This is a genomic window from Janthinobacterium sp. NFX145 (assembly GCF_049810325.1).
Lineage (GTDB): Bacteria > Pseudomonadota > Gammaproteobacteria > Burkholderiales > Burkholderiaceae_D > Janthinobacterium > Janthinobacterium rivuli.
The window spans coordinates 3,075,057-3,187,926 of record NZ_CP187360.1; the positions used below are offsets into that span (position 1 = coordinate 3,075,057).

General features: G+C 64.2%; 102 protein-coding genes (2 of these 102 only partly in view). 58 read left to right on the plus strand and 44 right to left on the minus strand.

The genetic code is table 11. The features are described from left to right. The 3 genes from ACPJXG_RS13830 to ACPJXG_RS13840 all read left to right on the plus strand — a co-directional run. A protein-coding gene (locus ACPJXG_RS13830) for a heavy metal translocating P-type ATPase (RefSeq protein WP_425254596.1) crosses the window boundary here: on the plus strand, positions 1-700 show its final stretch. The gene continues 1,610 nt to the left of window position 1, outside the view; the window shows 700 of its 2,310 coding nt (coding positions 1,611-2,310); its start codon lies beyond the left edge, outside the window; the stop codon is at positions 698-700. Between the two features lie 85 nt (positions 701-785). Next, positions 786-2,231: an alpha/beta fold hydrolase gene (locus ACPJXG_RS13835; RefSeq protein WP_425254597.1), complete on the plus strand. Its 1,446-nt coding sequence runs from the start codon at positions 786-788 to the stop codon at positions 2,229-2,231. 27 nt (positions 2,232-2,258) lie between these two features. Further along, a complete protein-coding gene (locus tag ACPJXG_RS13840; RefSeq protein WP_425254598.1) occupies positions 2,259-3,299 on the plus strand; it encodes an alpha/beta fold hydrolase in 1,041 nt (346 codons plus the stop codon). 8 nt (positions 3,300-3,307) lie between these two features. Here the strand turns inward: ACPJXG_RS13840 and ACPJXG_RS13845 are convergent, their stop codons facing one another. Further along, entirely contained in the window at positions 3,308-4,309 is a 1,002-nt protein-coding gene (locus ACPJXG_RS13845; protein WP_425254599.1) for a formylglycine-generating enzyme family protein, read from the minus strand. Between the two features lie 210 nt (positions 4,310-4,519). On the opposite strand from ACPJXG_RS13845, the gene ACPJXG_RS13850 reads away from it, so the two are divergent. Together ACPJXG_RS13850 and ACPJXG_RS13855 are read left to right on the plus strand one after the other, a co-directional pair. Further along, a complete protein-coding gene (locus ACPJXG_RS13850) occupies positions 4,520-5,608 on the plus strand; it encodes a histidine kinase (RefSeq protein ID WP_158300115.1) in 1,089 nt (362 codons plus the stop codon). Continuing rightward, on the plus strand, positions 5,605-6,357 hold the full coding sequence (locus ACPJXG_RS13855) for a LytR/AlgR family response regulator transcription factor (RefSeq protein WP_425254600.1): 753 nt from the start codon (positions 5,605-5,607) through the stop codon (positions 6,355-6,357). The genes ACPJXG_RS13850 and ACPJXG_RS13855 overlap by 4 nt, the downstream gene beginning before the upstream one ends. Positions 6,358-6,379: 22 nt before the next feature. Here the strand turns inward: ACPJXG_RS13855 and ACPJXG_RS13860 are convergent, their stop codons facing one another. Next, positions 6,380-7,858 (minus strand): MFS transporter, encoded by a 1,479-nt coding sequence (locus tag ACPJXG_RS13860; protein ID WP_278318839.1) that lies wholly within the window; start codon positions 7,856-7,858, stop codon positions 6,380-6,382. A gap of 128 nt (positions 7,859-7,986) precedes the next feature. Beyond that, positions 7,987-8,565: an N-acetyltransferase family protein gene (locus ACPJXG_RS13865; protein ID WP_425254601.1), complete on the minus strand. Its 579-nt coding sequence runs from the start codon at positions 8,563-8,565 to the stop codon at positions 7,987-7,989. Between the two features lie 96 nt (positions 8,566-8,661). On the opposite strand from ACPJXG_RS13865, the gene ACPJXG_RS13870 reads away from it, so the two are divergent. Further along, entirely contained in the window at positions 8,662-9,543 is an 882-nt protein-coding gene (locus ACPJXG_RS13870; RefSeq protein ID WP_425254602.1) for a LysR family transcriptional regulator, read from the plus strand. 49 nt (positions 9,544-9,592) lie between these two features. Here the strand turns inward: ACPJXG_RS13870 and ACPJXG_RS13875 are convergent, their stop codons facing one another. Together ACPJXG_RS13875 and ACPJXG_RS13880 are read right to left on the minus strand one after the other, a co-directional pair. Next, entirely contained in the window at positions 9,593-11,728 is a 2,136-nt protein-coding gene (locus tag ACPJXG_RS13875) for a peptidase domain-containing ABC transporter (RefSeq protein ID WP_425254603.1), read from the minus strand. A gap of 28 nt (positions 11,729-11,756) precedes the next feature. Beyond that, entirely contained in the window at positions 11,757-13,064 is a 1,308-nt protein-coding gene (locus ACPJXG_RS13880; protein ID WP_425254604.1) for an HlyD family secretion protein, read from the minus strand. A 1,163-nt stretch (positions 13,065-14,227) separates the two neighbouring features. Here ACPJXG_RS13880 and ACPJXG_RS13885 point away from each other — a divergent pair. Continuing rightward, entirely contained in the window at positions 14,228-14,449 is a 222-nt protein-coding gene (locus ACPJXG_RS13885) for a DUF6434 domain-containing protein (protein ID WP_099401951.1), read from the plus strand. A gap of 66 nt (positions 14,450-14,515) precedes the next feature. Next, positions 14,516-14,938: a hypothetical protein gene (locus ACPJXG_RS13890; protein WP_425254605.1), complete on the plus strand. Its 423-nt coding sequence runs from the start codon at positions 14,516-14,518 to the stop codon at positions 14,936-14,938. A 17-nt stretch (positions 14,939-14,955) separates the two neighbouring features. On the opposite strand, the gene ACPJXG_RS13895 is transcribed toward ACPJXG_RS13890, so the two are convergent. Further along, positions 14,956-16,008 (minus strand): NAD(P)/FAD-dependent oxidoreductase, encoded by a 1,053-nt coding sequence (locus ACPJXG_RS13895; RefSeq protein WP_425254606.1) that lies wholly within the window; start codon positions 16,006-16,008, stop codon positions 14,956-14,958. Positions 16,009-16,030: 22 nt separating this feature from the next. Next, positions 16,031-16,573: a GNAT family N-acetyltransferase gene (locus tag ACPJXG_RS13900; RefSeq protein ID WP_425254607.1), complete on the minus strand. Its 543-nt coding sequence runs from the start codon at positions 16,571-16,573 to the stop codon at positions 16,031-16,033. A 91-nt stretch (positions 16,574-16,664) separates the two neighbouring features. On the opposite strand from ACPJXG_RS13900, the gene ACPJXG_RS13905 reads away from it, so the two are divergent. The 7 genes from ACPJXG_RS13905 (at position 16,665) to ACPJXG_RS13935 (ending at position 20,959) form a co-directional block, all read left to right on the plus strand. After that, complete coding sequence (locus ACPJXG_RS13905) at positions 16,665-17,837, plus strand: citrate synthase (RefSeq protein ID WP_278315890.1); 1,173 nt, start codon at positions 16,665-16,667, stop codon at positions 17,835-17,837. Between the two features lie 45 nt (positions 17,838-17,882). Then, positions 17,883-18,407 (plus strand): MarR family winged helix-turn-helix transcriptional regulator, encoded by a 525-nt coding sequence (locus ACPJXG_RS13910; RefSeq protein WP_425254608.1) that lies wholly within the window; start codon positions 17,883-17,885, stop codon positions 18,405-18,407. 70 nt (positions 18,408-18,477) lie between these two features. Then, positions 18,478-18,930, plus strand: a complete 453-nt coding sequence (locus tag ACPJXG_RS13915; RefSeq protein WP_425254609.1) for a PaaI family thioesterase — start codon at positions 18,478-18,480, stop codon at positions 18,928-18,930. Positions 18,931-19,027: 97 nt separating this feature from the next. Further along, complete coding sequence (locus ACPJXG_RS13920; RefSeq protein ID WP_425254610.1) at positions 19,028-19,318, plus strand: hypothetical protein; 291 nt, start codon at positions 19,028-19,030, stop codon at positions 19,316-19,318. A 396-nt stretch (positions 19,319-19,714) separates the two neighbouring features. Next, positions 19,715-20,254, plus strand: a complete 540-nt coding sequence (locus tag ACPJXG_RS13925) for a hypothetical protein (RefSeq protein WP_425254611.1) — start codon at positions 19,715-19,717, stop codon at positions 20,252-20,254. 79 nt (positions 20,255-20,333) lie between these two features. Further along, entirely contained in the window at positions 20,334-20,630 is a 297-nt protein-coding gene (locus ACPJXG_RS13930; protein WP_425254612.1) for a T6SS effector amidase Tae4 family protein, read from the plus strand. Further along, positions 20,627-20,959 carry a hypothetical protein gene (locus ACPJXG_RS13935; RefSeq protein WP_219309188.1) on the plus strand — a complete coding sequence of 111 codons (333 nt, stop codon included), beginning with the start codon at positions 20,627-20,629 and terminating at the stop codon, positions 20,957-20,959. Before ACPJXG_RS13930 ends, ACPJXG_RS13935 begins: the two co-directional genes overlap by 4 nt. A 55-nt stretch (positions 20,960-21,014) precedes the next feature. On the opposite strand, the gene ACPJXG_RS13940 is transcribed toward ACPJXG_RS13935, so the two are convergent. Continuing rightward, positions 21,015-22,034 (minus strand): tyrosine-type recombinase/integrase, encoded by a 1,020-nt coding sequence (locus tag ACPJXG_RS13940; protein WP_425254613.1) that lies wholly within the window; start codon positions 22,032-22,034, stop codon positions 21,015-21,017. 221 nt (positions 22,035-22,255) lie between these two features. On the opposite strand from ACPJXG_RS13940, the gene ACPJXG_RS13945 reads away from it, so the two are divergent. Continuing rightward, on the plus strand, positions 22,256-23,308 hold the full coding sequence (locus tag ACPJXG_RS13945) for a DNA-binding protein (RefSeq protein WP_425254614.1): 1,053 nt from the start codon (positions 22,256-22,258) through the stop codon (positions 23,306-23,308). An 8-nt stretch (positions 23,309-23,316) separates the two neighbouring features. Here the strand turns inward: ACPJXG_RS13945 and ACPJXG_RS13950 are convergent, their stop codons facing one another. The 4 genes from ACPJXG_RS13950 to ACPJXG_RS13965 are packed head-to-tail and all read right to left on the minus strand — an operon-like array spanning position 23,317 to position 25,139. Next, entirely contained in the window at positions 23,317-23,745 is a 429-nt protein-coding gene (locus tag ACPJXG_RS13950) for a GNAT family N-acetyltransferase (RefSeq protein WP_425254615.1), read from the minus strand. A 21-nt stretch (positions 23,746-23,766) separates the two neighbouring features. Then, complete coding sequence (locus tag ACPJXG_RS13955) at positions 23,767-24,318, minus strand: hypothetical protein (RefSeq protein WP_425254616.1); 552 nt, start codon at positions 24,316-24,318, stop codon at positions 23,767-23,769. After that, positions 24,315-24,500 (minus strand): hypothetical protein, encoded by a 186-nt coding sequence (locus tag ACPJXG_RS13960; RefSeq protein ID WP_425254617.1) that lies wholly within the window; start codon positions 24,498-24,500, stop codon positions 24,315-24,317. The genes ACPJXG_RS13955 and ACPJXG_RS13960 overlap by 4 nt, the downstream gene beginning before the upstream one ends. 30 nt (positions 24,501-24,530) lie before the next feature. Continuing rightward, on the minus strand, positions 24,531-25,139 hold the full coding sequence (locus ACPJXG_RS13965) for a hypothetical protein (protein WP_425254618.1): 609 nt from the start codon (positions 25,137-25,139) through the stop codon (positions 24,531-24,533). 188 nt (positions 25,140-25,327) lie between these two features. Here ACPJXG_RS13965 and ACPJXG_RS13970 point away from each other — a divergent pair, with 188 nt between their 5' ends. Further along, on the plus strand, positions 25,328-26,275 hold the full coding sequence (locus ACPJXG_RS13970; RefSeq protein WP_425254619.1) for a VirK/YbjX family protein: 948 nt from the start codon (positions 25,328-25,330) through the stop codon (positions 26,273-26,275). Positions 26,276-26,379: 104 nt separating this feature from the next. After that, complete coding sequence (locus ACPJXG_RS13975) at positions 26,380-27,732, plus strand: serine hydrolase (protein WP_425254620.1); 1,353 nt, start codon at positions 26,380-26,382, stop codon at positions 27,730-27,732. A gap of 3 nt (positions 27,733-27,735) precedes the next feature. Here the strand turns inward: ACPJXG_RS13975 and ACPJXG_RS13980 are convergent, their stop codons facing one another. The 3 genes from ACPJXG_RS13980 to ACPJXG_RS13990 form a co-directional block, all read right to left on the minus strand. Beyond that, positions 27,736-28,089 carry a hypothetical protein gene (locus ACPJXG_RS13980; protein WP_425254621.1) on the minus strand — a complete coding sequence of 118 codons (354 nt, stop codon included), beginning with the start codon at positions 28,087-28,089 and terminating at the stop codon, positions 27,736-27,738. After that, positions 28,086-29,669 carry an EAL domain-containing protein gene (locus tag ACPJXG_RS13985; RefSeq protein ID WP_425254622.1) on the minus strand — a complete coding sequence of 528 codons (1,584 nt, stop codon included), beginning with the start codon at positions 29,667-29,669 and terminating at the stop codon, positions 28,086-28,088. Before ACPJXG_RS13985 ends, ACPJXG_RS13980 begins: the two co-directional genes overlap by 4 nt. 92 nt (positions 29,670-29,761) lie before the next feature. Beyond that, positions 29,762-31,258: an MFS transporter gene (locus ACPJXG_RS13990; RefSeq protein WP_425254623.1), complete on the minus strand. Its 1,497-nt coding sequence runs from the start codon at positions 31,256-31,258 to the stop codon at positions 29,762-29,764. Between the two features lie 63 nt (positions 31,259-31,321). Between ACPJXG_RS13990 and ACPJXG_RS13995 the strand changes: the two genes are divergently transcribed. Then, entirely contained in the window at positions 31,322-32,218 is an 897-nt protein-coding gene (locus ACPJXG_RS13995) for a LysR family transcriptional regulator (RefSeq protein WP_425254624.1), read from the plus strand. On the opposite strand, the gene ACPJXG_RS14000 is transcribed toward ACPJXG_RS13995, so the two are convergent. After that, positions 32,215-32,787, minus strand: coding sequence for a helix-turn-helix domain-containing protein (locus ACPJXG_RS14000; protein ID WP_425254625.1), 573 nt, complete (start codon positions 32,785-32,787; stop codon positions 32,215-32,217). The two genes, ACPJXG_RS13995 and ACPJXG_RS14000, sit on opposite strands and share 4 nt — an antisense overlap. Before the next feature lie 91 nt (positions 32,788-32,878). Between ACPJXG_RS14000 and ACPJXG_RS14005 the strand changes: the two genes are divergently transcribed. Then, complete coding sequence (locus tag ACPJXG_RS14005) at positions 32,879-33,409, plus strand: N-acetyltransferase family protein (RefSeq protein WP_425254626.1); 531 nt, start codon at positions 32,879-32,881, stop codon at positions 33,407-33,409. Between the two features lie 7 nt (positions 33,410-33,416). Here the strand turns inward: ACPJXG_RS14005 and ACPJXG_RS14010 are convergent, their stop codons facing one another. The 3 genes from ACPJXG_RS14010 to ACPJXG_RS14020 all read right to left on the minus strand — a co-directional run bounded on the left by ACPJXG_RS14010 (position 33,417) and on the right by ACPJXG_RS14020 (position 36,535). After that, positions 33,417-34,601 (minus strand): low temperature requirement protein A, encoded by a 1,185-nt coding sequence (locus ACPJXG_RS14010; RefSeq protein WP_425254750.1) that lies wholly within the window; start codon positions 34,599-34,601, stop codon positions 33,417-33,419. Between the two features lie 52 nt (positions 34,602-34,653). After that, the gene (locus ACPJXG_RS14015) at positions 34,654-35,607 is read right to left on the minus strand and encodes a 2-hydroxyacid dehydrogenase (RefSeq protein WP_425254627.1); all 954 of its coding nucleotides are present in this window, start codon (positions 35,605-35,607) and stop codon (positions 34,654-34,656) included. A gap of 244 nt (positions 35,608-35,851) precedes the next feature. Then, positions 35,852-36,535 carry a hypothetical protein gene (locus ACPJXG_RS14020; RefSeq protein WP_425254628.1) on the minus strand — a complete coding sequence of 228 codons (684 nt, stop codon included), beginning with the start codon at positions 36,533-36,535 and terminating at the stop codon, positions 35,852-35,854. Positions 36,536-36,769: 234 nt separating this feature from the next. Here ACPJXG_RS14020 and ACPJXG_RS14025 point away from each other — a divergent pair, with 234 nt between their 5' ends. The 9 genes from ACPJXG_RS14025 (at position 36,770) to ACPJXG_RS14065 (ending at position 47,485) form a co-directional block, all read left to right on the plus strand. After that, positions 36,770-38,977 (plus strand): TonB-dependent receptor, encoded by a 2,208-nt coding sequence (locus ACPJXG_RS14025; protein WP_278315873.1) that lies wholly within the window; start codon positions 36,770-36,772, stop codon positions 38,975-38,977. Positions 38,978-39,075: 98 nt separating this feature from the next. Next, a complete protein-coding gene (locus tag ACPJXG_RS14030; RefSeq protein ID WP_425254629.1) occupies positions 39,076-39,951 on the plus strand; it encodes a hypothetical protein in 876 nt (291 codons plus the stop codon). Positions 39,952-40,035: 84 nt separating this feature from the next. Then, positions 40,036-41,163, plus strand: coding sequence for a sensor histidine kinase (locus ACPJXG_RS14035; protein ID WP_425254630.1), 1,128 nt, complete (start codon positions 40,036-40,038; stop codon positions 41,161-41,163). Positions 41,164-41,338: 175 nt separating this feature from the next. Next, positions 41,339-42,793 carry a circularly permuted type 2 ATP-grasp protein gene (locus ACPJXG_RS14040; protein ID WP_225241265.1) on the plus strand — a complete coding sequence of 485 codons (1,455 nt, stop codon included), beginning with the start codon at positions 41,339-41,341 and terminating at the stop codon, positions 42,791-42,793. Next, positions 42,787-43,731, plus strand: coding sequence for an alpha-E domain-containing protein (locus ACPJXG_RS14045; protein WP_035818820.1), 945 nt, complete (start codon positions 42,787-42,789; stop codon positions 43,729-43,731). The genes ACPJXG_RS14040 and ACPJXG_RS14045 overlap by 7 nt, the downstream gene beginning before the upstream one ends. Next, positions 43,731-44,540 (plus strand): transglutaminase family protein, encoded by an 810-nt coding sequence (locus tag ACPJXG_RS14050; protein ID WP_035818818.1) that lies wholly within the window; start codon positions 43,731-43,733, stop codon positions 44,538-44,540. The genes ACPJXG_RS14045 and ACPJXG_RS14050 overlap by 1 nt, the downstream gene beginning before the upstream one ends. Before the next feature lie 90 nt (positions 44,541-44,630). After that, positions 44,631-45,509, plus strand: coding sequence for a peptidase (locus ACPJXG_RS14055; protein WP_425254631.1), 879 nt, complete (start codon positions 44,631-44,633; stop codon positions 45,507-45,509). 106 nt (positions 45,510-45,615) lie between these two features. After that, the gene (locus ACPJXG_RS14060) at positions 45,616-46,956 is read left to right on the plus strand and encodes an alpha/beta hydrolase (protein ID WP_099401921.1); all 1,341 of its coding nucleotides are present in this window, start codon (positions 45,616-45,618) and stop codon (positions 46,954-46,956) included. Positions 46,957-47,059: 103 nt separating this feature from the next. Then, positions 47,060-47,485 carry a Fur family transcriptional regulator gene (locus ACPJXG_RS14065; protein WP_099401920.1) on the plus strand — a complete coding sequence of 142 codons (426 nt, stop codon included), beginning with the start codon at positions 47,060-47,062 and terminating at the stop codon, positions 47,483-47,485. A 6-nt stretch (positions 47,486-47,491) separates the two neighbouring features. On the opposite strand, the gene ACPJXG_RS14070 is transcribed toward ACPJXG_RS14065, so the two are convergent. Genes ACPJXG_RS14070 through zigA form a run of 4 tightly spaced genes read right to left on the minus strand, consistent with a single transcriptional unit; the run spans position 47,492 to position 51,099 of the window. Continuing rightward, positions 47,492-48,010, minus strand: a complete 519-nt coding sequence (locus ACPJXG_RS14070; RefSeq protein ID WP_278315869.1) for a GNAT family N-acetyltransferase — start codon at positions 48,008-48,010, stop codon at positions 47,492-47,494. A gap of 44 nt (positions 48,011-48,054) precedes the next feature. After that, the gene (locus ACPJXG_RS14075; protein ID WP_402718230.1) at positions 48,055-48,843 is read right to left on the minus strand and encodes a hypothetical protein; all 789 of its coding nucleotides are present in this window, start codon (positions 48,841-48,843) and stop codon (positions 48,055-48,057) included. Continuing rightward, positions 48,840-49,853 (minus strand): CobW family GTP-binding protein, encoded by a 1,014-nt coding sequence (locus ACPJXG_RS14080; protein ID WP_425254632.1) that lies wholly within the window; start codon positions 49,851-49,853, stop codon positions 48,840-48,842. The genes ACPJXG_RS14075 and ACPJXG_RS14080 overlap by 4 nt, the downstream gene beginning before the upstream one ends. 19 nt (positions 49,854-49,872) lie before the next feature. Beyond that, positions 49,873-51,099 (minus strand): zinc metallochaperone GTPase ZigA, encoded by a 1,227-nt coding sequence (gene zigA, locus ACPJXG_RS14085; RefSeq protein WP_425254633.1) that lies wholly within the window; start codon positions 51,097-51,099, stop codon positions 49,873-49,875. Between the two features lie 150 nt (positions 51,100-51,249). On the opposite strand from zigA, the gene ACPJXG_RS14090 reads away from it, so the two are divergent. The 7 genes from ACPJXG_RS14090 to ACPJXG_RS14120 all read left to right on the plus strand — a co-directional run bounded on the left by ACPJXG_RS14090 (position 51,250) and on the right by ACPJXG_RS14120 (position 58,686). Next, complete coding sequence (locus ACPJXG_RS14090) at positions 51,250-51,912, plus strand: ABC transporter ATP-binding protein (protein ID WP_425254634.1); 663 nt, start codon at positions 51,250-51,252, stop codon at positions 51,910-51,912. Continuing rightward, the gene (locus ACPJXG_RS14095) at positions 51,909-53,087 is read left to right on the plus strand and encodes an FtsX-like permease family protein (RefSeq protein WP_425254635.1); all 1,179 of its coding nucleotides are present in this window, start codon (positions 51,909-51,911) and stop codon (positions 53,085-53,087) included. Before ACPJXG_RS14090 ends, ACPJXG_RS14095 begins: the two co-directional genes overlap by 4 nt. A 10-nt stretch (positions 53,088-53,097) precedes the next feature. Then, positions 53,098-53,565 (plus strand): DUF3299 domain-containing protein, encoded by a 468-nt coding sequence (locus ACPJXG_RS14100; RefSeq protein WP_425254636.1) that lies wholly within the window; start codon positions 53,098-53,100, stop codon positions 53,563-53,565. Further along, positions 53,562-54,020 carry a TlpA family protein disulfide reductase gene (locus ACPJXG_RS14105; protein ID WP_425254638.1) on the plus strand — a complete coding sequence of 153 codons (459 nt, stop codon included), beginning with the start codon at positions 53,562-53,564 and terminating at the stop codon, positions 54,018-54,020. Before ACPJXG_RS14100 ends, ACPJXG_RS14105 begins: the two co-directional genes overlap by 4 nt. An 83-nt stretch (positions 54,021-54,103) precedes the next feature. Further along, entirely contained in the window at positions 54,104-56,206 is a 2,103-nt protein-coding gene (locus ACPJXG_RS14110) for a bifunctional 2',3'-cyclic-nucleotide 2'-phosphodiesterase/3'-nucleotidase (RefSeq protein WP_425254639.1), read from the plus strand. A gap of 56 nt (positions 56,207-56,262) precedes the next feature. Continuing rightward, positions 56,263-56,967 carry a tetratricopeptide repeat protein gene (locus tag ACPJXG_RS14115; RefSeq protein WP_425254640.1) on the plus strand — a complete coding sequence of 235 codons (705 nt, stop codon included), beginning with the start codon at positions 56,263-56,265 and terminating at the stop codon, positions 56,965-56,967. Positions 56,968-57,249: 282 nt separating this feature from the next. Beyond that, a complete protein-coding gene (locus ACPJXG_RS14120) occupies positions 57,250-58,686 on the plus strand; it encodes a catalase (RefSeq protein ID WP_425254641.1) in 1,437 nt (478 codons plus the stop codon). Between the two features lie 94 nt (positions 58,687-58,780). Here ACPJXG_RS14120 and ACPJXG_RS14125 read toward each other — a convergent pair whose 3' ends face one another. Further along, positions 58,781-59,113 carry a hypothetical protein gene (locus ACPJXG_RS14125; RefSeq protein WP_176390553.1) on the minus strand — a complete coding sequence of 111 codons (333 nt, stop codon included), beginning with the start codon at positions 59,111-59,113 and terminating at the stop codon, positions 58,781-58,783. A gap of 159 nt (positions 59,114-59,272) precedes the next feature. Further along, a complete protein-coding gene (locus ACPJXG_RS14130; RefSeq protein ID WP_425254642.1) occupies positions 59,273-60,451 on the minus strand; it encodes a hypothetical protein in 1,179 nt (392 codons plus the stop codon). A 284-nt stretch (positions 60,452-60,735) separates the two neighbouring features. Here ACPJXG_RS14130 and ACPJXG_RS14135 point away from each other — a divergent pair, with 284 nt between their 5' ends. From ACPJXG_RS14135 to ACPJXG_RS14145, 3 genes are read left to right on the plus strand one after another with little or no spacing between them, the layout of a single operon-like run. Continuing rightward, positions 60,736-62,700 (plus strand): prkA protein, encoded by a 1,965-nt coding sequence (locus ACPJXG_RS14135; protein WP_051958515.1) that lies wholly within the window; start codon positions 60,736-60,738, stop codon positions 62,698-62,700. A 2-nt stretch (positions 62,701-62,702) separates the two neighbouring features. Beyond that, positions 62,703-63,893 (plus strand): DUF444 family protein, encoded by a 1,191-nt coding sequence (locus tag ACPJXG_RS14140; RefSeq protein ID WP_425254643.1) that lies wholly within the window; start codon positions 62,703-62,705, stop codon positions 63,891-63,893. Then, positions 63,890-65,401 carry a SpoVR family protein gene (locus ACPJXG_RS14145; protein WP_425254644.1) on the plus strand — a complete coding sequence of 504 codons (1,512 nt, stop codon included), beginning with the start codon at positions 63,890-63,892 and terminating at the stop codon, positions 65,399-65,401. The genes ACPJXG_RS14140 and ACPJXG_RS14145 overlap by 4 nt, the downstream gene beginning before the upstream one ends. Before the next feature lie 114 nt (positions 65,402-65,515). Here the strand turns inward: ACPJXG_RS14145 and ACPJXG_RS14150 are convergent, their stop codons facing one another. Further along, positions 65,516-66,769 (minus strand): SDR family oxidoreductase, encoded by a 1,254-nt coding sequence (locus ACPJXG_RS14150; protein WP_425254645.1) that lies wholly within the window; start codon positions 66,767-66,769, stop codon positions 65,516-65,518. Next, a complete protein-coding gene (locus ACPJXG_RS14155; RefSeq protein ID WP_035818787.1) occupies positions 66,769-68,073 on the minus strand; it encodes a nucleotide sugar dehydrogenase in 1,305 nt (434 codons plus the stop codon). Before ACPJXG_RS14155 ends, ACPJXG_RS14150 begins: the two co-directional genes overlap by 1 nt. A 219-nt stretch (positions 68,074-68,292) precedes the next feature. Here ACPJXG_RS14155 and prsT point away from each other — a divergent pair, with 219 nt between their 5' ends. Genes prsT through ACPJXG_RS14170 form a run of 3 tightly spaced genes read left to right on the plus strand, consistent with a single transcriptional unit; the run spans position 68,293 to position 74,327 of the window. Continuing rightward, entirely contained in the window at positions 68,293-71,076 is a 2,784-nt protein-coding gene (gene prsT, locus ACPJXG_RS14160; RefSeq protein ID WP_425254646.1) for an XrtA/PEP-CTERM system TPR-repeat protein PrsT, read from the plus strand. A 3-nt stretch (positions 71,077-71,079) separates the two neighbouring features. Continuing rightward, positions 71,080-73,560 carry a hypothetical protein gene (locus ACPJXG_RS14165; RefSeq protein WP_425254647.1) on the plus strand — a complete coding sequence of 827 codons (2,481 nt, stop codon included), beginning with the start codon at positions 71,080-71,082 and terminating at the stop codon, positions 73,558-73,560. Beyond that, on the plus strand, positions 73,557-74,327 hold the full coding sequence (locus ACPJXG_RS14170; RefSeq protein WP_035818781.1) for a S1 family peptidase: 771 nt from the start codon (positions 73,557-73,559) through the stop codon (positions 74,325-74,327). The genes ACPJXG_RS14165 and ACPJXG_RS14170 overlap by 4 nt, the downstream gene beginning before the upstream one ends. Positions 74,328-74,331: 4 nt before the next feature. Here the strand turns inward: ACPJXG_RS14170 and ACPJXG_RS14175 are convergent, their stop codons facing one another. Continuing rightward, a complete protein-coding gene (locus ACPJXG_RS14175) occupies positions 74,332-75,078 on the minus strand; it encodes an N-acyl amino acid synthase FeeM domain-containing protein (protein WP_099401904.1) in 747 nt (248 codons plus the stop codon). A 200-nt stretch (positions 75,079-75,278) separates the two neighbouring features. Beyond that, on the minus strand, positions 75,279-75,902 hold the full coding sequence (locus ACPJXG_RS14180) for an XrtA/PEP-CTERM system exopolysaccharide export protein (protein WP_425254648.1): 624 nt from the start codon (positions 75,900-75,902) through the stop codon (positions 75,279-75,281). A gap of 260 nt (positions 75,903-76,162) precedes the next feature. Here ACPJXG_RS14180 and ACPJXG_RS14185 point away from each other — a divergent pair, with 260 nt between their 5' ends. From ACPJXG_RS14185 to ACPJXG_RS14240, 12 genes are read left to right on the plus strand one after another with little or no spacing between them, the layout of a single operon-like run. Continuing rightward, entirely contained in the window at positions 76,163-77,692 is a 1,530-nt protein-coding gene (locus ACPJXG_RS14185) for an XrtA system polysaccharide chain length determinant (protein ID WP_425254649.1), read from the plus strand. Between the two features lie 16 nt (positions 77,693-77,708). Then, entirely contained in the window at positions 77,709-78,542 is an 834-nt protein-coding gene (locus ACPJXG_RS14190) for an XrtA-associated tyrosine autokinase (protein WP_425254650.1), read from the plus strand. Beyond that, complete coding sequence (locus ACPJXG_RS14195; protein WP_425254651.1) at positions 78,526-80,079, plus strand: TIGR03016 family PEP-CTERM system-associated outer membrane protein; 1,554 nt, start codon at positions 78,526-78,528, stop codon at positions 80,077-80,079. Before ACPJXG_RS14190 ends, ACPJXG_RS14195 begins: the two co-directional genes overlap by 17 nt. Positions 80,080-80,089: 10 nt before the next feature. Next, the gene (wecB, locus tag ACPJXG_RS14200; protein ID WP_425254652.1) at positions 80,090-81,250 is read left to right on the plus strand and encodes a non-hydrolyzing UDP-N-acetylglucosamine 2-epimerase; all 1,161 of its coding nucleotides are present in this window, start codon (positions 80,090-80,092) and stop codon (positions 81,248-81,250) included. Then, positions 81,247-82,098 (plus strand): XrtA system polysaccharide deacetylase, encoded by an 852-nt coding sequence (locus ACPJXG_RS14205; RefSeq protein WP_425254653.1) that lies wholly within the window; start codon positions 81,247-81,249, stop codon positions 82,096-82,098. Before wecB ends, ACPJXG_RS14205 begins: the two co-directional genes overlap by 4 nt. Further along, positions 82,098-83,177, plus strand: coding sequence for a FemAB family XrtA/PEP-CTERM system-associated protein (locus ACPJXG_RS14210; protein ID WP_425254751.1), 1,080 nt, complete (start codon positions 82,098-82,100; stop codon positions 83,175-83,177). Before ACPJXG_RS14205 ends, ACPJXG_RS14210 begins: the two co-directional genes overlap by 1 nt. A gap of 15 nt (positions 83,178-83,192) precedes the next feature. Next, positions 83,193-84,494, plus strand: a complete 1,302-nt coding sequence (locus ACPJXG_RS14215) for a TIGR03087 family PEP-CTERM/XrtA system glycosyltransferase (RefSeq protein WP_425254654.1) — start codon at positions 83,193-83,195, stop codon at positions 84,492-84,494. After that, on the plus strand, positions 84,491-86,074 hold the full coding sequence (xrtA, locus tag ACPJXG_RS14220) for an exosortase A (RefSeq protein WP_425254655.1): 1,584 nt from the start codon (positions 84,491-84,493) through the stop codon (positions 86,072-86,074). The genes ACPJXG_RS14215 and xrtA overlap by 4 nt, the downstream gene beginning before the upstream one ends. After that, positions 86,064-87,266 (plus strand): TIGR03088 family PEP-CTERM/XrtA system glycosyltransferase, encoded by a 1,203-nt coding sequence (locus tag ACPJXG_RS14225; protein ID WP_425254656.1) that lies wholly within the window; start codon positions 86,064-86,066, stop codon positions 87,264-87,266. Before xrtA ends, ACPJXG_RS14225 begins: the two co-directional genes overlap by 11 nt. A 10-nt stretch (positions 87,267-87,276) precedes the next feature. After that, positions 87,277-89,229 (plus strand): XrtA/PEP-CTERM system amidotransferase, encoded by a 1,953-nt coding sequence (locus ACPJXG_RS14230; protein WP_425254657.1) that lies wholly within the window; start codon positions 87,277-87,279, stop codon positions 89,227-89,229. 4 nt (positions 89,230-89,233) lie between these two features. Beyond that, on the plus strand, positions 89,234-90,472 hold the full coding sequence (locus ACPJXG_RS14235) for a TIGR04063 family PEP-CTERM/XrtA system glycosyltransferase (RefSeq protein WP_425254658.1): 1,239 nt from the start codon (positions 89,234-89,236) through the stop codon (positions 90,470-90,472). Further along, positions 90,469-92,928 (plus strand): glycosyltransferase, encoded by a 2,460-nt coding sequence (locus ACPJXG_RS14240; protein ID WP_425254659.1) that lies wholly within the window; start codon positions 90,469-90,471, stop codon positions 92,926-92,928. Before ACPJXG_RS14235 ends, ACPJXG_RS14240 begins: the two co-directional genes overlap by 4 nt. Here the strand turns inward: ACPJXG_RS14240 and ACPJXG_RS14245 are convergent, their stop codons facing one another. Both ACPJXG_RS14245 and ACPJXG_RS14250 read right to left on the minus strand, forming a co-directional pair. Beyond that, positions 92,929-93,798, minus strand: a complete 870-nt coding sequence (locus ACPJXG_RS14245; RefSeq protein WP_425254660.1) for a hypothetical protein — start codon at positions 93,796-93,798, stop codon at positions 92,929-92,931. It abuts the gene before it with no gap. A 10-nt stretch (positions 93,799-93,808) separates the two neighbouring features. After that, positions 93,809-94,549, minus strand: a complete 741-nt coding sequence (locus ACPJXG_RS14250) for a DUF3944 domain-containing protein (protein WP_425254661.1) — start codon at positions 94,547-94,549, stop codon at positions 93,809-93,811. Between the two features lie 71 nt (positions 94,550-94,620). Here ACPJXG_RS14250 and ACPJXG_RS14255 point away from each other — a divergent pair, with 71 nt between their 5' ends. Then, complete coding sequence (locus ACPJXG_RS14255; protein ID WP_176390611.1) at positions 94,621-94,794, plus strand: hypothetical protein; 174 nt, start codon at positions 94,621-94,623, stop codon at positions 94,792-94,794. Positions 94,795-94,883: 89 nt separating this feature from the next. Here ACPJXG_RS14255 and ACPJXG_RS14260 read toward each other — a convergent pair whose 3' ends face one another. From ACPJXG_RS14260 to ACPJXG_RS14280, 5 genes are all read right to left on the minus strand, one after another. Continuing rightward, positions 94,884-95,951 (minus strand): serine hydrolase domain-containing protein, encoded by a 1,068-nt coding sequence (locus ACPJXG_RS14260; RefSeq protein WP_425254662.1) that lies wholly within the window; start codon positions 95,949-95,951, stop codon positions 94,884-94,886. A gap of 149 nt (positions 95,952-96,100) precedes the next feature. Next, positions 96,101-98,038, minus strand: coding sequence for a serine hydrolase (locus ACPJXG_RS14265; RefSeq protein ID WP_425254663.1), 1,938 nt, complete (start codon positions 98,036-98,038; stop codon positions 96,101-96,103). A 26-nt stretch (positions 98,039-98,064) separates the two neighbouring features. Next, positions 98,065-98,364, minus strand: coding sequence for a hypothetical protein (locus ACPJXG_RS14270; protein ID WP_425254664.1), 300 nt, complete (start codon positions 98,362-98,364; stop codon positions 98,065-98,067). 138 nt (positions 98,365-98,502) lie between these two features. Then, entirely contained in the window at positions 98,503-98,964 is a 462-nt protein-coding gene (locus ACPJXG_RS14275; RefSeq protein ID WP_425254665.1) for a MepB family protein, read from the minus strand. Then, a complete protein-coding gene (locus tag ACPJXG_RS14280) occupies positions 98,961-99,209 on the minus strand; it encodes a hypothetical protein (RefSeq protein ID WP_425254666.1) in 249 nt (82 codons plus the stop codon). The genes ACPJXG_RS14275 and ACPJXG_RS14280 overlap by 4 nt, the downstream gene beginning before the upstream one ends. A gap of 83 nt (positions 99,210-99,292) precedes the next feature. Here ACPJXG_RS14280 and ACPJXG_RS14285 point away from each other — a divergent pair, with 83 nt between their 5' ends. Beyond that, positions 99,293-99,655: a TfoX/Sxy family protein gene (locus tag ACPJXG_RS14285; RefSeq protein WP_176390606.1), complete on the plus strand. Its 363-nt coding sequence runs from the start codon at positions 99,293-99,295 to the stop codon at positions 99,653-99,655. Here the strand turns inward: ACPJXG_RS14285 and ACPJXG_RS14290 are convergent. The 6 genes from ACPJXG_RS14290 to ACPJXG_RS14315 form a co-directional block, all read right to left on the minus strand. Next, a complete protein-coding gene (locus ACPJXG_RS14290) occupies positions 99,644-100,648 on the minus strand; it encodes a 2-hydroxyacid dehydrogenase (RefSeq protein ID WP_425254667.1) in 1,005 nt (334 codons plus the stop codon). The two genes, ACPJXG_RS14285 and ACPJXG_RS14290, sit on opposite strands and share 12 nt — an antisense overlap. Positions 100,649-100,735: 87 nt before the next feature. Beyond that, positions 100,736-101,929, minus strand: coding sequence for a hypothetical protein (locus ACPJXG_RS14295; RefSeq protein WP_425254668.1), 1,194 nt, complete (start codon positions 101,927-101,929; stop codon positions 100,736-100,738). Positions 101,930-101,931: 2 nt separating this feature from the next. Beyond that, complete coding sequence (locus tag ACPJXG_RS14300; RefSeq protein WP_425254669.1) at positions 101,932-103,479, minus strand: MBOAT family O-acyltransferase; 1,548 nt, start codon at positions 103,477-103,479, stop codon at positions 101,932-101,934. After that, positions 103,469-104,542 (minus strand): glycosyltransferase family 4 protein, encoded by a 1,074-nt coding sequence (locus ACPJXG_RS14305; RefSeq protein ID WP_425254670.1) that lies wholly within the window; start codon positions 104,540-104,542, stop codon positions 103,469-103,471. The genes ACPJXG_RS14300 and ACPJXG_RS14305 overlap by 11 nt, the downstream gene beginning before the upstream one ends. Before the next feature lie 2 nt (positions 104,543-104,544). After that, the gene (locus ACPJXG_RS14310) at positions 104,545-106,026 is read right to left on the minus strand and encodes an oligosaccharide flippase family protein (protein ID WP_425254671.1); all 1,482 of its coding nucleotides are present in this window, start codon (positions 106,024-106,026) and stop codon (positions 104,545-104,547) included. Positions 106,027-106,041: 15 nt separating this feature from the next. Next, positions 106,042-108,126 carry a glycosyltransferase gene (locus ACPJXG_RS14315; RefSeq protein WP_425254672.1) on the minus strand — a complete coding sequence of 695 codons (2,085 nt, stop codon included), beginning with the start codon at positions 108,124-108,126 and terminating at the stop codon, positions 106,042-106,044. Between the two features lie 137 nt (positions 108,127-108,263). Here ACPJXG_RS14315 and ACPJXG_RS14320 point away from each other — a divergent pair, with 137 nt between their 5' ends. Both ACPJXG_RS14320 and ACPJXG_RS14325 read left to right on the plus strand, forming a co-directional pair. After that, on the plus strand, positions 108,264-109,556 hold the full coding sequence (locus tag ACPJXG_RS14320) for a putative O-glycosylation ligase, exosortase A system-associated (RefSeq protein WP_425254673.1): 1,293 nt from the start codon (positions 108,264-108,266) through the stop codon (positions 109,554-109,556). Further along, a complete protein-coding gene (locus ACPJXG_RS14325; RefSeq protein ID WP_425254674.1) occupies positions 109,553-110,488 on the plus strand; it encodes a polysaccharide deacetylase family protein in 936 nt (311 codons plus the stop codon). Before ACPJXG_RS14320 ends, ACPJXG_RS14325 begins: the two co-directional genes overlap by 4 nt. On the opposite strand, the gene ACPJXG_RS14330 is transcribed toward ACPJXG_RS14325, so the two are convergent. After that, positions 110,397-112,340 carry an asparagine synthetase B family protein gene (locus tag ACPJXG_RS14330; protein WP_425254675.1) on the minus strand — a complete coding sequence of 648 codons (1,944 nt, stop codon included), beginning with the start codon at positions 112,338-112,340 and terminating at the stop codon, positions 110,397-110,399. The genes ACPJXG_RS14325 and ACPJXG_RS14330 overlap by 92 nt on opposite strands. After that, positions 112,337-112,870, minus strand: the 3' portion of a protein-coding gene (locus ACPJXG_RS14335; protein WP_425254676.1) for a pyridoxal-dependent decarboxylase, exosortase A system-associated. It continues 726 nt past the right edge of the window; only the last 534 of its 1,260 coding nucleotides appear in the window; its start codon lies off the right edge, out of view — the gene reads right to left on this strand; the stop codon is at positions 112,337-112,339. Before ACPJXG_RS14335 ends, ACPJXG_RS14330 begins: the two co-directional genes overlap by 4 nt.

A 112,870-nucleotide genomic window follows, 5' to 3' on the forward strand; every position in this document is an offset into this window, starting at 1 on the left:
TGGCCAGACGTATTACCTGGGCAATGCCCGCCTGATGACGGAATTAAAGGTATTGACGCCGGCATTGCAAGCCATCCTGATGCGGCTGGAGCAGCATGCGTACACGGCCATGGTATTGGCCACCTCGGCCGGCGCGCTGGGCGTGATCGCCGTGGCCGACGTGCTGCGCCCGACGGCGGCGTCCGCCATCGCCAGATTGAATGCGCTGGGCGTCACCACCGTCATGCTGACGGGCGACAATGTGCTGACGGCGCAGCGTATCGCCGCCGAAGTCGGCGTCAGCCTGGTCAAGGCGGAGTTACTGCCGGAAAACAAGCTCGATGAAATCAAGGCCTTGCAGCAGCAATTCGGCGTGGTGGCCATGCTCGGCGACGGCGTCAACGACGCCCCTGCCCTGGCGCAGGCGGATATCGGCTTTGCCATGGGCGCGGCCGGCAGCGACACGGCCATCGAGACGGCGGACGTGGCCTTGATGGATGATGAGCTGGGCAAATTGCCCGAATTCATCAGCCTGAGCCAGCGCACGCGCAGCATCCTCGTGCAAAACATCAGCTTTGCCATCGGCATCAAGGCCGTGTTCTTCGGCCTGGCGCTGGCCGGCACGGCGACCTTGTGGATGGCCGTGTTCGCCGACGTGGGCGCCAGCTTGCTGGTGGTGGCGAACGGCCTCAGGCTGTTGCGTGGCAGCAAGGCCAAATAAATCCACGTGGAAAACTTTCCATCTGGACAATTACTGTAAAAAACGCTACTTTGGCAGCTGTTCCCCACCGCCGCCAAAGTAGCCGATGACCTTACTGCCCCGCCTGACCCTGCTGGCTGTACTGCTTTCCAGCGCATCCTTGCATGCCGAACCGATGTTCTTCACCCCCTGCGCCGATACGGCCATGCCCGGCAGCCTGTGCTCGGGCTTGGACGTGCCCGGCAGCTACGATGACCAGGGCCGCGCGATGGGCGATACGGACGCCATGCACGTCTTCGTGCGCAAGTTTGCCGCCGATGTACCTGCCGGCAAGCCTGCCAAGGGCACCCTGTGGCTGGTGGCGGGCGGTCCCGGCGAATCGGGCGCCTCGTTCTACAGCTTGCTGCCCACCTTGCGCCGCAGCTTTCCCGGCTTTGAATTCCTCATCCCCGACCACCGCGGCACGGGCCATTCGTCGCGCCTGTGCAAGGTGGAAGAGTCGGAACAAAGCCCCGGCGGCCGCGCGCTGGCGGGCGCCGAATGGGGCAGCTGCTTTGCCGGCCTCAACCTTGTACCGGAATACGCGGGCCAGTTTTCCATCACCATGGCGGCGCGCGACTTGCAAGCCCTGATTGAAGGCGAACGCAAGGTCAAAGGCAGACAGCCGCCCGCCTATGTCTACAGTGTGTCGTATGGCACGCAACTGGTCTTGCGGGCATTGCAACTGCGGCCACTGCCCGTCAAGGGCGTCATCTTCGACTCCTTGGTGCCGCCGCAAACGGATGCACGCTGGGATTTGAGCCAGCGTTCGCACGTGCTCAACACCGTCGGCATGCAGGTGCTGGCCGAATGCGACGCGGATGCGACTTGCCATGCGGCATTGGGCGAGCCGGCCGCAAGCCTGTACCGCCGCGTGCTGGACAAGGCGCAAGCCGATCCCGCCCTGCTGGCGAAGATCCCCGGCAAGAACCTGAAAAACTTCCTGGGCGGCATGCTTGACGTGCCAGCCGCCCGCGCGCGCATCCCGTATCTGCTGCGCGAGCTGGACCAGGGGGGCGAGGCGGAACTGGCGTCCGTGCGCGCCACGCTGACGCAGGCGGCGGCCAGCCTGGGCAGCTATCCCCAGTCGCCGCTGTCGATTCCGCTGGTCAGCATCATCAGCAATTCGGAAAACAATCTGCAGCCGTCCTTGCGCCCCGGCTGGACGGCCGCCGACATCGACCGCGACGAGGAGAAATTGCTGTTTACCAGTCCCCTGCCCCGCATCCTGCTGGGCGGCGGCTTGCCCACCTACCCGCGCGATAGCTACTTTGGCGCCTTGCCGGCGAAAATGCCGCCGACCCTGGTGCTGCAGGGAACGCTGGACCCGAAGACGCCGTACGCGGGCGCGCAGGCGCAAGTGCAGGCTTTGACGCAGAGCAAGGCCGGCAAGGTGGCCCTGTCCACCGTGCACAAGGCCCCGCATTTCCTGTTGTGGACGGCGCCCGCCTGTTTTGAACAGGCCAGCACCCGCTTTATTGCCGGCAAGCCGGCGCAGGATTGCACGCTGTAGTTCCCCCACTATATAGAAGAGGACGATATGCGCATCACGAGCCTGGCATTGCTGCTCTTAACTTGTTTCAACACGGCACAAGCGGCTCCCGTACCTGCGTGTGCCTCGCCTACGCAAGCCGTGCGCGAACAAGGCTATGTGCCCATCAATGGCATCGAGCAATGGATCACGGTCACGGGCGCCGCCTGCGGCAATCCCGTGATCCTGTTCATCCATGGCGGCCCCGGCAATGCACTGAGTCCCTATGCAGAGGCCATCTACGCCGGTTGGGAACGCCACTACACCCTGGTGCAGTGGGACCAGCGCGGCGCCGGCATGACGTATGCGAAACAGCAGCCGACGGAAGACATGACCTTGACGGTGGAACAGATGCGCGACGACGGCATCGCCGTGGCCCGCTATATTGAACAGCATCTGGGCCAGCAGAAAGTCATTTTGATGGGCAGTTCCTGGGGATCGATACTGGGCGTGCACATGGCCAAGGCGCGCCCCGACCTGTTCCACGCGTATATCGGCACGGCGCAGGTGGTCAATGCCAGGGACAATGAGACCGGCATGTACCGGGAAGTGATGGCGCTGGCGCAAGCGGCTGGCGATACCGCCACGGTGGACAAGCTGACGGCGCTCGGTGCACCGCCATGGACGGACCCGCGCAACTTCGGCATCTTGCGCCGCTTCGACCGCAAATATGAAGGATTGGCAACGGATCCGCCACCGAAACACTGGTGGCAGCCGGCGCCGTTCTACGCCACGCCGCAAGCCCTGGCGGATGCCGAGGCGGCCGATGACTACTCGTACATCCAGTTCATCGGCCTGCGCGGCGATGGCATGTTCGCCAAGGTCGACCTGCCCGCGTTGGGCACGCGCTTTGACTTGCCCGTGTTTTTCGTCATGGGCGAAGCGGACTTGCTGACCTCGCCCGTCATCGCGCGCACCTACTTTGACAGCATCACGGCGCCGGCCAAAGGTTTTACCCTGGTGAAACGGGCCGGGCACGACCCCAACCAGGCCGTGCACGACGCCCAATCGACGGTCTTGCGCGACAAGGTGGCGCCGCTGCTGAAGTAAGCAAGCCTTCAGTGGCGTGCGCGGCGATGCAGTTCCGCCTGCTGCGCGGCTTGCAGCGCCTGGATGAATGCGGCATCACCCCCGGCACAGGTGCTGGCCGTGCAGCCGCCCAGGTCCTCGGCAATGCGAAAACCTTCGCCCAGGCTGCTGGCATTGCCGCGGCCGCCATGCCCGCGCGCTGCGCTGCGCAGTACCTGGCGCGAGGACGAATAGCTGCCGCCCCGCGTGATGAAATAGTCGCCTTCCGCCTCGCAACCGCTGCGCCAAGCCGCCCCGTCGACGGGCGCGCCCCGGTAGTCGGGATGCTGGCAATCGGCCAACCATTCCGCCACGTTGCCCATCATGTCGTGCAAGCCGTAGCCGTTGGGAGCATACATGCCCACGACGGCCGTGTACTCGGCGCCGTCGTCGCAATCGGTGACCAGCATATCGAGGCCGTGATCGCGCTGCGCAGCCGCCTTGAAACGCCGGTCCTTCATGTTGGCGTACTTGCATAATTGTTCAGGCGCATCTCCGGACGAGTATTTCGTGCGGGTGCCGGCGCGCGCCGCGTATTCCCATTCCGCCTCGCTGGGCAGGCGGAATGGGCGCCCCGTTTCCCGGGCCAGCCATTGCACATAGGCCGCCGCATCGTCCCAGCTCACGCACATGACGGGGTGATAGTCCGTTGGCGCATGCGCGGGGGCGTCCCAGCCCGACGCCTTGAGCGCGATGCCGTCAGTGCGGTCGAATTCCCAGCATTCGCCAGCCGCCCGATAGCCTGTGGCGGCAACGAATTGCCGGAACTGCGCCACCGTCGTCTCGTATTTTGCAAGTCGGAATGCGGCCACGCGCACCTCGTGGGGCGGCCCCTCGGCCGGATTGTGGCTGCCGTCGCCGATACGAGGCTCCGTGCTGCCCATGGTAAACACGCCGGAGGGAATGCCTGCCATGGGAGGGAGGATGGCGGCGGCAGCTGCCTGGGCGCTGCAAAAGATGGCGCAGGCAACGATAAGTATGCTGTGCTTCATGTGGCTCCTGTAATCGGTGGGTGAGAACACAGATTGACAGCCGGGCCAGCGGATGGCCGCGCGCATGCGACGAATCGACAATGGGGCCGATGAATGGCAAGCCATGATCTGGTCAATCAGGCAACGGGCCGCTACACTATGCCCATGATCAGAAAAACGACTTTGCTACAGGGCTGGCGTTCACTTTGGGAACTGCGCCCCCGGCACGATGTGCCCACCCTGATCCGCCTGCTGATCGTTTCCCTGATCGGTGTCGCCCTGGCATTGGTCCTGATGACCATCGTCGCCATCTTCGGCCGGGTCGACCGGCCGCTCTGGTGGTGGGCATCGCTGCTGCCGAACATCGGCATCTGCCTGTGTATCGTGCATGCCCTGTTTGGCGTGCTGCGCCTGGCCGGGCGCTGCCTGCCGGCGCCGCTGGTCGAGCGCATGTCGAACGTGCACGACCTGCGCGCCGCCATGGTGCTGGGCGCGCTGTCCCTGGCGGCCATCATCCTGGGCATGAGCATCGGCTTTACCATCGTGCCAATACTGGTCGGTTTCAAGCTGTGGGGCATGTTCGTCTCGCTGCCCGCCGCGCTGACCAAGTTTGCCGTGTTCATCCTGTTTGTGATGGCGGCTAACTGGGCCTGGTGGCGTTCGCGCCTGCGCCAGCAGCAGCTGCAAAGCGAGGTGACGGATGCGCGCCTGCGCTTGCTGCAGGGTCAGATCGAGCCGCACCTGCTGTTCAATACCCTGGCCAACATCCAGAGCCTGATGGACTACGACCCGCCGCGCGCGAAACGCATGCTGGAAACGTTTTCCGGCTACCTTCGCGCCAGCCTGTCGCAGCTGCGCCAGGGCGACAGCACGCTGGAAGCGGAACTCGACATGGCAAGCCAGTATTTGTGCTTGATGCAGATCCGCATGGAGGAGCGTCTGCGTTTCCGCATCGACGCCAGCGCGCAAGCGCGCCTGGCCAGCATGCCCACGCTGATGCTGCAGCCGCTGGTCGAAAACGCGATCCAGCATGGACTCGGCCCCAAGCTGAACGGCGGCAGCGTCGTCGTGCATGCCGAGGTACGCGCGGGCCACCTGGAAATCCGCGTGCTTGACGACGGCGTGGGCTTGACGGCCCCAGGCAAGCCACCGCGTCCGGGCAACGGCATGGCGCTGGCCAATCTGCGCTCGCGCCTGCAGGCCCAGTTCGGCGCCGCCGCCAGCCTGAGCCTGCGTGAGCGCGAGAGCGGGCCTGGCGTCGAAGCCGTGCTGGAGCTGCCGTTCCTGGGCGCCGGCTCCACAATGCCGGCGGTCGCATGACGCGCGCCCTGATCGCGGACGATGAACCGCACCTGGCGCTCTACCTGCGCGACCAGCTGCTGGCCCTGTGGCCGGACTTGCAGATCATCCACATGGCGCGCAACGGCGTCGAGGCCGCCGCCTGCATCGCGGAACTGGAACCCGATATCGCCTTTCTCGATATCCAGATGCCGGGACTGACTGGGCTGGAGGTAGCACAAGGTATCGAAGGCCCAACCCGCGTGGTATTCGTCACCGCCTACGACGAATTTGCGCTGCAAGCCTTCGAGCACGCGGCGCTCGATTACGTATTGAAACCCGTCACCACCGAACGGCTGGCTCGCACCGTGGCGCGCCTGCGTGCGGCGCCGGCCTTGCCCCCCGCCGGTGCGGCCATGGCGCAGGCGCTGCGGCAACTGACGGCCGCACCCGGCCAGGCCCGCCCCCGGCTGCGCTACATACTCGCGTCCCGTGGCGAGCGCACGCACCACCTCGACGTGGCCAAGGTGCGCTTTTTCCACGCCGACGACAAGTACACGGTCGTCGCCAGCGTGGATGGTGAATTCCTGATCCGCACGCCCATCACGGAACTGGCGGCCCAGCTTGATCCTGAGCTATTCTGGCAAGTGCACCGCTCCACCCTGATCAACCTGGCCTGGCTGGACGGCACACGCCGCGACGACGCCAGCCGTTTGTTCCTGCGCATGCGCGGCCACGCCGGCGAGCTGCCCGTGAGCCGCGCCTTCGTGCACCTGTTCCGGGCCATGTAGCCAGCCACCAAATCGCGCTGCATCAAGCTGCCCGGCGCGCCCGCAGATGCAGGTGGCGGATGGTGGCCGCGGCCGCCATCAGGATGGCGGAAGCCGTAGCCAGCACGACAATGAATGCCTTGTCGAAGGCCGAGCGGGCCAGTTCCGACACTTGCAAGCCCAGTTCGGCCGGCAATTGCTCTGCGGCCAGCAGCGCCGCATCCAGGGTGTCGTGGGCGTTCGGCAACAGGCCAGCGCTTTCCGGGATCACCAGGGTGGCGCTGTAGACGGCCGACAAAATCGTGCCCAGCACCGTCACGCCGATCACGGCGCCCAGTTCATACGACACTTCCTCGATCGAGGCGGCCATGCCCGCTTGCTGGGGCGCCACGTTGAGCATCACGGCGCTCGATGCGGCCGTCATGACGGCGCCCAGGCCCAGGCCTAAAATTACCAGGCTGGCCACTTGCGCCGAGACGGCGGCGTCATGCAGCACCAGATACGCTGCCATGCCGATACCGGACAGCAGCAGCGAACCCCACAGTACCTTGGCCTTGTCGGCGCGCGGCAGCATGAAACCCGTCAGCGGCCCCGCAAACACGGACGCCAGCGGCAGCGGCAACAACAGCAGACCCGCTTCCAGCGGAGATAACTCACGCACCAACTGCATGTGCTGGCTCAGCGCCAGTTCCATGCCGATCAGGGCGGCGGACGCCACCATGGCGGCGGCCACGGCGCTGGAAAACGGCAGTTCGCGGAACAGGGCGAAGTCGATCAGCGGCTTGGCTTGCCGCTTCTGGCGGCGCACGAATTTGAGCATGAAGAAGGCGCCGACGGCGAACGAAGCGGCGGCCAGCGCATACGAGGGCTGCGACTTGCCCAGCTCCTTGATCGCATACACGCCACCAAGCAGACCCATCATGATTTGCAAAGAACCCTTCAAGTCCCACGGTTTGTCACGGTTACCGGCCCGTTTCGGCAGGACGACGGCGGCCAGCACCAGGGTCAGCAGCACGATGGGCACGTTGATCAGGAAGACGGAACCCCACCAGTAGTGTTCCATCAGGAAACCGCCGAGCACGGGGCCAAACGCGGCGCCGCCCGAGGCAATCGCCGCCCACACGCCGATGGCGAACGAGCGCTCGCGGTTGTCCGTAAAGGTCAGGCGAATGATGGACAAGGTGGCCGGCATCATCAAGGCGGCGCCGATGGCCAGCAGGATGCGCGAAAAAATCAACAGTTCCGGCGCGGGCGAAAACGCGGCGCACAGCGAGGCGATGCCGAACACGGCCAGGCCGGCAAGGAAAACGGGTTTGTGGCTCAAGCGGTCACCGAGGGTGCCGAGGCCGGGCAGCAGACCGGAGACAACCAGCGCGTACACGTTGATGATCCACAGTTTTTGCGAGGAAGTGGCCTGCAAGTCGCGCGTCAGCGCGGGCAAGGCGGTGTAGAGCACGGTCATGTCGACCACGATCAGGAACAAGGCGCTGGAGACGATGGCCAGCGTCAGCCATTTTTTCATTGGATGCATGGGTAACTCAGTAATTTTAGTGTAACTTTTAACAACTATCTGTTTGGATAAAGCGGGTGCTGCGCAAATATTTACGTTCCAGGCTGCCACAGGCCTGGGCTTGTCGGGGGCGGCGGGCGTCAGCCACGGTCACCATCCTTGTCATCCACGGCGGAGGTCATCGCGTCGAGTTCGCGCAGCATGACGACGGACACTTGCTTGAAACCGCGTCCCTGGAAGAAGGTCTGCGCCGTCAGGTTGTGCGCGCCGCATTCGAGGAACAAACGGGCGATGCCGTGGCTGCGCAACTCGTCGGCCACCCATTCCACCAGCTGACTGCCGATGCCGCTGCCGCGCACGGAAGGCAGCAAGACCAGGTCGTCCAGCGCGGCGAACGATTTCGAAGCGCGCTGGCGCGTGTCGATGGAGACCAAGGCCATGCCGACGATGGTCTCGCCCGACGTGGCGACAGCCAGCAGGGTCGAATCGCCATGCGCCCAGTCATGCGACAGGGCGGCGCGGATTTCACCACGGATCACCTCTGGCAAGTCCGCGCGCCAGTTGCCGGGCGCGTCGGCGCGCTCGCCCTGCAGCTCCGAATGGGAGATGTAATCGGCGCTGACGTTGTCAAGATATAACTTGCACAAGGTCTCTTCGGCGGTGGCATCGTGGCACCAGCTGAAGCTGATGGCGGGTGAATTGGCCTGGGCGTTTTTCATGGCGGATCTCGTGTTATTGACAATGAAAGGCATTTTATGTCGCCCCTGAATGGCATTCAAGTTAAAATCCATCTGTAAAACAGATAGGTGGATGCCATGCAATGGACTTTGGAACAAATGCGCTACTTTGAAGCGGCCGTCGCGGCCGGCTCTTTCTCGGGCGCGGCGCGCCGGCTGGGCCGCGCGCAATCGGTAGTCAGCACCTCGATCGGCTTGCTGGAAGCGGAATTCGGCGTGGAGTTGTTCGACCGCTCGCGCCGCAGCGCCGTGCTGACGGAAGCGGGCAAGGTCATGCACCTGGAAGCGTGCGAACTGCTGCGCCAGGCCGAGCGATTGCAGCTGCGCGCCCAACTGCTGAGCGAGGCCCCCGAAGCCCGGCTGACCCTGGCGCTGGACGAAGCCCTGCCCTACCTGGCCATCGGCACCCTGGTCAAGGAACTGGCGGCGCGCTACCCGGCGCTGGAACTGGTCATGCTCAACGCCACGGCGTCCGAGGTGGCGCAATACGTGGAGCAGCAGCAAGCCGACGTGGCCTTCCACTTCGACCGCGGCCCGATTTCTCCCGTGCTGGAACAGCAGCACATCGGCAGCGTGGCGCAAGGCGTGTTCGTGGCAAAAGGCCACGCTATGGCGCATGGCCAGGAAGTGAGCCGCAACGAGCTGACCCGCTACCGCCAGCTGATCATGGATTCCGAGCTCAACCGCGAACACGCGTTCAGCCCCGCCGTCTGGTTTTCCGATAGTTTTTACAGTATTGCCGAGATGGTCGCGGACGAGCTGGGCTGGGCCATCCTGCCCCTGAACATCGCCAATTACGACAATTACAAGGGGTATTTGCAGGAAGTGCCCTGCCCCGCGCTGGCCTTGTCACGCCTGCCCGTGCGGCGCTTGTCAATTCATGGGAAAAAGCTCAGCGAGACGAGTTTGTGGCTGACGACGAGGCTAGCGGAGTTGCTGCTGGATGGGCCGCGGGGGTGAGGTACGCTGCGATGTAATGGATCTGTTGCTCAGGAAGCGGTAGCGACGCTCATGAGGCATCCGGTGTTTCTTGCATGACATCCACAACGATTGTCCCTTGCTGCAGCACCACTACCCTTTGGGCCATGGCGATGGTTTCCGGCCTGTGCGCAACGATCACGCGCGTGAGCGTGATTGTTTGGATTGCCGCGTTCACCGCCTGTTCGTTGCGCGTATCGAGGTGGCTGGTCGCTTCGTCGAGCACCAGCAACTTCGGATTTTTATACAGGGCGCGTGCCAGCAGGATGCGCTGTTTCTGGCCGCCGGACAGGCCGCTGCCGATGTCGCCTACCAGGGTATTGAAGCCCATCGGCATGGCGGCGATTTCTGCATGCACGGCAGCCAAGTGCGCGCAGGCTTGCACTTGCCGGTCATTCGGAGACGGGGCAAAAAAGCTGATGTTGTCGGCGATCGAGCCAGCGAACAGGGTGTCTTCCTGCATCACTGTGCCCAGCAATTGCCGGTAGTTCGTCAAGCCCAGGCTGGCCAGCTGGATGCCGCCGATGAGGATCTCGCCTTGCGTCGGCTGCAGCAAGCCGAGCAACAACTTGAGCAAGGTTGTCTTGCCGCAGCCGGACGGGCCGGTAATGGCGATGCACTGGCCAGCGGGAATGTGCAGATTGAGGCCGCTCAGTACATCCGGTTCGCCATCGGCATACCGGAACGTCAGGTTGCGGATATCGATCGATGGCGAGATATCGTCCATGTCGACCTCGACGTCGCTGCCGTCTTCTTCCGCGTCCGTCAGGACGATGTCGGCCACGCGTTCGCCATGCAGGCGCAGCATGCGCAGCTCGAACAGTTTGTCGACCAGGCTGGCCATGCGCTGGCTGAACTGGTCCTTGTAGCTGATGAAGGCGAACAGCATGCCCACCGAAAAGCGGTTGTCCAGCACGGCCAGCGCCGCCATCCAGATGACGATCACCCGTTCGGCGCTGAAGAGCAAAGTATTGGCCGTCTGGTAGGAAACAGACAGCTTGGCGATGCGCAGGTCGGCGTTGAACTGGTCGGCCAGCGCGTTGGTCCAGCTGGCGCGGCGCTCGGCGGCGCGGCCGAACAGGCGGATGCTCTGGATGCCGCGCACGGATTCCAGGAAATGCGTTTGCTGTTTTGCCGCATGGATGATCTGTTCAGCCGTCGCTTCGCGCATGGCCTTGAACAGGGACCAGCGCAGCAAGATGTAAAGCAGCACGGCGATGCAGGCCACGCCTGCCAGCAGCGGGCTGTAGAACAGCATCATGCCCAGGGTGGCGAGCACCAGCACGCCGTCGATGGCGCCTTCGATAAACTGCGTCGTCAGGCTATGTTGCATGGTTTCGATGGAATTGAAGCGCGAGACGATATCGCCCGTGTGGCGCTTCTCGAAGTACGGCAGCGGTAGCTTCAATAAATGGGCAAAGGCATTGCCCAGCCATTGCAAGTTCAGATTGGTGGCCAGCACCGTGGTGATCCAGGAACGCACGGCGCCGATGGCCGTCTGCACCAGTACCAGCAGCAAGAAGCCGCAGCCAAGCACGGTGATCAGGTCGCGGTCGGCGGCCAGCAAGGCTTCATCGACCAGCCATTGCATGTAGAACGGCGCCACCAGCGCGCACACCTGCAAGGCCAGGCCCAGCACCAGTAATTGCAGCAAGCCGCGTTTCAGCCCCACCACGCGCCCCATCAGCGACAGCAGCGAGAACTGCTGCTTTTCCTCGGCCTTTTGGAACTCGGCGGTGGGCGTCAGCTCCAGCGCCACGCCCGTAAAATGTTTCGCCACTTCCGCCAAGGGCAGGCGGCGCTCGCCCACGGCCGGGTCGTGGATCACCGCATGGCTGCCGGAGACGGACTTGAGCACGACAAAATGGTTCAAGTCCCAATGCAGGATGGCGGGCAGCTTCAGCTCGGGCAAATGCTGCATGTCGAGTTTCAACGGCCGCGTATGCAGGGCCAGCCCCTGCGCCATCGCCATCAGCCCTTTTAAAGTCACGCCTTTCAATGACACGGAAAAGCGCCGGCGCATGCTGGAAATATCGGTCTGGTGGCCCCAGTAGCTGGCCACCATGCACAAGCAGGCCAGGCCGCATTCGGCCGCTTCCGTTTGCAGCAGGACGGGCAGGCGCTGGCTGCGCCAGAAGGACAGGTGGGCAAGATCAGGGAGGTGCATGAGTATTGTGGAAAATCAATATGGGGGCTTACAGCCGCCCGGAAATGCTGAACAGGGGTTCCAGCACCCATTCATACAGGCGCCGCTGTTCCAGCAGCACGCTGGCGTCGACCAGCATGCCCGACTTCAGGGGCAGGGTTTCGCCATACGCCTGCACGCTCTGGCGCTGCAAGCTCAAACGGATGCGATACAAGGGTTCGCCATTCGTGCCGCTGACGGCGCCCGGCACCGCCAGCTCTTCGGGCCGCAGCGAGGTGCTGGCCACTTCGCGCACCAGCGCCGGATACTGTCCGAATTTCTGGTACGGATAGGCCTGGTAGCGCAGCAGCACCGTCATGCCCGGCTTGATGAAGCCGACCGAGCGTGATGGCGCGTAAATCTCTGCCTCCAGCTGGGCGCCTTGCGGCAATACGGAGGCAAGCACGCTGTTGGCCGCCACGGTCTGGCCCAGTTCGGTGGTGATGGCCGTGACCATGCCATCCTGCGCCGCACGCACGAGGATTTCGCGGCGCGCCTCGTTCTCCGTCAGGTCTTGCTCGATGGCGGAGACATTGCGCTGCAAGCCTTCCGTGTCGCGCTGCGCCTGCACCTGCAAGTCGCGCACGTCCGCTTGCGTGGTGGCCAGGTCGCGGCCGCTAGCCGACTTGATGCGCTGCAGTTCGGCCAGGCGCTGGTGCTGGTCCAGCAGCTCGGCCTGCTTATCCTGCAGTTGCGCCGATGAAATGTAATGGGTGGCGTGCAGCTCGCCGTAGCGCTGGTAGGACTGTTCCGCCAGGGTGATGCGGCGCTGTTGCAGCGCGATCTGGTCGTCCATGCGGCCGATTTCCGCCGCCAGGTCGCTGGCCCGGCGCTGGCCCGCCGCCATGCGTTGGCGCGATTGCAGGCGCGACTGCTGCAATTCCGCGTCATAGCTGTCGCGCCGGCTTTTCAACAGGCTTGATACGAGCTGCTGGGGCGCCCCCGCATTGGTGCTGCTGCGTTCGCCCGACAGCACGAACAGCACCTCGCCCGCGCGCACGGCCTGGCCCTCTTTGACGCGTACCCCGGCAATGACGCCCGCCTGGCCCGGCATGATGCGGATCACGCCGCTGGTCGGCAACAGCACGCCCTGCGACTGCGCCTTGCGCGTGGTGCTGAAGAAGATAAAGAAAGCGACGATGGCCAGCGCGATGGCGAGGAACAGCCAGGTCAGGAATACATGGCTGACGGGTCGCGCCAGCAATACGGTGCCGTATTGTTTATTGCCCAGATGCTCGATGGCTTGCTGGCGGAACAGGGGCTTAATTGTGTGGGCGGATGCCGCAACAGTAGCTGAAGAGATTAGCTGGTCACTCAAAATAATGAACTTTTCAATGGCATGGTTGAGTGCTTCAATGGCCGTATCAGCGAGATTGTCAATCAGACCCGTTTCGGCTCTAAGTAATCCTCAGGAAATTATTGTGAAATTATGACGAACAGAACCGGATGCTATGCAAGGCGCCCGCTGCGACGCAGAGCGAGCACTGCTAGCAGCGGGCAACGCCGCAGAGCGCCGGTTATGGAAGTCAGAAATCACAATAATTTACTGGGGGTTACTTAGGGGCGAACTGGAATCGACGCGACGAAACCATCTGAAAATAGAAAATGACAAAATCCCCAACGCACCTGGATAATAAAATACTGATTCAGGCGATGAAAATATGGCAGGAGAAGAAGCCGAATTTATTATTTAAACGCATCCATAACCAGGCGGTTCTTGATATATAAAATAATAGAGCGTTCGGATTGAACCCCGAGCGCTCTAAAAACTACTTTTTGTTACGAGAGTAAAGAGTGAATGCAGCCATCATCGCGATGAAGAAGAACACAGACGAAATTACTACCGACGATGCCTTCCCATCGGCGCCGTTCACTAATGGGTAGATCAATGGAAACACAAAAGAAAAAATCAAAGTTGCCACCAAAGCCATTAATATGTTCTTTGCCATAGAGTCTCTTTTTTTAATCGATGTAATTATAATAATATCCATTACCCTATTCCCGAGGAACGCCACCAGGAGACACATTCATTTTTTTTGCAAGTTCTGCTATTGCTCTGCCTTGTTAAATTTTCTCTTTCTTGATTTGTAAATATAGAAAGAAACAAATGTCAATGAGATTAAAAATATAATTATTCCGTTAAAAATGGAAGGGTTGCGCATTGAGAAATTCAGTAAGCAATAATAAATCCATGCGCATTCACTCAATAGGAAAAATAGCAGGGCAATCGATGTCGCGAAAAAAATTATCGACACAATGATGCTTTTATCAAAATTTTTCATGGATATTCAAGAGTATTTGATGCAACAATCATCACTGCGCAGTCATGTTGCTTATCCTAAAACCAATAAATTCTGCCGCATATAAGATTAGTCCTAAAAATTTCTGGATGGGATGATGCTGGCATACAATGCTGTCTCATCTCACCTCTCTGTCGGCATCCAGCTTGCGCTGTACGTCGGTATTACTAAGGAGCACAGCATGGATTTCGATTGGCACGGCGGCGTCATTACCCGGCAGACCAGCGTCGACGCCCGCTATAAAAACACGCAAAACGTCAGGCGCTTCCTGTTGGATCAGTGCGGCCCCGGATTCAGACTGGACCGTGATCTCATGGCTTGGATACGCGATGGCGCCGCCAAAACCATGGGCGATGTGGCCGATGAGTGGATGCGTCGGCATACTCAAGCCGGCGATGCATAAATAAATATTGATAAGTACTGAAAGCTTTACATGATTCACTCAACCGTCGTAAGCAGCTGGTTCGCCATGGCAAAAGACGATGCCGTGGAAATTGATCCCGACGACATCAACCACGAAGCCCGAACCAATATGTGGAGCTTTTCGCCCACGGACGAGGAAACGCCGCAGATCCATGCGGCGGATATCGTCGAATTCATCAGAGAGTTGATCGCGGCGCGCAGCAGCGCGCTCACTGGCGAAGACATGCTGTTCTATTGCTGGCACGATGCGCAATGCCGGCAGTTGCGCTACAGCCTGGTGTCGCGCTCGCATGGGCGGCTGCCGTTTCGCTGCGAACTGCGCGAAACGCAGGATCTGGCGCTGATCGCCGAGCGCGTGGTGAACGGGGACTGGCGCAACGAACACTATATGCAGTCACCATCGGAGAATGACGATGAGCAGGAGGCAGCGCCATTCGTCCTGCCCGTGTTCGTGGTGCCTGTGCCGTAGGAATCAGCGACAAATAATCAAGCCAGGAAACGCGCGGGCCGGCAAGCTTTCAAGGCTGATCCTGGCTCGCCAGTGACGATTTCCTCGCTGGCAAGCTGGCCCACGATGGCGGCCAGCACGACGCCTGGATGCATGGCGCACACGTACGCGCCTTCGACCTGGGGCAAATGGCCGACGATGGGCACGCCATCGGCCGGCATGGGACGCAGGCCGATGCCGACGAATTCTGGCGCGATGGCCTCGGCTCCTTCCAGTTCATTGCGGATCGCGCTGGCCGTGCGCTGCGCCATGGCGGCGGGCTGGTTTTCCGGCGCGTCGTCGAGGTAATCTTCCGCCGCCAGCATGGTGCCGTCCTCGGCTTGCCGCACTTCCATTGCATGGCTGGAAATAATGCTGTGCACCAGGCCGGGCGGCGCCTGGTAGCGCATGAAAATGGCGGGCGAGGCGTGGATGGGCAGGCTGGCGCCCAGCATCTGCGCCAGCGCAGCAGTGCCCGTGCCTGCCGCCAGCACGACCACGTCCGCGTTCATGAGGCCAGCGACCGTTTTCACGCCCGTCACCCGCGCGTCCTGGACCACAAAACCCAGTACGGGCGTATGCGTGCGAACCGTCGCGCCCAACGCCCTGGCCGCTGCCAGCAAGGCGTGTGTGGCGGCAACGGCGTCGAGCGCGCCCTGTTCCGGCTCAAAGATCGCCTGCTCCGGCGGCTGCCGCAGACGCGGTTCAAGCTCAGTGATGCGCGCGCGGTCTATCAATAGGGATTCGGGCGACACCCGCCCATCCTGCGTGCCATACGACAAGGCGCCATGCCAGCGCACGCTCAAGCCGGGCACTTGCGTTTCCAGCCGGCGCCAGGCCGCGATGGCGCCACCGCGCAGGGCCGCAATGGGGTCGGGACCGGCGCAGGACGTGTTAATCCACGCAAACGACGTACCCGTCACGCCGCAAGCGATGCCGCCCGCCTCGACCACGGTGACTTTTTCACCCTTGCTGGCCAGGTGGTACGCGAGCGACGCGCCGACGATGCCGGCGCCGATGACGATAATGTGCTGGGGCTTTTCGTGATTCATATCTGTCAATTTTGTTTATTTATCACAGGGCATAGTCTACCCCAGCCGCCCGCAAATCCAGCGCATAGGCATGGCCATCGACAACCTTGCCTGCCACGATGGCAATATCGGGCACGGCCGTTCCCTGCACGAAACCGCAGCGTTCCAGCACGCGGATCGAGGCCGCATTGCCGTCGATAGCGTAGGCGCACAGACTGGCCAGCCGCCACTCGTCTTGTGCCAGGGCGATCAGGTGGTACAGCGCGGCCGTGGCCAGGCCCTTGCCCGCCTGCTGCTCGCCGATGCGGTAGCCGACTTCGGCCGTTTGCGCCTGCCCGTCAATGTCCTTGAGGTTGGCGCGGCCGATCAATTGTCCCTGTTCGTCGACGATGACGCAGGGGTGCATGCGCCCCTGTGCGTGCTCGTTCAGGAATTGCGCGACGTGGGCCTGGATGCCCTCGATGCTGTAAAAAGCATCGGGACGCCGGTCGATATGGCGCTCGAACCAAGTCCGGTTGGCGTGCTCGAAGGCCAGCAGCGGCGCGGCGTCGTCCGGGCGCAGGGTGCGAATGGTGTGTGTACTCATGGAGACTCCTGCAAAGGCATGAGTCTAGTGACGCGCTGCCCGGCCCGTCAATCTTGATTCTACGAATCAATATACAGATACAATCGCCGCCATGAAAAACGACTTATCCGCCCTTGACGCGGCGCGCCTCCTCGGCGTCAGCCTGCCCACCCTGTATTCCTACGTGAGCCGGGGCTTGCTGGCTTCCGTCAGCAAGGGAGATTCGCGCCGCAAGCGCTATCCGCAGGAAGAGGTATTGCGCCTGGCGGCTCGCAAAAATGACGCCAAGCGCGGCGGCCAGACGGCCGTGGCCGCCATGCACTGGGGCTTGCCCGTGCTCGAGACGCGGATTTCCCACATTCTCGATGGCCGGCTGCTGTACCGGGGCTGCGATGCGACGGCGCTGGCCGAGTCCGCGACGCTGGAGACGGCCGCCGGCCTGCTGTGGGACGACAACGCGACAGACTATTTCCAGCAAGATGCGCCGGCCCTGCCTTCAGGACTGGCCTGCGCATCAGATGCGACGCCGCTGGCGCGCGCCATGCTGGCCATGGCCATGCTGACGCCAGCGGACATGCCGCACGCGCTGGAGTCCGGTCCCGCCTTGATGCGCCTGCTGGCCGCCGCCCTGCTGCAGACGGCGCCATCCACCCTGCCGCTGCACCAGCAGTTGGCGCTGGCGTGGCAGGCGGACCCGGACCAGACTGAATTGCTGCGCGCCGCCCTCGTGCTGCTGGCCGACCATGAATTGAACGCGTCCACCTTTGCCGTGCGCTGCGTCGCCTCGACGGGCGCCAGCCTGCCGGCCGCACTGGGGGCAGGATTGGCGGCCTTGTCCGGTGACAAGCACGGCGGTGGCAGCGCGGCGGCCAGGTGCATGTTGACGCAGGCGCTGGCCGCGCCGGACGCCAGGGATAGCATCGACGCCTTTTACAAGACCGTCGCGCCGGAATTCGCCGGCTTTGGCCACCCGCTGTATCCGCTGGGCGACCCGCGCGCCGCGTATCTGCTGGACCGCTTGTCGGCGCTGTCGCAAGCGTATCCGCAGTTGCGCGCCATCCTGTCCGTCTGCGCCACGGCGGGCGAACTGCTCGATGCGCGTCCGAACGCCGATCTGGCGCTGGCGGCCATGGAGCTGGCGTTTGGCTGGCCCGCGGGCGCAGCATTGAGCGTGTTTGCGCTGGCCCGTTCGACCGGCTGGATCGCGCACGCGGCCGAGCAAGCCGCCAGCGCGGCGCTGATACGGCCACGCGCACGCTACATCGGACGCCACCAGCGCGACTAGCAATTGGCGCTTGATTTATTACGCATACGTAGTAGTATACTTCGCATGCGTACTAATAATTCTCCTACTTCAGACGTCCCCGATGCCGCCTTCTGCCCGTTGGGCGAGCGTTCGCCGCGCCTGTTCAATCTGCTTAACCTGGCGCGGCAGAATCTGTTTCGTTCGGCCGACGCCGTCTTTACCAGTGAACTGGGATTTTCCGGTACGCAAGTCGTCGCCCTGTTCGCCTTGAAGGGCGAGGAAGGCTGCCAACTGAAGGATCTGGGGCGGGCGCTGCAACTGAAAAACTCGGCCGTCACAGGCTTGGTCGCGCGCATGGAGGAAAACGGCCTGATCGTGCGCGGCCAGTCCGCGCTCGATGCGCGCGCCGGCACGCTGCACATGTCGCCCAGGGGGGGCGAGGTGCTGGCCGCCGCCCTGCCCCTGCTCGACAGCCTGAATGAACAACTGAAAGCGGGTTTCAGCGAGGAAGAGCTGGCCGTCGTCGCCCGCTTCCTGCTGCACGCCTCGCGCCTGCGTTTTGCGCAAGATCAAGCCAACCCACAGACAAAAGCTGGGGTCAGACCCTGAGGGTCTGACCCCGGTCATTGCCGTTGGGTTAAGCATTTTCATCCCCCCTTTTCTAACCCAAGGAGTTACCATGCACCCGAACGACATGACCGGCTTGCAACTGATGCAAGCTTTCGCCCAAGGCCTGTTTCCCCGGCCCGGCATTTCCAAGACCATGCCCATGGATGCGCATACGGTCGAGCATGGCCGTGTCATCTTCACGGCGACGGCGAATGAAACGCACACCAATCCCATGGGCGGCGTGCATGGCGGATTCGCCGCCACCGTGCTCGACACGGTCACGGGCTGCGCCACGCACACGGTCTTGCCGGCCGGCGAAAGCTACGGCACGACGGACCTGAACATCAAGATGTGCCGTCCCCTGCCCTTCAACGTGACGGTCTACGCCGAAGGCAAAGTCATCAATGCGGGACGCAACCTGGTCATTTCCGAAGGTACGATCCGCGACGAAGCCGGTAAAGTGTACGCGCATGCGACGGCCACCTGCATGATCATCCGCCCGCGGGAACAGGTGGCCGCATGATACGGCCCGGCAGCATCGCGGAAGCCTGGCGCGTGCTGCAGGCTTGCCATGGGAGCAACAACGCCATACACTGAGCCATTCTGCCCGAGGTCAAACGATGGTTAAAAAGATTGCTGTCCTCGGCTTACTGGTTGGCATCGCCTTCGATATGCTGCCTCATGCGTTTGAGGTCGTTGCCAAGACCAATATTTGCCGCGAATCATGCTCCAACTTGCTGAAAATCGTGTCGATCGTCATCTACGCGACCTTGCCCATAGCCTGGGGCACGCTCCTGGGGATAGTGATTGGAAAGCATCACGCAACGCGGATAGTGTGTATCAGCGCGCTATTCTCGCTGTTTATCATGGCAGTCTTGACCTGGTTTCTCTACAAGCAGCAACATCCCTGATTTTCAAGCGCAATGCTTTTTTTGGCGCGGCCTCAGTCCGCCGGTTTCTTCTTCGCCTTCAATAAACTGCCGGCCGCATCCTTCTCGAAGCGGCCCTGAAAGGATGTGCGCTGCGGCCAGTCCCTAGGCTGTAAGCTGGGAATGCGGACGAGGATGGCTTTTTGTAGCGCTGGCTGGGCGGTGTGCTTCCCGCGCACCGCAAGACGGGGTTGGCGCAGCGTCTGCTGCCTCAAAATGCCTCACAAAGCTGCATGCATATCTCTTGCTTGCCAAAGAGGCAATGATGCCATAAACTCAACCATGCTAGATCCTTGAGTCGACAGCATGAGATGCTACACCGCAGGCGCCCATGCTAACTCGTCGTTTTGCAATGTCTAACAGGTTGGGCCTAAAAATATGAAACTACCCGTTCAGCTTGAAAAACTGCATCAAGTCGCTGATGCTGCCGCAATTAAGTTTGAAACTTCCGCCGATATGGTCTTCGAGCCTTGTGGCCTTATCCTGGAAATGCCTAAAATAGAAGAGCAATACTGGTGCACCCCTACCAACGTCGTTCCCTTTGCAAGCACAGGCGGGGACGGTGTCCATTACAGTTATCTGAAAGATTTTGTATCCACTAACGGAACTTTGCCGATCATAATGACTCTGCCATCCGCAGACGAAAACAACGTAGTGATCGCCGAGTCCTTTGAGGAATTCTTTAATTTGGGCTACTACGTCGGTTGGTACTCGCTCGAGCAGCTGGTATATCAAGAGGAGCAGGCAATCGACTACTTTATAAAACCCGATGAGGAACACCGGGATTATGCAGAGTCTCGCCTGGAATACCTGCGGGAGGCTTTGCAGATGCGTCCTGTTCCGCCGCAGATGGCGCGGCTCGCCAAGCTGCGCGAGCAATATTTCGATCTTTTGCTCATACCGGAATTGCCGGAATAAACCCAGTCACCCATTCAACCGGACGCCCTCAGCCCGCCGCCTTCTTCTTCGCCTTCAATAAACTACAGCCTTTTGCGGCTTGCCAAATAAGCCCGAGGACGTCACCGGCAAGGAATGGGAATCCAAGGTCAAGGCGCGCACCGCTATCATCATGTTTCATGCTGACTGGACTCGCGATGGGGAAGTACCCGACAGCGCAAGCGGAGGCTATATTGATTTTTGGAATGGCAAGCGAATGACGGTCTCTGGCGCTGAAGGTTTCATCGCGGTGGTGGGCAGAAGAATTGGCGTATCAAGTGCTCATATTCCCGGCACCTCGATTGGCTACTCGGACTTGAGCAACGCGAGCGTCATCCTGTTTTGGGAGGTCAAGTGAAACGTATCGGCTTATCAGTAGGGTTTCTTATTGCTGGACTGCTAACAAGCTGGGCTGCAACGGTCGCTGGCAGTCACCTGCCGTTCTGGTTTCATGTCAAGCTGTTGCGCCACGACTCCAGCGCTTGCTACGAAATAGGGCCGTGTTCGGTATCCTGGTGGGTCACTGCCGCGCTTGTCGCCTATCTTCTTGGCCCATCGTTCATTTTTATGGTGACGGGATGGCTTAGCGCAAAGCCCGGCGTGACCACATCTAAAAAACTGAGCAGACTCTTGCTGCTGGCAGTCTTTACGTTTGTACTGTATTTGCTCGGGTATGTCATCAGTTGAATGTGGGATAACAGTCGGTCAACCGGCGCTCCGCTGCAAGGTGTCGTCGGGCGCCTCAGCCCGCCGCCTTCTTCTTCGCCTTCAACAAACTCCCGGCCGCATTTTCCTCGAAGCGTCCTGCCTCTTCTATATAGCCGTGCACGGTGCCGTCGTGGCGCCAGCCGCCCTGGCGCTTGATGGCCTGGAAATCGGCGCCGGCCCGGTGCGCGCTGGTGGCCATGCCGCGGCGCAGGCTGTGGCTCGATAGTTCCGGCACGTAATCGAGCTCCGCCAGTCTGGCGCAGCCCTCCAGTATCGTGTTGATGCTGCTCGCGTGCAATCCCTTCGCGCCCACGTGCCCCCACTGGTTCACTGTGCGCAATAGCGGCCCCGTGCGGATGTGCGCGGCGGCCAGCCAGGCGCGCAAGGCCGTGGCAGGACAGCAGACGCCGTCACCGAACGGAATCGCCTTGACGATGCCCTCCCCCAGTTGATCCGTTTTCGAGCGGGGCAAGGTGATGACCATGCCCTGCGGCTCCCAGCTCACGTCTTCCAGCATCAACCCCACCAGTTCGCTGCGGCGAAAACCGCCAAAAAATCCCAGCTGCAGCAAGGCGCTGTCGCGCAAGGCCTTGACTTTGCCCAGCGCGGCCAGTCTGGACACGATCGTTTCCAGGTCCTCCAGCGGCAGAGCCTTGGCCTTTTTCTTTGGCTTGCCGTGCAGGCGGGCGATGCCGGCCAGGGTTTTGCGCACGGTGGGCGTGGACGCGGGGTCGGCAAAGCCCTGGTACGTATGCCATTGCGACAGGGCCGTCAGACGCAGGGCCAGGGTGCGGGCGTTCAGGCTGTCCGCATACGCCATCAGGTAACGGATGACGGTGGACTCGTCGGCGGGCAGCGCCCCGCCCCAGGACTGGAAGTGGCGGATGGCGGAACGGTAGGTGCGGCGCGTGTTGTCCGAGGTGGCGGCGGCGAGAAACGCCTGGTGGCGCGCGGCCAACTCGGCATCGATCAGGGCGCCGTGTAATGGCGCGCTGGCGATGGCGGTGTTTTTGGCCACGGCGGCACGGCGTTTCGAGAGGGGTAAATCAGGCATGGCGGCGGCGAAATCGCGGTTTTGTACTGGGAGACACACAGAATAGCATGCCAAACACCCCCATAACACGCGATAAGCAATCTTATCGTGTGTTATATTTTTCAAAAAGACGCGAAATTTCTATCGTAATATTATGCGATATTACGTATCATGTAATACGTTACTAAATTTCGTTCATAGGTGGTTTCATGGCCCGCACCGGCATTCTGTACTCTGATGTTATGAAAGCAGCCCAAATCGTCGCCGCCGATGGGCGCAATCCCACGGTCGACAGCGTGCGCGAGGCGCTGGGCAGCACGGGCAGCAAGAGCACCATCGCGCCCCTGCTGAAACGCTGGAAGGAAGAATTCCAGGGTGCGGGCGCCGTCAAAACGGAGGCAGGCTTGCCGGCCGAGCTGATGGAAGCGATGCGCGGCGTCTATGAAAAGCAGCAGCGCGACGTGGCGCAGCAGCTGGAAACGGGCATGCAGCAGAATCGCGCTGAACTCGACGCGGCACTGGACAAGCTGAAGAAGACGGAAATGGAACGATTGAAACTGACGGAGGCGCGCGCCGCCCTCACCCAGGAATTGCGCGCCACGCAGCACGCACTGGCGCAACTGAAGGAAGAACACCATTTTCGCGCCGTCACCCTGGCCACCTTGCACAGCGATAACGCGGGCCTGACGCAGCGCCTGGCCGACCGGGGCGAGGACATCGCCGCCCTGAACCGCCAGTTGGCGCAGGTGCGTTCGCAGTTCGACCATTATCAGGAAGCAGCCGCCACCCAGCGCAGCGAGGAACGGGCCCAGGCACAGCAGCGGGAAAGCAGGCTGGAGCAGGAAAACGCCCAGCTGCAGCAGCGTTTGCAGGGCCAGCAAGCCACCCTGGTGCAGCAAGACATGCGGCTGGCGCAGCTGCAGGCCGACCACGCGCACCTTGCTGACGAAGCGGCCGCCGACCGCGCAGTGCTGGCCACCGTGCGTCCCGAGCGCGACCAGTTCGAATTTCAATACCTGCAGGCGGCCGCGTCGGCCGACGCCCTGCTGGCCAAGCTCGATACGGCCCTGCTGGCGCTGAACGACGCCAAGGTGGCGCTGGCCGCGCAAGACCGCCAGCTCGACATGCTGGCGGAAAATGGGCAACTATCGCAGCAGAAAATGGAAGCATGGGCGCAGGAGCGCGACGGCTTGTTGCGCGACAATGCCGGCATGGCGGCGCGCCTGGCGCTGCACGACAGCGCGGCATCGACGCCCGCTACGATAAGCTCGAGGACGCCCTCAAGGCAGCCCTGACGCACTCTTTACCGTCGGTAGCGCACCCGTACCCACGCGCCCATGGCGTCCACGCCGCTGTCCGCCGCGTCTTCGATCCAGCCCGCGCGCGCATAAAAGCGCCGCGCACCCGTATTGGCCAGCTGCGTCTTGAGGCTCAGATGGGGCCCGAAACGGGCGACGACGGCCGCCAGCAGGTGTGCGCCGATGCCCTGGCCGCTGTGCGCCGGGTGCACGTACAAATGGTGCAGGAAGTACTCCGGCGCGTCGCCCGTGTACACGGCGGCAAAGCCGGTGACGCTGCCATCGGATTCGGCAACGAGAATGGCTTCGCCCTGCGTCGCCGCCGTGAAAACGGCGCTGCCGGCGACCGGGCCGAAGGCGTCGCGCCCGGCCAGGGCCAGGATGGCGGTGCAGGACTGCGTGTCCCCGCTGGCGTAAGGTCGAATCAGGCACATGGCTGGCGCGTTATCCATTTCTTACAGGCGGCGGTTCAGCACGCTGTCGACAGCATGGGTTTTCAGCTCCACCTGGAGCGCGCCGTCTTGCAGCCAGTAGCCGTCGGCTCCCTGTTGCAGCGCCTCCATGTCGAGCGTGCCCAGGCTTGGCGCGATGGCGCCGGCGAGCAAGGCCGCAGCGTCATCCCATTCCCCATAAAACAGTTTCAGATACCAGCCATCGTCGTGGGCAAAGGCGAGAAAGCGGCTGCGCAAGGCGGGCAGCGGCGCGAGCGCGCCATGGTGGCCGAGCATCGCGGCCACGTGCGCATCATCGGAAGCGGGCGGCGCACCCTGCCAATCGGCCCAGGCATGGCTGCCCCAGGCATGGATATCTTCATGCGCCAGGGCTGGCAGTTGCTGCCGCATCAAGGTCTGCCAGGCGGCAGGCTTTTTGATTGTCCCGGCACTGCCCCTGCGCAGCACGATGCCATCCGCCTTGCCGAGGGCAGCAATACAATCCTTGAATTCGATGCCGGAAGCGACCAGCATGTGCTCGGCCGGGTCATGCCAGATATACAGATAATGTCTCAAGTAGTGGTCCGTTTTGGTGTTGGCGACGTGTTCAGGGCCACGGCGGCGCGTATCAGCGTGCGCACGCTGGCCAGGGTTTTGCCGCGCCAGTGCGCCAGCGAGGCGGCTTTCGCATCGAGCTGGCTGGCGGCGGTGGCGGTGTTTGCCGCCGTATCGTCGGGCGGCGTGCGCGGTTCTTTCATGGCTGGCATCTCTTTCACTGCGCGCACGCCTTACTGCGCTGGGTTGGCCATGCAGGGAACCAGCGCGGCAAGGAACTGGTCGCGCAAAGCCTGGTACTGCGCATCCGTCGCGAATTCCCGCTTGTCTGCCGGCTGATTGAGCAGGTAGGCGGTGGCGACCGTCCCGCTGGCGGCATGCAGCAAGGTGTATAAACTAATCACGCCGGACGATTGCGTGATATACGGGTTATTCAATCCTAGCACTTCCACGCCCTGGCGCGTGTCCGTTTCCAGCGGCACCAGCTGTGGCGGCTTGCTGTTGGCGGACATCTGCTGCATTTGCGCCAGGATCGTGTCACGGTCGGCGGCAAACTTGCCTTCAGCGCTGCGTTCGATCTTCAGGTTCACGAAGGGCAAGCTGCTCTTGTGGAACAGCATCAGCCGATAGCCGTCGGCCACCGATATATGCCCCTCTCCCGTTGCCAGCTTGACGCTGCGCGTCGTCACGTGGGCGGGCAGGCGGTCCTGCTGCCTGAACTGAAACTCGCTGCGATTGATGCATTGGGCCAAGGGCCCCAGGGGATCGGCCGTGCGGTCTTGCGCGTGGGCGGCCAGTGCGGCAAGCAGCATGGGAATGACAAGCAAGTGGCGGTGGTTCATGAAAGGCATCAGTCATCGGGTTGGCGAGCAGGGAGAATAAGCGCCAGTATTACTAAAAGGCAAATGTTTAGTTGTCATCCTCTAAATATGGATGGAACAGCGTCTTAATATGAAATTCACCCGGCCCACGTAGCATTCAGATTGGCAAGGCTCTCATTGTGCAGCGCCTGCCATTTTCCGGCTGAACCATGACTGACATCGCTTTATCCCTGCGCCACGGCGCCGTCCTACCCCACCGTGCCAGCGGACACCGGCTGAAAGCGGCGCTGGGCGCCCTCTTCTTTCCCCGCCAGCGCACGCGCTGGCAAGCCTTCCTGGGCAGCATGCCAGGCCTGAATTCGCTGGCGCAGCTGCATCCTTGTTTGCGCTTCAAGATCTACCGCCCGTACGCCTCGCGCCAACTCGGTTGCACGGACCGCCTGGCCTTGCTGGAAGGGCATTACCGTTTCCTGTGGCAAGCGGGCGCGCGCACCTTGGTCGAGCGGGCCGCGCGCCAAGCGGTGGTGCTGGCCGCGTTTGACGGCAAGGATGGGGCGCTGTACCGCTTGCAGCTGACGGCCATCCACGACAGCTACCGCGAAGGCGAACTGTGCCTGCGCCTGACGCGCGATGGCCAGCCATTTTACCTGGCCAGTTTTTTATTCCTGCCGCGCGCCGATGGCGTCTCGCTGCAGCTGGGCGCGCTGCAAGGCTTGCGCTCGGAAGCGGGCAAGCTGGCCGTCAAGGAAGCCACGCGGGCGCTGCACGGTTGCCGCCCGAAAAACCTGATGGTGACGGCCTTGCGCGATTTCGGCGATTTTTTTGCCTGCAATAACCTGTTCTTGATCAGCAATGACAACCGCATCGCCCTGAATGCGCGGCGCCGGCGCCATATCGCCGCCGATTACGACCATGTGTGGCAGGAATTGCACGCCTTGCGCATGCGCGACGGCAATTATCACTTGCCCTGCGCGGCTTACCGGGCGCCGGAGCTGGCCGCCGTGCCGTCGAAGAAACGCGCCGATGCGCGCCGGCGCGGCGAATTGCTGCAATGCATGTCCGCCGACATGCGCGCGCAGCTGGCGGGTTTGCTGGACGCACCCATGGCTGAAAAATGCGCAAGCGCAAGCCTTGGCATACTGACAAAAATGCCATAAACCTCAGGAAGCCTTCATGTTGGGGCCGTATCCTGCACCGGGCATGCCAGCCACCTTCTGCAAGGGCCGGCGCGCATTCGATCCACCCTGGACAAGGTTTCCCCATGACACCCACTTTCGCCCTCCTCCCCCTTTGCCTCGCTGGCACCGCTGCACTGGCCGCCCCCGTGCTGGACGACGTCGTTCGCCAGCGCGCGGAAGAACTGACGCGCACGGGCATGCACGCAAGCATCGTCATCGCCGTGATCGACGGCAAGGACAGCGCCGTCTACGGCTTTGGCAGCGTACACGCCGGCAAGCACATCAAACCGGGCGCCGACACCGTCTACCAGATCGGTTCCGTCACCAAGACCATGACGGCCTTGCTGCTGGCCGACGCCGTCGCCGAAAACAAGGTCAGACTCGACGAGCCGGTGGCCACTTTATTGCCAGGCTATACCTTGCCCGCCTTCGATGGCAAGAAGATCAGCCTGCTCGACCTGGCCACGCATTATTCCTCGCTGCCGCGCCTGCCCGACAACTTCGCGCCCAAGGATACGGCCAACCCGTATGCCGATTACACGGAAGCGAAACAGCGGCAGTTTCTCGCCGCCTACCGCCTGCCGCATGCGCCAGGCACGGCATTTGACTACTCGAACATCGGTTACGCTGTGCTGGGCACGGCTCTGGCCGCACAAGCTGGTACCAGCTATGAAGCGCTGCTGCAAAAGCGCATCGCCGTGCCGCTGGGCATGCGTTCCACCTCGAACCAGCCCACGCATGGCATGCTGGCGCGCCTGGCGCCCGGCCATTTGCTGTCGGGCGAGCCGACACCGGCCTGGGATTTGAACGTGGTGGCGCCGGCCGGCGGCGTGTATTCGAGCGCGCGCGACATGATCGCCTACCTGCAAGCGTATATGTTCAAGCCGCTGCGCCCGTATGCGCTGGCCATCCTGCCGCAGCGCCCGCTGGCGGCCGACGGCGACACGAAAATCGGCCTGTCCTGGCTGCTGGAGCAGAAACAGGGCCACAGCTACGCCTGGCACAGCGGCCAGACGGGCGGCTACGCCAGTTATGCGGCGTTCACAACGGACGGCAAGCGGGGCGTGATGGTGCTGACGAACACGGCGCGCGACGTCGACGCCCTGGGCCTGTCCACCCTGCTGCCCGGCACACCGCTCCCGCCGCTGAAGAAGCCGCAAGCGGCCATCGCGCTGCCGCGCGCCGCGCTGGCCGAGTACGTGGGCGAGTATCCATTGGACAAGGATTTCACGTTGACGGTGACCTTGGGCAAGAATGGCCTGGAAGCGGCCGGCACGGGCATGGGATCGGCGCCCTTGTTTGCCAGCGCGAAAGACCAATTCTTTTTCCGCGCCATCGATGCGGACCTGGCGTTTACGCGCGATGCCGCGGGCAAGATCGCCAGTGCCGTGCTCAAGCAAGGCGGGCAGGACGTCATCCTGCCGCGCAAGCCGTAAAAATCACGCTGCCGGGTCTTGCATGAATTGCTCGACCCGGGCGACAAATTCCCCCTTGCTGCGCGTGCGAAACTCGCCCAGGAAGGCGTCGCTGCCCTGGACGATCTTGCCGTGGCGGTCATATGCCACCTTGCCCATCTCCAGCACGAATTCGCCCTGCGGATCGTCTTCCGGCTCGAAATGCGAGTTGAAGCAGTAACCGGAGTCGCGGCAGCTGCCCCACAGCAGCAATGCGCTGCTGAACCATTCCATCGTATCGGGGCCAGGCTCCACTTCAAACAGGGTGTTGACGGTGATGTGCCAGCCGCCCGGTACGCGCAGCGGCTGCAAGGGATAGGGAAAGCGTGGCTGTTTCATGTGGACGATGGCGCGCGGCGCGCCCGGTAAAAGGTGAGGAATTCCGCGGCCGGCAGCGCTTTCGCGAACAGCCATCCCTGGCCGAATTCGACCTTGCGCTCCAGCAGATAATCCGCTTGCTGCTGCGTTTCGATGCCTTCGGCCACGATCAGCATGTTCAAGGTGCGGGCCATGGCGATGATGTGCGGCGTGACGCTGCTGGTGGCCGCGTCCGTGCCGATGGTGTCGACGAACGATTTGTCGATTTTCAGGGCGTCGAGCGGCAGGTTTTGCAGGCTCGACAGGCTGGAATAACCGGTGCCGAAGTCGTCGATGGCCACGGCATGGCCGCGCGCCCTGGCCTTTTCGATGGTGGCGCGGGCCGCTTCCACGTTGATGAAGCCCCGCTCCGTCGCTTCCAGCCAGATCTGCTGCGCCTCGATGCCCGTGCCGGCCAAGGCCCGTTCCAGCACGTCGAGCACCCGGCCCGTTTCGATGTCGCTGGCGCACAGGTTGATGGCGATGTGCAGCTCGCGGTCGGCCAGCAGCGCGGCGCGCATGTCGGCAATGACGCAATCAATGACCTGGTCCGTGATCGGCAGTATCAGTTCGGCATCCTCGGCCACGGGGATGAACAGGTCGGGGCGTATCATGCTGCCGTCGGGGCGGCGCCAGCGTATCAGCGCCTCGGCGCCCACGCACACGCCCGTGTCGAGCGCGATGATGGGCTGATAGTGGACAAAGAATTCACGCCGCTCGACCGCCGTTTCCAGCTCGCCGCGCAGCGACAGCCGGCGGCGCGACAGCCACACGACGATGCCGACGATGAAGGCGGCCATCAACAGGCCCAGCGGCAAGAGCAGCAGCTGTTCGCGGCGCAGCCTCTCGCTGAGCTTGCTGCGCGGCTCGATCATGACGGCCGTCAAGCCATCGCGGTACAGCATCGCATGGATGCTGTCCTCGTGCGCCAGTTCGCCCTTCGCCCCCGTGCCCGTCGCTCCTTTGCTGGCGAGCAATGCCTGCACCAGTGCCGGGTCCGGATGGTGCAAGGTGTCGAGCACGCCGCCCTTGCCGATGGCCACGGCCATCTGGATGTCGTTGTCGACGATGACGTCGGAAAAACGCACGGGATCGATCAGCACCTTATGGGCGCGGTAAGACAGCCCCACCATGCGCTTGCCGCCGCTGACGACGGGGCGCAGGTTGAAATCGAGGCCCATGCCATTGTCCAGCTTGAAGTCGGCGGGCGTGATGGCGATGCGCTCGTCCTCGATGCCATTCGACGTGCATTTGAGCAAGCCGTTTTCCACATAACCGATATCGTCGATGCTGCGCGTGGTGATGGTGATGCGGCGCAATTGCTGGACATGGGCTTCCGAACACGGCGCCAGGTCCAGCGCATCGGCGCTGCGCAGCGCCATGCTGGCCGAGGCGATCGAACGGTGGGCGCGCTCGAGCGCGTAGCCGGCCAGCAGGCGCAGGCGCTCCTGCTCGCCCTGCTCGGCGCGCACGGACGACAGATAGAAGGCCAGGCTCAAGGGAGCGGCCACGCCGATGACTGCCACCAGCACACTGGTAATGATGATCCGTTTTCTGCGCATGTGATTACCTGCGGTAGTTATATGATTGCCATGTATTGCTCGATGGCATCATATTACAAGCAGAGGCCGCGCACGCGGAACTTACTGAACAGTTACACTTTTTCCTGCGGCCGCGCCAGCACGAAGACCAGCGCCGCCACCACGGCCGCCAGTCCGCCCGCCAGGTAGAGCACGCTGGCAAAGCCCTCGATAAAAGCGTGGCGCGCCGCTTCCTGCGCCACGGCCTGCATCGCGGGCGGCAACTGGCCGAAGGCCTCGGCCGCGTTGCCGGCGACGATGCGGCCGATCATTTCAGGCGACGCCTTCAAGCCGTGCAGCCACGCCAGCTCGTTGAACGAAGCGGCCGTGCGCATGGCCAGCACGGCGCCCAGCGCGCCCACGGCCAGGACGATGCCGACAAAGCGCGTCGTCGTGCTGATGCCGGAACCCATGCCCGTGCGTTCGCGCGGGATGCAGGCAAGGATGGCCTTCTGGGTCGTGCCATTGAGCAATCCGGCCCCCGCGCCGGTGACCACCATGCCCACTGCCACCCAGCCGTACTGCAGGCTGGCGGCGGCCAGGGCCGTAGCCACGTTGCCCAAGGCGACGATCAGCAAGCCCGTCACCAGAATGCCGCGGTCGTCCAAATGGCGCATGGCGCGCGGCGCCAGACGCGACAGCGCCACCATGGCGACGGCAAACGGCAGCATGGCGCAGCCGGCCAGCACGGCGGAAAAGCCGAAGGCGTTCTGCAAATACAGGGGCAAAAAGGTCATCATCACTTGCGCGGCGATCGCGTAGCCGAACATGCCCAGCACGGCGCCGACGAAGACGCGCCGGCCAAACAGCGACAAATCGACCATGGGCGCGCGCTGGCGCCGTTCCACGACGATGAACACGGCCAGCAGCGCCGCGCCCGCGGCAAAGCGCAGCACGGTGGCGCGGCTGGACCAGCCCGCCACGCTGGCGTCGATCAAGCCCCAGATGATGGCGAACAGGCCGGCGGAGAATAATGCCGCGCCGAGCGGGTCGAAACTGGCGTTGGAGGCATCCTTCGACTCGTCCACGTGTTTGCTTACCAACCACATCAGGATGGCGACGACGGGCAGGTTCAGATAGAAAATCCAGCGCCAGTTGATGGCGCTCGTGATCAGGCCGCCCAGCAGGGGCGCCACCGTCATGGCCACGCCCATGGCCGCGCCCCAGACGGACCAGGCGCGCGCCCGCTCCTTTTCCGCATGGAAGGTGTGGCCGATGACGGCCAGCGCGGATGTGAGCAGCAGCGCGGCGCCGAGTCCCTTGACGGCGCGCGCCACGTTGAGCACGAACGGCGTCCACGCCAGGCCGCACAGCAAAGAGGCCAGCGCGAACACGGCCAGGCCGAACAGCATGACCCTGCGCCGTCCCAGGCGGTCGGCGATGCTGCCGGCGGGCAGCAAAAATGAGGCGAACGCCAGCATGTAGGCGCTGACCACCCATTCCACATCGACAAAGCTGGCGTTCAGCGAGCGGGCAATCGACGGCAGCGAGACGGCCACGACGTTGGTGTCGAGCATGATCAGCGCGCAGACGCCCGAGCACGTATATAAGGTCCAGTTGGTATTCTTCATGCCTGTATTTTAAGCAGGCTTGCATTACTTCCTGTTATAAGACAGCCGCCTTATAATTCACTGATGGTGAATACAGATAAAGACATGGAACTGCGGCATTTCCGCTGCGTGCTGGCCGTGGCGCACAGCCTGCACTTCGCGCGCGCGGCCGCGGAGCTGGGCATCTCTCCGCCCGCGCTGACCAAGCAGGTGCAGGAAACGGAGCAGTTGCTGGGCACGCGGCTGTTTCAGCGCAGCAAGCGCGCCGTGTCCCTGACGGCCGCCGGGGAACTGTTCGTCATCGAAGCTGCGCGCGCGCTGGGGCAGCTGGCGCAGGCGCAGGAAGTGGCGCGGCGGGCCGGACGGGGCGAACTGGGACGGCTGGAAATCGGCTACGTGGCGTCGGCTGCCTACTCAGGCGTGCTGCAAGGCCAGTTTGCACGCTTTCGCGCCAGCCACCCCGGCATCCACATCGGCGCGCGCGAAACCGCGATGGATACCCTGCCCGCCTTGCTGGACCAGGGCCGGGTCGACCTGGCCTTCGTGCGCCCGCCGCTGCACTTGCCGGACGGCTTGGACAGCGTGGTCTTGCTGCGCGACCGTTTCGTGCTGGCCGTGCAGGCGGACAGCCCGGTGGCTTTGTTTGATGTGGCGGCGCCGGCCGCGCTGGCGCAGCAGGCGTTCATCGTGCCGGAACAGGAATTGGGAACGCTGGAGGTGAGCCGGCGCGGCGGCTTTGCGGCGCAGGTGGTATCGCGCCCGGGCAGCCTGGTGGCCGTGCTGACGGAAGTGTCGCTGGGCGTCGGTTGCGCCATCGTGCCCCATTCCGTGATGGCCAGCGTGCAATTGCCTGGCGTGTGCTTTCGCGAACTGGCAGGGCCGCAGATCAGCTCGGAGATCGCCGTGGCCTTCCGCCGCCACGAACAGGCGCCCGCCGCGCGCGCCTTCATTGCCCAGCTGCGCGCGGCGGCACTGGCTTAATCTCGGTTCTTCAATACCGCCACGGCGTAGGTGCAGGCGGTGGCCGTTTCATTGCGGAACACGCAGTCGGCGGGCGGCCCCAGCTCCAGGCAGTCGCCCTCGTCCAGTACGTGGCGGGTCTCCCCTTCAATGAAGACGAGGCTGCCGCTGAGCGACCAGATGAGTTGTCGCCGCGACACATAGGCGGCGGCCGGCATGGCCACCACGGCGCCGGGCGGCAAGGTAATATGCACGAGGTCGAGCGGCATGTCGGACGCGGGCGACACGTGCCGCCGCACATAGCCGCTCTGCGGGTCGACCCACACGGGCTGCTCAAGCTTGCGCAGCAAGCGCCCGGCGCGCATCTCGGCGCGCGCGATCAGTTCGGACATGCTCAGGTCGAAGGCGCCCGACAGCCGCGCCAGCAAGGTGGCCGTGGGGCTGCAATCGCCCCGCTCCACCTTGTGCACCATCGCACGCGACACGCCCGAGCGGGCCGCCAGGTCCGTCAGCGACCAGCCCAGGTTTTCCCGCTCGAGGCGCACCCTGGCGCCGATGCGCTGATTCAATTCGTCTGGTTTAGTGGACATGTATCGGCTTCCATTCGGATTTTATTGGACAAGGCGTGAGCGGCAATCTATGATTTGTCCATTATAGTAGACGCCTTGCGAGGAAATCAACATGCAGATACGCGATGCCCATGCGGGCGACATCGAAGCCATACTGGACATCTACAACGATGCCGTCAGCCATACCCTGGCCATCTGGAATGAACGGACGGTCGATGCGGCCAACCGCGCCGCCTGGCTGGCCGACCGTCAGCGGGCCGGCTATCCGGTGCTGGTCGCCATCGATGCGCAAGGAACTGTCGCTGGCTACGCCTCGTTCGGCGACTGGCGCCCGTTCGAAGGCTTCCGGCATACGGTCGAGCATTCCGTGTACGTGCGCGCCGATAGTCGCGGCGCCGGCGTCGGCAAGGCCTTGATGACGGAATTGATCGCGCGGGCGTGCGGCCTGGGCAAGCACGTGATGGTGGCGGGCATCGAGGCGGGCAATGCCGGCTCGATCGCCCTGCATAAGCAGCTGGGCTTTGAGGAAGTGGGATTGATGCGCCAGGTGGGCACCAAGTTCGGCGCCTGGCTGGACCTGGCGTTTTTGCAACTGCAGCTCGACACGCGCAGCGATCCGGACGGCATCACGCCGCCCGGCTAAGCAAGCATCAGGGATCAATCTCCGGTGGCGGACGGCGCAGCGCCATATGTTCCCACACGGCCACCAGGACCAGCACGCAGCTGGTGATGCAGGCCAGGGTCAGGGGCGCATACAGCCGTCCATACGCCATCGGGATCAGCGCCAGGATGATCAAAATGCCCAGCAGATGCGACAGCGGCGGCGTGGAACGGTCGCTGCTGACCCATTTGAACAGCGCATTGCCCAGCAGATACAGGATCGGGCCGCCCAGCAAGGCGCTGATGCCGGCAAAACTCGCCTCATCAGGATGCACGAGGGCCAGTTCATCGGCCACGGCGCTGACGATCACGCCGCCGACGATCAACACGTGGATATACGTGTAGGCCTTGCGGGCGATGCGGCCCGGGTCCTTCGAGTGGGCGATGCGGTGGTGGCCCGCCTCGGCGCCCGTATCAAAGTATATCCACCACATGGCGATGCTGCCGACCAGGGCCGACAAAAAGCCCAGCCAGTTGGCGGCCGTCCATTCCAGGCCCGCGAAGGTGGCGCCCGTCACGAGCAACGATTCGCCGAGGGCGATGATGACGAACAGGCCGCAGCGCTCGGCCATGTGGCTGCCGTCGACGTCCCAGTCGGCCGTCGTCGAGCGGCCCAGGCCAGGCAGGCCGAACTGCATCCAGGGGCCGGCCAGGTCGATCGCCAGTGCCAGCATCCACCAGAAGATGCGCTGCTCGGGCGATGCAACGCCGCCCGCGATCCAGAAGATGCCGGACAGCACGGCCCACAGGGCGATGCGCTGGAAATTGCGGCGGCGCGACAGCGTTTCATGGCGCACGGCCCACCAGGCAAACAGGGGCCGGCCCACCTGCATGGCCACGTAGGCGCCGGCAAAAGCCAGGCCACGCGTGCCGAACGCTTCGGGGATCGATGCCGACATGATCAGGCCGCCCAGCATCAGCGCGAACAGGCTGATGCGCACGGGAATGCGTTCGGGGTCGAGCCAGTTGGTGATCCAAGACGTGAAAATCCATACCCACCAGACGGCCATCAGCAGCAAACCCGTCTGCAGCCAGCCCATGGCGCTCAGGTGCGCCAGCAAGCCGTGCGACAGTTGTGTGACGGCAAACACGAACACCAGATCGAAGAACAGCTCGATCATGCCCACCTTGCCGCTGTCTTGCCCGCCGCGCGTGCGCAACAGCGATTTTGTCAATTCCATAGCTACTCTTTCATTCAAGCTTGATTAAAACGGTTCATCGTGGACTTTATGGCTTTACGGGTGTCAACAAGGGCAAGCCGGCGAAGTGCGCGGCCAGGTTATCGACCACCAGTTGCCCCATCGCATGGCGCGTTTCCACGGTCAGGCTGCCCACGTGCGGCGTCAGCACGACGTTGGGCAAGGCGCGCAAGGCGTTTGGTACGCGCGGTTCGTCCGCAAACACGTCGAGGCCAGCCGCGCCCAGGTGGCCATCCTGCAAGGCGGCGATCAGGGCCACTTCGTCGATGAGGGCGCCGCGGGCGATGTTGATCAGGGTGCCTTGCGGCCCCAGCGCATCGAGTATGGTGCGGTCGACGATCTTGCGCGTGGCCGGGGTGCCCGGCGCGCAGACAATCAGGTAATCGCTTTCCTGCGCCAGGGCGAGCAAGGATTCGGCGCGCGGCACGCTGGTGCCGGCAATGGGACGCGGCTGGAAATAGCGTACGTGGACGCCGAAAGCGGCCAGGCGCAGCGCGATGGCCTGGCCGATCTGGCCGAAACCGAAGATGCCGGCCGTCTTGCCGCGCAGGCTGGACGCGGGGGCGATGGCTTCACGGCGTTCCCAGCCACCGTCGCGCACGAAACGGTCGAGCGTCACGATGTGCCGCGCGCTGGCCAGCAGCAAGGCCAGCGCCACGTCGGCCACGTCGTCCGTCAGCACGTTCGGCGTGGTGGTGACGGCGATGCCGCGTTCACGCGCCACATCGAGCGCCACGCCGTCGAGACCCACGCCATTGACGGCGATGATTTCCAGATTCGGCAGCAAGCCCATGTCGGTCGCGTTCAAGCCCAGCGCGCCCGTCGTGACGACGGCGCGGATGGACGGCGCCCGCTCGGCCAGCCAGGCGTGGCGCTCGTCCGCCGGCACTTGCCAGGCGTGGTGGCAGGTATATTGCTGGTCCAGCTGCGCGTTGACGGCTGCCGAAGGGCTGGGAGCGAGGATGAGGAGTTCGGGGAGCATGGGCGTCCTGGGTCGTGTCACATGAATTGCAGACGCAACTTAGCATATTTGAGACCCTGCCGGGGGTGGCATACCCTATTACAGCCCCTAAAACCCTGCACGCCGTGCGGTCTTTGCCCGGCATGGATCACGCTTGCATCATGCGTAGGTCGGCTTAGCCCAACGGGCGTAAGCCGACAAGCGCCGCCACGCAACCTGTCAGATTACGCTGCGCTAATCTGACCTGCACAGCCTTCCATCCGACTCAACCCGGGCAAGGCACTCTTTTCACCTTGCCGCCCGTCTTGAACGGATCGGCGCCGGAACCGGGATTGTCGGCCATGCCATAGCAGGTGGCGCCGCCAGCGCTGACGACGCGCGTGGCGGGCCGGCCATCGGCCGTGAGGAATTCCTCCACGCGGATGACGGGGCCGCCGCGCCAGGCGGAGGCGACCAGCTTCTGGAAGGTGCTTTCGCTCTTCAGGTCGGCGGAGGCCAGCCACGGCTGGTCTTGTTTGAGCTCGCCGCGCAAGGCCTTGTCGGCGGCGCCCGCGGCCAGCCGGGCGCGCGTGCGCAAGTCCGCCGTGGAAGGCGCCGTGGCAGGCGCAGCGGGAAATTCCTCGGCCGGCACGGTGATGGCCTCCACTATGACGGGAGGTGGTTCGAGGATGGCGGACGGCGCGACGGGCGGTGCCGTTGCCCGCGCGCGCGGCAAGGGAGCCGGCATGGGCATGGGCAAGGCCATCGGTGGCGTCTGCGCCATTGGCCGGGACGGCAGCAAGGTCATGAACGCCACTTCCGTGTATTGCTTGAGTTGCCGCGCCGGCAGCAGCAGGAAATACAGGCCCAGCACGTGCATGCACAGGATCAGCGCGACGGCCGCGCCTTTCAGGCTCAAGCCCTCCCGCATACGCATGGAAGCGGACTGTAAATGGTGGTGCAATGGCATGCGGTTTCCTGTGGGCGCGCGGCGCGGTGGTCCATTTTAGCGAAACTTGGATATGCGCATTAATAAATCCACAAGGTATCGTTTGGCGCGCCTTTTTCCGCCAGATTCCGGCACCCTGGCTGGCCCGGTGTTGTATGAATGGCGACTTTTTTGATCGCTTTGTCACACTTTCTCACGCGCTGCGCCACGCTGGAATATAATGATAATCATTCTCATTAATATCCAGATAACACCATGCGCACCTTCCACCTCGTCCCTACCCCGTTCGCCCTGGCCGCCTTCCTGCTGGCCAGCGCCGCCGCCCACGCCCAAACCACGTCCACCACATCTGCCGGCGACGCGCAAAGCATGCCGACCGTGGTCGTCAACGCGTCGGCAGATGCGTCGGCGGAAGGCTTGTCGAAGGCGTATGCGGGCGGCCAGGTGGCGCGCGGCGGGCGTATGGGCATCCTCGGTGCCGTGGACATGATGGACTCGCCATTCGGCAGCACCAGTTACACGCAGCAATTCATCGCCGACCAGCAAGCGCGCAGCGTGGGCGACCTGCTGCAAAGCGATCCGGCCGTGCGCATGTCGCGCGGCTATGGCAATTTCCAGGAAGTGTATGTGATCCGCGGTTTCGCCCTCGATTCGGACGACGTGGCCTACAACGGCCTGTATGGCGTGCTGCCGCGTCAATATGTATCGCCGGAACTGCTCGAAAGAGTGGAAGTGTTTCGTGGCGCCAGCGCCTTCCTCAACGGCGCGGCACCGGGCGGCAGCGGCATCGGCGGCGCCATCAACCTGATGCCCAAGCGCGCCGGCAACACGCCGCTGACGGAATTGACCGTGGGAGTGGAATCGGGCGGACACGCCTATGCGGCCATCGACGTGGCGCGCCGCTTTGGCGAAAACAAGGAATTCGGCGTGCGCGTCAACGCCGCCAAGCGCCAGGGCGAGACCGGCATCAAGCGCGAAGACCACGACGTGGGCATGTTCTCGGTGGGCCTCGACTATCGCGGCCGCAACTACCGTCTGTCGGCCGATGCCGGCTACCAGAATTTCGATCTGACGGCGCCGCGCCCCTCCGTCGCCATTGGCGCCGTGGCTGTACTGCCATCCGCTCCCGATGCGTCGAAGAACTTTGCCCAGCCTTGGAGCTATTCGAAGGAACACGATGTGTTCGGCACGGCGCGCGCCGAGGTGGACCTGGCCAAGGATGTCGTGGCCTGGGCCGCATTTGGCTCCCGTTCGACCAAGGAAGCCAATAGCCTGGCCGAGCCATCGTTGACCTCGAGCAATGGCGACGCCACAGTGTCGCGCTTCGACAATGCCCGCAAACAGGAGATCCGCACGGGCGAACTGGGCATTCGCGGCAAGCTCGTGACGGGCGCCGTCAAGCACACCCTGGTGGCCAGCTGGTCCGGGCACTGGAATGAGGCGAAGAACGCCTATGCCATCGGCGACAAGTTTGCCACCAATATTTATGCGCCGGTCAGCGTGGCCCCGCCGCCAACACCTTACACGGGCGGCATCATGAGCGACCCGCGCATCACCCAGAAAACCATCCTCAACAGCTATGCCCTGGCTGACACCATGGCCTTCATGGACGACAAGCTGCTGCTGACCGTGGGCTTGCGCCGCCAGCAGATCAAGGATGCCGGCTACGACTACAACACTTCGGTGCTGCAAGGAAAGGCCTATGACGAGAGCGCCACGACGCCCGTGGCTGGCATCGTCTTCAAGGCCAGCAAGGATGTGTCGCTGTACGCCAACTACATCGAGGCGCTGGTCAAAGGTCCGACGGCCACTGGAACGTATGTGGAAAACGGCCAGCAGCTCAATGTCGACAACATGGGCGACGTGTTTGCGCCGTACAAATCGAAGCAAAAGGAAATCGGCGTCAAATATGACGGCGGCAAGCTGGGCATGAGCGCCGCCCTGTTCAGCACGGCCAAGCCTTTGCTGGCCGTGGTCGGCAAGCGGGCAGAACTCGATGGCGAGCAGCGCAACCGTGGCCTGGAATTGTCGGTTTTCGGCACGCCGATGCAGGGCGTGCGCCTGCTGGGCGGCTTGACCTGGCTCGATGCAAAGCTCAGCAATACCGGCATGACCGAGAATAATGGCAAGAAACCCATTGGCGCACCGGAAACGCAGATGAGCGTGGGCGGCGAATGGGACGTGCCCGGCGCGCCAGGCCTGACCCTGAACGCCCGCACCATCTACACCTCGACGCAATACGCGGACCAGGCCAACACCAAGCAACTGCCATCGTGGACCCGCCTCGATATCGGCGCGCGCTACCTGACGCAAGTGGCAGGCCGTGACGTGACCTTGCGCGCCCGCGTGGACAACGTGACGGACCGCAATTACTGGTCGTCGGCCGTGTCGTCCTTCAATATCGGCTCGCTGGTGCTGGCCGCGCCGCGCACCGTGGTCGTCTCGGCCAGCGTGGCGTTTTAAAGGCCGCGCGCTCTGTCGCACCGCGAAAGCTGCCCTCGGGCAGCTTTTTTTTCGCGTGCGCGCCTGTGCCGCAAGCCGCGCTTGGGCGACAATGCCGCATGAAACGACTCCCTGCCCTGCTGCTCCTGCTCTGCCTGTCCCTGCCCGCTGCCGCCCAGAAGCAGGCCGCCTGCCCTTATGCTGCCTGGAAAAGCGGCTTCAAGGGCGATGCGCGGGCGCAAGCCACGTGCTTGCTGCGTCCCGTCAAGCTGTATGCGCGCCTGGGCGACAGCGCGCCGCTGCCGGCGTTTCTTGCCGCCCGCATCGGCCAGCGCACGGGCATCGCGCCGGCCCGGTTGCGGGCCTGGCTGGCGGAACAGGGGATCGCCGAGGCGGATGTGGGCGGCCCCGTCGACGCGCCATTGTCGCGCGCCGTGGGCCGGCTGGCCGCACCCATGGCCCGCTATTTCGTCATCCACGACACCAGCTACCCGAATTTTTTATTGGAACCCATTCCCGCCCACATCAACGACGCCAGCTGGGATTTCAACGATTTCAATCTACGCAACCCGGCGCTGGGCGGCGGTCCGAAAGGCCATGTCTACGTCAACCGCCTGGGCGGCTCCTTGCTGGTGCGCGACTTTGGCACGGCCAGCTACGCCAGCAAGCTGGAAAAGGACAAGCCGTCGCTGGCGGGCCTGTTCCTGCACGTGGAACTGGTGCAGCCGCGCCACTCCGTGCCCGGCGGCGGCAAGGGCAACGACGGCCTGGCGCCCGATCCCGGTTTTACGCCCGCGCAATACGAGCGCCTGGCCTTGCTGTACATCGCCGCCAGCGTGCGCAAGGGCACGTGGCTGATCCCCGCCTTCCACGTCGTGATCGACACAGGTTTTGCGAACGGTCATGACGATCCGCAGAACTTTTCGCTGGAACAATGGGATACGACCCTCAGCCATTTGAGCGCCGTCATTGCAGGCGTCGACGCGCCGAATTGAACACCACCTGCACGCCGATTTGGAGGATACTTTAGCTCCCGCCGATGCACGACGCGGATGCCGAGCTGTCCAGGGAGAGCTACGATGACCTATGCCTCTGACCAGAAAATGCACACGCTGGACATGCCCGCGCGCACGCGGCGGCTCTTCAGCATGCGCGATGCCGTGCTGACACAGTGGGAACACGAGGTGCGCGCCAAGGTACGCGGCGCCGACGCCTTGCTGACGCCCATCCTGATCAATACCTTGCCCACTTTCTTCGATAACCTGGCCGAGGCGCTGACGCCAGGCTATCCGCGCGACGATGCCACCAGCCATACCAATGCCCCTGCCGTGCACGGCAACGAACGGGCGCGCATGACCAGCTATGGCCCGGAGCAAGTGATCCAGGAATACCAGATCTTCCGCGACTGTTTCGCCGATGCGGCCCTCGACGCGGGCGTGCCGTTGCGCCGCCGCGACTGGAAGGTGATCAATGCCTCGATCGACACGGGCATCCGCGAAGCTATCCTGGAATTTACGGCCATGCATGAAAGCTTCCAGCGGCGCATCGCGGCCGGCCTGTCGCACGACATGCGCAATCCCCTCTCCGTCATGCTCAACAGCGCCCAGCTGCTGCAGCGGCGCGCGCAGCAGCTCGACGTGCCGGCCCTGGCATCGAAAATCATCGAACACGGCAAGCGCCTCGACGACATGATCCAGGAATTGCTCGATACGCTCAGCTACCACCGGGGGCAGAAACTGCCGCTGGTCTTGCATCGCTTCGATATCCTGCCGCTGGCGCAGCAGGTGGCCGACAGCGTGAATACGGGCCATCCGGGCAAGTGCCAGGTCACGGGCGCGTCCGTCACTGGCTGGTGGTGCGAAAATTCGCTGCGCCGGGCCCTGGAAAACCTGGTGGGCAATGCCCTCAAGTACGGCGACGACGGCCCCATCCATATCCACGTCAACACCCTGCGCGAACGCATGATACTCACGGTGCACAACACGGGCAGTACTATCGCGCCCGAGCAGACCGAGCGCATCTTCGAATACCTGCGCCGCGAACACCAGGGCAGCGCGCCCGGCTGGGGCATCGGCCTGCCCTTCGTGCAAAACGTGGCGGAAAGCCATGGCGGCAGCGCGCTGGTCGACAGTGCGCCGGAAACGGGCACCACGTTTACCATCGACCTGCCCGTCGATTGCCGTCCCTTCGTCACGCCGGACGCCTGATTTCACCCGCCCCGCGCCCCATAGCCCTGCAGAATCGACACCGTAGCGCACCAAAGCGGTGCGGATGACGGTTTTACGCCACAAAAATGGTCATTTTCTACATACTTTCGGGTGTGCGGCATTGGCACGCTTCCTGCTGAGCTATAGTCAGACACGGCTCAAGGGAAATCACAACATGGCAAATTTTTTCAATGAAATGACTGCAAATGAAGTGGGTACGGACAGCAAGGTACGTGAACACTATCGTGAATTCAGCAACTGGCTGGAGCAGCAATCCCCCGAGACCATCGCCCGCAAGCGGGCGGAAGCCGACCTGACGTTCCGCCGGGTCGGCATCACGTTCGCCGTGTATGGCGACGATGCCGGCACGGAACGCCTGATTCCGTTCGACACCATCCCGCGCATCATTCCCGCCACGGAATGGGCGCAGATGCAGACGGGCCTGGTGCAGCGCGTGCAAGCCTTGAACATGTTTATCCATGATATTTATCATGAGCAAAAGATCATCAAGGCGGGCATCATTCCCGCCGAGCAAATCTACAAGAATGCCCAGTACCGCCCGGAAATGCAGGGCATTTCCGTCGCCTCCGACATCTATGCCCACATCGCCGGCGTCGATATCGTGCGCGCGGGCCAGGGCGAATTCTATGTACTGGAAGACAATCTGCGCGTGCCGTCCGGCGTATCCTACATGCTGGAAGACCGCAAGATGATGATGCGGCTGTTCCCGGAACTGTTCGCCCGTAACCGCATCGCGCCCGTCGACCATTACCCGGATATGCTGCTCGACAACCTGCGCTCGGTCGCGCCCATGGGCGTGGATGACCCGACGGTCGTCGTCATGACGCCAGGCATGTACAACTCCGCCTACTTCGAACATGCGTTCCTGGCCCAGCAGATGGGCGTGGAACTGGTCGAAGGCAAGGATTTGTTCGTCAACGATAACTCGGTGTACATGCGCACCACGCGCGGTCCGAAGAGAGTCGACGTCATTTATCGCCGCGTGGACGACGATTTCCTCGATCCGCTGGCCTTCCGCTCCGATTCCTCGCTGGGCGTGCCGGGCCTGCTGTCCGTGTACCGCGCCGGCCGCGTGACCCTGGCGAACGCCATCGGCACGGGCGTGGCCGACGACAAGTCGATCTATCCTTTTGTTCCCGACATGATCAAGTTCTATCTGTCGCAGGAACCCATACTCAACAACGTGCCCACGTACCAGTGCCGCAAACCGGCCGATTTGTCCTACGTGCTGGCGAACCTGGCGCAACTCGTCGTCAAGGAAGTGCATGGCGCGGGCGGCTACGGCATGCTGGTGGGGCCGGCGTCCAGCCTGGCGCAGATCGAGGACTTCCGCCAGCGCCTGCTGGCCAATCCGGGCGGCTACATCGCCCAGCCAACACTCGCCCTGTCCGCCTGCCCCACGTATGTCGAGGCCGGCATCGCACCGCGCCACATCGATTTGCGGCCGTTCGTGCTGTCCGGCAAGACGATTTCCATGGTGCCGGGCGGCTTGACCCGCGTGGCGCTCGGTGAAGGCTCGCTCGTGGTCAACTCCTCGCAAGGGGGCGGCACCAAGGATACCTGGGTACTGGAAGCCACATCCGCTTTTGCAGGAGAGAAAACATGCTGAGCCGCACCGCCGATCATTTGTTCTGGATGGCCCGCTACACGGAGCGGGCGGAAAACACGGCGCGCATGCTCGACGTCAATATGCAGACCTCGATGCTGCCCCAGTCCGAACAGGACGCGGAGCAAGGCTGGCGCGCCACCCTGGGCATTTCCGAGCTGCAAAGCGCCTACGACCACAAATATGGCCGCTTCCACACGCGCGACGTGCTCGACTTCATGGTGCGCGACCCGAACAACCCCTCGTCCATCCTCGCCTGCCTGACGGGCGCGCGCGAAAACGCCCGCGCCGTGCGGGGGACTTTGACGACAGAAGTGTGGGAAATCCAGAACGCCACCTGGCTCGACATGCAGAAACGCTTGAAAAGCAATCTGCTGGAAACGGATCCCAGCCAGTTCTTCGAATGGGTCAAGTACCGCTCGCACCTGTCGCGTGGCGTGACCCTGGGCACCATGCTCAAGGACGAAGCCATCCACTTCATTCGCCTGGGCACCTTCCTGGAACGGGCCGACAACACGGCGCGCATCCTCGACGTGAAGTTCCACGGCGCGCGCGACACGTCGAAAGACATTACCCAGCGCGACTTTTATTACTGGGCGGCCCTGCTGCGCTCCGTGTCCGGCTTCGAGATCTACCGCAAGGTCTACCGTGACGTCATCACCCCGGCGCGGGTGGCGGAATTGCTGATGCTGCGCGGCGACATGCCGCGTTCCCTGCTGGCCTGCATGGATGACGTGGTGGAAAATCTCAAGCACATCCGCAACGATGTGTCGGCCGATACGGAGCGCTTCGCCGGCAAATTGCACGCGGAACTGAAATTCGGCCATATCGACGACATCATGAAGACGGGTTTGCATCTGACCTTGACGGAGTTTCTGGAAAACATCAATGACCTGGGCAACCGGGTCAGCCGCGACTTCCTCGTTCCCTTGGCGGCCTGATGCAGCTCACCATCCGCCACAAAACCGAGTACGCCTACAGCGCACCGCTGGCCCACACCATCCAGCAGCTGCACCTGACGCCGCGTATCGAGCCGCAGCAGCGGGCATTGTCCTGGCAAATCACGACGCCGGGCCAGTGCCACGCCTACACGGATGCTTACGGCAATCTGTCGCACATGCTGACGATTAACGGCAGCCATCACTCCCTGAGCCTGGTGGCGCAGGGCGTGGTGGAAACCATCTACCCGCACAAGGGACGGCTGAACCTGATCGATACCCTGTCGCCGCTGCTGTTTACCATGCCGACGCCGCTGACCCTGGCCAATCCCGCCATCCTCGACCTGGCGGCCGCCAGCCTGCCGGACCAGCACGTGACGGCGGGCACGGGCCATCTGCTGCGCCTGGCCGAGCACATCGTCGGCAAGGTCGCGTATGAAAGCGGCGCCACCATGGTCACCACGACGGCTGGCGACGCCCTGGCCCTGGGCCGCGGCGTATGCCAGGACCACGCCCATCTGTTCCTGGCCTGCTGCCACGCCTGGGGCATCCCGGCCCGCTATGTGTCCGGCTACATCGATCCGGGCACGACGGGCCACGCGGCCAGCCACGCCTGGGTCGACGCGTGGGCCGAGGACACGGATTTTGCGGGCTGGGTCAGCATCGACGTCACGCATGCGCGGCTGATGACGGATGCGTATTGCCGCCTGGCCATCGGACGCGACTACGATTCGGCCGCGCCCGTGCGCGGCGTGCGCCAGGGTGGCGGCACGGAAACGTTGAGCGTCGATGTGCAGATTGTGCCCGTATAACTGGCAGGAATGAGGCTGGCCGGGCCTTGCCAGCAGGTGGCAAGGCCCGGCTGGTGTAAAATGCTTCCCCTTTTGATGTGATTTACGACGATGACTTATTGCATAGGCATGCGCCTGAACGAAGGCCTGGTCTTCCTGTCCGACTCCCGCACCAACGCCGGCGTGGACCAGGTGGGCACCTTCCGCAAGATGAGCGTGTTCGAAAACCCGGGCGACCGCATGCTGGTCCTGATGACGGCCGGCAACTTGTCGATCTCGCAGGCGATCCGCCAGATCGTTTCCGAACACGTGGATGCGGATGGACGCAGCATCTGGAACGTGGCCAGCATGTACGACGCGGCGCGCATCGTGGGCGAAGCCGTGCGCACCGTGCACCTGCGCGAAGCGAAGGCCCTGGCCGACTGCGGCATCGATTTCAACGTCAGCATCATCCTGGGTGGCCAGATAGGCACCGAGCGCTGCCGGCTGTTCCAGGTGTATTCGGCCGGCAATTTCATCGAATCGCACGATGAAAACACGTATTTCCAGATCGGCGAAGCCAAATATGGCAAGCCCATCATCGACCGGGTCGTCAATCCGTTCACCCGCCTGGACGAGGCGGCCAAGTGCGCCCTCATTTCCATGGATTCGACCCTGCGCTCGAACATTTCCGTCGGCTTGCCGCTGGACCTGCTCGTCTATGAGACGGGTAGCCTGGCCGTCACGCGCTTCGTCACCATCGATGAAAAGAACCAGTATTTCCGCATGATCCGCGACACCTGGGGCGAGCAATTGAAACATGTGTTCGAAGGCATCGTCGACCCCGTATGGAATGCGGCGCCCGAGACGACGACGAACGTGCTGTCGTCCGCCAATATGCACAGCAAGCCCGTGCGCGTCGCCATCCCCGAGCACGTGAGCCGCGGCGGCCTGACCGTGGCGCCCTTGCAATCGCTGGCGCAGCAGTTCAGCGACGACAAGCAGCATTGACCGTTGACAGGCCCGCTGCGCGCGCCGCTGGACAAGTCGCTTTTCGCGTGCTTTTATGGCGATGGGTTGACATTTAATCCAGACTGACCTGAAAGGCAGGTGGCGCATGGACTTGATCACTTCCGCTGTGGTGGCAGCCATCGGGCATGGCGCGCCCGGCCACGCGCCTGAAGCCGTCGCCAGCCATTATCAACGGCTGAAGCAGGCCATCACCAGGTTCGACGGCGCGGCCGCCATCCTGGCCGCCATCGCCGCGCTGGAAGCCGAGCCTGCAAATAGTCAGCTGCAACTGGCCCTGTCGGCCGCCCTGTCCAGCGCGAAAGTGCCGGACGACATGGAAACCCTGTTTGCCGCGCAAGGCTTGCTAGATGCGCTGCAGCGCCCTTTCCCCCAGGCACCCGAAGTGGAAGCCGTGCCCGCCCCGGCCGATAAAAGCGCCGTCGTCTCGAATTATGCGGTGGTCAAGGTGTATTTCGCCACCGACCGCCAGCGCGATGTGGGCAAGCCGCCGGCCCAGCGCTTCAGCGGTGAACGCAACATCATGAGCGGCAATGGCCCGCTCAGCTATGGCAGCTGCGACGTCAGCATTCCCCGTGACCACCGCATGGGCCAGCTGGAATCGCCATCGCTGTGGCGCCTGGAGTTTCGCGACGACCCGACCAAGCACGTGGTGCTGCTGTCGGCCGAGGTGCAGGACCGCGACAATTTCTTTGCCGCACTCAAAACGCAGATCCGCGCCTCGGCCGATAAAAGCGCCTTTGTCTTCGTGCACGGTTACAACGTGAGTTTCGAGGATGCGGCGCGGCGCACGGGACAGATGGCCTACGACCTCGGTTTCGATGGCGCGCCCGCGTTCTACAGCTGGCCGTCGCGCGGCGAGGTGGCCGGCTACACCATCGATGAAAACAATATCGAGTGGAGCACGCCCCACCTCACGGCCTTCCTGGCCGACTTTCTTGCCAGCACGGAGGCGGCGCAAGTCTATCTGGTGGGACACAGCATGGGCAGCCGGGGCCTGACGCGCGCCGTGGCCGACTTGCTGGCCGCGCAGCCGCAGCTGGCGCAAAAGATCACGGAAATCATCCTGTCCGCGCCCGACATCGACGCCGCCATCTTCAAGCACGATATCGCGCCGAAACTGGCCGGCGCGCGCAACCCCGTCACCCTGTATGCCTCGTCGCAAGACCTGGCCCTGGCCGCCTCGAAAGCCGTGCACGGCTACGCGCGCGCGGGCGACAGCGGCGCCGGCATGCTGATCGTGGCGGGCGTGGAAACCATCGACGCCACCGGGGTCGACACGAGCTTCATGAAACACATGTATTTCGCGGAAAAGCGCTCCGCCCTGTCCGACATGTTTTATCTGATACGCAACCATGCGCGCGCCGACCAGCGCTTTCTCGACCCCGTCGACACGGTGGCCGGCCGCTATTGGACGTTCAAACCGTGACGCCGTTCCATCGGGAGCGGCACGCATGCTAAGATACGGCCCAGAGGGTGGCAACGGGCACGGCGATGACGCCGCCAGCCGATCCCCCGCAAGCAGGCCTATCATGTTGACAACATCTTCTACACCGCAAGCCGAATCGCTGATCCGCAACACCAACGCCCGCGTCACCAAGACGCGCGTGAAGGTGCTCGACTTTTTAATGGCGCAAAGCCGTTCGCTGACCCACCATGAAATCCAGCAGGCGCTGTCGCAGGACAGCGACATCGATTCCGTCACCCTGTACCGGGTGCTGGAATGGCTGACGGAAAATGAACTGGTGCACCGCATCGCGGGCGCCGACCAGGTGTGGCGCTTCAGCGCGGGCGCCGGCCACCAGGCGCACGAGCACGCGCATTTCCAGTGCACCAAATGCGCGAACGTCACCTGCTTCAATGAAGTCAAGCTGCCGCCGCCCGTGCTCTTGCCGGAAGGCTTCAGCGGCGGCGAGGTCGATTACCTGATCAAGGGCCTGTGCCCGCGCTGCAAATAGCGGGGGTTACCTGAGCAGCAAGGCCAGGTGATGCTCGTCATAAAATAGCTCGCCCACGCGCATCGAGCGCGGCTCCGTGCCATACGCGATAAATCCCAGCGATTCATACAGGCGCAAGGCGGCATTGTTTTCCGCATTCACGCTCAAATGCACTTGCATGACGGCAGGGTCCGTCTCGGCCTGTTCGATGCAGGCGTTCACGAGGCGCCGCGCCACGCCCTTGCCCCGCTGCGTCACATCGACGAACACGCCCCACAGCAAGGCCTTGTGCGACAGTTGCCGCATGGATTCGCGCCGCAAGCCGGCAAAGCCGACCAGGCGTTCGCCATCGAAGGCACCGAAAGCCCTGTGCAGCGGGCCGCCGGCGATGCGCTGCGCATGTTCTTCCGGCGTGCGCGCCAGCTCATCCTCGCGCGACGAGGAAAACGAGCTGGGCGAATCAAGGATGGCGCGCAGGCGCAGCGCGCAAAAGGCGGTGGTGTCGGCTGGCGTCAGCAGGCGAATGACGATCTCGGGTGCGGGCATGGTGGAATCCGGCAGTTTTTTTCCATTATACCCACGCCACTGCCTCAGGCACGCACGCGGCGCAAACCCAGCAAGGTCCAGCCGTACAGGGCCGCCATCAGCAATACCATGGCCGCGCCCAGCGCCGCCGTCCAGCTTTCCGGCAGCGACCATGCGGAGTCAAACTTGCCTGCCGCCATATAGGTCGCCATGGCCACGCAGACGGCGACGATGGGCCAGCCCAGGCGGCGCCGGAAGGCGCGCACGATATCCGCCTGCCCCGTGCGCATGACCTTTGCCGTGACCCAGCCATCGAAGGTATCCGTCACGCCCATGCCGACGGCAAACACCAGGCCCGTCAGCAAGGCTGGCTGCATGCCGCCCAGCGCAACGGCCGCGTAGCCCCAGGCGGCCGCCTGCAGGGCCGTGTCGAACACCAGCGCGAACAGCATGCCGACGAGGATGGCGGCCAGCGGCCCCGATGCGCCCCGCAGCGACCGTGGCAACAGCCGTCCGCGCACCTCGGCCAGTTGCGCCCCGGCCAGCAAGCTGCGCGCATTCATGCCAGCGATCAACAGCAGCAAGGCGATGGGCAGCCATTCCAGCCAGCCGAACACGGCTTCAGACGGTGTAAATTGCTGCGACGCCACGGCGGCCAAGGCCACGATGGCCAGCACGGTAACGCCATGGCCCAGCGCAAACAGCGCCCCCATCCACGGCGCCCAGCGCGGCGCTGCGGCCTGGCTGCGCAAGGTCAAGCCATCGACGGCGGCCAGGTGGTCGGGTTCCAGGCCATGTCGCATGCCAAGCAGAAAGATCAGCGCCAGGGCGGGCAAGCCCGCTTCCACGCTCATGCGGCCACCTCGACGGGGCTGTCCGCCGTGGCCAGCGCGACCACGCAACGGTCCAGGCCCCGGATCAGCATATCCTGCGGCAAGTCGCGGCCGATAAAAATGATCTTGCTGGCGCGCGTCTCGCCATCGCGCCACGGCGCGCCGAGTTCCGAGCCCATCAGCATATGCACGCCCTGGAAGACGGCGCGGCATGGCAGGTCGGCAACATACAAAATGCCCTTGTAGCGCATCAGCTGGGCACCGAACAGCTGCACCACGGCATCAAGAAAATTTTCCACCTGCAGCAGATTCAGGGGCTGGGACTGGTGGTAGACGAACGATTGCACGCCGTCGCCATGGCGGTGGCCCAGTTCCCCCAGGAAATCCGGCTCCAGCTCGACGATGGCGTTCAAATTGAAACCGCGAATGTTCAGGATGTCGCGCAGCGGCACATTGCCAAAGCTGACTTTCTGTATGCTGGCACGGCCATTGATGGCGACCAAGCGCTGGCGCAGCGCGGCCAGTTCGTCCTTGCTGACCAGGTCCGTCTTCGACAGCAGGATGCGGTCGGCAAAGCCGACTTGCTCCTGGGCTTCCTTGTGCGCCGTCAATTGCTGCTGCGCGTGGCGCGCGTCGACCACCGTCAAAATCGCGTCGAGCATGTAAAACTCGCTGATGGAGGGCTCGGCAAAGAAGGTTTGCGCCACGGGACCAGGCGCGGCCAGACCCGTCGTTTCGATGATCACGTGGTCGAACGCGATGGTTCCGGCTTGACGCTTGGCGTGCAATTCGCCCAGGATGCGGATCAGGTCGCCGCGCACGCTGCAACAGATGCAACCATTGTTCATTTCCACGATCTGCTCGTCGCTGTCCTGCACCAGCAAGCCATGGTCGATGCTTTCGGCGGCGAATTCGTTTTCGATCACGGCGATGCGCATGCCGTGATCGCCCTGCAATATGCGCTTGAGCATGGTGGTTTTCCCGCTGCCGAGAAAACCCGTGATGATGGTGACGGGGATCAGTTCTGTCATAGTGCTTTCCTGTTGATGGTTAATCTTCGAGTTCTTCCATGCGCTGCCATTGGGGAAATGGGTCGGGCAGCTTGCGCCAGGCGGCCATGCCCTGGCGCGTTTCCGTGTAGTTGAGTTGACATTTCTTCAAGTCCGCCTCGATGGCGGCCTGGTCCATGTCCTGGCCGATGAAGACGAGCTCCTGGTAGCGGTCGCCATACGTTTCGCTCCAGCCCGCTTTAACTTCCGCCAGCGAGGCCGCATCCGTAGGCCAGCGCTCCTTCGGCACGGACGCCCACCACAGGCCCACGGGTTCGATATTCATCAGCTTGCCCGCGCCGGACAGGCTGGCCACCCATTCGGGACGGCTGGCCAGCCAGAAATATCCCTTGCTGCGCACCACGCCCTTGATCGGCTGGGCAATGTAGTCATGCAGACGCTGCGCGTGGAACGGCTCTTTCGACCGGTACACAAAACTGCTGATGCCATACGTGTCCGTTTCCGGCGTGTGGGTGCCGGCCAGCTCCTGCGCCCAGCCCGGCATGCTGGCCGCCTGCTCCAGGTCGAACAAGTTCGTGCCCAGGATGGCGTCCAGCGGCACGACGGACTGGTTGGTTTCGATAATGCGGGCGCCGGGATTGAGGGCTTTGATGACGGCCAGCACGCGCAGGCGCTCGGCCGCATCGACCATGTCGACCTTGTTGAGGACGATGACATTGGCAAACTCGATCTGTTCCGTCAGCAAGTTGGCCAGCTGGCGGTCGTCACCCTCGCCCGCGATCTCACCGCGCTGCTCCAGGCTGTCTTCGCTATGGAAATCGGCCAGCAGGTTGGCGCAGTCGACGACTGTGACCATGCAGTCGATGCGCGCCACGTCGTTCAGGCTGTCGCCGTGATCGTCTTCGAAGTCGAAGGTGGCGGCCACGGGCATCGGCTCGCCCACGCCCGTCGATTCGATCAGCAAATAATCGAAGCGGTCTTCCGCAGCCAGGCGCCGCACTTCCAGCAACAGATCGTCGCGCAGCGTGCAGCAGATGCAGCCGTTCGACATTTCCACCAGTTTTTCTTCCGTGCGCGACAGGGCCGCACCGGCCGCTTCCGCGCTGTCTTTCACCAGCGAGGCGTCGATATTGACTTCGCTCATGTCGTTGACGATGACGGCCACCCGCTTGCCTTCGCGGTTGCGCAAGATGTGGTTGAGCAAGGTGGTCTTGCCGGCGCCGAGAAAGCCGGACAGGACTGTGACGGGGAGTTTGCGCTGGGTCATGGGTATCTTTCAGAGGGCGTTGATTAAGGGAGACTAAGGGAGGCAATGGATGCTGGCATTTTAAATGCAAGTCGATTGCGTTTGAATTATAATGCAGCTCAGTTGCATTTGTGCGGCAATCTTTGCCAGCCAGCCACCCGAAAGAACTCCATGCTCCACCTCGCCTCCCTGACCTATGGCTACGATCCCGCCAGCCCGGTGCTCGATATCGCCGCCTTTCACTTGCCCGCCGGGCGCCACGCGCTGCTGCTTGGGCCATCCGGCTCCGGCAAATCGACCTTGCTGCATTTGCTGGCCGGCATCCTGGCGCCCCAGGCGGGCCGCCTCGACGTCGCGGGCACGTCCCTGCCCAGCCTCACGCCGCGCCAGCGCGACAACTGGCGCGGCCGCGCCATCGGCTTGTTGCCCCAGCAACTGGCATTGGTGCCCAGCTTGAACGTGCTCGATAATGTCTTGCTGCCCGCCTATGCCATCGGCCAGCGGCCCGATCCCGCCCGCGCGGCCAGCCTGCTGGGCCAGCTGGGCCTGGCCAACAAGCTCGATGCCTATCCGCACGCCCTGAGCGGCGGCGAACGGCAGCGGGCCGCCATCGCGCGCGCCGTCGTCATGCGACCGCGGCTGATCCTGGCCGACGAGCCGACGGACAACCTCGACGACGACGCCTGCGCCGCCGTCGTCAACCTGATGGCTAGCCAGGCTGAACAAGTTGGCGCCTCGCTGGTGATCGCCAGCCACGACGCCAGGGTGCTGGCCGCCTTGCCCGATGCGCTCGTGTTGCGCCTGCCCCGCTCCAGCTCCAGAGTGGCGACATGAACGCGGCCACCCTGGCCTGGCGCGCCCTGCGCCACAAGCCGCTGGCGTCCAGCCTGAATCTGCTGCTGGTCGCCATCGGCATCGCCATGATGACCTTCATCCTTGCCGTCTCCAGCCAGCTGGAAGAGCACGCCGAACGCGATGCCCAGGGCATCGACCTGGTGGTGGGCGCGAAAGGTTCGCCCTTGCAATTGATTTTGTCATCCGTGTATCACGCCGATATTCCGACCGGTAACATTCCCGACACGGCACTGGCGGCGCTGTCCGCGCAGCCGCTGGTGCAATCCGCGATCCCGCTCGCGCTGGGCGACAACTTCCACGGTTACCGCATCGTCGGCAGCACCAAGGCGCTGCTGGATCACTATGGCGCGCACCTGGCGCAAGGCAAACTGTTCACGCAGCCAATGCAAGCCGTGTTCGGCGCCCAAGCGGCCCGCGAAACGGGCGCGACTCTGGGCGCCAGCTTTGCCGGCTCGCACGGCCTGGCGGCGGGCGGAGAATTGCACGACCACGCGCCCTACACGGTAGCGGGCATCCTGGCGCCCACGGGCACGGTGCTCGATCGCCTGATCCTCACGCCCGTCGCTTCCGTGTGGCGAGTGCATGAAACGGATCCCGATGAACACCCCAGCAGCGCGCCGGAGCGCGAACTGACGGCCGTGCTGGTGCAGTACGCTTCGCCCCTGGCCGCGCTCAGCCTGCCGCGCTGGGTCAATGGCCAGCCGCGCCTGCAGGCGGCGCAGCCCGCCTTCGAGGCGGCACGGCTGTTCAATCTAGTTGGCGTGGGTATCGATGTGCTGCGGGCGATCGCCGCCGGCGTGCTGCTGGTGGCGGCCCTGTCGCTGTTCGTGGCCCTGTATGGCGCGCTGGAAGAGCGCAAGACTGACCTGGCCATCCTGCGCACCCTGGGCGCCTCGCCCGCCAAACTGCTGCGCTTGCTGCTGGCGCAAGGCTTGCTGCTGTCATTGACGGGCGCGGCGCTGGGCTGGCTGCTGGGCCATGCCGGTGTCGGCTTGCTGGAATCGATGCAGCAACTGAATCTGCAAGCGTGGCGTATCGCGCCCGGTGAAGCGTGGTTGCCCGTGACTGCCGCAGCGGTGGGTTTGCTGGCCGCCGCCATTCCCGCCGCGCGCGCCTACCGCACCGATATCGCCGCCACCCTGGCGCGCCCCTGAAAGGAAATACATGTTGAAAATCATGGTGTTGACTGTCTGCCTGCTGCCGGCCGGCCTCGCCGCAGCGGCCCCCGTCGACGAACCACCGTCGTTCTTCGCCCCCTTGACGGACTTGCCCGGCGTCGTATCGTGGAAACTGCTGGGCCAGGCCACCACGGTCAAGGCGAAAAAGGGCCGCATGGTGCCGAAATACACGCCGGAAATCAGCGCGCTCGACAATACGGAGGTGAAAGTGCAAGGCTTCATGATGCCCTTGGAACCGGGGCAAAAGCAGAAACACTTCCTGCTGACCATTACCTCGGCCAGCTGCGCCTTTTGCCTGCCTGCCGGCCCGGAAGGCGTGGTGGAGATCAAGAGCAAGACGCCCGTAAAGTTCAGCTATGCGCCCTTTATCGTGCAAGGCAAGCTGAAAGTGCTGGCCAGCGACCCCATGGGCCTGTATTACCGCATGACGGATGCGGCCGTGGTGCCGCAATGACACGCTGGCCAGCGCTGCTGCTGATGGCCACGGCATGCCATGCAAACGCCGCGCCGCTCTCCTTTGACTTGCCCCGCCTCGATGGCGATGGCAGGCTGGATCTCGGCCAGCTCCCAGGGCAACCTGTGGTGCTGAACTTCTGGGCCAGCAACTGCCTGCCGTGCATCCGGGAGTTGCCGATTTTCAATGCCCACGCCGCCAGCGAGCCCGGCTTGACCTTTATCGGCATCGCCATCGACACGCGGGCGGCCGCGCAAGCGTTCCTGCGGCAGCACCCGGCCAGCTATCCGCAGGCCTTGGCCTCACCCGCCTTGCTGCCCATCTTTGGCAATCAAATCAAGGGCTTGCCGTACACAGTGATTCTGACTTCTCAACATCAAATCTGTACCCGGCGCCTGGGCGCCATCGATGCGGCCTGGCTAGCCAAGGCCGTGGCCGCCTGCGCGCGCCCCTGAATCCATGCGCCCCGCACGGCTGTCATCGCCGCGTCATATGGCGGCGTTACAGTCGCGTCCTTTGAATCTCTCCGAGAGCGGTAATGAAAACAAATTGGGTCATGCTGGCGGCGCTGGCAAGTGCAGGTCTCGTCGGTTGCAACGGCAGTTCGAATACCCCGGCGGCGCCGGCCATTCCCGAAGGCACGACGGTCACGGTGGCATTGCTGGAAACCACCGATATCCACTCGAACGTCTTGAGTTATAACTACTATGCGCTGGCCGAAGACACGAGCCTGGGGCTGGAGCGCACGTCGACCCTGATCCAGGCGGCGCGCACGGAAAATCCGAACAACGTGCTGCTCGACGATGGCGACGTCATCCAGGGCACCCTGCTGGCCGACCTGCAGGCCGTGGCCGCGCCCGTTCCGTGCAGCGGCACGCTGGCCGTGCACAAGGCCATGAACGCGCTGAAATACGATGCGGGCGGCATGGGCAACCACGAATTCAACTACGGCTTGCCATACCTGAGCCAGATCACCAACACGGATTTCGGCATACCCGGCGTGGCCAAGCCGACGGGTACGTGCGGCGCGCCCGCCTTCCCTTCCGTGCTGAGCAATGTCGTCGGCGTGTCCAGCGGCAAGCCGATTTTCCAGCCCTATACCCTGCTCCCGCGCGATTTTACCGCCACGGCGCCCGATGGCAGCAAGCTGACCGTGAAAATCAATGTGGGCGTGCTGAGCTTTGTGCCGCCGCAAATCCTCGAATGGGACCAGAAAGTGCTCGCTGGCAAGGTCAGTGTGACGGGCGTGCAGGAAGCGGCGAAACAATACGTGCCGGAATTGCGCAGCAAGGGCGCCGACCTCGTCGTGGCCCTGTCGCACGGCGGCCTCGATACCACTCCCTACAGCCCGAAGATGGAAAACGGCAGCTATCACTTGACCAGCACGGGCATTGACGCGCTGATGATCGGCCACTCACACTTGATCTTCCCGAAAGGCAAGGAAGAAGGCGCGGCCGCGCTGGACGCCTCGTTCGCGGCCTTCCCCGCCAGCGCCAAGATCGATGCCGAGAACGGCTTTGTCAACGGCGTGCCCACCGTCATGGCGCAAAGCTGGGGCCGCCGCCTGGGCATCATCAAGCTGACGATGGCCTATCAGGGCAGCAAATGGGTGGTGCAGCCGGCCAAGACGACGGTGGAATCGCGCGGCTTCAAGTATACGGATGGCAAGACCCTCGTGAACGCCGACCCCGCCATCGCGCCGCTGGTGGCCACCGAGCACGCGGCTACCATCGCCTATGCCAAGCAGCCGCTGGGCATCAGCACGGATTTCGAGATGTCCGCCTATTTTGCGCTGGTGGGCGACGTGAGCGCCATCCAACTGGTGAACCAGGCGCAGCTTGATTACGTGAAAAACTTCATCGCCACCAGCACGGACGCGACCTTGTCCAGCTACAAGAACATCCCCGTCATCTCGTGCAGCGCGCCGTTCAAGGCAGGCCGCAACGGACCATCGGACTTCACGGACGTGGCCTCGGGCGCGACGCCTGCCGCACCGGTTGGCTTGCAGGTGCGCAATCCGGGCGACCTGTATTTATATAGCAATAACAACCTGCAAGCCGTGAAAATCAAGGGATCTGACTTGAAGGCCTGGCTGGAAACGTCGGCCAAGCAATTCAACCAGATCGACCCGGCCAGCAGCGCCGAGCAAGACCTGGTGCCGTCGTATGCCACGATCTATAACTACGACGTGTTTTATGCGGAAAACAATGCGCTGACGTACCAGATCGATGTGACGAAAAAGCTGGGCAGCCGCATCGTCAATCTCACGTACAAGGGCGCGCCAGTGGCCGACGGCGATGACTTCATCGTCGCCACCAACGACTACCGCGCCGGCGGCGGCGGCGCCGTGCCTGGCATCGATGGCAGCAAAACCATCATCAAGTCGCCCGATGCGAACCAGGCCGTGGTCAGCAACTACCTGGCGTCGCTCAGCACCAAAGGCGGCAAGGTGACCCTGGCGGCGAATGGCAGCGCGCGTAGCTGGAGCTTCGTCAAGACGGCCACGGCCGGCCCCGTGATCCTGCGCTCGGCGCCGGGCCATCTGGCGCTGGCGCAAGGCAGCGGCATCGCCAACGTGGCGGCCGAAGGCGGCCTCGATGCCAGCGGCTTCGCCAAGTACCGCATCGACCTGAGCAAATAAGGTCCATGGGCCGGGGCTGCGGCAGTTCCGGCCTGTCTTGATGAAAGCTGATCAATATGAAACATGCACTCTCCCTGCCCGCCATCGTGCTGGCCACTGTGCTGGCCACTGCCCTGTCCGCCTGCCAGTCGTCGCCACCACCCACGGCGGCCGAAATCGAAGCCGTCGCCATGCATGCGCGCCAGGCGGGCGACCAGCAGGCCGAGCGCAAGGTACGCGGCTGGGCCAGCAAGGACATGCCCGTCGCCGAGCGCGAACTGGCGCTGATTTACCAGCCCCGTCCCGAACGCCGCGCCGAGGCCTTGAGCCTGTTCGAGCAGGCGGCCCGCGCGGGTGACACGGAAGCCGCCTTCGAACTGGGCCAGATGCTGCGCGCCGCCACGCCGGCCCAGGCCTGGCTGTGGTACCGGCAAGCGGCGCAGCAAGGCCATGCGAAGGCGGCCCTGATGCTGGGCCTGCTGGCGGCGAATGGCGAAGGCGTGCCGCAAGATCCCGTGATCGCCGCGCACTGGCTGGACAAGTCGAGCGAACTGGGCAATCCACACGCCATGTTCCTGCTCTACAACGCCTACCGCGAAGGCCGCGGCGTGCCGCGCGACCTGGCCAAGGGCCACGAGCTGCTGGAAGAAGCGGCCCACCACGAATACCCGCCCGCCCTCCAGGAACTGGCCATGACGGTGCAAGCCGACGACGCCCTGCGCGCCGGCCACCTGATGAAGGAAGCGACGGAGCACCGGCACAATAACTGGAACAAGTTTTAGAAACTGGGCAAAAGGCCAGTGGCGCGATCAAGACCTGCCTTTATATACTTGCAACTTGCAAGCGTGCGGGAGCGGCACGCATTGAGCGCTTATGATGCAAGTACGCCGCCTGAGCTTGCTCGGGCGGCGTGGCAAGCCATCCCGCACAAAAAAGTTTACACTGGTTTGCATTTTAGAAATTTTACTCTGGACCAGCCCCGGTGAGTGTTCATTCAACCCAGCCAGTGTTTGAGTAGCGCCGGTGCGTCCATTGCTCTGCCTAGCCATGAAAGAAAGAGTCCAATGAAAAAGCTGACCACCGCCTTTGGCGCGCCTGTTGTCGACAACCAGAACATCCAGACGGCCGGTCCACGCGGCCCCGCCCTGCTGCAAGATGTGTGGTTCCTGGAAAAGCTGGCCCACTTCGACCGCGAAGTCATTCCCGAGCGCCGCATGCATGCCAAGGGTTCCGGCGCGCACGGCACGTTTACCGTCACGCACGACATCACGCGCTACACGCGGGCGAAAATCTTTGGCGAAGTGGGCAAGAAAACGCCGATGTTCGCGCGCTTTTCCACGGTGGCCGGCGAACGGGGCGCGGCGGATGCGGAACGCGATATCCGCGGCTTCGCCCTGAAGTTCTACACGGAAGAAGGCAACTGGGATCTGGTCGGCAACAATACGCCCGTGTTTTTCATGCGCGACCCGCTAAAATTTCCCGATCTGAATCACGCCATCAAGCGCGATCCACGCACGGGCTTGCGCAGCGCCAACAGCAACTGGGATTTCTGGACCTCGCTGCCCGAAGCCCTGCACCAGGTGACGGTGGTGATGAGCGACCGTGGCTTGCCGCGCAGCTTCCGCCACATGCACGGCTTCGGCAGCCACACTTTCAGCTTCCTGAATGCGCAAAACGAGCGTTTCTGGGTCAAGTTCACCTTGAAAACCCAGCAAGGCATTCAAAACCTGACGGACCAGGAAGCCGAGGAACTGGTCGGCAAGGACCGCGAAAGCTCGCACCGCGACCTGTACGAAAGCATCGAAAACAAGGATTTCCCCCGCTGGACCCTGTACGTGCAGATCATGCCGGAAAAAGAGGCAGGCACGTATCACCTGAACCCCTTCGACCTGTCGAAAGTTTGGCCGCACGGCGACTATCCGCTGATCGAAGTGGGCGTGCTGGAACTGAACCGCAATGCCGACAACCACTTCGCCGAAGTGGAACAGGCAGCCTTCAACCCTGCCAACGTGGTGCCCGGCATCAGCTTTTCGCCGGACAAGATGCTGCAAGGCCGGCTGTTTTCGTATGGCGACGCGCAGCGCTACCGCCTCGGCGTCAACCACAGCCATATCCCCGTCAACGCGCCGAAGTGCCCGTTCCACAGCTACCACCGCGACGGCCAGATGCGGGTCGACGGCAACATGGGCGGCACCCTGGGCTATGAACCGAACAGCGAGCAGGAATGGGCCGAGCAACCGGACTTCCGCGAGCCGCCGCTGAGCATCGAAGGCGCGGCCGACCACTGGAACCACCGGGTCGACGAGGATTACTATTCGCAGCCGCGCGCCCTGTTCCGCCTGATGACCGCGACGCAGCAGCAAGCCTTGTTCGACAACACGGCGCGCGCCATCTCGGGCGCGTCGGAACAAGTCAAGCAACGCCACATCGGCAACTGCACCCTGTGCGACCCCGCCTATGGCGCGGGCGTGGCCGAAGCGATCGGCCGCCTGAGCAAATAAGGCAGGCTACAGGACTGCATGGAAGGCCTGGCAACAGGTCTTCCATCGCAACGCAACGCTCCGCCGCGGCAAGGTGTCCAGGCCCGCTTGCTGCCTACCAGCGCTGGATATCGATCTGGCCCGTGATGCTCGTTTCCACCGGATAACCTTCGACCTGCGAAGGCACGCGCCGCTTGACGGACGAGTCGCGCAGGTACACGACGAGCGCTTCCTTGCCCACGGCCGTTTGCCCCACGCTGACGCCTTCCACGCCATCGATGGCCATCAGCGCCCGCTCGTTGCGGCGCTTTGCCGCTTCCAGGCGGCCCTGGGGCGCGGCAGGGGCGTACTGCCCCATGCCCTGTCCAGGGGTCTCATCCGGCAAATACGGCATGGCGGCGTCCTCGAAGACGGCATATGGCGATTGTGCGAATTTACTGTTTGACATGACAGACCCTCCTGATGCCTTCCATGATACACCCGCCCATCCGGCGTTGCAGCACGCTTCGCCAGCCCGAACCAGGCGTGGCGGCGTCCCTTGCCCAAGATCATCATCGTGCAAAAAGTGGCGTTATGCAAGGCGCCTCGCCTGGTCGTAAAAGCGTGCTCAGGTGTACAAATTGATGTCGAGCGCCACCACCACGCGCCGCATCTGGTTGGCAAAGGTGATGTTATTACCGCCCGCAAACAGCAGACCGACGGGATTGCGCTGCTGGTTCCAGGTCCAGATGGACGAGCCGGAGTCGCCGCCCGCGCTGAACGCCCCGCTCACGCCCGTGATGGCGATCTGGTCCTGGAACAGCGCGATCCTGCCGCCGCCGTAATTGACGTTGATGGTGGCGCCCAGGCCCGTGATGCGGCCCTGCGTCAACTGCGTCGTGCGGCCGGACTTGCCAACCATCATGCCCAGCGCGGGCGCCACCAGCGCATTGCTGATGCGAAAGTAGGCGGGCACCCCGCCGCTCAGGTAGACCAGTTCGGGGCGCACCCTGTCTGGCCAGGCCCAGCCGGTGGCGCAATCGACAAAATTGACGCCGCCGCTGAAATTGATGGGCACGAAGCGCTCAAGCACGGCCACCTGGTCTTGCGGGCAGCGGCCGCCGTCGATGGGGCCAGGCTGCACGATGCAGTCGTTGAACACGCCGCCATTGGAATTGGCCAGCACGTGGTTATTGCTAAGTATCATCAAGCGGCTGTTGCGCGGCGCGCTGCGCCCCACGGCCAGGCAGCCGATGGTGCCTGCCGTGATGCGGAAATGCCCGACAGACACGCCGCCCGGCGCCGGACGCAGGCGGAAACGGTGCGGTTGCGCATCGATCACGCCCGTGACGACGATGTTGACGGGCACGCTGTCGCTGGCCACGGCGCGCACGCCCATGGCTCCCACGATGGCGGCCTTGGCGCGGTCGACGGAAGTGGGCTCGGCCACGTACAGGGTCAGGGCCGGCAAGCCTGGCTCGCCGGACGAGCTGTCGCTGGCGCCCTCGCCCAGGCCGATGGACACACCCTGGATATTGCCGCCGTCACTGAAGGCGTCGGCCGCGCGCACGCCGGCCGCCTGGGAAATGGACTGGCGCATGCCGTCTTCGATGCTGCGCTTGATTTCCAGCAATTCCATGCTGACGCCGCTCAAGGCGTCGGGCACGTCCGAGACGGACGCGCTCTCGATCGTATTGTCGTCTTCGCCGGGGGCGGAAAATTGCCCGACGGCCTCTTCATCATCCGCGCTTTGCCCCCTGCCGCTGCCGCCAGGCGGGGCGCTGAAACCATTCTCGTTACCTACCATGATGTTCTCCTCGTTGGTCATTTCGAAGCACCAGTGTGGGCGGGCTGCGCCGGCCGGTATTGATCTGGATTGAACCGCGCCGACACATGGCCGCCCTTCCTGCAGGGGCGAGCGAGGATCAAAATAGTTCCGTCGTCAGGGTTGAGCGAGATCAGGCGTGCGGCCAGAGGCTGCGCCGTATACTTGACTGACAGGCTGGAACCGGGCCTGCTCCACGGCTGCTCCACGGCAGCAACGGTATGGATGGGGAAACAATGACGAGCCCTGGTATGACACGCCAAAACATGACACGCCAAGACGACGCGCCCGCGGGCGAGCAAGCAGGCCAGCATGCCGGTTTTATGCACGGCATGGCGGCCTGGGCGGAAAAACATCGCATCAGCCCCTGGCGCGGCAGTTTCGCCGACTTCATCGAGCAGATCCTGCCCGGCCGCGCCGCCCTGCTGACGCGCAGCGCGCACCAGTATCTGTGGGACATGATGCGCTGGAACGGCCAGACGGACGACGCCGGACGTTTCCGCTGCCGCCTGTTCGACGACGAGCTGTTCGGCATCGACGAGGCGATCGACCGGGTTGCCGCCTATTTCAAGGCGGCGGCTGCCGGCTCCGAGGTGGGCCGGCGCATGCTGCTGTTGCTGGGACCGCCATCGGGCGGCAAGTCGACCATGGTAATCCTGCTCAAGCGGGGGCTGGAAGAATACAGCCACAGCAGCGAAGGCGCGCTGTACGGCATCGCCGGCTGTCCCGTGCACGAGTCGCCGCTGCATCTGGTGCCGCACAGCATGCGCGCCGACTTTCGCGCCAGCTATGATGCCGAGCTGCACGGCGAATTGTGTCCACACTGCCGCGCCCGCCTGGAAGAACAGTATGCGGGCGACTTCCTGCGCATGCCCGTCGAGCGCATCCACCTGTCCGAGGCGGGCCGGTGCGGCATCGGCACGTATGCGCCGCACGATCCCACCACGGCCGACCTGGCCGACCTGGTCGGCTCCGTCGACCTGTCGAAAGTGGCGCAGTACGGCGACGAAGGCGACCCGCGCGCCTGGTCGTGGTCGGGCGCCGTGTATGCGGCCAGCCGCGGCATGCTGGAAATGATCGAGATCCTCAAGGTCAAGCGGGAATTTCTCTACCTGCTGCTGACCCTGACACAGGAAAAGAATGTCAAGGTCTCGCGCTTTCCCCTGATTTACCTCGACGAAACCATCCTCGCGCACACGAACCTGGCCGAATTTCGCAAATTTCTGCAAGAAAGCGAAAACGAGGCGCTGCTCGACCGCATGGTCATCGTGCAAGTGCCCTATACCCTCAACTACCGCGAGGAAGCGCGCATTTACCGCAAGCTGATCCTGGCGGCCGCGCCCGCCTTCCGCGACGTGCACCTCGATCCGCACGTATTGCATGCGGCGGCCGTGTTTGCCATCCTCAGCCGTCTGCCCGAAGGCGACGACAAGGAAGCAGAACTGGTCAAGAAACTGCGCGTGTACGCCAATGAAGACGTGGACGACTTGCAGCCGGCCGACCTCCGCCGCATGCGCGAACGCGACAAATCGCCCGATGAGGGCCTGTCGGGCGTATCTCCCCGTTTCGTCATCAATGCCCTGTCGCACGCCATCATTTCCGCCCAGCGCAACAGCCTGTCGACCATGGACGTGCTGCTGGCCCTGAAGGACGGCATAGAAAACGATGCCCGCATCGAGCCCCGGCGCAAGCGCCAGTGGGTCGATTACCTGGTGCTCACACGCAAGGATTTTTATAACCGCTGGGTCAAGGCCGACGTGCACAAGGCCCTGTTCGTGTCGTTCGAACAGGAAGCGCAAGACTTGCTGAACAAATATCTCGATGAAGTCGAAGCCATGCTCGACAACCGCCAGATCCGCGATCCCATCACCAGCGAAGAACGCCGGCCAGACGAGCGTTTCCTGCGCGCCGTGGAAGAAAAAATCCACATCAGCGACTCGGGCAAGCAATCTTTCCGGCAAGAAGTGGTGCGCAAGGCCATGAGCGCCTTCAAGCGGGGCGAAGCGTTTGGCCTGGGTAGCCATGCGCAATTGCACGACGCCATCCAGCAATATCTGTTCGAACAGCGGCGCGACGTGCTGCGCCTGGTCGGCTCGGCCAAGCGCCCCGACGACGACGTGCGGGCCAGAATCTCCGCCGTCGAGCAGCGCCTGGTCGACGAATACGGCTATGACGCCCATAGCGCGCGCGAAGCGCTCAACTACGTGACCACCTTGCTGGCGCAGGAATAGCCATGTCCGCCACGACCTCGCCCGCTTCCGCCGCGCCGGCCCTGGCGCGGCCCTGGTACGGGCTGTTCTCGCGCGGCGCGCGCGACTGGCTGCGCCACAATCAGAAAGTGCGCGACGCCGTGCAGGCGCACTTGCCCGAGCTGATCGCCACACCGGACCTGATCGGCGGGCCGCAGCAGCGCACGGTGCAAGTGCCCATGCACCTGCTCGAACATGCGCGTTTCCGCCTGGCGCCCGCGCGCAACAGCGTGGGCGCGGGCCAGGGCGACGGCCAGCCCGGCGATATCCTGCGCGCCCCCCATCCCGCCACCACGGGCGGGGCGGGAACGCAGGGCGAAGGCGGTGATGGCGAGGGAGCGGTGCGCCTGCTGCTCGAGTTTCCCATCGACGACATACTCGACTGGCTATGGGACGCCTTCGAGTTGCCGCACCTCCAACCCCGCCACTTGGGCGCCATCGACGACGTGCGGCTCGTGCGTAGCGGCCTAGACCGCCATGGCGCTCGTTCGCGCCTGGACCGGCGGCGCACCGTCAAGGAAGCGATCAAGCGGCGCGCCTTGCAAGCCCAACCCGTGCCATTCACCAATGAAGACTTGCGCTACCGCCAAGTGCTGCAACAGCCCCGGCCCAGCGCGAATGCCGTCGTGTTTTTCGTGCTGGACGTGTCGGCCAGCATGGGGCAGGCCGAACGAAAGCTGGCCAAATCCTTCTTTTTCTTTGCCTTGCAAGGCTTGCGCCGCAGGTATGCGCGCGTGGAAACGCGCTTTATCGCCCATACGACGCGCGCCTGGGAATTTTCCGAAGCCGAGTTCTTCCAGGTCAACGGCATGGGCGGCACCATGGCTTCCACCGCCTTCCGCCTGAGCCGCGAACTGCTGCAGGAACACTACGCGCCGGGCCGCTACAACGCCTACCTGTTCTATGCCTCCGATGGCGAGAATTTCAGCGAAGACCGCGGTCCGGCCAGCCTGGCCCTCGGTGAACTGGCCGCCTTGCTCAACTATATGGGCTATGTGGAAACCGTGCCCGGTGTGCCGCGCAGCCTGGAAACGGAAATGCACGGCCTGTTTGCCGAGCAGGAACGGCGCGGCTTGCCCTTGCACAGCAGCATCCTCAGCAGGAATGACGATATCTGGGCGGCCATCCGCACCTTTTTCCAGCACGAGGCGGCCGATGCGGAGGAAACGCCATGACGCAGGCTGACACTGCCGGCCTGGACGGCTATGCGGCGCGCATCGAAGCGCTGGCGCGGGAACTGGGGCTGGAGTTTGCCCCCGTCGAGTTCGAACTGGTGCCGGACAGCTTCATGGCCGAGATCGCCATCTATGGATTGCCCGTGCGCATGCGTCACTGGTCATTCGGCGTGCGCTACATCCACCAGCTCGTGCATCAAAAGATGGGCAACTCGCATATGTTCGAAGTCATGTTTCCCGGCGACCCTTGCCATGCCTACATGGCCGAGCACAATTGCGTGGCGGAAAACACCCTTGTCACGGCCCACGTGCTGGGCCACGCCGATTTCGCCAGCCGCAACACCCTGTTCCTGCGTTTTGGCGCCATGGCGGGCCAGCGCATTCTGGAACAGAGCGCGGCGCGGGCGCAACGTCTGGAAATGGCACTGCAACGCCACGGGCAAGAGCAGGTGGAAGCCGTGCTCGACGCGGCACTGGCGCTGGAGCAGCACGTGGATATCCATGCCGAGCTGCACCGCCCGCCCTACTCCGTTCCATCCGCACCATCCGCGCGATCCGGGCCGCCGGGCGTGGCCGGCATGCAAGACGCGGCCGGCACAGACGATCCTTTTACGCAACGCTACCGGCGCCTGCCCGGTGAAGCGGCCGCGCTGGCGGCGCACGAGGCCGCACGGGCACGCGTGACGCAACGCCCTCTCCTGCCGCCGCAGCCCGAATACGATTTACTGTGGTTCATCGCGCAATATGGGCCGGAGCTGGCTGACTGGGAGCGCGACATTTTTCTGGCCGTGCGCGAAGAGTCGTTTTACTTCTATCCCGTGTACGCCTGCCAGATCATGAACGAAGGCTGGGCCTCGTACTGGCACGCGCGGCTGCTGCGCGAAGCCGACTTCCTGCCGCCGGCCCTGTATCTGTCCGCCATCAAGTCGCACTCTGACGTGGTGCGCCCCTACGCGGGCGAGCACCAGCAAGCGCTGGCCGTCAACCCCTATCACCTGGGCTTTTGCATGTGGGAACACATCATCGAGCGCGAAGGACTGGCCCGGGCACGCCAGATTTGCCGCGACGACGATGACTGCAGCTTCATACGCAACTATCTGGACGATGCACTGGCCGACCGGCTGGGCCTGTTCGTGCATGAAAGTCGCCGCGACGGCGAAACGCGCCTGGCCAGCCGCGACTTGCGGACCATCCGCGAAGCCATCCTGGCGCCCAAATACAACTATGGCGCGCCGTGCATCGCCGTCACCCTGCTCAACGACGACGGCAGCCTGGTGCTGCGCCACGATCACCAGCGCGATGGGCGCGGCCTCGACCTGGAGCGGGCGGAACAGGTACTGGCGTACATCGCCCGCATCTGGCGCCGCCCCGTCACCCTGCATACGGCCGATTTTCGGGGCACGCCGCGGGTTCTGCGCAGCAAGAGCGAGGGCATACCGGAACCGCCCGCGCCGGCAGCGTCATCAACAACGTCAACAACGCCGACAGCGCCGCCCGTGCAATATTGAACGCTCAAGCACGGCCAGCGTGTCCGGCCAGCGTGCCCTCGGCCTGGGCTGCCTGTTTCTCACGCGAGCCAACTGGCCTGCCGGCATGTGCCTCACGGCTGGCCGGCCCGACCCTCAAGCCCGGCCCGCCTGCGCCACATACCAGGCGATGGTGTGCCGCAAGCCTTGCGTCAGGTCGTGTGTGGGGGCATAACCGAGCAAGCGGGCCGCCTTGGCGATGTCCGCCTGCGAATGGCGCACGTCGCCGGCGCGGAACTCGCCATAGTGTGGCGCCAGCGGCACGTGCTGCGGACGGGCGGCAAGCAGCATCTGCTGCATGGTGGCGTGCAGCTGCGTCAGGCTGGTACGGGCGTTGACGGCCACGTTGTAGACCTGGTTGACGGCCGCCGGGTCGGCGCGCGTGGCGGCCAGGATATTCGCTTGCACGGCATTGTGTACGAAGCAGAAGTCGCGGCTGGTGGCGCCATCGCCATGGATGTGCACGGCCTGCTTGTCCAGCATGGCGGCGATCCAGCGGGGAATGACGGCCGCGTAGGCGCCCAGCGGGTCCTGGCGCGGGCCGAAGACATTGAAATAGCGCAGTCCCACCGTCTGCATGGCGTAGCAGCGCGCATACACCTGCGCATACAGCTCGTTGACATATTTGCTCAAGGCATACGGTGACAGGGGCGCGCCGATGTGCTGTTCCACTTTCGGCAAGGCCGGATGGTCGCCATACGTGGCGCTCGAGGCCGCATATACGAAGCGCCGCACGCCCGCGTCCCGGGCGGCGGCCAGCATGTTCAAGAAACCGCTGACATTGACGGCGTGGCACAGCAGCGGATCTTCCAGCGAACGCGAGACGGAACCGAGCGCCGCCTGGTGCAGCACATAATCGACGGCGACGCCAGCGGTGGCGGAGCCGCCCGCACTGGCACGCCCGCGCTTGCCCAAGCTGCTGCCCCTGCCGTCGCTGGCGCCATCTGCCGCATCTATTTCACCTTCCGGCTCGCCGTCTGCCTCGCTGCCATCGGCGCTGCCAGCCTGCGCCGGCACGCCGCACGCGCGCGCGCACGCCTGCGGGTCGCGGATGTCGCCTTCGATGAAGGTGAAACGCCGCCATGCATCTTCTCCCACGCTGGCGCGCACTTGCTCCAGGTTGTGGCGGTGGCCCGTCATGAAATTGTCGAGGCCGCGCACTTCCTGTCCCAGCTTCAGCAAGGTTTCCAGCAGGTGCGAACCGATGAAGCCGGCCACGCCCGTCACCAGCCAGCGCCGCGGCGTTTGCGCCAGCTGCGCACAGGCTTGCTCATACGCGCCGGCAGCCGGGGCGCCAGCGGGGGCGCCTTGCGCCGCGCTTGCCGCCCGATCGAAAGCATCGGCCGCCATCACAGCCGCCACACGTGCAAGCCGCCGTCCTCGAGCGGACGGGGGTCGAAATGCGATTTGATATCGATGAAGCAACCGTTTTCCAGCACCTTGCCCTGGAAGTCCGCCAGCGGGCGGGCCAGCAGGGCCTGGTGCGAGACGGCGCTGATGATGGCCTCGGCCCGCGGCAGCTGTTCCCAGCTTTCCAGGGTCAAGCCGTATTCTTCCAGCGCTTCGCGGCCATCGGCGACGGGATCGTGCACGTGCACCTGCACGCCATACGATTGCAGCTCGTGGATCATGTCGACCACTTTCGAGTTGCGCAGGTCGGGGCAATTTTCCTTGAAAGTCAGGCCCAGCACGTTCACGTGCGCCCCTTTCAATTTGAAGCCCGCGCGCACCATTTCCTTGATGGTCTTTTCCGCCACGAACTTGGCCATGCCGTCGTTGATGCGGCGCCCGGCCAGGATCACGTGCGGGTGGTAGCCGAGCATTTCCGCCTTGTGCGTCAAATAGTATGGGTCGACGCCGATGCAGTGGCCGCCCACCAAACCGGGACGGAACGGCAGGAAATTCCATTTCGTGCCCGCCGCCTGCAGCACTTCCAGCGTGTCGATGCCGATGCGGTCGAAGATGATGGCCAGTTCGTTCATCAGCGCGATGTTCAGGTCGCGCTGCGTGTTTTCGATCACCTTGGCCGCCTCGGCTACCTTGATGCTCGATGCCCGGTGCACGCCGGCCTCGACCACGCCTTCGTACAGCGCTGCCACTTGCTCCAGGGTGGCGGCATCGTCGCCCGAGACCACTTTGCGGATGCTGTGCAGGGTATGGTCCCGGTCGCCGGGGTTGATGCGCTCGGGTGAAAAGCCCACATGAAAGTCTTCCTTCCAGCGCAGGCCCGAATGCTGCTCGAGGATGGGGATACAGATTTCTTCGGTGGCGCCCGGATATACGGTCGACTCGTAGATGACGATGGCGCCGCGCCGCATGTGGCGGCCGACGGCCGCGCTGGCGCCGGCCAGGGCGGAGAAATCGGGATTGTGCGCGCTGTCGACGGGCGTGGGCACGGCCACGACGATGAAGTCGGCCAGTTGCAGCTCGGCCGGGTCGCAGCCGACGCTCAGCCCTTGCGCCGCCAGCAACTGTTCATGGCTGACTTCGCCCGTCGGGTCGATGTGGCGCCGGTAGCTTTCCACCTTGCGGGCCGACAAGTCAAAGCCGATCGTGCGCTGGCGCATGCCAAACGCCACGGCCAGCTGCAAGCCCACATAACCGAGCCCCACCACCGCCACCACGCCGCCCTTGCTATCCACCTTGCTGTCCATATGCCTGTGCTCCGAAAGGTTGCGGCCCGAGCATCGCCGTCCGGGAAATTCTACGGTTGCCGATCCGGCGATTCTTGAGCGGGAACAAGAAATACGGGGCAGCGGCCAGCATGCACGCCGACAATCGGCAGCTTGTTGAGCGCAATCAAGGAGACCGGCGGCCATCTTTTTAAGCTAGGCCATGCCGATCCCTCACGCACGCCGCTACCGGAGACTTCCATGGCCCGTTCCCTGCCCCGCCCTTTCCCTGGCCTGCCCGCCATTGCGCTGTGCTGTACTTTGCTGCTGCCTCTGCTGACGGCTTGCCACGGCACGCAAAGCAGCGAAAGCCTGCTGGCCGATGCGCAGCAGTACCGCCAGAAAGGCGAAGCGCGGGCCGCCATCATCCAGTTGAAGAACCTGCTGCAAAAGGAACCGGACAACGCGGCCGCGCGCTTGCTGCTGGGCAGCATCTATATCGACACGGGCGAAGCGCTGTCGGCAGAGAAAGAATTGCGCAAGGCAATGTCGCTGGGCCTCGCTTCGCAGCAAGTGATGCCGCTGCTGGGCAAGGCCTGGCTGATGCTGGGCCAGTTCGACAAGGTGCTGGCCGAGATCGCCGACGATGCGGCGCAGCCCGCCAGCGTGCTGGCCCTGCGCGGCGATGCCTTGCTGGCCCTGGGCCGCCGGGACGAGGCACGCGCCCTGTATTCGCGCCTGCTCGAAGCCCATCCGGACCAGGTCGGAGCCTTGCTGGGCCTGGCCCGCCTGGCGGCGCTGGACCAGCAAGTGGAGGCGGCCGAGCTGCTGCTGGCGCAAGCCCTGAAAAGCGCGCCCGCCAATCTCGACGCCTTGCGCCTGCAGGGCGACCTGCTGCGTCTGCAAGGCAAGAACGGCGCGGCGCGGCTCGCCTACATGCAGATTCTCAAGATAAAACCGGACAATACTCAGGCGCACATCGACTTGGCCAACCTCGATATCGTGGAAAATCGCTACCTTGAAGCGGCGGCCCAGCTGGCCACGGCGCGCAAGACGGCGCCCAACAGCCTGGGTTTGCTGCAAGCCCAGGCGCTGCTCGATTTCCGCCAGGGCAAGAACAAGGCGGCCTTGCAAGCCTTGCAACTGGTGCTCAAGGCGGCGCCCGATCACATGCCGTCCATCCTGCTGGCCGGCGCCGTGCAACTGGCGCTCGGCTCGCCGCCGCAGGCGGAAAACTACCTGCGGCGCTTCCTCGCCGTGTATCCCAAACACTTGTATGCCGTCAAGATGATGGCGTCGATCGAATTGATGCGTGGCAAGACCGATACGGCCATCGACTTGCTGCAACCGATGCTGGCCGCCTTCCCCGACGACGTGGAATTGCTGTCGCTGGCCGGCGAAGCCCACTTGCGCGCGCGCCAGTACGACAAGGCGACGGCGTATTTCGAACAGGCCAGCACCCTGGCGCCGGATACGACCAGGCTGCACGCGGCGCTGGGCATCAGCCGCCTGGGCATGGGCGAGCACAGCCGCGCCATCAATGAACTGGAACGCGCCAGCATGCTCGACAAGAGCACGCCGCAAGCAGGCACCATGCTGGTGATGACCTTGCTGCGCAACAAGCAGAACGACAAGGCCCTGGCCAGCGTCAAGATGATGGAGCAACAGCAGAAAGGCACGAATCCCTTGCTGCTGAACCTGAAAGGCGGCGTCTACCTGGCCTTGCGCGATTTACCGGCCGCGCGCGCCAGCTTCGAGCAAGCCCTGGGCATGGACCCTATCTATTTACCCGCCCTGAACAACCTGGCGCAGATCGACCTGGCCGAGAAAAAACCGGAGCAGGCGAAACAGCGCTTCGAAAAAGCGCTGGCGAAGGCGCCGAAAAATGCCGACCTGTGCGCGGCGCTGGCCAAGCTGGCCGCGTCGCAGGGCAAGACGGACGAGGCGCGGCGCTGGCTCGAGCGGGCCCACCGCGACAATCCCGACGCCGTCGCGCCGGCCCTGCTGCTGAGTAACTTTTACCTGAAGACGGGTACACCCGACAAGGCACTGGAACTGGCGCGCACCTTGCAAACGGGCCATCCGGGCGACGCCGATGCGCTGGCCCTGCGCGCCCAGGTGGAATACAGCGCCGGCCTGGCGCCAGCCGCGCTCGACAGCTACAACAAGCTGGCAAGCATACAAACCACGTCCGCCCCCCTGCAGATGCGCATCGCCAGCCTGCACCTGGCGCTGGGCGACCATCACAATGCGCTGCAAGCCGTCAAGCGGGCGCAGGCGCTTGACCCGGCCCTGCTCGAAGCGCGCGTGGTGGAAGTGGCGATGCTGCTGACCCTGAACCGCCAGCGCGAGGCGCTGGCCGTGGCGCGCCAGGTGCAGGAACAGCAGCCGAAGCTGGCGGCCGGCTACAAGCTCGAGGGCGACGTGCTGATGGAGCAAAAGCTGCCGCAGCAAGCCGTCAAGCTGTACCAGCACGCCTTCGGCATCAGCCCCATCGGCCCCTTGCAGGTGCAGCTGTACCGCGCCTTGCAGGCGTCCGGGCAAGAACGCGAAGCCGAGGCGCGCATGGCCACCTGGCTGAAGGCGCATCCGGAAGATTTGCCTACGCGCACCTTCCTGGCGGGCACCCGGCTGGCGGCAAAGCAATACCGCGCCGCCATCGAGCACTTCCAGTACGTCGTCGCCAAGGATGGGGCCAATGTGGTGGCCTTGAACGACCTGGCCTGGGCGTATCAGCAGGAAAAAGATCCGCGCGCGCAGGCCACGGCCGAGCAGGCGCTGAAGCTGGCGCCCGACAATCCCGCCGTGCTCGACACCCTGGGCTGGATCGTGCTGGAGCAAGGCGACGTCAAGCGCGCCACGGCCCTGCTGCGCAAGGCGGCGGCGCTGGCGCCAAAGTCGCCCGAAGTGGCGTACCACCTGGGCGCGGCGCTGGCGAAATCAGGCGACAAGGGCGGCGCGCGCAAGCAGCTGGAACAATTGCTTGCCGCCAACAAGGACTTTCCGCAGCGGGCCGCAGCGCAAGCCCTGCTGACCCAACTGTAGGCCATGGCTGTGCACGCGGCCATGCCCGGCGTGGCGGCGCGGCCGCTGGCCCTGCTGGCGGGCGCGGCCTGCGTGCTGGCCTTGCGCCACTATCCGCTGGGCCACGGCTGGCCCGGCCTGCTGTTTGCCATCCTGCTGCCCGCGTATTTTCTGCTGCTGTGCTGGCGTCCCGCCAGCTGGCTGTTCTGCGTGCCCGCCCTGCTGCCCGTGCTGGACCTGGCGCCGTGGACGGGCTGGTTCTTCCTGGAAGAAATCGATCTGCTGCTGTTGCTGACGGTGGCCTGCGGCTACTGGCGCCTGGGCGGGCCGGCCCAAGGCGCAGCGGCGCGGCTGTTGCCCGCCGCCCGCGTCTGTTTGCTGCTGTGCAGCCTGGCCTGGCTGGTGGCGATGCTGCGCGGCGTCCTGCCGCTGCCGCACCTCGACTTGAATACCTGGGATAACTATCTGAGCCCCTACAACAGCTTGCGGCTGGGCAAGGCCTGGGCCTGGAGCATGCTGCTGCTGCCGCTGCTGCTGCGCGACGCGGATCCTCCCGCCTTGCGCCGCTACGCGCTGCCGGGCATGCTGGCCGGACTGGCCATGGTGTCGCTGTTCGCCCTGTGGGAACGGGCCGTGTTTCCCGGCCTGTCGAATTTGGCCAGCGACTATCGCATCACGGCGCCGTTTTCCGCCATGCACACGGGCGGCGCCGCGCTGGACGGCTACCTGGCGTTGAGCCTGCCGTTTGCGGGCCTGTGGCTGGCGCGCGCGCGCAGCCGCTGGCAGGCGGCGCTGGCCTTGCTGCTGCTGGGCCTGGCCCTGCACGCGGCATTCACCACCTTTTCGCGGGGCTTGTACGCGGCCCTGGCCGCAGCCATGCTGCTGGCATTCTGGCACACCCTGCGGACGGTGCCCGCTGCGGCGCGGCACCCACCGGGCCAGCCGCCCGTGCGCAAAATCTTGCTGAGGCTGCTGCTGGCCGGTCTGGGCACGGTCCTGCTCGTGTACATGTTCAGCCTGGCCGGCTACCGGGGCTTGCTGGCTGCCGTCGTCCTGCTTGCGGCCAGTTTCGTGCTGGCGGCGCGGCCCTTGCCGTGGCGTCTGGCGCCGGCCAGCCTGCTGTGCGCGCTGTGCCTGCAGGGCTTGCTGGCCGCCTGGTGGCCGGAAGGGACAGGCCAGCAAACGGCCGGCTGGCTGAAAGGTCCATATTTCCTGTTTTTGCTGGCGGCCGCGCTGCTGGCGGGCGCATTGTGGCCCAGCGGCACCGGCGGCAAAGGGCCGGCCAGGCTGGGCCTGGCAATGATGGCGTGGACCATGCTGGCATGCAACCTCGCCTGGATAGGCTGGCACTGGGCCGGACCGCCGGCCCTGCTGCCCGCCGGCCTCGTCGTGGGGCTGGCCACGCTGATGTTGTGCAATGGACGCTTGCGGCCGCCGTTGTGGCGGCTGGACCGGGCCAGCCTGAGCATCGCGGGCGCAGCCGGCATCCTGCTGCTGCTGGCCATACCCGTCTCGGCCAGCTATTACGCCACAGAACGTTTCTCGACCACGGCCTTCGACATGCAAGGCCGCTTGCGCCACTGGCGGCAAGTGCTGGCCATGCAGCCGTCCGACTGGGGCGACCGCCTGTTCGGCATGGGGTTCGGCAGTTTCCCCGCCACGTATTACTGGCACAATCCGCAGCGCGAGGTGCCGGCCAGCATCGCGTATGCCGAGGAAGGCGGCAACCCGGACAATCCTGGCAACAGGTATGTGCGCCTGGCCAGTCCCGGCTACAGCGCCGGCTATGGCGAACTGCTGCGGCTGCTGCAACGCCTGCCCGTGCAGCCTGCCACGCCTTACACCCTGGCGCTCGACGTGCGCCGGACCGGCCCCATGCCCGTGCTGCTGGTGCGCCTGTGCCAGCGGCAATTGCTGTATGCGCAAGGCTGCGTAAACGTTCCGTTGCGCCTGCGCCCTGCGCCGGCTGGCACGCAGGCCAGTGCTTGGCAGCATTATGACGTGCCGTTCGACAGCGCCTGGCTGGGCGCGGGCGCTTGGCTGCTGCGTCCGCCCGTGCAGCTGGAACTGGCGGCCAGCGGCACGGCCACCTCGTCCGTGCTCGAAGTCGACAATCTGAGCTTGCGCGCACCGGGTGGCGAGGAACTGATCGCCAATGGGCGCTTTACCCAGGCCAACAATTACTGGTTTTTCAGCAGCGACCACCACCACTTGCCATGGCATATCAAAAGCATGGCCTTGCACTTGCTGGTGGAAACGGGCTGGTGCGGCGCCCTGTCGATGCTGGCCCTGCTGGCTGCGGCCGGCCAGCGCCTGCTGCGCCGCGCCGCGCGGGGCGATCCGGGCGCGCTGGCCTGCGCCGCAGCCTTGCTGGGTTTTCTCGTCGTCGGCCTGTTCGACAGCCTGCTCGACGTGCCGCGCATCGCCCTGCTGTGTTACCTGATGCTGCTGTGCGCGCTGCTGCAGCCCGTGTCATCTCCTCCCGTTGAAAGTACACCGCCATGAAAGCCCTGCTCTCCGCCTTGCTGTCCTGCCTTTTTCTGCTCCTGGTTGCCGCGCCCTGCCGCGCCGATGCGCCGCTGGCGCACACCATCGCGCGCGTCAAACCGTCCATCGTCGGCGTGGGCAGCCTGCAAAAGACGCGCACGCCGCCGATGAACTTCATCGGCACAGGCTTCGTGACGGGCGACGGCTTAAGCGTGCTGACCTGCGCCCATGTGATCCAGAAACTGCTCGACGCCAATCCGAACGAAGTCATCGGCATACTCACGGGCCAGGGCGAGGCGGCGCAGTTTCGCCCCGCCAAGGTCCAGGCGCTGGACACGGAACACGACCTGGCCTTGCTGCGCCTGGCGGGCGCACCTCTGCCCGCCTTGGCGCTGGGCGACGCGGCCACGGTGCGCGAAGGCCAGGCCATGGCGTTTACAGGATTTCCCCTGGGTACCTTGCTGGGACTGCACCACGTCACGCACCGCGCCACCGTGTCATCGCTGACGCCCGTGGTCATGCCCAGCGAAAATGCGCAGCGCCTCGACGTGCGTCGCCTGGCGCAGTTGCAAAAGGCGCCGTACACGGTGTTCCAGCTGGACGCGACGGCGTATCCGGGCAGCAGCGGCAGCCCGCTGTTCGATCCCGAGACCGGTCTCGTCTACGGTATCGTCAACATGGTGTACGTCAAGGGCCTCAAGGAGACGGCCATCAGCGCGCCCAGCGGCATCACTTACGCCATTCCAGGCAGCCACATGCAGGCGATCTTGCTGAAAAATAAATGACTTCTCAGTTGCGCCCCTGCCTCAGCCGGTCGGTAATGCCAGGCTCATCCCATGTCGGGAAAAAAAAGGGGTAAAACGACCGTTCCCCCCCATGCTGTTCCATCAGGCCACCGTACTTGCGGATCTGGGCCCCCATGTAATCGAGGTCCAGCCGTAGCAGCACGGCCGGCGCCCCCACGCGCGTGCACTCGCGCTCGCCGCCGAAGTCCTGGAAGCCCAGCATGCGCTTGTAAAACACCACGTGGCGCGGGTTGACTTCGATCACGTAATCCGTAAAGCCGTGAATATTATGGGCATAGATATAAGAGATATGAATCAGCGCCGCAAACACGCGCTTGCTCACACCCTTGTCGATGGCCAGGCGCGACGGTTCGCACAGGCGGCGGCCCTGCTCGCGCAGGACGTCGAGCTTGTCGCGGAAGTTTTCATCGGCAGGCAAGCCCGTCTCGTCATTGTCGAGGCACAGGGTCATGGTGCCGACGGTGCTGCCGGCCGTTTCCGCAAACAGCGTGATTTTATTCAGCGCATGCGCGGTGCCGGGATCGACGGCATAGCCGCGCCAGCCGTACATCTTGCGGATCAGCAAACTGGCCGCCTCGCGCCGGCCACGCGAATTGGCCATGCGGATATGAAAGCGCTGCAGGTCGAGCTCGTGCTCCATGGCCGGGTCGATCTGCCCCTCGCCCACCACCAGGTCACTCAGGGCGCCTGGCGTGTCGAAGGAAATAATGGGTTCATCTTGAAAGCTCATCTTGTCCTCACGTTCATCGGCTGCCGTTGAGACGGACTGAAGCCAATGCCTTGTGACAAGACAAAAACTGGAGAAGTTCCCAGCTTTAGTTAAAAAAACAGAAGAATTTCACCTTTAGATAGCAAAATTACACGCTGAAATTTGCCGAAAAATACAAAATGACAAATATAAGTGTTGTTTTGATATTGCCGAGGCCGCTGTTAAAAAAAGCTTTCCGGTATCAGCAGCACATCGCCCGGCCGCATCATGACATTCGCGGAAATATCGCCTTCCTTCAGCAAATCATCGAGGCGGACCCGCAGCTGCTGCTGGTTGCCTTCGCGCATGCGGATGATGCTGGCCTTGTTGCCGGCCGCGAAATCGGTGATGCCGCCCACTGCGATGAGCACGTCCATCAGCGACATGCCCAGCCGGTACGGCAGCGCCTGCGGCTTGGCCGCCTCGCCAATCACCCGGATCTGCTCGCCATACGGCCCCGAGAAATTGGTGACGATGACCGTCACCACGGGCTGCTGGATGAATTTGCTCAAGGCTTGCTCGATGTCGCGCGCCAGCTGGGTCGACGTCTTGCCGCTGGCGGCTAAATCCTCGACCAGCGGCGTGGTGATCTTGCCGTCCGGCCGGACGGCCACCGTCAGCGACACTTCCGGGTTGCGCCAGACGATGATGTTGACGGAGTCGCCCGGCCCGATCAGGTAATCGTGCATGGGCGCGCTGTCGTCGGACGGTGCCAGCGGATGGGACGTGCGGCAGGCGCCCAGCAGGCTGGCAGAAAGGGCCAGGCCCAGCGCGTTACGGACAAATGCACGGCGAAACGGATTCATGCGGAGCCTCTTCGAGTCGATGGCGCATCCATGGTCGGCCCCGCAGAACCAGCCTGGGCCGCGAACTTCCTATGATTATTAAAACTCGGCAAGAGAACCTTGAGGCGTATCAAGAAGCAATCATCTTGGGAAATCTTGCTCCACAGCCGCCCTATACTTTGCTTACCCAACAGGCAAGCATTTCTTGCAAGATGCCGCTGTTGTCCGCGCCGCCAGCCCATCTCCCGTGCAGCACCGCACCGCCACCTGAAGGAAGCGACATGGAAGACTTGATACAGCAACTGCTGTCCAGCCTGAAAGGCATCTGGAAGTACCGCTGGCACGCGGTCGTGGTGGCGTGGCTGGTGGCCATCGCCGGCTTCATCCGGGTGATCTCCCTGCCCGACGACTTCCAGACGTCGGCGCGCGTGTTTGTCGATACGCAAACCATCCTCAAGCCGTTGATGGCCGGCATGACCAGCGTGCCGAACACGGAACAGCAGGTAGCCATCATGAGCCGCACCCTGCTCAGCCGCCCGAACGTCGAGCGCGTCATGCGCATGGTTGACCTCGACCTGGGTTCGAAGACCGTGCGCGAGCACGAGGCCCAGCTGGACGAACTGATGAGCCGCATCAAGATCACCGGCACCAACGCCTACGACATCTACACCATCAGCTACAGCGGGCGCGACCCCAAGCTCGTGCGCGACGTCGTGCAAAGCCTGCTGACCATCTTTGTCGAAGGCAGTTTCCAGGGCAAGAAAGGCGATTCGCAAAAGGCGGTGCAATTCATCGACGAGCAGATCAAGAATTACGAGGACAAACTGAGCGCGGCGGAAAACCTGGTGAAGGAATTCAAGATCCGCAACAACCTGCTGCTGCCGCGCCAGGGCATCGACTATGGCAGCCAGCTGCTGATGTCGTCCGATAGCCTGAACAATGCCAAGCTGGAACTGGTCGAGGCGGAACAATCGCGCAAGGCCATCCTGAGCCAGATCGAAGGCGACGAGCCCGTGCTCGACCTGGAACCGAACGCGGCGGCCATCACGAATCCCGAACTCGACGAGCGCATCGCATCGATCAACAAGAACCTTGACAGCCTGCGCATGCAATTTACGGAATTGCATCCCGACATCATCGCCTCGAAACGCCTGGTGGCCCAGCTGGAAGAACGCAAGATCGAGGAAAGCAAGCTGAAAACGGCGGCCGGCGATCCGGGCAAGAACTACAGCCCCATGCTGCAGCAACTGAAGGTGGCGCTGACGGACGCTGACGCCAAGGTGGCCGCCATCCGCGCCCGCGTGCAGGAATACAGCGCGCGCAACGAGCGCCTGCTGGCGCAGAGCAATGCCGTGCCCGAGGTGGAATCGCAGCTGGCGCAGCTCAACCGCGACTACATCATCAACAAGGAAAACTATGAAAAGCTGATCGGCCGGCGCGAAGCGGCCAAGCTGTCGGGCGAACTCAGTTCCACCACGGACATGATGGCCTTCAAGATCATCGACCCGCCCACGGTGCAATATGCGCCCGTCGGCCCGAACCGCCCGCTGCTGTTTTCCGCGGCGCTGGGCGCGGCCCTGATTGCCGGCGTCGCCACGGCCCTCCTGATCAGCCAGGTGCGCCCCACCTTCCTCAGTCCTTCCGAACTGCGCGACGCCACGGGCTTGAACGTGCTGGGCACGGTATCGATGAACTGGACGCCGCTGCAGCAAGTACGCCGCCGCCGCGCCCGCTATGGCTTCGGCGCCTGCCTGGGCAGCCTGTTCGTGCTGTACGGCGGGGTCATGACGGCCGCGCTGCTGAAATTCTAGATCCCAAGGAGCGACGATGAGCAGCAAGGACAGCGGCAAGCACGAATCCACCATCCTCGGCGTGGCCGAGGCCGGCGTGCCCTATACGGTGAACGGTACGCAGGGCGCGGACGCGGCCCGCTCGCCCCGCTACCGCCCCCTGAACCTGGACCGGCTGGCCGAGCAAGGCATGCTCACGCACGACGGCGGGCGCAGCGCGGTGGCCGAGGATTTTCGCATCATCAAGCGCCCGCTGCTGCGCCAGGCGCGCGCCAGCGGCGCCGAGGCCATCCGCCACGGCAACCTCATCGTCGTCACCAGCGCCATGCCGGGCGAAGGCAAGACTTACTGCGCCGTCAACCTGGCCATGAGCATCGCCATGGAAATGGATATCACGGTGCTGCTGGTCGATGCGGACGTGGCGCGCCCGTCCGTGCTGAAAGTGCTGGGCCTGCCGCCCGAGCCGGGGCTGATGGATATCCTGCTCGACCCGCAACTGGCCATGGCCGACGTGATCCTGAAAACCAATGTGGCCAACCTGAGCATCCTGCCAGCCGGGCGCAGCAACAAGCACGCGACGGAATTGCTGGCCAGCCGGGCCATGAGCCGCTTACTGGCGGAAATTGCCAGCCGCTATGGCGACCGCATCGTCGTCTTCGATTCGCCGCCCCTCCTGATCACCAGCGAGGCGCATGCGCTGGTCGGGCAGATGGGACAAGTCGTCATGGTGGTCGAGGCGGAAACGACGACGCAGCACGCCGTCAAGGAAGCGCTGCGGCAGATCGAGTCGTGCGAACACATACATTTGATCTACAACAAGACCAAATCGTTCCCCGGCAACGACTACTACGGCTATGGCCATTACGATTAGCCGCCGGGTTTCGCTAACGCCGCCGCCATCGCCGCTGCTGCCGTTGCTGCCGTTGCTATCTCTGCTGCTGCCCCTGCCGGCCGGCGCCGTCGACTGGCTGGTGCAGCCGTCGCTGCGCCTGCGCGAAAGCTATACGGACAATGCCTTGCGCGCGCCGCCCGGCAAGGCGCAATCGGACTTCATCACGGAAATCGCGCCCGCCATCGCCCTCATCGGCACGGGCCCCCGCCTGCGCATGCACCTCGATTACAGCTGGCACAAATACCTGTCCGGCCAGCGCGCCGATACCGAGCACCACGAACTGGGCGCCTCGGCCGACGCCGAACTGGTCAAGGACTGGTTCTTCATCGATGCGGACGCCAGCGTGAGCCGGCGCAACATCTCGCCGTTCGGCCCGCAATTGATCGACGACCTGCCCGATACGGACAATGCCAGCACCGTGCGCACCACCGGCATCAGTCCCTATTTGCGCCACCGTTTCCGCGGCCTGGCCACGACCGAGCTGCGCTACACGCGCAACACGGTCGACAGCGGCGGCGCACTGCTGTCCGTGCACAGCGATGAAATGGAATTGCTGCTCAGCGGCGAGCCGCGCGGCAAGGGCTGGACCTGGAACGCCAGCCACGACGTGCGCCGCACGCAGGACAGCAAGCTGGCGCCCATGCGCATGCAGCGCAGCAGCGTGGGCCTGCGCTATCCGTTCAGCAGCAAATGGGCGGCCACGGCCAGCGGCGGCACGGAAAAGGAAGGTTATGTGTCGGCCAGCGGCAAGGCGCCGGCTGGCCGCTTCTGGTCGCTGGGCGGCGTGTGGACGCCGTCGCCGCGCACCAGCGTGGCCTTCAGCACGGGCAAACGCTTTTTTGGCAACACCTACAGCCTGGACGCCACTTTCCTGCAGCGTCATACCAACTGGCAACTGAACTACAGCGAAAACATCACCACCCTGCCGACGCAGTTTTCACGCCTGGGCGACCGCGACGCGGGCCAGTTGCTTGATCAATTGTGGCGCGGCATCTTTCCCAATGCGCGCGACCGGCGCCTGCGCATCGATGCCTTCCTGCGCTACGCCAACAGCCTGGGGCCGGAACGGGGCGCCATCAATTACTTCAGCCACCGCTATTTCCTGCAAAAGCAGCTGAAGCTGACGATGGCGCGCGCCACGGCGAAAAGCACGATGATCGCCGGCATCACGGCCGTCGACCGCACGGCGCAAACGGCCAGCGGCATCGACAGCGGCTTGCTTCCCGGCGTGGAATTTGGCAGCGAAGACCGCACGCGCCAGATGAGCGGCAACCTGGGCTGGAGCTGGAAAGCCAGTTCGCGCACCAGCCTGAACGCCAATGCCGGCTACGCCAGCGTGCGCTCGCTGAGCGTGCCCCGGCACGACAACAACATCACCGTGACGGCCGGCTACACGCGCATCCTGCAGCAGAACATGACGGCCAGCATCGACGTGCGGCACACGCGGCACGCCAGCAACCGCGGCGGCGATTACCGCGAAAACGGCGTCAGCGCCACGCTCACCATGCAATTCTAAGGAGGCCGCAATGTCCGACCCTACTCTTGCGTCCGCCGCGCCGGCGCACCTGCTGTGCGTGGTGGCCGCGCGTCCAAACCTGATGAAGATGGCGCCCATCCTGGCCGCGCTGGCCCGCCAGGCGCCCACCGTACGGGTGACCTTGCTGCATACGGGCCAGCACTACGACACGGCCATGAATGGCCAGCTGTTTGCGGACCTGGACCTGCGCCCGCCCGACATTTGCCTCGATGTCGGTTCCGGCAACCACGCGCAGCAGACGGCCGAGATCATGCGCCGCTTCGACGCCGTACTCGACGCGCAGCCGCCGCTGGCGCCCGATGCCGTGCTGGTGGTGGGCGACGTCAATTCCACGCTGGCTTGCGCGCTGGTGGCGGCCAAGCGTGACATTCCCGTGATCCACGTCGAGGCGGGCTTGCGCAGCGGCGACCGGCGCATGCCCGAAGAAATCAACCGCGTGCTCACCGACCAGTTATCCAGCCTGCTGCTGACCAGCGAGGAAGGCGCGCGCGCCCACCTGCTGCGCGAAGGCATCGCGCCCGAACGCATCCATTTTACGGGCAACGTCATGATCGACAGCCTGCGGCAGCAGCTGCCGCGCGCGATAACGCCCGCCGCCACCCTGCGCACCCACGGCCACGCCTGCCCGCCCGCGTATGGACTCTTGACCTTGCACCGGCCGTCGAACGTGGACGACCCGGCGCAGCTCGAAGCGCTGCTGGGGGCGCTGGGAGAATTGTCGCAGCAACTGCCGCTGCTGTTTCCCATCCACCCGCGCACCCTGGCCGGCCTGCGTCTGGCGGGCCTGGAACCGCTGCTGGCGCGGCATGCCATCGTCCGCCTGCCGCCGCTGGGCTACCTGGAAATGCTGGGCCTGATGCAAGAGGCGCGCCTGGTGCTGACGGATTCGGGCGGCATCCAGGAAGAAAGCACGGCCCTGGGCGTGCCTTGCCTGACCTTGCGCGACAATACGGAGCGGCCCGTCACCGTGACCGACGGCACGAATACCCTGGCCGGCACGCAGCCGGCCGCCATCCTGGCGCTGGCGCGGGGCATCCTCGACACGGGCGGCAAGCGGGGCCGCCTTCCGCCCCTGTGGGATGGCCACGCGGCCACGCGCATCGCCGCCGTCATCGCACCCTGGCTGGCGGCGCGCCGGGGGCCGCCATGACGCCGCCGCTGATACTGCGCAACGCGCTCACCATCGACGTGGAAGATTACTTCCAGGTGTCCGCCTTTGCGCCGCACATCGCGCGCGCCGACTGGCCCCGCCTGGAATGCCGGGTCGAGGCGAATATCGAGCGCATCCTGCTGCTGCTCGACAGCCGGCGCATCCACGCCACCTTTTTCACCCTGGGCTGGATCGCCGAGCGCTATCCGGCCATGCTGCGCCGCGTGGCCGCCGCCGGGCACGAAGTGGCCAGCCACGGCTATGCGCACCTGCGCGCCTGCGACCAGTCGGCCGCGCAGTTCGCCGACGATGTGCGCCACAGCAAGACCATCCTGGAACAATTGACGGGGCTGGCCGTGCACGGCTACCGGGCGCCCAGCTTTTCCATCGGCGCGGCCAATCTGTGGGCTTTCGACGTGCTGCAGGAGGCGGGCTACCGCTACAGTTCCAGCATCTATCCGATCCGCCACGACCACTACGGCATGCCCGATTCCCCCCGCTTCGCCTGGCGGCCACGGGGGGCGCACGGCATGCTGGAATTGCCCGTCAGCACAGTACGCTTGCGCGGGCGCAACCTGCCGGCCGGCGGCGGCGGTTATTTCAGGTTGATGCCGTATGCACTGTCGCGCTGGCTTTTGCGACGCATCAATTCGCGCGACGGGCAAGCTGGCATATTCTATTTTCATCCTTGGGAACTCGATCCCGGCCAGCCGCGTCCGACGGGCCTGAGTGCCAGGACGCGCTTTCGCCACTACCTGAACCTGGGGCGCATGGAAGCGCGGCTGGGGCGCCTGACTCGCGATTTCTCCTGGGACCGCATGGACCGTATTTTTCTGGAAAGCACATGATGCACGAGGCCAGCCTTGCTCCCGACCCGCTACAGTCCCGCGCCGCCATCGCCGTGCGGTCGCTGCAGGGGCACGAGCATGCGCGCTGGGATGCCTTTGTCGACACGTGCCCGGAAGCGACCTTCTTTCACCGCGCCGGCTGGCAAACCATCATGGAGCAAGGTTTCAAGCACGACAGCTATTTCTTGTACGCGGAACAGGACGGGCGCATCGCCGGCGTGCTGCCGCTGGCCCATCTGCGCAGCCGTTTGTTCGGCTCTTCCCTCGTCTCGCTGCCCTTTTGCGTGTACGGCGGCATCGCCGGCGGCAGCGCGGCCGTGCGTCAGGCGCTTGACGGCGCGGCACTGGCGCTGGCGCGGCGCCTCGGCGTGGGGCACCTGGAATACCGCTGGCGCGAAGTGCCAGAAAGTGCAGACCCTTCCTGGCTGCACAAACCCCTGTACGCGACCTTCCGCCGCCCCTTGCTCCCCGATGCCGAGCAGAACCTGTTGGCCATTCCCCGCAAGCAGCGCGCCGTCGTGCGCAAGGCCATCGCGGGCGGCCTGCACAGCGCCATCGACTATGACCTCAACCGTTTCTACCCGATTTACGCGGCCAGTGTGCACCGGCTGGGCACGCCCGTCTTCGCGCGCCGCCATTTTGCCCTGCTGCGCACGGTGTTTGGCGACGCCTGCCAAATCCTCACCGTCTACCACGGCCAGCAGGCGCAAGCGAGCGTGCTGCTGTTCTATTTCCGCGATGAAGTATTGCCATATTACGGCGGCGGCAGCGTGCTGGCGCGCAGCACGGGCGCCAACGACTTCATGTACTGGGAAGCGATGCGCCGCGCCTGCGCGCGCGGCTACCGCCTGTTCGATTTCGGCCGCAGCAAGCTGGGGACCGGGGCATACGACTTCAAGAAGAACTGGGGCTTTGCGCCGCAGCCGCTGCCCTACGCCTACCAGCTCGTGCGCGCCAAGGCCTTGCCTGAGGTCAACCCACTGAATCCGAAATATGCGCTGTTCATCCGCGCCTGGCGCCGCCTGCCGCTGCCGCTGGCCAACCTGCTGGGGCCGCACATCGTGCGGCAGCTGGGCTAAGCGACGGGACCCACCATGCGTGAACTGCTATTCCTTGCCCACCGCCTGCCGTATCCGCCCAACAAGGGCGACAAGATACGCTCATGGCACATGTTGCAATACCTGAGCCGGCATTTCCGCGTGCACCTGGGCTGCTTCATCGACGATGACGACGACTGGCAGCACGCGAAAACCGTGGCCGCCCTGTGCGCCAGCACGCGCTTCATCGGCTTGCGGCGCGGCGCGGCCCGCTGGCGCGCCATGCAGGCGCTGCTGTCGCGCCAGGCCATGAGCGTGCAGTACTACCGCGATGAACGCCTGCTGCAATGGGTCGACGGCTTGCTGTCCTGCGGCAAGGTGCGCCACGCGCTGGCCTTTTCCGGCCCCATGGCGCAATACATCGACGGCAGCGCGGGCCGCGCCCTGCACCGCGTGATCGATTTCGTCGACGTCGATTCCGACAAATGGCGCCAGTACGGCGACAGCAAGCCCTGGCCCATGTCGCAGCTGTACCGGCACGAAGCGCACATGCTGCTGCAGTACGAGCGCCATATCGCCCAGCAGTTCACGGCCGCCAGCTTCGTCTCGCCGGCCGAAGCGGCCCTGTTCCGCCAATGCGCCCCGATGGCGCGGCGCAAGACGGGATTTTTCAATAACGGCGTCGACACGGCGTATTTCACGCCCCTGCCAGCCCAGCCCCCCGTCTATCCGACCGGCGTGCAGGTGCTGGTATTTACGGGCGCCATGGATTACTGGCCGAACATCGACGCCGTGCAATGGTTCGTGCGCCACGTCTGGCCCGCCTTGCGGCGCCAGTTTCCCCAGTTACAGTTTTATATCGTCGGCAGCGCGCCCGTGCCCGCCGTGACGGCGCTGGCAAGGATAGCTGGCGTGGTGGTGACGGGCAAGGTGCCCGACATCCGACCCTACCTGGCCGGCGCGGCGCTGGTCGTGGCGCCCCTGCGCATCGCCCGCGGCGTGCAAAACAAGGTACTGGAAGCGATGGCAATGGGCAAGGTCGTGCTGGCCACGCCGCAGGCGCTCGAAGGCATCGCCGCCCAGCCGGGCCTGGAACTGCTGCTGGCGCGCGACGACGTCGAATTCATCCACCATGCGGCGCGCGTGCTGCGCCATGCCCAGGCAGGCGCAGCCGAAGGGAGCGGCGCGGCCATGGGCACTGCGGCGCGCCAGCTGGTCTTGCAGGATTACAACTGGGAACGCAATCTGCGGGGCCTGGGCGCCATGCTGGGCCTGCCTGCCGAGACGGATGCCGATACCGATGCGGCCGCCAGCGGCGCCATCGCGCCTTTGCTGCCCGTGCGGGAGCCATCCACATGAGCGTGCAACTCGACCCGGTGGCCCGCTTGCCGGACGCGGCCGTCTGGCGGCACGGGCACGCCCAGGGCCAGCAGCAAGCGCTGCTGCTCCTGCTGCTGGCCCTGGCCGCCATCGTGCTGCTGTACCACGCCACCTTCTGGTCGATGCTGGAACTGTGGTCCCGTTCGCAAACCTTTGCGCACGGTTTCTTGATCGTGCCCATCAGTTGCTGGCTGGCCTGGCGCCAGCGCGCCCGCCTGGCCGCGCTGGCGCCCCAGCCGTCGCGCCCGGGCTTGCTGCTGCTGGGCGTACTGGGCCTGGCCTGGCTGCTGGCCGACGCCGCCAACGTGCCCGTGGTGGAACAATATGCGGCCACGGCCATGCTGCCCGCCTGCGTGCTGGCCATCCTCGGCCGGCCGGCCGTGCGCCTGCTGGCCTTTCCGCTCGCGTATCTGTTTCTCGCCGTGCCGTTTGGCGAAGTCTTCCTGGACCCGCTGATCGACTTCACGGCCGCCTTCACCGTCACCGCGCTGCAATGGACGGGCGTGCCCGTGTTTCGCGATGGCAGCAATTTTTCTCTGCCCACCGGCAACTGGTCGGTGGTGGAAGCGTGCAGCGGCTTGCGCTACCTGATCGCCGCGCTGGCCCTGGGCGCCCTGTACGCCCATGTCAACTTCCACAGCGCGCGGCGGCGCCTGGCCGTCATGGCCGCCGCCCTGCTCGTCCCCATCCTCGCCAATGGCGTGCGCGCCTACCTGATCGTGATGCTGGGCCACCTGAGCGACATGCGCCTGGCCGTGGGCATCGACCACCTGATCTATGGCTGGCTGTTCTTCGGCCTGGTGGCGTTGCTGCTGTTCTGGCTGGCTGCGCGCTGGCGCGAACTGCCGCCGGCGCGCGCCGTGCCGCCGGCTCGGCCCACACGCCTGAGCGCTGGCGCGGCCACCCCGCGCGCCGCCGTGCGCGCCAGCGTCGCCTGCCTGCTGCTGGCGGCCGTGTGGCCGGTATTGGCGCTGGCCAGCCACCGCGATGATGCTCCCAAGCTGCCCGCCGTTGTGCTGGCACTGCCCGATCCGCCCGCCTGGCATCGCCTGCCCGCTGTTCCTCCTGCCTGGCAGGCGCCGTATGCGGGCACGCCCGCGCGGTTTGCCGCCATGTATGTGCGCCAGGACGGCGACGGCGCGCCCGTGGGACTGCAACTGCACTGGTATGCGCGCCAGGCGCGCGATGCCGAACTGCTGACGCACCAGGCCTCGCCCTACGGCGCGCGCTGGATGCCATTGGCGCAGGGCGAGCGGCACGTCAACCTGTCCGGCGGCCAGATTGGGGTGCGCGAAAGCGTGCTGGCCCACGGCAGCGAACGCCTGCTGCTGTGGCGCGTGTATCGCCAGGGTGGTGTCTTCACGGCCAGGCCCGTGCTGGTAAAACTGCTGCTGGCGCAAGCCAAGCTGCTGGGCAGGCGCCAGGATGGCGCCGACATCATCGTCTTTGCCGCCTACGACGAGCTGGCGCCGCCGCCGCGCGCGCAGCTGCAAGCCTTTATGCGGGCGGCGCTGCCCGTCATCGAACAACGCTTGCAGGAGTTGCCGCATGGCCCTTGACTTCGATACCGTCGGCACGGGGGCGGCCAGCACGGCCCCGCTGATCGTGCATGTGATCCACCAGCTCGACGTGGGCGGGCTGGAAAACGGTCTGGTCAACCTGATCAACCATTTGCCGCCGGAACGCTACCGCCACGCCATCGTCTGCATGAAGAACGCCACCGCGTTTCGCCTGCGCCTGACCACCCCGGGTGTCGACATCATCAGCCTGGACAAACGCGAAGGCAAGGACTGGCGCCACTATCTGCACCTGTACCGCGTGCTGAAACGCTTGCAGCCGGCACTCGTGCACACGCGCAACCTGGGCTGCCTTGAAGCGCAGCTTCTGGCCTGCCTGGCCGGCGTGCGCCTGCGCGTGCATGGCGAACACGGGCGCGACATGAGCGACTTGCACGGCACCCGCCGCAAATACCGGCTGCTGCGCAAATGCATGCTGCCGCTGGTGCAGCATTTCATCGCCGTCAGCGCCGACCTGGGGCTATGGCTGGTGGACGCCATCGGCGCGGCGCCCACGCAGGTGTCGCACATCGGCAACGGCGTCGACAGCGTGCAGTTTCACCCGCGCCTGGGGCCGCCGGCCGCCGTGGGCCCGCCCGGTTTCCTGTGCAACGGCGCCTTCGTCATCGGCAGCGTGGGCCGCATGGCGACCGTCAAGGATCACGCCTCGCTGGTGCACGCCTTTTTGCTGTTGCTGGCGCAGCCGGGCGCCCGCGCGCGCCTGCGCCTGATCATCGTCGGCGACGGGCCGTGCCGCCAGACTTGCCTGGACCTGCTGCAGCAAGCCGGCGTGGCGCACCTTGCCTGGCTGCCCGGCGCGCGCGACGACGTGGCGCAACTGCTGCGTGCCATGGACCTGTTCGTGCTGCCCTCGCTGGCCGAAGGCAGCTCGAACACCATCCTCGAAGCGATGGCGACGGGCCTGCCCATCGTTGCCACGCAGGTGGGCGGCAACGCGGAACTGGTGCAGTCGGGCTGGAGCGGCACGCTGGTGCCGCCCGGCTCGCCCGAGATGCTGGCCGACGCCATGCTCGACTACTACAGCATGCCCGAACTGGGCCCGCGCCACGGCGCGCGCGGGCGGCGCCAGGTGCTGGCCGAGCACAGTCTGCCCGCCATGGCCGGCGCCTACCTGGCCGTGTACGACCGCCTGACGGGCGCGCGCCAGCCGTCTCCCCTGTCCACCATTCCCTGAAAGGCCCCCCATGTGCGGCATCAGCGGCATCTTTGATTTGCAGGGCCAGCGCGACATCGACGTGCTGCTGCTGGCGCGCATGAACCACAGCCTGCGCCACCGTGGGCCGGACGAAGGCGGCTTGCACCGCGAGCCGGGCCTCGGTCTGGCGCACCGGCGCCTGTCCGTGATCGACCTGGCCAGCGGCCAGCAGCCGCTGTTCAACGCCGACCGCAGCATCGCCATCGTCTTCAATGGCGAAATCTATAACTATCGCAGCCTGATGGCGGAGCTGCGCCAGTTCGGCCATCAATTCCGCACCAGCAGCGACACGGAAGTCATCGTCCACGCCTGGGAACAGTGGGGCGAGCAATGCGTGCAGCGCCTGCGCGGCATGTTCGCCTTCGCCCTGTGGGACCGCCGCCGCCACCTGCTGTTCCTGGCGCGCGACCGCCTGGGTGTCAAACCGCTTTATTACGGCGAGGCGCAGGACGGCACCCTGCTGTTCGGCTCCGAACTCAAAGCCCTGCTCGCCCATCCGGCCATGCCGCGCGCGCTCGACCCGCTGGCCGTGGAAGAGTATTTCGCCTATGGCTACGTGCCCGAGCCGCGCAGCATTTTCCAGCACGCGCGCAAGTTGCCGCCCGGGCATACCCTGTCGATACGCGCCGGCCAGCCGCTGCCCGCGCCGCAAGCGTACTGGGACATCCCGTTCACGCCGAATCCGCCCGCCAGCGAGGCGCAGGCGGCCGACGAGTTGCTGGCGCGCCTGCGCGAAGCCGTGCGCATCCGCATGGTGGCCGAAGTGCCGCTCGGGGCATTCCTGTCCGGCGGCGTCGATTCAAGCGCCGTCGTGGCGCTGATGGCCGGGGCCAGCGCCACGCCCGTCAACACGTGTTCGATTTCGTTCGGCGACCCGGCCTACAACGAAGCGCGCTACGCCGACCTGGTGGCGCGCCGCTATGGCACGGCGCACCACGCGCGCCAGGTGGAACAGGACGACTTCGAACTGATCGACCTGCTGGCCAACCTGTACGACGAACCGTTCGCCGACAGTTCCGCCATGCCCACGTACAGAGTCTGCCAACTGGCGCGCCAGCGGGTCACGGTGGCCCTGTCGGGCGACGGCGGCGATGAAAGCCTGGCCGGCTACCGGCGCTACCGCCTGCACACGCGCGAAGAAAAGGTCCGCAAGGCGATGGATCCGCTGCTGCCGGCCGGCTTGCGCCAGTCGCTGTTCGGCACCCTGGGGCGGCTGTACCCGAAGGCCGACTGGGCGCCGCGCTTCCTGCGCGCCAAGACCACCTTCGAAGGCCTGGCGCGCGACACCACGGACGCGTATTTTCACGGCGTCAGCCTGCTGGGCGACGCCATGCGCGCACGCCTGTTCAGCCCCGAGCTGCGGCGCAGCCTGCAGGGCTACCGCGCCGTCGAGGTGCTGCGCCGCCACGCGCTGGCCAGTCCCGCGCAAGATCCCCTGTCGCAGGTGCAGTACCTGGACCTGAAAACCTATCTGCCCGGCGACATCCTGACGAAAGTCGACCGGGCCAGCATGGCGCACGCGCTGGAAGTGCGCTCGCCCCTGCTCGACCATGAACTGGTGGCGTGGATGTCGGGCCTGCCGCCGCACTTCAAGCTGCGGCGCGGTGTAGGCAAGTATTTGCTGAAGAAAGCCCTGCGCCCGCTGCTGCCCGATACCCTGCTGTACCGCCAGAAGATGGGCTTTTCCGTGCCGCTGGCCGACTGGCTGCGCGGCCCGCTGCGCCAGCGCCTGCAACAGCGGCTGCTCGGTCCCACGCTGGCGCAGTGCGGCCTGTTCGACATGGACTACGTGCGCCTGCTGCTCGAGCAACATGCGAGCGGCCGGCGCGACTACAGCGCGCCCCTCTGGTCGCTGCTGATGTTCGAGGCCTTTTTGCGCCAGGTGCTGCCGGCGGGCGGACAAAAAACGCCGGCGCCGGCGCCCGCCGTGGCGGTGGAGTAAATCCATGCGCATCCTGCACATCCTCGACCATTCGCTGCCCCTGCACAGCGGCTACACGTTTCGCACCCTGGCCATCCTGCGGCAGCAGCGCGCGATGGGCTGGCACACGACGCAGCTCACCAGTGCCAAGCAGGGGCCGGCCGACGGCGCGCAGCAGCTGGTCGACGGCTGGCATTTCTACCGCACGGCGCCCAGTGCGCGCTGGTGGACGCGCCTGCCCGTGCTGCGGCAGGTGGCCGTCATCGTCGGCCTGGCCGTGCGCCTGCGCCGGCTGGCGCAACGGATCAAACCCGACATCCTGCATGCGCATTCGCCGGCGCTGAACGCCATCGCCGCCCTCAACGCGGGCCGCGCGCTGGGCATTCCCGTCGTGTATGAAGTGCGCGCCTTCTGGGAAGACGCGGCCGCCGACCATGGCAGCAGCCGGCCCGACGGCCTGCGCTACCGGCTCACGCGCGCGCTGGAAACCTACGCGCTGCGCCGCGCCGATGCCGTCACCACCATCTGCGACGGCTTGCGACGCGAGCTGTGCGCGCGCGGCGTGCCGGCACATAAAATCACCGTGATTCCAAACGCCGTCGATGCGGGAGCCTTCAGCGTCACGGCGCCCGACGACTTGTGGCTGGCGCGCAAACTGGGCTTGCACGGACACCTGGTCATCGGCTTCATCGGCTCGTTTTACGCCTACGAGGGACTGGCCCTGCTGCTGCGCGCCATGCCGCGCCTGCTGGCGGCGCAGCCGGCATTGCGGCTGCTGCTGGCCGGCGGCGGTCCGCAGGAGGCGGCGCTGTGGGCGCTGGCGGCGCAGCTGGGCATAGACCACGCCGTGGTCTTCGCGGGCCGGGTGCCGCATGCGCAGGTGGCCGCGTATTATCAGCTGGTCGACATCTGCGTGTATCCGCGCCTGCCGATGCGCCTGACGGAACTGGTGACGCCCTTGAAACCGTTGGAGGCGATGGCGCAAGGCCGCCTCGTGGTGGCGTCCGACGTGGGCGGCCACCGCGAACTGGTCGAGCATGGCAAGACGGGCATGCTGTTTCGCGCCGGCGACGCCGGGGCGCTGGCGCAGGCCATCTTGTCGCTGCTGCTGGCACCCGCCAGCTGGCCGGCGCTGCGGCGTCAGGCGCGCGCCTTCGTCGAGACGGAGCGCAGCTGGAACGCCAGCGTGAGCCGCTATGCGCCCGTGTATGCGCGCGTGACGGCGGTGCGCATGGCGGAGGAACTGGCAGGAGTCGCGCCATGATCTTCGCGGGCCTGCGCGTCGCGCTGGTCGGCCCACTGCCGCCGCCGGCCGGCGGCATGGCGAATCAGACGGCGCAACTGGCGCGCAAGCTGCGCGAAGATGGCGCGCATGTACAGCTGCTGGCCGTCAACGGGCCGCATCTGCCCCCATGGCTGGCGCGCATCCGCTACCTGCGTGCGGCGCTACGCCTGCCCGTGCACCTGTGGCGCCTGTGGCGCGCGGCCAATACCGTCGACCTGTTCCACATCATGGCCAATTCCGGCTGGTCCTGGCATCTGCAGGCCGCGCCCGCGCTGTGGATCGCCAGCCTGAAAGGCAAGCCGGCCCTGCTCAATTACCGGGGTGGCGAAGCGGCCGTTTTTTTCGCCCGCGCGCCGCGCCTGGTGGCGTTCAGCCTGCGCCGCGCCAGCGCCATCGTCGTGCCGTCGGCCTACCTGGCCGGCGTCTTCGAACAATATGGGCATACGGCGCATATCGTGCCGAACGTGCTGGACTTGCAGCGCTTTACGCGCGCCACATCCGCCGCGCCGCGCGCGCCAGTGGCCGATGGCCCCTGCATTCTCGTGGCGCGCCACCTGGAAGCGCTGTACGACAACGCCAGCGCCGTGCGCGCCTTTGCCATCGTGCGCGAGGCTTTTCCCGCGGCGCGCCTGGTGCTGGCCGGCGGCGGGCCGCAGCGCGCGGCGCTGGCGCGCCTGGCCAGGTCGCTCGGCGTTCTGGACGCCGTGCGCTTCGCCGGCCCCGTCGACAACGCCGCCATGCCCGCGCTGTACCAGGCCAGCGACGTCGTCCTCAACCCCAGCCTGGCCGACAACATGCCCAATTCCGTGCTCGAGGCGCTGGCCTGCGGCGTGCCCGTCGTCAGCACCAACGTGGGCGGCATCCCCGCCCTGCTGCAAGACGGCGTGACGGCGCTGCTGGTACCGCCCGGTGATCCGGCCGCCATGGCGCAGGCCATCCTGGCGCTGCTGCGCGACCCGCCGCGCGCCCAAGCGCTGGTCGACGCGGGCCTGGCGCACGCCGCCACCTTTGGCTGGGCCGATATCGCGCCCAGGCTGGCCGCCCACTACCGCCGCATCCGCGCCGCGCCCCGTCCTGGCGCCTACACGCGCTGCGTCGCCCGCTGGCTGTTTCCGCTGCATGAATGGATCAAAGGCCACCGCAGCGCGCGCCTGCTGCGCCGGCTGGAACGCTCGCAATGGTGGAGCGCGCAGCAGCTGCAGGAATGGCAGCTGGCCCGCCTGCGCGCGCTGCTGCGCCATGCGGCCGAGCACGTGCCGTATTACCGCGCCCTGTTCGCCCGCAGCGGTTTCGATCCGGAACAGGTGCGGCAACTGGCCGACTTGTCGCGCCTGCCGCTGCTGAGGAAGGTTGATATCGCCAGCGCGCGCGACAGTTTCAAATCATCGCGCGCCGTGGGTTTGCGCCCCTTCGCCACAGGCGGCTCCAGCGGCGAACCGCTGCAATTTTTTCTTGGCAGGCGCAGGGTCAGCCATGACATCGCCGCCAAGTGGCGCGCCACGCGCTGGTGGGGCGTCGACATCGGCGACCGCGAAGCCGTGCTGTGGGGCTCGCCCATCGAACTGCACGCGCAAGACCGCGTGCGCCGCCTGCGCGACGCGCTGCTGCGCACGACCTTGCTGCCCGCGTTTGCCATGTCGCCCGACCGGCTCGATGGTTATGTCAGGCAATTGCGCAGCTGGCGTCCACGCATGCTGTTCGGTTACCCGTCCGCCCTGTGCCGCATCGCCAGCCACGCCAGCGCGCGCGACCTGCCGCTCGACGGCCTGGGCGTGAAAGTGGCGTTTGTCACGGCCGAACGCCTGTACGACGAGCAGCGCGCGCAAATCGCCGCCGCCTTCGGCTGCCCCGTGGCCAACGGCTACGGCGGGCGCGACGCGGGCTTCATCGCCCACGAATGCCCGGAAGGCGGCATGCACATCACGGCCGAAGACATCATCGTGGAAATCGTCGATGGCCAGGGCCAGCCGCTGCCGCCAGGGGCCACGGGCGACATCGTCGTCACCCACCTGGCCACGCAAGACTACCCCTTCATCCGCTACGCCACGGGCGACGTGGGCGCGCTGGGCACCGAGCCGTGCGCCTGCGGCCGCGGCTTGCCCCTGCTGCAGAAAATCGAAGGGCGCAGCACGGATTTCCTCACGGCCGTCGATGGCACCGTCATGCACGGCCTGGCCCTCGTCTACATCGTGCGCGAACTGCCGCAGGTGCGCAGTTTTAAAATCATCCAGGAAAGCCTGCTGCGCACGCGCGTGCTGCTGGTCTGCCTGCCGCGCCTGGACGCCGCCACGCGCACGGCCATCGTCACCGGCTTCCAGGCCAGGCTGGGCGCGCACGTGGACATCGCCATCGATGAGGTCGACGAGATCGCGGCGGAGGCGTCGGGGAAATACCGCTATGTGGTGAGCGCAGTGACGCAGGCGGGCAGCCCGTAGTTAGCTGGCAGCGCGGCCCGCCGGCAGCGACAGCAGAATTTTCCCGTGCTCGGATTGGAAAAGCTGCCTCGCATTTGCTTCAAGCGAGCGATAAACCTCGCTGCGCGCTCCGGCGACGCCGCGTATCACTTCGCGGTGTAACTCATTCATGAACTGACGGAAAACTTGCAAACCATCGTTGAATCGCCCCGCACCATCGAGCAGGATATGTTCTGCAAGCCGCAGTTTGCCAATACGCGCGCAAAGCAGGTATTCGATATGAATTCCCGCAGGCATCATGTCGAGCATTAATTGGGCGAAATTGGTGATCGACGCTAAATGCGTCTGGGTCACGTCATTGGACGACTTCGCCATGGCAAGAATATTATCGATAAAGGACAGGATTTCATTGCGTTTCGCCGCCATGCTGGTCAACAGCGGAATGGCAAGCTCGCGTATTTCCGATGCCAGGCTACGATCCTGCAACAAGGTTCGCGCTGCCTCCACCAGTCCCACATATTCACTGATCTTACCCATGTAAAATACAATGTGCTGCGAGCGCACATCTTGCGCAATGACATCGACAGTGGCCTGGATTTTATCCAGTTTCTTTGCCAAATATTTTGTCTGCACCACGATCGCGGCAAGAATAATGCCGGTCGACACGGCCGCGGCGATCACCGTCGTCGCCTGCGCCATTTTCAGCGCTTCTTCCACGCTCTTGGCCGCACTTTCCTTGAATGGAAGATGCTGGATGATGCCAGACCCGCCGCTGCCCTCGGCCCAGTATGCCACGCCGTCATGTATGGCTGCCTTGCCTTCCGCCATCGCTTGTATCAACACTGGCTTCAATTTTGCCTGGTCGATGATCCATATTGTTTCTTGCAGCATTTATACTTCCTTAGAAAAATTCACGTGCTTCACATTCCCGGCGCATATAAGCGATTTGAATGACGGCAGGAATCGTTACACGATAAGCGGCGCCGCTGATTGCGGGCACGGTGAGCGCGGCCGACACGGCCAATCCGACGGGGCCGGCAAACACGGCCAGGCTTCTGCCCAGACCACCTGTCGCAATGACGCCAAGCGCCCGTCCCGCGAACATGCTTGCAGCGGATCTGGCGATCAGCGAAGATATTTGCAGGGAACCGATGCCACTCAACAAGGCCGCTTTCAGCAAGGCCAATCCGTCCCCATCGCGTGAGTTGTAGCCGATATCAAATTCCTTCAGCAGCGAAGCGCGTTGTTCCGCACCGAGCTTTTCCCAGGCATCGCCGATGAATTTCTCCAGCAGCTTGTTTTCCATCGCATAGGCGGAACTGTTTTTTTCCGTTTTGACTTTCTGGTTATCGCACACGTCCGACAAAATCTCCTTGTACAGCACGCCATCGCCACGAAACAGGTTGACGATAGTGTCGCCGCCGAAATGCTGAAGCTCGCCGGCAATCAACTGCCAGCATTGCTGGTACTGGTCCGTCTTTCCAGCAAACTTCTTGAAGTTATCATCTGCAAGAAGTTCGCTGGCCATGCGAGCCGACTGATCTTTGTCGTGCGTGAGATAGCCAGCCAAAATACGCAAATCCTCTTCCTTGCAATACTCCAGGAATGCGAGGTCTTCATCGACGCGATATTTGATACCCATATTTTCCCTTGGTAATTTTCTTGTATTGTATTTTTAATTGCACCCAACTTACAAGGCAAAACAAGGAAAACATGCAATATAAAGCCGATGCCGCTTTTATTCTCCCATTGGCGCATGACGGCGCGGAACTGGCACTTGCACTGGCACTCGAGCCTGCCACTGTCGCCGGCATATGCGCCGCTGTAACGTGTGACAACGCTGGCAGCATGGTGGAAGTCAAAACGGCCAAGGGAGCTTCGCGTTAGCGTATGGCCTTCAAGCGCATTCTTCGGCCGAGCGTGATTGCAGGATCACAGCCAGCACCTTGCAAGACGGCTGATGCGCGGAGGTTCAGCTATTTCAAAAGGCTGCTGTTCATTACTATTTCCCTTACTTTTATTTCGAAATGGTAATGAACGCCACTATCTTCGCTAAACTGATTTTCCAAAACAATGACATCAACATCTTTTTCAGGGAAATAGACTTTGATCGAGGCAAAGCCCAAGCCCTTCCCGGAGTGGCCTATATACTTGACCGTATCCTTGTCACTCACATAAACACCGTAACCATAACCGATTTCTCTGTCACCGAAAGCCACGTGCTGGCTGGATATGGAATAATTCGTCATCAGCTTATAGGTTTCGGCCTTCAAAATCTTCCCCTTATGAAGTTTTTCATCCCAGATATTCAAGTCCTTCACATTTGAAACAATTCCCCCTGCCGGGATGAAGCTTGTCCAGCCTTTTCCCTGAACAGGATGTTCCTTCAGTGCGAATACATTTTTCGTATTGACATATCCATTGATGACGTTATTATTCTTGTTTTCCTCATAGCAGAAACTACTCACCATCCCCAGCTCTCTGAACAGCTCATGCGCTGCATCAACATACATTTTTCCGCTGACTTTTTCAAAAATATTGCTCAGCATTGAATAAGTCGTAACGCCATACAGAAAGTCCGTTCCGGGCTTGAAGCTGAGTGGCTTGTCGATTTCCGTGATTCCTGCTGAAAAGTTGAGCAGTTGATGCACCGTCACCTCGTCGGCCCAGGCCTGCGGCAAATCGGGTAAATATCTTCTAACGGGACTTTGCAAGTCTATCGTGCCTTTTTCAACTTCCCTCAAAATCAACACAGCCGTAATTTGCTTGCTATTCGACATGATTCGGAAATTATCTTCCAGCCTCAACCGTGTTTTATTTTCAACATCAGAATAACCAAAGGCTTTTGCGTATTTCTCCTTGCCATTCTTCGTGATGAGAATGACGCCATTAAAACTTCTTGGGCTTGTTGATTTGACCAAGCTGTCGATCTTGGCGGAATAATCATCTATCTTTTCCGCATGTGAATGATCGCCAACTTGGGCAGTCACGAATGTGGATGTCATCAACAAAAAAGAAAGTGCAGATATTGTCAGTGACAGCATCGTTTTTCTTTCAATATGGAGATTCTGGTTTGATTTATTATTTCCAATGAACAAAAAATTCTACAAGATTGATCACCTGACAAGTACTGGCCTGTCAGTGAATGCGGATCCAGGCGCGCAAAAGAATGAAGGCTAGCCACGCCGGGCGTTCAGTCGTCCACCAGATCGAAGTCGGTCAGCAAACCGTCCGCGGTCAGGTAAACCAACAATTTTCGCTCCGGCTTGATGCCGCTCACGTGGAAGGCAAGGACGCTGTCCACCTTGCTGCCATGCCGTTCGATCTCGCGGCCAGCGACAGCTTGCTCGTGCAAAAAAGTCAGCGACTTGACATTGACCAGTTCGCCAATAGCCTGTGTGCCAAAATTGTTCTTGATGCCGGGCGTGGCAAAATCCGAGTTGGCCAGGGCGCTGCCGCCACGCCCAATGTCGGACAGCACAGCCTGCACATTCCGGGTGCGCGCAGGCTTGGGGTCGGTGCGTGCTGCCAATGTGTGCAGCAGCGGGCCGATGCGCGGCGCCGTGTTGGCTTTGTCTTTGGTCGTCACGACGACGCCTGTCACCTCTGCCTGCGCATCGACGACGAACGCCAGTTCGCAATTGCGCGACGTCGAATGGAAGCGATGCCGGCCGACAGGCACGAAAGTTTCGTCGGGCAAGCCATCGAAAATGCTGCGTAGCTGACCACCCTGCATATCGAAGGTTCCCATCGTATTGTTCGCCAACTCGTAGCGGCCCGTGTAGCGGATGAGTTCCTTGGCATCGATGTTGATGGCGGGTTGCTTGAGCAACACGTCGTAATCGGCTTCTGGCCAGTGATAGGCGCGGCCGATGGCGGCCGTCAGGCGGTCCATCATGCGGGAATTGTCATTTGCGTTAATCATGATCACGACACCCTGGCCTGTGCCGGAAAATGCCGTCAGCAAGGTATCGAAGCCTTCGTCACGCCCGCCGTGCGAGAAGCGTTGCGCGCTGCCGCTGCCGTGAAGGAAGACGCCCAGGCCCGCGTTCTCTTTTTGCGGGCTCAGCATCTGCCGGGCCAAGGCTGCCGAGATGACGGGGTTGGACGTGCCAGCCAGGGACTGCTGTACCCCGATGGCGAAGCGCGCCAGGTCCGACGCGTTGGTCCATAAGCCGGCCGCCGCCATTTCAGGGTACACATGCCAGCGTCCCGCGACCAGGCTGCGGTCGGCAAGGTGGCCGCTGGCATTCAGGCGCGCGCGCTCGGCTGGCGGCGGTTGCAAATACGAGCTCTCGTTCATGCCCAAGGGATTGAGGACGGCGTCGCGCATGTAGTCGGGAAACGCCTGGCCGCTCACGTCGGCCACCATTTGTTGCATGACGGTATAGCCGCCACCCGAGTAACGCACCTTGCTGCCTGGAACGATGTCAACGCGAATGGCTGCGGTATTCGCGGGCTTCTCGCCGTCGAGCACCTGGACCACGCTGGGTACTGGCGCATTGCTGGCGTAGCCGGGAAAGCCGTGCACGGTCAGTCCCGCGTTGTGGCTGAGCAGCCTGCGCAGGGTCACCTTCTGTTCGGCCAACAAGGCGTTGTGCGGCAGTTTCCACGTGCGCAGCCTGGTGTTGACGTCATCGTCAAGCGCAAGCTTGCCTAGCTCGACCAGATGCAACGCCCCCAGTGCGGCCACCGGTTTGCTGACCGAACCGGCCTGGAACAGTGTGTGCGGGCTGACCGGCGTCTTGCCGCCCTTTTCCGTGACACCGTATCCTTGCGCCCTAACAATCTTGCCATTCTCGATGATGGCAAGCGACAGGCCGGGGATTTGCCGCATCGTCATTTCGGCGTTGATGATGTCGTCCAATGCGTCCGCCTGGGCACTACTTGCGAACAACAGGGTCACGATGAATGCCAGGGGATGAACTCGCATGAACGCTTCTTTCAATGGTGGTTGACGGATGCCAGGAAGGAAAAGTTGACGATACGTCAGCGCACCCTGCCGCCATGCGGGATTGCGACAGGCCGTCAGATATCGGCCATGGGAGGTCATTTTCCCGGATGCGTTGCGTTCCGCCTTTGCTGGCGTGACCGATTGCATCCGCAGCGGGAAGCAAATATCGGTCGGCAACGAAATTCGTCACTTCATACAGTCTACTATCTGTCCTGCTTGCGTCTTGTGAAAACCGCCCAGGCAAGCACCGCAATGCCTGCGACGATACATCCGGCCAAACTAACGGCGGCACCAAAAATGTACCACGCCACATCGAATCCGTGACTATAGAATGTTCCGACAAATAGCCCGCTCACCAGCCAGACCAACACCGCCAATTTAAGCAGAGAGTATTTTACTTTAGCGATGGGGCGACCAAGGCGCATCTGTTGAAGAGCGGCCGCACCCATGATTAAACAAGCCAAACTGGCCGCAATTGTCAAGCGTGAAAATGAATACTCCATATCGCAACCTAACTTGTAGCTGAGCCAGCGGGCCCGGAGAGTAAAGGACCGAGGGGTTCAAGTGCAGCAGCCAATTATCGCCTGCAACTACACCACCGGCTTGAACCTGCACTACGGAACTTGTGCTACCACCGACAATCACTGCCCGAACAGTTGTTCCAGCCTTCGTTGATCTCCCGCCGCCACAAAACAGGCACTCTGCCAGCGCTGCGTACGCAAAGCCTGGACCGATTCCGGCGCGCACCAGGGTGGATACACGCGCAGCGCCCGTTTGCCGCCCTGGCCGGAGCGCGACATCACGCCCCGTTCGACCAGCACGCTGCGCGGGAAAATGAAAAAACCGTGTTGTACCTCATCGCTGACGGAGATGATGACGACATCAACAGGATCCGCTTCGTCCAGCGGCGCGATGTCGGCATCGGGATGGGGGCGCTTCCAGACGGTGACGAACTGGCCGGTTTTTGTCGGCGTGATTTTCGCCACGCGCAGGACCAGGCGCTTGCCATGCAGTTCTGTGCGGCAAGCGCCGTAGTCCGCGCTTTCCGCTTCCGGCACGGGCGCTTGCGGCAAGCCCAGGAAGGCCCATGGACTGGCCTTCATTGCGCGCTGAACTCGGCGGCGGCCTTGGCCGCCCACAGCGCTTCGGCATGGCTGGCGAACGGGCTGTCGTAGCCGTCGACCTTGCCATCTTCGTCGACAAAATACAGCCACCAGCCGTCAGCCTGCTGGCGGATGGCCGTGTGGCCCGGTGCGCAATGGGTTTCGATGGCGTCGCTGGCGGCCAGGGTGGTAATGCGGATGCCGCGGTGAATAATATGCTCGGGTGTCATGTGCAAATACGTCATGTATAAAAATCAATGGCCGTAGTGTAGCCTTGCCGGAGAATCCTTGCCAGTGCGCTACACTATTCCTTCACACGGAGGACGACATGGCATCACAGCAAGGCACGGTGGATTTTTTGCTCGACCAGATGGCGGGCGCGGGCAGCATCAGCGCGAAGAAAATGTTTGGGGAATATGGTTTGTATTGCGACGGCAAGATGTTCGCCATCGTCGCCGACGACCAGCTGTTCATCAAGCCGACGGACGCGGGACGCGCCTGGATCAGTACACAAGGCTCGCTGCAGGAAGCGCCGCCCTATCCGCAAGCCAAGCCGTATTTCCGCATCGATGGCGGGCTGTGGGACGAGCGCGACTGGCTCAGCCAGCTGGCGCGGCGCACGGCCGACGCCTTGCCGCTGCCAAAACCCAAGCCGCCGCCCAAGCCTAAAAAACCGGCGTCAGCTGCTTAAGACGCTGTTTTCACACGCCTTGCCTTCACGGAAGCACGCCAGGTTGTGATACGTGATGGCGGCGATCTCGCGCAGCGCTTCCATCGTGAAGAAACCCTGATGGCCCGTCACCAGCACGTTCGGGAAGGTCATCAGGCGCTGGAAGATGTCGTCGTCGATGATGTCGGACGAACGGTCCTGGAAGAACAGATTGCTTTCCTGCTCGTAGACGTCGATGGCCAGGGAACCGAGCTGGCGCGATTTGAGCGCCTCGATGACGGCGCCCGTGTCGATCAGGCCGCCGCGCGAGGTGTTCACCAGCATGGCGCCCTTCTTCATCAGCGGCAAGGTTGCTTCGCTGATCATGTGGCGCGTGCTGTCCATCAAGGGGCAATGCAGCGAGACGATGTCGGACTCGGCCAGCAGCCGCGGCAATTCCACCATCGTGCCCAGGTCCCCGAACGCGGGCGCCGGATACGGGTCGTGACCCAGCACCGTGCAGCCAAAGCCTTTGAAGATGCGCGCCGTGGCCAGGCCAATCTTGCCCGTGCCGACGATGCCGACCGTTTTGCCGTGCAAGGTGGCGCCCAGCAAGCCATCGAGCGAGAAATTGCCTTCGCGCACGCGGGCGTAGGCGCGGTGCGTGTGGCGGTTCAGCGTTTGCACGAGGGCCAGGGTGTATTCGGCCACGGCTTCCGGCGAATACGCGGGCACGCGGGCGACAAACAGGCCCAGGCGCTTGGCCGCTTCCAGGTCGAGGTTGTTGTAGCCGGCGCAGCGCAGCAGGATGGCGCGCACGCCGTAACCGTGCAGGGCTTCCAGCACGGGTGCGTCGAGCACGTCGTTGACGAAGACGCAGACGGCGTCGGCGCCTTGCGCCAGGACCACGGTTTCCTGGCTCAGCAAAGCGCTGTGGTAGACCAGTTCGATGCCGGTGGCGTCGGGCTGGGACGGCAAGGCTTCGTCGAAGAAACGGCGGTCGTAGGGTTGGCTGGCAAAGAAGGCGATTTTCATGGGGCGTCCTGGAACTTGCTGTATGGCAAAACACCATCATAGCGCAAGCGCCCTGCCCCACGGTGTACGCCTGGCGTCCCTGGCCGCCTATTTGGGTTCGCGCGGCAAGGTCAGCACGTGGCGCAGATACGCCGTTTCCTCGGCGTGCCGCGCGTGATAGCGCTCGCGCGCGGCGCGCATGGCCGCCTGGTGGGCCGCGATGCCGGTTTCCGTCAGCTCGGCGCCGAAGTCCGCCGGCGGCGGCACCGGGCCGCCGAACAGGCGCGCCAGGATGAAGCGGCCCACATTGTCGCGGTAGTGCGACGCTTCCCAGTAATAGCGCATCTCGCGCGCGCCTGTCACTTGCGGGATAGCCTCGCTGGTGATGCTGTTGAAACCGGAAAAATCATACACGCGCACGTCGCAGCCCTGGCTGCGGTAGCGCCCGGCCATCTGCGCCAAGTCGCGCTGCCATGCTTCCATGGCGTCCCACTTGCCGCGCCAGTACAGGGCGTCGAGCGTGAGCGCGTGCGTGGGATTGATGTACAGGCGCAAGCGCGTGCCGCCACGGCACAGCTTCCCGACGCTCGCATCGAAGGCATGCAGCGCCGCTTCGGTGGGGCCGGCGCCATCGCCGAACTCCTGCAGGCGCGGCTTGAAGGCGCGCGCCGTGCCGGCCCAGCCATGGTTGCGGCTGGTGATGCAGGACTCGTCGCGCTGGCCGTGCAAGGCCAGGCTGGACAGGCACACGCCGTCATAAGTGCCGCTGAGGATGCGCCAGCTGTCGTGGGTCATGTCCACCGTCAGGCCGCGCTTGAGGTTGAGCAAGGCGCGCCGCGCGAAAAATGCGGGGCCGTCATCCGTCAAGCCCGGCTCCACGCCGGCCGAGCCCAGCTCCAGGGAAAACGAAGGCGCGTCGATGCCCCACACGAGGGTGTCGACATGGCTGACCCGGGCCGCGTGTTCGGCCAGGCGGATGGCGTCGCCGATCGAAGCGCCCGAGACGGCGCTGTTGAAGACGCTCTTGCCATCGAACAAGGTACGCATGCTGCTTGCAGGCAAGCCCATTTCCGTGCGCGAATTGCCGATGTACACGACGGCGGGCCGGTAACGCGCCACGGCGTACGTCTTGCCCCACACGCTGAGTTTTTCGTTGGTCGGGCGCAATCGCTGCACCAGCGGGCTGTCCCACTGGTGCAGCAAGTACGGATCGACCTGATAGTTGACGGCGGAGACCAGGGCCAGCGCGCCCAGCGCGCAGGCAAGGAAGACGGCGAGATAGCGGCGGGCGTTGGTATCCATGGTCAGAATTGAAAGTAGAGAAATTCGGTAACCCGGTTCATGCCAAAAATGCAGGCGATGAACAGCGCGGCAAAGCCCAGGCTCCAGCGCGAGGTGGGCCGCCAACTGAAGGCCCAGCGCCCAGCCGGTTGAAAGATTCTTTCAATGGCAGGCTCGTAGAGAAAGAATATTTCTTGCGTGTTTGGCGCCCGGAAAGCCAGCAGCATGGCGCCCAGCAACACGGGCAAGCCCGGGCCCACCAGTTCGATCCAGCGGATGCCGTCGAACGCCGGATGCATGCCCCACTGCGCCAGGCTGGCCGCGTGGCTGGCCAGGCCACGCGGTAGGCTCACGCCGTTCGCGCCCACCAGCGCGCCCGTGATGTCCCAGGCCGTGGCCACGTCGGGCGCGCGGAAAAAGATCCAGGCCAGCATGACGGCAAGAAAAGTCAGCAAGCTCGGCCACCAACGCGCCGTGGCCGCGCCAAACATGCGCTGCCACGCCTGCTGCAGCACCAGGTACAGGCCGTGCAAGCCGCCCCAGATGACAAAGGTCCAGCCGGCGCCATGCCACAGGCCGCCCAGCAGCATGGTCAGCATCAGGTTGCGGTAGCGCATGGCTTCGCCGCGCCGGCTGCCGCCTAGCGGGATATATAAATAGTCACGCAGGAAACGCGACAAGGTCATGTGCCAGCGGCGCCAGAAGTCGGCGATATTGGCCGCCTTGTACGGCGAATTGAAGTTCAGCGGCAATTTCACGCCGAACAGGCGCGACAGGCCGATGGCCATGTCGGAATAGCCGGAAAAGTCGAAATACAGCTGGAAGGTATAGGCCAGCACGCCGATCCACGCTTCGATCAGGGTCGGCTGCGCGCCGGCCGCAAAAACAGGGATGGCCAGCGGCGACAGGTTGTCGGCGATCAGCACTTTTTTTGCCAGGCCAATAGTAAAGATCGACAAGCCGATGGCGAAATTGGCGGCGCGCGGATGGGCGTTGGCCGGGTCGGCGAACTGCGGCATCATGTCGCGGTGGTGCAGCACGGGGCCGGCGATCAGGTGCGGGAAATAGCTGACGAACAGCACATAGTGGATGAAACGGTACTCGCGCACCTCGCCCCGGTAACAATCGACGAGGAAGGCGATCTGCGTGAAGGTAAAGAACGAGATACCGATGGGCAGGATGATGTCGAGGCCAGCCCACGGCAGACCTCCGGTGCTGGCGGCGACGGCATTGATGCTGTCGATAAAGAAATTCGCATATTTGTAGTAGGCGAGCAGCCCCAGGTTCAAGGCCAGGGCCGCGACCAGCGCGCGCTTGCGGGCCCCGCCCGCGCAAGAGCCGATCAGGCGGCCGGCGCCGTAGTTGAAGCAGATCGAGGCCAGCAGCAGCGGCAGGTAGCGCACGTCCCACCAGGCATAAAAGAACAGCGAGGCGAGCGCCAGCCAGGCGGCCGGTGCCAGGCGCCAGCTGGCCTTGCTGCCCCCGGCAGACGCCCAGCGGTCCAGCAGAAAATAGCCAGCCAGCACGATGGGCAGATAGCCGAACAGGAAGGCGAAGGAATTAAACAGCATGCTGCCTCCTGGCAGGCAAGGACTGGGCCTGGTAGTAACAATCGGCGATCTGGGCCGCCACCCGCTCCCACGTAAAGCGCTCCACCAGCGCTTGCACGCGGGCCCGTTCGGGCGGCAGCGCCAGCAGTTCGAGGATGGCCTGGCGCTGCGCGTGGCCATCGTCCCAGCGCACCTTGCGCAGCGCGAAGGCGGAATCGGGCAAGTCCAGCGCGCTTTGCGCCGTCATGACGACGGGCGTGCCGGCCGCCAGCGCTTCGAGCACGCTCAAGGGAAACACCTCGCCCTGGCTGGGCAAGGCCGCCACGGCCGCCGCATGGTAGGCGCTGGCCAGCAGCGGATCGGCGTGGTCGAGCGCGCCCAGCCAGCTGACGTGCGGCAAGTCCAGCAACAGTTGCAGATACGCTTGCTGCTCGCGCGGCGCGGCGCCGATCAGCACCAGGGGCAAGCCGGCACCCGCCAGCGCCTGCGCCAGTCCCAGCTGGTTTTTGTAGGGCGAAATACTGCCTACCATCAGCACGAACGGCCCGGCGATGCCCGTTTCGCGCAGGAACAGGTCGCCATTAGCCGTGAAGAAATGCGGATTGATTCCATTTGGCAGGACGCGAATGGCGTCGGCCGGCATGCCGAAACCTTGCGCAATGGCGTCGCGCTCGGCCTCGCCCAGGGCGATCACCACGTCGGCCAGCTGCAAGGCGCGCCGGGTTTGCGCATAGCTCGTTTGCACCATCCACTCCGTCAGGCGCCCCGCCAGCCGGTCGGCCAGCCGTGCGCGCCAGGCGCTGGCCCGGCCCCAGCCCGGCGACAGCAGCGGCGACAGCACCACGGGCACGCCTTGCTCGCTGGCCATTTCCATGATGCGGTAAGTCCCGTTGCTCGCCGAAAATACGTGCAGTACGTCGAAATCGGCCAGCCGCTCATGGTTGGCGTCGACCAACTGCACTTCCAGGGGCCGCGCCGGCTGCACGGGTAGCCGGTTCAGCGCGGCAATGGTTTCGCGTACCTGGATCTGCAAGCCGCCGTCGCGCTGGAACAGCATCGGGTAGGACAAGATACCGACACGCATGGTCATCCTTTCGTGGATTTGACTGCCAGCCAGCGGCCTGCCAGCTTGCGTTGCAATAACAAAAACTCACCAGCGAGCTCATGCTTCAACAGGAACAGGCCGGCCAGCCAGCACAGCAAGGTGGCCAGCGCCGTGCCCGTCAGCGCCAGCAGCGCCGGGGTTTCCGTTGGCAGCCACAGCAGCGAAGCGACGGGCGCGAAGGCGCTGACACCGCAGAGCAGCAGGCTCTTGCGCACGGCCCGCGCCAGGATGCGCCAGTCCAGCGCGCTCAAACGCCGCAGGCAGCCGTAGTTCAGCCAGCTGCGCAGCACGTTGCTGAGCACCACGGCCCAAGCTACCACCACCAGGCCGAACGGCGCCGCGGCCAGCAGCAGCGCCACCTTGATGACGCCGGCGCAGGCATCGAGCCGCACTTGCGCGTGCAGCTGGCCCGTCGCCACGAACAGGTAGCGGGCCATGCTGAACATGCTATACACGGCCGAAGACAGGCACATGATGCGTATCAAGGGCACACAGGCTAGCCATTGCGTGCCATACAACACCTTGACCAGGGGCAAAGCCATGCAGGCGAGAAAGAGAAAAAACGGCCAGGCCAGCGCCGTCATGTAGCTGATCGTGCGCAAATACACAAGTTCCGCCCCGCCCCGCCCCCCCTGTCCCCCACCCTCGCGCGCACGCGCCGCGAACAGGGGAAACACGACGGGAGAAATCGCGCTGGTGATAGCCTGGTTGAAGATGTTGAGCACGCTTTGCGCCTTGCCGAACAGAGCCAGGCTTTCAATGCCGATCAGCTTGCCGATGATGAGGTCTGGCGCCGCCACGCCCGCCTCGTCGACCAGACCGCCACCGGTCGCATACGCGCCAAAGCGGGCGATATCTGCCATGCCGCGCCGTCCCGGCAGCCACGGCAGCTCCTTGGGCCGCACCAGCAGGCTCACCAGCAGCGAGGCGCAGGAACCGGCCAGCGCCGCCCACACCATGCTCATGTAACTGTAGCCCTGCAGCGCCAGCAGCACGGCCACCAGCAGGTTGACGAAGCTATTGGCCGCGTTGATGGCATAGATGGCGCGAAAGCGCAGTTGCCGGCGCAGCATCGGCAACGTCAAGGCGCTGAACGGTATCAGCAGGAAATTGATGGACAGCAAACGCAGCACGAGGGTCAGCCGGGGTTCGCCATAGAACTGCGCGAGCGGCGCGCTGGCCAGCAGCACCAGGCCCGCCAGCAGCCAGGCGACAAGCAGGCTGGTGGCCAGCGCCGCCCGCAATTTCACGGTATCGAGCTGCTTTTCCTGGATCAGGTATTGCCCCACGCCAAAATCGCGCACCACTTGCGCCAGGGCCACCAGCACGGCGCCCAGCGAATACACGCCCACCTCGGCCGGCGTCAGCAGGCGCGACAGCACCATGGTGGCGACAATGCCCAGCAGCAGCACCGTATATTTTTCGGCGAAGGAAAAGAAAAACGAATGGCGGGTGGCACTCATGCGGGCCGCCCGCGCCTACACGAGGCCGGCGTAAAATGCGCGCAGCTGGCGTTCCAGACGCGGCATCGAATAGCGCTGCACGGTTTCTTCGCGGGCCAGCCGTCCCATGCGGGCGCGCCGGGGCGCATCGAGCAACAGCGTCGCCACGGCCGCGCAGGCGGCGTGCTCGTCGTCGAGCGGCAACAGCAGCCCGCCTTCGCTGTCATGCAGGATGTCGTGGGTGCCCGGCACGTCCGTCCCCACGGCCGGTACGCCGCAAGCCATGGCTTCGATCGTGGCGATGCCGAAGCCCTCGTTTTGACTCAGCAACACATGCAAGTCGAAGGCCGGCATCAGCAACTCGACGCGCTGCTGGAAACCGGCAAACACGATGCGCTCCTGCAAGCCCGATTGCTGTGCCTGCAGCCGCAGCATGGCTTCCAGCGGCCCCGTGCCCACCAGCACCAGATATAAGTTGGGAAATTGCGCGGCCAGCCTGGCGAACAGGGCGAGCAGCGCTTGGGGACGCTTTTGTGCCGACAGCCGCGCCACGCAACCGAGCACCAGCGCGTCCGGCGGCAGCCCGAGTTGTCGCCGCGCCAATACTCTCCGTTCGGGCGAGACGATAAACGTGTCCGTATCGACGCCGTTCGGAATCACGGCCAGCCGCGTTTGTGGCGCCAGCATGCCGCGGTACAGCTCAAGAAAATGCCGCATGGCCGACGGCGACACGGCATACACGCCCTTGACGCTGCGAAACGCTTCCAGCAGCCGGGGCCGCTGCCAGTCGCTGAAGGCTTCCAGGGGAAACGCATTGTGCACGCTGATCACGGCCGGCAGCCGACATTGCCGGGCCAGCCACAGGATGGACGCGCCATAACTGGTCCAGCAAAAGGCCACGTGAACCAGATCGGGCCGCAGCCGCCGCAGCCGCCAGGCGCCCGTGACCCTGGCGCGCAACCAATTCCAGCGCCGCCAGGCCCAGTGTTCGAGAAACAATGGCGGTTCATACACTTGCACCTGCAAGCGCTGCGCGCGCAGGCCCTGTACCCACTGCGTAAAACCGGGAAAGCGCCGCAGGGCCAGCACGCTGTCGTAACCGCTCGCGCCCAGCACTTTCGCCTCTTGCGCCATGCGCAGCTCCATGCCGCCCAGCTCGCCTGAATAACTGCTGATGACGATGCGCGGCAAGCGTTTGCGCCGTCCCCGCCACGCTTCATGAAAGAAACCGCGCAGCCACGCCCGCTCCCATTGGCGCAGGAACAGGTCGGCGTGGTCGCGCCGCAGCCAGGCCCGCACAGCGCCGAGGGTGTCGCGCACGTATCTGCCCAGCATCCAGCGTGGCACGCCCAGCAACTCCACGCTCGGTGCAAAGGTGGCCAGCCGGCATTGGCCCCGGCCGAACAGCATGGCGCGGCGCAGTATCCAGGCGCGTTGCACTTGCGGCACGCGGATGATGTGCGCCACTTTCGCCTGCGGACAGAACCAGGATGGATTGCCGGCCGCATGCATTTCCAGGTTGAGCCGGGTTTCGCTGCCCATGGCGTAATTGGCCCCCTGCGGGCCGATGCTTTCGTCATAGCGGGCGCCCGCCTCGAAGATGCGGCGGCGTATCGCCATGTTGGCGCCCCAGACCAGGCCCGGATAGATGGGCGCGTCGCGCAGGTCTGGGCTGGTGATGCCCCACGTCAAGCCAACGGGCGTCAGGCGCAGCAGCCAGTCTTCCGGTTGCTGGCGCCAGGCGGGCACGATGGCGCCGCCGAACAGGGCGTAGCCGGGGTGGGCGCGGGCGCTATCCTGCAAGCGGCACAGCCAGTCCGGTGCGGGCATGGCGTCGTCGTCGCCAAACACGTACAGCTCGCCGCCATCGCCGCCCAGGCGCAAGGCGTGTTCGACGGCCCCGTTCAGGGCGGGACTGCGGCCGCGCCGCGCCACGTAGATATCGCTCAAAGGCAAACGGCCGCGGAAGGCGGCGATCACCTGGGCCGTGGCGTCCGTGCTGCCATTGTCGGCGATGACGAGGCGCCAGCCGCCCACGGGAGAACGCAGACCCATGTAGGCGCGCAATACCTGGGGCAAGGTGCCGGCGCCATTGTAGGTCGCCATGAGAACGGTCAACAAGGACATGCCTCCTTGGTCTTACCATGACAAAACTATGCATCAAGCAGTATTGATCCAGTGTACTGAGCCTGCCCGCCAGCCCGTTGACAGGCATCAAGTCCTTGCCAGCCCGGACACAACCAGGAGCGTCCCCCTTCATGCGCGACATACTGATTACCATCATCATCCTCGGTTCGCTGCCCTTCATCCTGAAGTCGCCGGCCATCGGCGGCCTGATGTGGGTCTGGGTCAGCGTGATGAATCCGCACACGCAGGGCTGGGGCTTTGCCACCCACATGCCGTTCGCCTTCATCATCGCCGTCGCCACCCTGCTCAGCCTGCTCATGACGCGCGAGCCGAAAAGCTTGCCGCTCACGCCCGTCAGCGTGCTGCTGCTGTTGTTTGTCGCGTGGATGAATGTCACGGCCCCGTTCGCCCTGCTGCCGGCGGCGTCGTGGGTGCAGTGGAACAAGGTCATGAAGATCATGCTGATGAGCTTTGTCATCATGATGGTGATACGCACGCGGCGCGACATCGTGCGCCTCGTCTGGGTGCTGGTCGGCTCGATCGGCTATTACGGCGTAAAAGGCGGCATCTTCACCATCCGCAGCGGCGGCACGGAGCGGGTCTGGGGGCCGGAAGAAACCTTTATTGGCGATAACAATTCCCTGGCCCTGGCCCTGATCATCACCATCCCCCTCATGTATTATTTGCAGCAAAACACGGACAAGCGCTGGGTACGCCATGGCTTGTCGGCGGCGATGTTGCTGTCGGCCCTGGCTGCGCTGGGCTCGTATTCGCGCGGCGGGCTGCTGGCGATTGCCGCCATGGGCCTGTTCATGTGGCTGAAAAGCGACCGCAAGCTGGTGCTGGGCGCGCTGCTCGGCGCGGTCGCGCCGCTGCTGCTGGCCTTCATGCCCGAACGCTGGGCCGAACGCATGGACACCATCAATACCTACCAGGACGATGTTTCCGCCATGGGCCGCCTGAACGCCTGGCGCATGGCCTGGAACCTGGCGCGCGACCGTTTTCCCGGCGGCGGCTTCGACGTGTCCGACGCCGCCATCTTTGCCCGCTACGCGCCCAACCCCATGGATGTGCACGCGGCGCACAGCATTTATTTCCAGGCGCTGGGCGAACACGGCTTTGTCGGCTTGCTGATTTACCTGGCGCTGGGCATCGCCACCTGGCGCACTGCCGCCGCCATCATCCGCCGCACGCGGGGCAAGCCTGAATTGCGCTGGGCGCTGGGCCTGGCCACCATGAGCCAGGCCAGCCTGATCGGCTTTGCCGTGGGCGGCGCCTTCCTCAGCCTGCTGTACTTCGACATGCCGTATTACCTGATGGCCGCCCTGATCGCCACACGCATCGTCGTCGAGCAGCAAGCCACGGCCCCCACGCCCACGATCCGCCGGGCCAAACCCGGACCAGCCATCGCGGAGCAGCCATGACGGCCACCTTGTCCATCCTGATTTACCACCGCGTGCTGGCGCGGCCCGACCCGCTGTTTCCCGGCGAAGTCGATGCCGTGCTGTTCGAGCGCCAGTTGCGCCTTATCAAACGTTTCTATACGCCGCTGCCGCTCAGAGAGGCCGTGCAGCGCCTGCAAGATGGCAGCCTGCCACAGCGCGCCGCCTGCATCACGTTTGACGACGGCTATGCGGACAATGCGCAAATCGCCCTGCCGCTGCTGCGGCGCCACGGTTTGCACGCCACGTTTTTCATCGCCACGGGCTACCTGGACGGGGGCCAGATGTGGAACGACACGGTGATCGAGGCCGTGCGCCAGGCGGCAGGACCTATGCTGGACTTGCGCGAGCATGAGTTGGGAGCGTTCGCCGTCGCCAGCCTGGCGCAGCGGCAAACGGCCATCGCGACCCTTCTGGGCCAGCTCAAATACCTGCCGTTCGCGCGGCGCCAGCAGCTGGCCATGTACATCCGCCGCCAGGCGGGCGTGGCGGCAGGCCCGCCAGCCATGCTGAGCACGGCGCAGCTGCGCCAGTTGCAGGCGGCCGGCATGGAGCTGGGCGCGCACACGGACAGCCATCCAATTTTATCCACCTTGCCGGACCACGCCGCGCGGCAAAACATTGCCGACGGCAAGCGCCAGCTGGAAGCGTTGATCCAGGCGCCCGTGACCCTGTTTGCGTATCCGAACGGCAAGGCCGGGCGCGATTATGGCGCGCCGCACGTGGCGATGGTCAAGAGCCTCGGTTTCAAGGCGGCCGTGGCGACGGACTGGGGCGTGGCGCGTCCCGGCGCGGAGCTGGACTTGCTGCAACTGCCCCGCTTTACGCCGTGGGATCGAGGACGGCTGGCGTTTCTGTGGCGCATGCGGCAAAACCGCCGGCAAGCGCACTCAGCGCGCCCGGATGCTGGCTGAGCCATTGTTCCAGCATCAGCAGCAGCCACACCATGGTGCCGTGATAAGCCGGGTGTTCCGCCAGCAAGCGCCCTTGCAGATCGTCGATGAAGGCGGGCCGCACGATGCCGCGCCCGCGCAGCTGGGTCAAGTTGTCAAACGCGAATTCGCGCAGCGGAGGATGGCTGTGCAGCCACTGGCCGAAAGGCAGGCCGAAGCCGTGCTTTTTCTTGCGCACGATGGCCGGCGGCAGGATTTCCGCCAGCGCCCGCTTGAAGAAAGGCCGCAGGCGCATGCCGTCGAGCTTGTCGCGCGGCGCCAGGCGCGCGGCAAACGCCACCATCGCATCGTGCAGGAAGGGAAACGCCGCTTCCACGCCTGCCAGCTCGCACGCCTTGCGCACCTTGAACAGGTCGTTGTCGGCCAGGGTAAAACGCATGTCCAGGGCCAGCAGTTCATTAATCTGGCTCAAACCCTGGCCTTGGCGCTCCCAATACGCGCCATTCACGCAGCCGGGCGCCATGCCCGGGTCGATGGTGTCGATGAAGCCCGCTTCCAGCACCGTGCGGTGGCCGTGGCGCAGCAGCAGGTTGTAGCTGTCGAGCCGTGCCGGCAGCGGCAGGCTCGCTTGCTCGATGTAGCGGCGCGCCTTGTCGGCCAGCCGCCACGGTTTGCCCCGTTGCTGGCGGAACAGCAGCGGCTCGATGATGGCCTGGCGCAACATGACGGGCAAGCGCTCGTACTGCGACAGCAAGGCCTGGTGCGCATAGCGCTCATTACCGCCAAACAATTCATCGCCGCCATCGCCACCCAGCAGGCGCGTCACGCCATCCTCGCGCGCCATCTGCGCGCAATAGTAAGCGGGAATGGCCGAGGCGTTGCCGAAAGGCTGGTCGAAGATGGCCGCCATGGCGGGGATGGCGGCCAGCACGTCGGACGGCGTCACGTAGCGCTCGTGGTGGATGCTGCCCGCGTGGCTGGCGGCCAGGCGCGCATACGCCATTTCATCGTAGCCGGGAGCGTCGAAGCCGATGGAATACGTGCGCGCGGGCCGGCCCGTCACCTGGCCGATGATGGCGGCCAGGGTGGAACTGTCCGTGCCGCCGCTGAGAAACGCGCCCGTGTCCGCCCCATCCGCGCCCAGGCTGCTTTCCACGGCCTGGCGCAGCAGGCGCAGGAATTCCTGCTTGTTGCTGGCAAAGCTGGGCCGCGCGCGCCCTGCTGGCGGCTCGTGGAAGGCCAGCTGCCAGTAGCTGCCCTTGCATTGCTTGCCGCCGCGCACATGCAGGTATTCGCCGGGCAGCAGGCGCTGCTGGCCAAGATAAGCCGTTGCCGGGCCGGGCACCATGTGGAAGAATAAATAGTGATACAGCGCTTGCGGATCGAGCGCGCCCCTCACGGATGGATGGGCCAGCAAGGCGTCATGCGAGGAGGCAAAGAACAAGCCTTGCGCATTGCTCGCATAGCTGAGCGGGTGGATGCCGGCGCGGTCCACGGCCAGCAGGGCCGAGCCGGAAAAGGAATCGAGGATGGCCAGACAGAAAGGCCCGGACAGGTTGGCGCAGGCGGCCACGCCCCGGCTCAGCCACAGGGACGCGAGGCGGGACGCCACGTCGTCGGCCGAGCCGTCAAGCTCGGGCCGGCCCCAGATAGCCACTTGCAAGCCATCTTGCTGATATACATGGCGGCTGCCGTCGATGGCGGCCACGGCCACGCCGCCCACTTCGCTCACGCTGGCGGCCAGCGGTGCGCTATCGAAACGCGACAAGGGCGCGGCCATGCCTGCCAGCGCAGTCTGGGCTGCGCCATCGGATGCAGCCCAGCCAGCATCAGCCCCGTTCGCCGCCGCCAGCCAACCGCACAGGCCGCTCATACGAGCACCTCGGCCGGCAGCGGATGGCCGAGAAAGGCCGTCGGGCTGGCCGTCAAGCCATACGCGCCCGACTGGAACACGACCACCAGGTCGCCCTCTTCGGCGCGCGCCATCTCCATCTGGTCGGCCAGCAAGTCCAGCGGCGTGCACAGCGGCCCCACGACGGACGCCACTTCGCGCGGCCCGCCGTGCAGCCGGTTGCCAATGGCGACCGGATAATTCTTGCGGATCAGCTGGCCAAAGTTGCCGGAGGCCGCCAAGTGATGATGCAAGCCGCCATCCGTGACGAGAAATACTTGTCCATGCGACACCTTGCGTTCGATCACCTTGCACACATAGATACCGGCTTCGGCCACCAGATAACGGCCCAGTTCCAGATTCAGGCGCACGCCCGGTGCCGCCTGGGCCAGGATGGCCAGCTGCCGCTGCAAACCGTCCGCCACGGGTGCCAGGTCGAGCGCCTGATCGCCGGGAAAATACGGCACGCCGAAGCCGCCGCCGATATTCAGGGTGCGCACCGGCGATGGCGC

Coding starts and splice junctions, on each gene's coding strand:
- ACPJXG_RS13835 (WP_425254597.1), top strand. CDS start 786: ATGACCTTACTGCCCCGCCTGACCCTGCTGGCTGTACTGCTTTCCAGC.
- ACPJXG_RS13840 (WP_425254598.1), top strand. CDS start 2,259: ATGCGCATCACGAGCCTGGCATTGCTGCTCTTAACTTGTTTCAACACG.
- ACPJXG_RS13845 (WP_425254599.1), bottom strand. CDS start 4,309: ATGAAGCACAGCATACTTATCGTTGCCTGCGCCATCTTTTGCAGCGCC.
- ACPJXG_RS13855 (WP_425254600.1), top strand. CDS start 5,605: ATGACGCGCGCCCTGATCGCGGACGATGAACCGCACCTGGCGCTCTAC.
- ACPJXG_RS13860 (WP_278318839.1), bottom strand. CDS start 7,858: ATGAAAAAATGGCTGACGCTGGCCATCGTCTCCAGCGCCTTGTTCCTG.
- ACPJXG_RS13865 (WP_425254601.1), bottom strand. CDS start 8,565: ATGAAAAACGCCCAGGCCAATTCACCCGCCATCAGCTTCAGCTGGTGC.
- ACPJXG_RS13870 (WP_425254602.1), top strand. CDS start 8,662: ATGCAATGGACTTTGGAACAAATGCGCTACTTTGAAGCGGCCGTCGCG.
- ACPJXG_RS13875 (WP_425254603.1), bottom strand. CDS start 11,728: ATGCACCTCCCTGATCTTGCCCACCTGTCCTTCTGGCGCAGCCAGCGC.
- ACPJXG_RS13885 (WP_099401951.1), top strand. CDS start 14,228: ATGGATTTCGATTGGCACGGCGGCGTCATTACCCGGCAGACCAGCGTC.
- ACPJXG_RS13890 (WP_425254605.1), top strand. CDS start 14,516: ATGGCAAAAGACGATGCCGTGGAAATTGATCCCGACGACATCAACCAC.
- ACPJXG_RS13895 (WP_425254606.1), bottom strand. CDS start 16,008: ATGAATCACGAAAAGCCCCAGCACATTATCGTCATCGGCGCCGGCATC.
- ACPJXG_RS13900 (WP_425254607.1), bottom strand. CDS start 16,573: ATGAGTACACACACCATTCGCACCCTGCGCCCGGACGACGCCGCGCCG.
- ACPJXG_RS13905 (WP_278315890.1), top strand. CDS start 16,665: ATGAAAAACGACTTATCCGCCCTTGACGCGGCGCGCCTCCTCGGCGTC.
- ACPJXG_RS13910 (WP_425254608.1), top strand. CDS start 17,883: ATGCGTACTAATAATTCTCCTACTTCAGACGTCCCCGATGCCGCCTTC.
- ACPJXG_RS13915 (WP_425254609.1), top strand. CDS start 18,478: ATGCACCCGAACGACATGACCGGCTTGCAACTGATGCAAGCTTTCGCC.
- ACPJXG_RS13920 (WP_425254610.1), top strand. CDS start 19,028: ATGGTTAAAAAGATTGCTGTCCTCGGCTTACTGGTTGGCATCGCCTTC.
- ACPJXG_RS13925 (WP_425254611.1), top strand. CDS start 19,715: ATGAAACTACCCGTTCAGCTTGAAAAACTGCATCAAGTCGCTGATGCT.
- ACPJXG_RS13940 (WP_425254613.1), bottom strand. CDS start 22,034: ATGCCTGATTTACCCCTCTCGAAACGCCGTGCCGCCGTGGCCAAAAAC.
- ACPJXG_RS13945 (WP_425254614.1), top strand. CDS start 22,256: ATGAAAGCAGCCCAAATCGTCGCCGCCGATGGGCGCAATCCCACGGTC.
- ACPJXG_RS13950 (WP_425254615.1), bottom strand. CDS start 23,745: ATGTGCCTGATTCGACCTTACGCCAGCGGGGACACGCAGTCCTGCACC.
- ACPJXG_RS13960 (WP_425254617.1), bottom strand. CDS start 24,500: ATGAAAGAACCGCGCACGCCGCCCGACGATACGGCGGCAAACACCGCC.
- ACPJXG_RS13965 (WP_425254618.1), bottom strand. CDS start 25,139: ATGAACCACCGCCACTTGCTTGTCATTCCCATGCTGCTTGCCGCACTG.
- ACPJXG_RS13970 (WP_425254619.1), top strand. CDS start 25,328: ATGACTGACATCGCTTTATCCCTGCGCCACGGCGCCGTCCTACCCCAC.
- ACPJXG_RS13975 (WP_425254620.1), top strand. CDS start 26,380: ATGACACCCACTTTCGCCCTCCTCCCCCTTTGCCTCGCTGGCACCGCT.
- ACPJXG_RS13980 (WP_425254621.1), bottom strand. CDS start 28,089: ATGAAACAGCCACGCTTTCCCTATCCCTTGCAGCCGCTGCGCGTACCG.
- ACPJXG_RS13985 (WP_425254622.1), bottom strand. CDS start 29,669: ATGCGCAGAAAACGGATCATCATTACCAGTGTGCTGGTGGCAGTCATC.
- ACPJXG_RS13990 (WP_425254623.1), bottom strand. CDS start 31,258: ATGAAGAATACCAACTGGACCTTATATACGTGCTCGGGCGTCTGCGCG.
- ACPJXG_RS13995 (WP_425254624.1), top strand. CDS start 31,322: ATGGTGAATACAGATAAAGACATGGAACTGCGGCATTTCCGCTGCGTG.
- ACPJXG_RS14000 (WP_425254625.1), bottom strand. CDS start 32,787: ATGTCCACTAAACCAGACGAATTGAATCAGCGCATCGGCGCCAGGGTG.
- ACPJXG_RS14005 (WP_425254626.1), top strand. CDS start 32,879: ATGCAGATACGCGATGCCCATGCGGGCGACATCGAAGCCATACTGGAC.
- ACPJXG_RS14015 (WP_425254627.1), bottom strand. CDS start 35,607: ATGCTCCCCGAACTCCTCATCCTCGCTCCCAGCCCTTCGGCAGCCGTC.
- ACPJXG_RS14020 (WP_425254628.1), bottom strand. CDS start 36,535: ATGCCATTGCACCACCATTTACAGTCCGCTTCCATGCGTATGCGGGAG.
- ACPJXG_RS14025 (WP_278315873.1), top strand. CDS start 36,770: ATGCGCACCTTCCACCTCGTCCCTACCCCGTTCGCCCTGGCCGCCTTC.
- ACPJXG_RS14030 (WP_425254629.1), top strand. CDS start 39,076: ATGAAACGACTCCCTGCCCTGCTGCTCCTGCTCTGCCTGTCCCTGCCC.
- ACPJXG_RS14035 (WP_425254630.1), top strand. CDS start 40,036: ATGACCTATGCCTCTGACCAGAAAATGCACACGCTGGACATGCCCGCG.
- ACPJXG_RS14040 (WP_225241265.1), top strand. CDS start 41,339: ATGGCAAATTTTTTCAATGAAATGACTGCAAATGAAGTGGGTACGGAC.
- ACPJXG_RS14045 (WP_035818820.1), top strand. CDS start 42,787: ATGCTGAGCCGCACCGCCGATCATTTGTTCTGGATGGCCCGCTACACG.
- ACPJXG_RS14050 (WP_035818818.1), top strand. CDS start 43,731: ATGCAGCTCACCATCCGCCACAAAACCGAGTACGCCTACAGCGCACCG.
- ACPJXG_RS14055 (WP_425254631.1), top strand. CDS start 44,631: ATGACTTATTGCATAGGCATGCGCCTGAACGAAGGCCTGGTCTTCCTG.
- ACPJXG_RS14060 (WP_099401921.1), top strand. CDS start 45,616: ATGGACTTGATCACTTCCGCTGTGGTGGCAGCCATCGGGCATGGCGCG.
- ACPJXG_RS14065 (WP_099401920.1), top strand. CDS start 47,060: ATGTTGACAACATCTTCTACACCGCAAGCCGAATCGCTGATCCGCAAC.
- ACPJXG_RS14070 (WP_278315869.1), bottom strand. CDS start 48,010: ATGCCCGCACCCGAGATCGTCATTCGCCTGCTGACGCCAGCCGACACC.
- ACPJXG_RS14075 (WP_402718230.1), bottom strand. CDS start 48,843: ATGAGCGTGGAAGCGGGCTTGCCCGCCCTGGCGCTGATCTTTCTGCTT.
- ACPJXG_RS14080 (WP_425254632.1), bottom strand. CDS start 49,853: ATGACAGAACTGATCCCCGTCACCATCATCACGGGTTTTCTCGGCAGC.
- zigA (WP_425254633.1), bottom strand. CDS start 51,099: ATGACCCAGCGCAAACTCCCCGTCACAGTCCTGTCCGGCTTTCTCGGC.
- ACPJXG_RS14090 (WP_425254634.1), top strand. CDS start 51,250: ATGCTCCACCTCGCCTCCCTGACCTATGGCTACGATCCCGCCAGCCCG.
- ACPJXG_RS14095 (WP_425254635.1), top strand. CDS start 51,909: ATGAACGCGGCCACCCTGGCCTGGCGCGCCCTGCGCCACAAGCCGCTG.
- ACPJXG_RS14100 (WP_425254636.1), top strand. CDS start 53,098: ATGTTGAAAATCATGGTGTTGACTGTCTGCCTGCTGCCGGCCGGCCTC.
- ACPJXG_RS14105 (WP_425254638.1), top strand. CDS start 53,562: ATGACACGCTGGCCAGCGCTGCTGCTGATGGCCACGGCATGCCATGCA.
- ACPJXG_RS14110 (WP_425254639.1), top strand. CDS start 54,104: ATGAAAACAAATTGGGTCATGCTGGCGGCGCTGGCAAGTGCAGGTCTC.
- ACPJXG_RS14115 (WP_425254640.1), top strand. CDS start 56,263: ATGAAACATGCACTCTCCCTGCCCGCCATCGTGCTGGCCACTGTGCTG.
- ACPJXG_RS14120 (WP_425254641.1), top strand. CDS start 57,250: ATGAAAAAGCTGACCACCGCCTTTGGCGCGCCTGTTGTCGACAACCAG.
- ACPJXG_RS14125 (WP_176390553.1), bottom strand. CDS start 59,113: ATGTCAAACAGTAAATTCGCACAATCGCCATATGCCGTCTTCGAGGAC.
- ACPJXG_RS14130 (WP_425254642.1), bottom strand. CDS start 60,451: ATGGTAGGTAACGAGAATGGTTTCAGCGCCCCGCCTGGCGGCAGCGGC.
- ACPJXG_RS14135 (WP_051958515.1), top strand. CDS start 60,736: ATGACACGCCAAGACGACGCGCCCGCGGGCGAGCAAGCAGGCCAGCAT.
- ACPJXG_RS14140 (WP_425254643.1), top strand. CDS start 62,703: ATGTCCGCCACGACCTCGCCCGCTTCCGCCGCGCCGGCCCTGGCGCGG.
- ACPJXG_RS14145 (WP_425254644.1), top strand. CDS start 63,890: ATGACGCAGGCTGACACTGCCGGCCTGGACGGCTATGCGGCGCGCATC.
- ACPJXG_RS14150 (WP_425254645.1), bottom strand. CDS start 66,769: ATGGCGGCCGATGCTTTCGATCGGGCGGCAAGCGCGGCGCAAGGCGCC.
- ACPJXG_RS14155 (WP_035818787.1), bottom strand. CDS start 68,073: ATGGACAGCAAGGTGGATAGCAAGGGCGGCGTGGTGGCGGTGGTGGGG.
- prsT (WP_425254646.1), top strand. CDS start 68,293: ATGGCCCGTTCCCTGCCCCGCCCTTTCCCTGGCCTGCCCGCCATTGCG.
- ACPJXG_RS14165 (WP_425254647.1), top strand. CDS start 71,080: ATGGCTGTGCACGCGGCCATGCCCGGCGTGGCGGCGCGGCCGCTGGCC.
- ACPJXG_RS14170 (WP_035818781.1), top strand. CDS start 73,557: ATGAAAGCCCTGCTCTCCGCCTTGCTGTCCTGCCTTTTTCTGCTCCTG.
- ACPJXG_RS14175 (WP_099401904.1), bottom strand. CDS start 75,078: ATGAGCTTTCAAGATGAACCCATTATTTCCTTCGACACGCCAGGCGCC.
- ACPJXG_RS14180 (WP_425254648.1), bottom strand. CDS start 75,902: ATGAATCCGTTTCGCCGTGCATTTGTCCGTAACGCGCTGGGCCTGGCC.
- ACPJXG_RS14185 (WP_425254649.1), top strand. CDS start 76,163: ATGGAAGACTTGATACAGCAACTGCTGTCCAGCCTGAAAGGCATCTGG.
- ACPJXG_RS14190 (WP_425254650.1), top strand. CDS start 77,709: ATGAGCAGCAAGGACAGCGGCAAGCACGAATCCACCATCCTCGGCGTG.
- ACPJXG_RS14195 (WP_425254651.1), top strand. CDS start 78,526: ATGGCCATTACGATTAGCCGCCGGGTTTCGCTAACGCCGCCGCCATCG.
- wecB (WP_425254652.1), top strand. CDS start 80,090: ATGTCCGACCCTACTCTTGCGTCCGCCGCGCCGGCGCACCTGCTGTGC.
- ACPJXG_RS14205 (WP_425254653.1), top strand. CDS start 81,247: ATGACGCCGCCGCTGATACTGCGCAACGCGCTCACCATCGACGTGGAA.
- ACPJXG_RS14210 (WP_425254751.1), top strand. CDS start 82,098: ATGCACGAGGCCAGCCTTGCTCCCGACCCGCTACAGTCCCGCGCCGCC.
- ACPJXG_RS14215 (WP_425254654.1), top strand. CDS start 83,193: ATGCGTGAACTGCTATTCCTTGCCCACCGCCTGCCGTATCCGCCCAAC.
- xrtA (WP_425254655.1), top strand. CDS start 84,491: ATGAGCGTGCAACTCGACCCGGTGGCCCGCTTGCCGGACGCGGCCGTC.
- ACPJXG_RS14225 (WP_425254656.1), top strand. CDS start 86,064: ATGGCCCTTGACTTCGATACCGTCGGCACGGGGGCGGCCAGCACGGCC.
- ACPJXG_RS14230 (WP_425254657.1), top strand. CDS start 87,277: ATGTGCGGCATCAGCGGCATCTTTGATTTGCAGGGCCAGCGCGACATC.
- ACPJXG_RS14235 (WP_425254658.1), top strand. CDS start 89,234: ATGCGCATCCTGCACATCCTCGACCATTCGCTGCCCCTGCACAGCGGC.
- ACPJXG_RS14240 (WP_425254659.1), top strand. CDS start 90,469: ATGATCTTCGCGGGCCTGCGCGTCGCGCTGGTCGGCCCACTGCCGCCG.
- ACPJXG_RS14245 (WP_425254660.1), bottom strand. CDS start 93,798: ATGCTGCAAGAAACAATATGGATCATCGACCAGGCAAAATTGAAGCCA.
- ACPJXG_RS14250 (WP_425254661.1), bottom strand. CDS start 94,549: ATGGGTATCAAATATCGCGTCGATGAAGACCTCGCATTCCTGGAGTAT.
- ACPJXG_RS14255 (WP_176390611.1), top strand. CDS start 94,621: ATGCAATATAAAGCCGATGCCGCTTTTATTCTCCCATTGGCGCATGAC.
- ACPJXG_RS14260 (WP_425254662.1), bottom strand. CDS start 95,951: ATGCTGTCACTGACAATATCTGCACTTTCTTTTTTGTTGATGACATCC.
- ACPJXG_RS14270 (WP_425254664.1), bottom strand. CDS start 98,364: ATGGAGTATTCATTTTCACGCTTGACAATTGCGGCCAGTTTGGCTTGT.
- ACPJXG_RS14275 (WP_425254665.1), bottom strand. CDS start 98,964: ATGAAGGCCAGTCCATGGGCCTTCCTGGGCTTGCCGCAAGCGCCCGTG.
- ACPJXG_RS14280 (WP_425254666.1), bottom strand. CDS start 99,209: ATGACGTATTTGCACATGACACCCGAGCATATTATTCACCGCGGCATC.
- ACPJXG_RS14285 (WP_176390606.1), top strand. CDS start 99,293: ATGGCATCACAGCAAGGCACGGTGGATTTTTTGCTCGACCAGATGGCG.
- ACPJXG_RS14290 (WP_425254667.1), bottom strand. CDS start 100,648: ATGAAAATCGCCTTCTTTGCCAGCCAACCCTACGACCGCCGTTTCTTC.
- ACPJXG_RS14295 (WP_425254668.1), bottom strand. CDS start 101,929: ATGGATACCAACGCCCGCCGCTATCTCGCCGTCTTCCTTGCCTGCGCG.
- ACPJXG_RS14300 (WP_425254669.1), bottom strand. CDS start 103,479: ATGCTGTTTAATTCCTTCGCCTTCCTGTTCGGCTATCTGCCCATCGTG.
- ACPJXG_RS14305 (WP_425254670.1), bottom strand. CDS start 104,542: ATGCGTGTCGGTATCTTGTCCTACCCGATGCTGTTCCAGCGCGACGGC.
- ACPJXG_RS14310 (WP_425254671.1), bottom strand. CDS start 106,026: ATGAGTGCCACCCGCCATTCGTTTTTCTTTTCCTTCGCCGAAAAATAT.
- ACPJXG_RS14320 (WP_425254673.1), top strand. CDS start 108,264: ATGCGCGACATACTGATTACCATCATCATCCTCGGTTCGCTGCCCTTC.
- ACPJXG_RS14325 (WP_425254674.1), top strand. CDS start 109,553: ATGACGGCCACCTTGTCCATCCTGATTTACCACCGCGTGCTGGCGCGG.
- ACPJXG_RS14330 (WP_425254675.1), bottom strand. CDS start 112,340: ATGAGCGGCCTGTGCGGTTGGCTGGCGGCGGCGAACGGGGCTGATGCT.